This window comes from Wolbachia endosymbiont (group A) of Gymnosoma rotundatum (assembly GCF_947250765.1).
Lineage (GTDB): Bacteria > Pseudomonadota > Alphaproteobacteria > Rickettsiales > Anaplasmataceae > Wolbachia > Wolbachia pipientis.
Window position 1 is genome coordinate 1,210,307 of record NZ_OX366347.1, and the last position, 115,343, is coordinate 1,325,649.

Below are 115,343 nucleotides of genomic sequence, written 5' to 3' on the forward strand. Positions count from 1 at the left end.
TCTAGGTAATTTTTCATATCTTGTGATAAGTTTTCTTTTAATTCTTCATACACTCCTGACAGCAACGTCTCTAATTCCTTAAAAAATTCAATCTCTATCTCATCAGACGTAAGAATCATTAGCAGATGTTTTACTAACTCTCTATCATTTGATTTGATTGCCTGATAAATTGCTTTTTCTCTATTCTCTTTCAAATCATATAGTTCTGATGAATCACCAAGGCTAAATAAATAGTTTGTAGCTTCTCCAGAAACATAGGCAATATTAACTTCTCTCAGCGGATGACCATCATTAAACTGTTCTAGTAACTCACTATCAGTAGTTTCTTCTATTGCAACAGCTACTTTACTCAACTTCTTTAGCTGATCTATATTGCCTTGAGAATTTCTAGGTGTATTTTTAACTTCTTCTAGCACTTCGTTATAAAGACTTTGTTTTTCCTCATTGCTTAACAATGCACAATGCTTCTTCAGCTGCTTGGAAGTTTTAGATAGAAATTGTACTAACATATTTGCCTGCGTTTTGCTGAGGACTAGTATATCCAATGCTCACGCTATGACAAGCTAAAATGGTGGTTTTTAATCTTTGGAGTTTTTCTCTTAGTGCTTTGTAAATCGTGAGCACCTCCAATCTAGCGAAGCGGCAGAAAATACTTGAACAAGCAAAGAATAAAACGGGCCAGTGTAATATGGTTAAAGCGAAGTTCTTTCCTCTACCGTTTTCTGCTGCTCAGCTACGCTTTATTGCAAAAACCGTTTACAATCAGCGTTCAACATGATAAATTCAAACCAGTTTATTCCTCGGTAGCTCAGTGGTAGAGCAGTTGGCTGTTAACCAATTGGTCGCTGGTTCGAATCCGGCCCGGGGAGCTTTTATACTAATTTTAGTGTAATACAGATAATAGTCCATTTTAATGTCAGGGGGGCGGTTTAAGAAACGGTAGATAAGAGGTTATAAAAATCCTGGGTTTTGAGGCCATTTTTAGAGATAGTTATAAAAGTCGTAAATTCTCCATCTAAATGCCATTCTGAGGTCATTTATGAAAGACATTTTTTTCACCAATACTCTTGAAGATCAAAATAAGACCTAAAAACAAAAATGTTGAATATTTCTTCACAATTGTGTATAATCATTAATGCTTTTTATCTTACTTTCTCATGGCTCTTTCCAAGTTTCTCGATCCCAAGAATGATATATCGTTCAAGCGCATCTTTGGTACTGAAAAAAATAAGGACATTCTTATTCACTTCCTTAATGATATCCTTGGCTTCACTGGCAAAAGTACAATAAAGGATATAGAGTTCTTAAGTACTATTCAAGACCCTGATATTGCTTCTAAAAAACAAAGCATTGTTGATGTTCTTTGTAGGGATGAAAATGGGCTGCAAGTGATAGTTGAAATGCAGGTCGCTAAAACTAAGGGCTTTGAAAAACGTGCTCAATACTATGCTGCTAAAGCCTATTCAAGACAGGCTGACAAAGGCGATCAATATCATGACCTTAAGGAAATTATCTTTATTGCTATAGCAGATTGTATTTTATTTCCTGATAAGTCTGAGTACAAATCAAAGCACACTATTCGTGATGAAGATACTAATGAGCATGATCTAAAAGATTTTTACTTTATATTTATTGAGTTGCCTAAATTTCTAAAAACCAAAGAAGATCAGCTTTCAAGTATAGTTGAAAAATGGGTATACTTTTTCAGATATGCAGATGAAACTAGTGAAGAAGAGCTAGAGAGAATAATAGGAAGTGACCTAATAATTAAAAGAGCATATGAAGAACTAAATAGGTTCAACTGGTCAGAAAAAGAATTTATTGCCTATGAACAAGAGATAAAGCGTATTCGTGATGAACAGGCTGTCCTTGCTCAAAAACTCGATGATGCTAAACATGAAGGTAGACAAGAAGGCATCCAAATCGGTCATGAAAAAGGCAGAGCGGAAGGCAAGGAGGAAGGCATTAAAATTGGCGCGGAGGAGGGTGAAAAACAAGCTAAGATAACAGTTGCAAAAAATCTACTTAAAGCAGGGGTTTCTATTGATATCATAGCTCAAACTACTGGTCTTACAGTTAATGAAGTCAAAGGCTTAATCTGATTTTATCTTTTAACACCTAGATGAACATCTTTGTACTAGATGAAAACCCAGCAATTGCAGCACAAATGTTGTGCGATAAACACATAGTAAAAATGCCATTAGAAACTGCTCAATTACTTAGTAGTGTTTTTTCAATAGCACTAAAAGCGCCAAATCCTTTAGTCAGCATCACAGACCAGAATATAGAAGTTCCATATAAACTTACTCATAAAAACCATCCTTGTTCTTTATGGGCTAGACAATCAAAAAGAAACTTTAATTGGTTGATAAAGTACGGAAAAGAATTGTGTATAGAGTATAGCTTGCGATACAAAAGAACTCATAAATCCGAAGAAGTTATAGATTGGTGTGATAATAATAAGGATTTGCTAATTTTTCAATCAGCTAATATACAAGCTTTTACACAAGCATTACCTGATCGATATAAATGTAGTAATCCAATAGAAGCCTATAGAGAATATTACCTAAAAGAAAAGATGAGGTTTGCTAAATGGGAAAAAGGTAGAGAAGCACCAGATTGGTTGCTAGACAGAATAATATAGTCTGATCAGTCATAAATAGAGAAGCTATCCAAATCGGCCATGAAAAAGGCAGGGAGGAAGGCATCCTCATCGGCGAAGAAAAGGGCAGAAAAGAAAGAGAAATCGAGGTGGCCAAAACTTACTTAAGGCCGGCATTTCTACTGACATCATATCACAAACTACAGGTCTTTCTCTTGATGAGATCAAACGCCTACAGACCACATAGTTTTCTTTGATTCAGAGACCCAAAATATTGTCTATGCCTTTAACTACTGATGTTCCGTTTAAGAAAGTATCAGGCTTTTTAGGTAGCCCTTTTGCAACCACTTTTCTTGAAATTTCCTGATCTGAGGTCTGCTCTACTTTCTGTTGTAGCAGTACAGCTTCTTTCTCCCCTTCTAAATTGCTCTTTAAGCAAGTGAGAAATTTACCTGTTTGTTCAAGTTCTGGACATGCTTCTTTTGCAAATGAATATAGAGTTTTTGATATTTCAGAAAATTTTCCATTCCTTATTTGTCCAACTATAGCTAATTGTGATTTTACAGGATTAAAATCTAAATTTATTGCTGATATACCTGATTTAATAGCTGCTTCATTCAATACCTTTTCAAATTTCTCTATGATATTTAATGCATAGCCCTGTGCTTTGATTAATGATACATCCTGATCTGCTGAAGAAGTATACTTTTGACCTGTAACTTTTCTAATGAGCACATCAAGTAACATTATTGTACCATCAGCATCTATTTGCATATCAACTTGTGACATTGAACTTGCAGTACTTGATGTTTCCTCAGGCTTAGAACTCAATTTACCTATAGAGTTTTTTACCCAGCCAACTAAATCATTTATCCATGAAGATGGCTTAATCCCTCCGCTTGTAGCTTTTCCCTTGTTATAGCCTATTTTGTCATTTTGTAACGAAGCCTCAACAACTTTTGCGACACTACGACGATTACGAGCACCTATTGATTCAAAGTGAATAGAATTATTACGATGTCCTCTATGATGATGTTCATGTCTTATATGGTGACGCCTACTTCTTCGTGCAACTTCACAATCCTCAACCTTCCACTTAAAAGCATCGTTGCCCTCTTCATTTGAAGGCCAGGTAAATACATACCAACGTTCACTGTCAAATTGGAAACCATTATTAGGTGAATACAAGTACCTTTTATGTTCAACATTCTTTAGATACACATTATCGCCATTAGGCTCAACCTTCCACTTAGCATCGTTATCTCCATCATTTGAAGGCCAGGTAAACACATACCGCCGTTCTTTGTCAAATTGAAAATTATCAGACTTATTAGGTGAATACAAGTACCTTTTATGTTCAACATTCTTTAGATACACATTATCGCCATTAGGCTCAACCTTCCACTTAGCATCGTTATCTCCATCATTTGAAGGCCAGGTAAATACATACCGCCGTTCTTTGTCAAATTGAAAATTATCAGACTTATTAGGTGAATACAAGTACCTTTTATGTTCAACATTTTTAATACATACTTCTGACGAAAACACCAGATTCTTTACTGATTCTGGCAATTTACTTTTTAATCCTTCAAAGTCAGACGTTTGTCCTTCACTATTCATCTTCTCCATAACTCCTTTTATACAATATGCTAGCTTAAGCACTGTATTATCACGAAAGTCACTTGCTTCAATGTTAGTACCTTTACCTAACAGAAAGTTGATTATATCCAGCCTATTATGTTGAACAGCTATGCAGAGAGGTATTTGACCATTTTCGTCTCGAGCTCTAATATTGGCACCTTGAGTGACAAGGTCTTCTACTTTACTTAAAGCATCACCTTTTGCTGCAATCAAAAGTTTCTTATCTAAATCCAACTGTACTTGTTTCAAGAATTCTACTACACCTGTTTGAGTAGCTAAGTCTAGAGGTATTTTTCCATCGTTATTCCTAGCATTTATGTGAGCCTTTTTATCTATAAGGTATTTTACTATCTCTAGCTTGCCATTACTAGCAGCTAAATGCAAAGGTGTATACCCATAATTATCTCCTATATTAACATTAGCACTTTTTTCTTCTATAAGGTATTTTACTACCTCTAAACTACCACCCTCAGCAGCAAAGTGCAAAGGTGCCTGCCCAGATTTATCCACCAATTTAAAATTAGCTTCTTTTTCTTCTATAAGATATCTTACTACCTCCAAATTACCACTCTTAGCAGCAAAGTGCAAAGGTGTCTGCTCATCATTGTCCGTTGCATTAATATTAGCGTTTTTCTTTCCTAGAAGGTATTTTACTACCTCTATATCATTACTAACAGCAGCATAATGCAAAGGCACCTTTCCAGAACCATCCTTCACATTAATATCAGCCTTTTTCTTTTCTATAAGGTATTTTACTACTTCCAACCTACTATGCTCAACAGCATAATGCAAAGGTGTAATCTTATAGCTATCCCCTACATTAAAATCAACTTGTTTCCTTTCTATAAAGTATTTTACTACCTCTAGGTTACCACCAAAAGCAGCTAAGTGCAAAAGTGTCCACCCAAAATCACCTTCTTTTACATTAAAATCAACGCCTTTCTTTTCTATGAGGTATTTTACTACTTTTAGCTTACCATTACTAACGGCACAGTGCAAAAGTGTTTGCTCTTCACTATCTTTAACATTAACACTAACTCCTTGATTTATGAGACTCTGAACTTCACCAAAATCATCATATTCTACTGCATCAAACAATCTTTCTGTTAATTCTTTAATAATGGAATCTGCCAAACCTCCATGACCCCTTCTTTTCAGCATTTTTAAAGGTGTTTCACTATTAACTTCCAAGTCAATCTTAGCACCTTTTCCTATAAAGTATTTTACAACCTTTAGCGCATCATTCATAGCAGCATAGTGTAGAGGTGTCTGCCCAACATTATCCTTTACATTTAAATTAGCCCCTTTTTCTATGAGGTATTTCACTATCCTTAGCCTACCAGCTTCAGCAGCAGAGTGCAGAAGTACCTGCCCACCATTACTCTTTACATTAACATCAACGTGTTTCTCTTCTATAAGGTATTTTACTACTTCTAGATTGCAACCCTCAGCAGCACAGTGTAAAGGCGTCCTTCCAAAATTATCCTTTGCATTAATATCAGCACTTTTTTCTTCTACAAGATATCTTACTACCTCTAAATTACTATTCTCAGCACTACCCTTAGCAGCATAGTGCAAAGGTGTTTGCTCTTCATTGTTTCTAGCATCAATACTAACACCATGATTAATAAGCTCCTTGACCTCACCAATATTGTTTCTCTCTATTGCTTCAAACAGTTTTTGTTCCTTTATCGTACGCATTACAGCTTTATAACTATCAATCCTAACTTTCTTCTTTAATTCACTAAAGTTTCCAGCACTATCTATCCTTTCTATTTCCTTCCTTAACAATATCTTCTTATCATTAAACTCTATCTTTAGAGTCTCCATCTTATCTTGATTATTCTCGTAATAGAAATCATTCAATATGATAGTAGAAAGGTTGTTTTTATCGACATTAGAACTCAAAGAATTAGTTATAACTAAAGCATCATTATCACGAGCAAAAGTATAATCTCCTATCTCTTTCTTTACTCTTATCTTGTCTCCTTTCACCACATCTTTTGGATTTATGACATAAATGGTTTGACTATTATTATCAAAAACTAAAGGCTGTGGAGTTAATTCAAAATCGTCTAGAATCTCTTCAATTACGAATACATTATCAATTACTATATTTACTCTCTTGTACCAATTATTCTCTAATGCACCTTTTAATCTTATCTTAACTACTTCTTTTTTAGATGCATCATCAAGAGATAAATTAATCAGTAAATCACTATCAATTTTATTAACCTCTGTGTTGATTTCTCGACCAATATCCTTTTTTAACTGTTCCTTTATTTCACGTAGACTTAAAGTATCTATTTTATTCTCTTGATCAAAATCATAAATTATCACATCAGAAATTGGAAGCTTTTCAAGAGTTAGTTTTTCATGACCTGAGGTAATAACAAATACATTCTCACCACCGCTACCAACTAAGTGACTTGCTCTTGCCTTAGGATCATTCATCAATATATCATGATGACTGTGTCCAACTGTAAGAGCTTCATCATTCAAACGTACAATAACATACATTCGTGATTTGCCTGCTATAGAAGAGTAATCTTTTACAAGACTATCAATTGGCTTTTCAGTGTTCTGCATTGCATATACATTATTTTGACCCATTACAACTTTGGTGTTATCAACTAGATGATACGTAGTTATGTTCTCATTAGCACCACTAACAGTTAAATTAAAACTACTATTCACATCTAATTTCTTTTCTCTTTTATAGAATTCTTCTACAAAGCTAAAAGTTATATTTTTCTCAGATTTGTCGATAGCAGCAATATCTTTTAGTGTATAGTTAAAAGCAAACATATTGTTACTTTGTGAATTTGGACCTAAATCAATATATGCTTCCTTTCCCTTATCTCCCCTTATAAAATAAGTAAAGTTACCATTAATAGCACTATTAGTAACCTTAGTGTAAGGATTAACTATAATTTGAGTATCATAAAAACAAGCATCATCTTTTGGAATTGTAATGCTGTCTAAATAATTTTTATTTTCTCCTCCTTTACTATCCATATACTTAGTACCACAAGCAGATACTACTCGATCTACTCTACCTTTTCTACCTAAGAATTGATTTACATTACTTATATTAAGAGCAACTTTAGATGTATCTTTTAAAATTCCTTGACGAAAATCAGCAGATACTTGGTACCTACCTACTACCTTACTTTCCTCATCATGTGGAATGAGTCCACCAACATCAATTGTATCAATTCCTCCACGCCCATCTATAGAACCTTTAATTTCTCTATCTACAGCTGCACTAACACTCTTTCCTCCAAAAATAAAGTTATCATCTTTATCTCCCCCGGTTATTTCTTTATGCCCATCACCTAAAACAAAAATATTACTACTATCTTGAAAGCCCTTTATTCTATCTTTACCATCACCAAGGCTTATCAAAGTATAATTTCCAGCCCTATTATTTTCATATTCTACACCAATCGCACCATCGCAGTAATAAGTTCCACTCTTTGGAACAGATTCCCAGTCTCCTTTAGGCAGGCAAAATAAATCAATTCCTTCTAGATTATCTGGCCTTGTTCTACTCCATTTTATATCATTTCTCTTTTGATCTAGTAACACTACATTATCCAATATCCTACTGATATTTCTGTCTCCTCGATTAGGCATGCAATAGTCAGGTGAATATGGCCCTGGCTCAAAAGGAAAACACAACTCTCCAATATTTACCTTTATATTAGGAAAAACATATCTTTGAATGTACGGATTACCTTTCAAAAAGCTTATTGCGTTCTTGACTGCTTGATTATTTGCTTTTTTCTCTTCGAGCGAATCTTCGATATCGCCTGAAGATAGCAGACCCAAAAGAGCACGCGTTCCTTCAGTAACCTTCTCCCATCCTGTTAGATGAATTTGCTCATCAATTTTCTCAACTGTTCTTACTGCCATGTAAACATCAGTGCCTACAAATACTACAGCTCCTATTGCCATCCCTATAGGACCAGTGACAGCAGAAACTCCCTCCAATAATTCTAACCCTAATCCTTCTCCAATCTCTATTCCAAGTTCAATAGAGTCTACCCCAAGCTGTAAACTATCCCCTATAATAGGAACCAAAGCATCTTTATTACCTTTTTCATATTCTTTTACTTGATTATACAAATCATATGCAATAAAAGCACTAATTCCCCTTGAAAGAAATGGGGAGGCAAACCTTAGTGACTTACCAAGCAGTGCTCTGCCTTCTAACATATAACCTGCACCTTTCATAGATGCTACTTCTGCAACTTTTGCTAATCCTTGACTACCAAAAAGAAAACCTAAATTTATTGCAACATCTTCATAATCACCACGCAATAGATCGCCCACTACATTTTTTGCAATCATTCCATGCATAACCATACCAGAGACTTTTCCTACTCTCTCTAAATGACCAAGATACCTGTGATTATCAGTGAGCATATTGACCTTATTTTTATGGTCACCTATAACTTCACTTTCACTTGCTAAAGCAATGAAATTAGAAAACTTTTCCTCATTTGTTTCAAGTTCATTTGAGATACTAGAAAGAAACTTTTCACTATCTATTATAATGTTATCAAGATCTCTATTTTCAGTCCCTCCTTCATTAAATTTGTCTATTTCTTCCCATGTTAAACAACTCTCATCTGCAGATCTAGCACGTCTTCTACTTCTAAGAAACTTCCCATTAGTTATTCCTGTTGAACTAAGATATAACCGAATTCCTGTGCCTTTTTGATTAAATTTTTTACAACCCTCTCTTTGTAACGTGTTTCATAATAGTCCATACCTCTTTCTACATATTCTTGTCCATACTTCAACATACTATAAAAGATACATGCTAATTTCCTTGCCGTAGCAGTAATCGCTTTTGGTGCACCTAGTCTTTTTTTTAACCTTCTACAATATGCACCTATTCCGCTATTGCTTCTTGATACACAGTGAGCAGCCATTCGAAATGCATTCGCGGCACGATTAATGACTTTACGTGTTCTTGTGCTAAACACTTTTTCCCCTGTAATTTTATTAGCAGGGCTTAGCCCCAACCACGAAGTAAAATGCTTCTCTGATCGCCATTTATTATAGTTAACACCAACTTCCGAAATGATAGTTTGTACAGTTAGTATATCCAATCCAGGAATTTTGGTAAAATCTATACCAGTTACTCGATATAATTCTTCATGCAAAGCAAAGTTTGGTTTACTTTTTCTATGCTTATTTTTCTCTTCACCTAACTTTTTACTCTCATCAGACTTTGTCTCAAATGTTTTATAATATTCTTCAATGCTCCTGTCACATTCTGCTACTTTTTCCTGATAAATATTATATAGCTCAAATTCTTGCTTTAATGTAAATAGGTGTTCTTTTCTATAGTTTCCTGCTAATGCTTTTGCAATAACAGATTTATCACTTTTTATTCGTCCATCTCTTAGTTCAGCCAATTTTTCAGGATTACTCTCACCATCTATTATTGCTTTAATAATTTGCATTCCAGTTACACCAGTTGTATCGCTTATAACTCTATGTAGTTGAATATTCATTTGTGTTAGCGCTTTTTGCATACGCAAAGTATGTGTAGAAGCATTTTCAATTAAATTTTTACGTTGCCGAACATAACTACGCAATACACACATTTGATCATCTGGCCTAAATGACCCTTGGAGTAACCCGTAACTGTGTAGTTGTTGAATCCATTGACAATCTTGCACATCTGATTTTCTCCCAGGTACATTTTTAACATGTTTTGCGTTTACCAGTTTTACTTCAAATCCGTGTGATTCAAGTACTTGAAACAAAGGAATCCAGTACACTCCTGTTGACTCCATGGCTACTGTATTAACTTTACATTTTTTCAACCATTTTGCTATGTTGTAGAGATCTTCCGTAAAGCAGCTAAATTTTTGTATACGTTGTTCATCGCTTCCTTCGGGTACACATACATAATGTACAGCCGAGCCAACATCGATTCCTGCTGCATTAGGATTCGTTATCTCTAATTTACTTTTGACCTTTGCCATTTTTAATCTCCATTATATAATAATCCATAGTTGAGAAGTGCTTAAGCTTGGGACGGTTGAGTTATACATTCTTCTAATCGAGGTAGCCCAAAAGGCTCCATCAGTGGTTTGACCGTTCCTCCAAAGCCACGCTATTCTACGGGCACTTAAGGCACCATTGCACAGTTCGGCTATAACTGCAAAAAGCTCTTCTCTACAAAATTATATATAAAATTTGCCACACACTCAGCTAGGAAGTTTCTTTTTGGTTTGACAGGTTTTATCTGTCCGGCGCTATTATCAAGAATCGACAGCTTTTTTAACTTACCTTTCAATATCCTATCGAAAATCTCTTTCAGACAAAAGATACTTGCTATTGCTCCATCGTTCATTCCTGTAACATTTTTTAGCTCATGAAAATCAGCATTAATTACCCTTCCTAAACTACTAAAAAGCTCCATTAGCCTTTTGGCGACTTCTCTTCCTTCTGTACACGCGGATAGATTACGTTCCAGTAGCTCATGGTCAAGTAAAGACCTACCTCTACTTGATAGAATACGAGTTTCTAATTTCTCTTTTCTCTCACTATTATTCATAAAAACCTCCAAGATCAACATTATATACAAATTCAGCGCCAGCTTTCTGACGCAGTAGTTCTCGAGGAATTACCCTTTTGAACTCTAAATTTGCAATGTTGTCCTTGTTGCTTTCTTGTTATAAATACCAGAATAATAAGCTACTGATATTCCCTATCTTTTTTATCTTTAATCCATCATAGCTAGCGATGCAACAAAGCCCACTGGAATCCAGGTTGTAACCGTTCACGGATTGTGAGAATGAATAAAGAACTAAGCAGTCGTAACTTTTGGAAGGGATTTTGGCCATTGAGACGTGATGTCAAAAATATCGACAACATTCTTTCCACAAATCTTTCTCCATGTTCCGACCAGGTGAAAAAGCTGTTTTTACGATAGCCATCTAATTTGCCGTTCTGCAAGGTTGTTGATTGACTTCAGGCTTTCGTAAAAACTTCCACACCATATCCTCGGCCTTAACATCTTAATGGCCATTCTCAAACCATTTACAAGCCTTGTCATTTCATGCCCCCCCTTTTTGCATTAGTTGTGTAGCATCTTTTAATATTAGCAAGGCCTATAATAGTGCAACACTGCCTTACGTATTGCCAATCCAAATTCTACTTGCTGTAAAATAACACAATCTGCTACATCGCTGCTAATCTCAATCCCTCTGTTTATTGGCCCTGGGTGCATAACAATCGCATCTGGTTTTGCGTATGATAGCTTTTGTGAATCAAGTCCATACAAATAAAAATATTCTTTCTCTGAAGAACTATTATTCATGCGCTCTTTCTGCAATCTCAAAAGCATAATTACGTCAGCATCCTTTATACCTTCAATTAATGAATAATGGACTGAATCTACTTCAGGAAAATGCTTACAAATCAAAGTTGGTGGTGCGACCAAGTTTATCTCTGCTCCAAACATTTTTAGCAATCTTATATTTGATCTTGCAACTCTACTGTGCAGAATATCTCCACATATCACAACTTTGAGGTCCTTTATTTGCTTTTTGTGATTGCTGATTACAAGATAGTCTGCAAGAGCTTGAGTTGGATGTTCACTACTTCCATCGCCTGCATTGATTAGCGAGCAGTTAACATACTTTGCCAGTGTATTAATGATACCACTACTTTTATGCCTGATTATTATGTAATCAGGATTCATTGCATTTAATGTTTTGATCATGTCTTTTAGATCTTCTCCCTTGTTAATAGAAGAAGATCTTATTGGCAAAGTTACAACATTTGCTCCAAGGCTTTTTGCTGCTATTTCAAAAGACGCAAGTGTACGCGTTGAATCTTCAAAGAATAAATTTATTACTGTCTTATTTTCCAAGATATGACTATTTGCAACTTCTTTTTTAAGGTACTGGTTGGCCAACTTAGTTATGTTTTCTACATCATCGACTGTAAGGTCTGAGATGTTTAACAAATTCCTTCTCTTGTTCATAGTTTCCTTTTCAACTACTTGAACCTATTCTACTTTCTTATTACCTTTTTTCAATAGACTTCTTGTGCAGCAATTGTTTTGGTGAAAGAACGGAAAAAGATAGTAAAGTCAAAATTAAGTTAGAAGGAAGAAAAAGTTCAGCGAGTCAAGAGTAAGGTATATTAGCATAAATCTTTCATCCCAATGTTTAGTGGCGCTGGGGATTACTTCCACTTACACTCATCCGCTATCATAACAGCCTCAAAAAGATGCTTCTCAAGTTCACTTAGAGGCAAATCACTTTGTGAATAATTTCCCCAAGATTTTAGTATATCGGAAGTTTCAACGCCTTCAATAATAGGATATTCTTGGTTTTTTTTAGCGTATAACTCTTGAGCCTGCTTGCTTACTAAAAATTCCAATAAGACTATAGCATTTTCCCTGTTTTTTGCGTTTTTTGTTACTGCTGCACCACTGATGTTTACCATTACACCGTGATCGTTGCGATTAGGAAAAAAAGCCCCTAGCTTGTCTGCAACATTCTTTTTATTTTCTGATGAAAGAATTCTCGCAAAGTAGTAGCTGTTTACTATTGCAACATCTCCCTCACCCGCTGCTACGGCGTAAATTTGATCAGTATCACCACCACTTGGTTTTCTTGCCATATTGCTCACAATTCCGCTTACCCATTCTTTCGTCTTTTCAAAACCATTATTTGCAATCATAAAAGCAATTAACGATCTGTTATATGGACTTGTAGAAGAACGCACTAATATTTTTCCTTTCCATTTTTCATTTGCTAAATCTTCATAAGTACTTAAGTCCTTAGGGTCTACTGACTCTTTATTGTAAACCAATATCCTAGCTCTTTTTGTAAGACCAAACCAATAATCTTCACTGTCTCTAAATCTTGCAGGTATAACACTTTTTAAAACCTCTGAATCTACTTGAGATAAAAGTCCTCTTTTTTTTGCTAGAATTAAGTTGATTGCATCAGCAGTCAAAAATAAGTCAGCTTCACCACCGTTTTCCATTCGTGAAAGTAGCTGAGAATAATCATCAATGATGTAACGTACTTTAATACCTGTATTTTTCGTGAATTCATCAAACAAAGTACGTACTAATTCTTCTTTGCGCGATGAATAAACATTTACCACTTGTGAGTCATTAGTTCCGTCGTTTCTGTATAAATAAGTAATAACTATCAATATAATTGCTATTAAGGATGTGAATATAAAGGCTTTTTTCATATTGGATAAAAAATAACTTCTTTCAGTTAAAGTTACCAAGATGGTACAACTTTAGCAAGTGTAAAGTTCGTTAGATAAATCATAAAAACTTCCTTGACAAGCTTCGCCAGCCCCCTTATTATAACACTGAAGCTATTTATTTATCTTCGCAATCTCTGCAGTGGATTAATGACAAAAAACTTAATGTATTTGGCGTAAATCATGCTTAATTTTTTGCACTATGTGCACCTTATGTCTTTATAAAATTTCTAGGTTTTTACCTAATATAAGCTGAAATGCGCTATTTAAAACATTAAAAAACGCCAACTTAAAAAATGGATAGTGAATAACTAGCTACCCTAGGGTTTCTTTTGCCTTTTTTTCTGTTTAGTAAATTGTATCCGTTCAGCGGAGTGGTAGAATAAGGTAGACAAAGCAAGATAATAAAGATAATCATAGAGCAAAAGTGAGGTAATGTGGTAAACCTTTGAGAACTTTGCAAAAATTTACAGCAAAAAATAGAAAAACTGAAAGCAGAGATAGAAAACTTAAAAGCAGAAAATAAAGCTTTAAAGATAGAGAACGCTGAATTAAAGGAAAGGCTCGGTTTAAATTCAAAAAACTCATCCCTGCCCAGCTCAAAAGAGCTATACAAAATAAAAAAGGACAAGCCAAAAAGCGAAAGGAATGTTGGCGATCAGGTTGGGCATAAAGGAAATTTTCATGCCACAATGGAAGCGGATAAAGTAGTAAAAATAGAGTTGTCTAATATTTGCGAATGCGGAGGAGAGCTTGTAATATGCGAAAAACCTTATGTTCACCAAAAAGTTGATCTTCCGGAAATTAGGCCTTATGTAGTAATTGGAACATGGTCGTTGTTGGAGATGCAGAAAAAGAAAAAGTAGCAAGTTACCAGAAGGTGTTACGCCAGATACATTTGGTCCAAGGGTTAAGTCTATAATTGCAGCACTCAGCGGATTTTACAAAAACTCAAAGCGTGAAGTGGCTAGTATCATAAATGACATTTTTAATTTGAACATAAGTGTTGGCAGCATATCAGAGGTTGTCCACAAACCAGTAAATCAAGCATATTCCCTACTTAACATAACTTTACTCATAGCCAGATATATGAAACTTTCAGTAGATGTTGTAAGTAAATCGTACTCCTTTGATAGCCTTCTATTTCTATTGATCCAAGCAAAAGTCCTCTCTACCACCCACCTTCTCGGCTGTACTGAAAATCCAGGTCCCGTTGTGGCAATAGTTCTAGTGGTGTATCTTTATGCACCCAAAACCTACATGGAGGCCTTTTGACAATTTCAATATCTATCCCATATTCTCTCTTTACGTAATCCTTTAAATCTTTTCCTTGGTATCCCATATCAGCCCACATTTTCTTAATATTGCTGTATTTTTCCTTCATATTGTCCAATGCCATCTTCACCCCATCTCTGTCATTTTCGCTTGCAGCTCCTACATAGCAACCAAGCACAAATCCTTGAGTATCTGTGATTATATGTCTTTTTCTCCCCTTTACCTTTTTCGCACCATCATAACCTTTGACCCCCCTTTTTCCGTGGTTTTTACCGATTGACTGTCCACTATGCATGCGCTCGGCTTCCCATTTTTGACCTACTATATTTAGTGATATCATAGTTCATTTTCTCAAAAATTCCCTGCTTTTTCCATCTTCTAAACTGTTCATGCACAGCCTTCCACGGCGGAAAATCGTGTGGTAAATAGCGCCATTGACATCCTGTGCGCAGTATATAAAGAATTGCATTTACTATCTCACACTTACTGTATTTTGGTGGCCTTCCTCCTTTCTTGTACGATACTCTGAAGTGTTTTTCTATTCTTGCCCATTCCCTTTTACTTAAATCTGTTGGATATTTTTTCCTCATCTCTTACCTCAATATTCTTTCTTTATATACTACGTATTCCTTGGTTTGTGGACAACCTCTAAGAAGTCTAATAGCAAATTTTTAAGTTCCTCTTTAACTCTTTAACCAGCGGGCTCGCATGAGGAGAGGAGAGTAAAGGTCCTCTTCCATAGATATCTTCACACTTTTTTCTTCTTCTGTAGTTGGCGGATGAGTAAGAAAGTGAACCTTTGGTGCACCACTAATTATTGCCATCGGTGTTTGCTCTGCCCCTTCTCCCATAACTAAAACAGCAGATGTTGCCAGTGCATCAAGAAGATTGACTTGTGTTACTTGCAGTGGTTGATTATAAAGATCTGGCTTGCCTATATAGGAATAAAGTGGTTCAAATCCACACCAACCAAGAGCAACGCCCGTAACCCCAAGGCGCATAGGTGTTATGTTACTATCTGTAATCAAAATACCAAGATGTTTTATGCAGTGTTTTGTCTTGAGATAGTTCCATATTGATAGAGCTGTTTTCTGAACATCCTTTGGGTATAAAATATACATTTCATTACCATTTGATTCATCAATACCAGCAGATGGAATTAAGATATTGTCTTTGATTGTTAAATAGATGCCGTAAGAATTATGGTCTACATCAACAATTGCATCAGCTTCTCTTTTGATTAGCTCTTCTTTAGAACAAGCAGTTTTGCAAACCACTTGTTTTTGACAAATAGAAATGATTTTTGATGTGATAGCAAGAACAACTTCCTCTCTTAGCAACTCTGAAACATAGCGATCAAGAACCTGCTCTAATACTTCTCCACATTCAATGCGGTGGGTATAAATTGCTTCAACATGCATATTAACGTGTCAGCTTGCATATAGTATAATCTTTTGTTTGAGCAAGAGCGGTTTTATACCATCCATCAAGAAGTGTTAAGTTGAAATATACATCACCTTTATAAAGTCTGTGAATTTCTGTTATGATAAACTCTGAAATTAGATCATACTCCAAAAAAAGGTGCGCTATTTGTGCTCCACCAATCATGAAGACTTTAGAACTACTTTGGATTGACAAAAACTCTTGCATAGAAGAAATAATAGTGCATTTTACTCCTCTGTTAAAACAAGAATTTAATTTGTTACGAGAAAAAACAACAGGGATACGATCCTTCAATATGTTTTGAGGCATAGTTTCAAATGTTTTTCTTCCCATAACAATAACTTGTTTGTCAGTCACCTGACGAAAATGATCTAACTCACTTGGATAATGCCAGGGCAATCCATTATTTATTCCAATTACCCCCTTGGGATCAACAGCCATAATTCCGATAACTAGCATCCCTGTAAAGCAGCTTGAGCTACAAAGAATCGCATGTGATCACGCACATTATGCACTCGAAGGAAATTAACCTTGTTGTGCAATGCAGATGATAAAGCAATTGTTTCTAAATCTCGGTTAAAGACAGGTTCTGTAGAAAAAGAAGAAATAAATGACTTTCTAGAATGACCAACCAGAACTTTGCAGCCAAAACTTTGCAATGCTTCTATATTGCGTAAAATCCAGATATTCTGATATAGAGATTTGCCAAAACCAGTACCAGGATCAATAATGATCGAGCTTTGATCAAAACCTAGAGCTAGTAATCTATTAATGTTCCTTTCTGCCCAATTATTTATGGTATCAATTGGATCAATGTCACTTGGGATAATGTTGTCACTATGTGGTGGTATGGAGAGTGAATGCATAATAACGATACTACATCCACTGCTAGCAATCGCTTTTAAGGTATTATCATCTAGATCTCCCTTCTGATCGTTTACCCAGGCAATGTTGTAGTGCTCCAAAACATTCAAAATAACATCTGGCCAGAAACTATCAATGCTGACTTTAATGTCACCAACTTTCATATATTGATTAAGGTCATCAAGTACTGGTTTTAAGCGTGCATATTCTGCTTTTGGAGTTTGTATTGAGGAGCCAGGTCTTGTTGATTGAGCACCAAGTTCAACTATGCTTGCACCATCTGATAACAGCCGCAGTGCCTGCTTGGTTGCTTGATCTGCATCATAATAAAGACCACCATCTGAAAATGAATCAGGAGTAATATTGACAATACCCACAAGCTCTGGCGAAAGCGTAAAACTCTTTAAAAAACAATCTTGAATATTAGGGATATCATAAGCAACAGTACCGAACGTTTTGTTGATTATTGGAGTATTATCCATAGGGCTCAGCATTGCTACCAAGTGAAGCAAAAATGGTCTGTTTATCAATTCTGGGTGAGGAATCTTAAGGTAGGGTGTATCAAGTGTCAGGTCATCCCATAACAAAATATCCAAATCAATAATGCGAGGTGCCCATTTTTCATAGACCTGCAGGCGGCCAATGTCACATTCAATTTGTTTAAGGCCCTTTAACAGCTCTTCGGGAGAAGAAGAACAACTTCCATACACAACCATATTTAGAAATGGCTTGTCCCATTCAGGTGGAGCATCATTTGGTAAAATAGCCTTAGTCTCCAGAATAATTGAAGATTTTAAATTTTTAAAATAGCGCTCCTGCAGTAACTGAGCAGCCTTTTGTAAATGGGAAAAGCGATTTCCTATATTTGAGCCAACAGAAATGTAAATCATTCTTGCAACGCATTATGATAAGTAAAGAAAACACCTCCATGCACACTGGGAACAGGTGATGCAACTTTGTGAATAGTTACGCCTATAGAAGAAATAATATGCTTTTTTTGCATCACAAGGTTATTAATGGTCCTGTATATATCATGAGTTAAATGCTCGATTAAGTTGAATTGCTTGCTTTGAACGAGAGATTGAATACTCTGAACTACCTCCAAGTAGCATATAGTATCCTCAAGCCGGTCAGTTGTAAGTCCTAAAGGGGGGGATTTAAAGGTAAAATCAATATTAACACTAACTAATTGAGAATGAAACTTCTCTTCTACACTACATCCTAAATGAACCCAAAGCCGCAGGTCAGATATAAGAAGATTACATGCAGACATTGCATTCCAACATCACTGAGTTTAAGCTACTTACAACTACTAACACACGCTAGCATTCATCATCCCATCAAGAAAACCCCACAAGAGCTTTGCTCCCTTTTGAGCACCCTGCATAACTTTATCTTGCTCTTTTTCATCTAGATCTTCAATAAGATTTGCACACTCCTCAGAATGCCATTCATCAGCATGCATATGAACCGTAAAAAATTGAAGAGAACGCTCATCACTTATTGAATAGTGTTTTTTTAAACCTTCAATTTTAGACTTAGAAACCTCTGGAGTTTGACGTTCATAAGCATAAAGTGCACCCAAACCGGAAGCAAAATCTGATCGTACAATATCAAAGTAACCGTCAACTAATTCTTGTGTCTCCTTAACTTGTGCATCTTCAAGAAGATCAGACCGTGTTACTCCAAGTCCTTCAGCAAAACGCTTCCATAACTCTGGATGATTTTCATCACCTTGTTCTTCTTCTATCAAATTACCAAGCAAAACCTGTCGCATTTTTAGATCTGGGCACAAAAAATGTATACCACTGATATAACGAGGAAACGCAGCAACATGGTGATAATATTCTTTAGCATAGGTTTGTAAAGCTTGCAAGCTTAAGCTTCCTGTATTCCATGATTGGTAGAATGGATGATTTAGTAAGTGCAACCCATCTAACTTATTATTCAAAGATTTAGTAAATTCCATTATTTCCTCTATTATATCAACATATAATTCATATACTATAGTTTTCTCATTGTTACGATCATGCTAACAATGGTGGGATTGGTAGGACTCGAACCTACGACCAATTCGTTATGAGCGAACTGCTCTAACCGACTGAGCTACAATCCCTTTTATCAATATTTATAATACACACAAAAGCAAATTTGTCTATTAGCTTATTTCACTATCAACCCAACTTAGCAAATCATTTGTTGCACCAATTTTGCGTGCAATTTCCTTACCATCTTGAAATATAATCAAAGTAGGTATAGATTGAACCCCATACTTACTTGGCACTTCAGTTTCTCCATCTATATCGAATTTGCAGATCTTGATCTTGCCTTTTCTATCCTTAGCCAATTGTTCTATACGTGGCATTAGACTTTTGCATGGCCCACACCATTCTGCCCAAAAATCTACCAGCACGAACCCTTTATAGTCAGTGACTTCAGATTTGAAATTTTGATCATTTACCGATGTTATATCATCACTCATAAAATACCTAAATTTTTGTAAAATATAGCGCATCAATTAGCAACTAATCAACTAAATTCTTACCGCAGAGCTTGAAAAATTGCCCTAAAGTGTTTTGCACAAACAAAAAACTTCTATTACATCTGGTGGTTAAAGATATCCACGTTTTCCCAACCCATTAAGTCTAACTCAATACGAGTAGGAAGAAATTCAAAACACTTTTGGGCCAATTCTTTTCTATTTTCACGTTCCAGCATTAAGTCTAGCTTTTCCTTTATCCTATGGAGATACAAAACATCAGATGCAGCATAACTTTTTTGTTTGTCTGTTAAATTTTCATTTCCCCAATCAGAAGATTGCTGCTGCTTATTTAGTTTGGTATCAAGCAGCTCTAAGCATAACTCTTTTAAGCTATGATTATCTGTGTAAGTGCGAACTAAACGTGAAGCTATCTTTGTGCAATAGCACGGAAGTGCCCAAGTTTCCAAGTAATAACGTATTATGCTCACATCAAATCGCGCGAAGTGAAATATTTTAGTTATATTTTTATCCTCTAATATTTTTCTCAAATTTGGCGCTGTATAATCGTTCTTGAGTTGAACTAAGTGAGCGTTGCCATCATTAAAAGAGAGCTGCACAAGGCATAATCTATCTCTGCTATGAAGTAGCCCCATTGCCTCGGTATCAACAGCTATAGACCTTACATCATCTGGTATTGAACTAGCTGGCAAGTCGTCTTTATATAAAAATATTCCCATAAAGCTTTGTGGAATAATTAAAAACTTATGATAATCAAAAATGAGTCTTAAGTATACGAAAAGATCATAGAAGGAACCACGCAAACTTATGGGCTCTCACATTTTTCGTGTACACGGGGTTTACAAATCGCTGTATATGCCTATAATTAAGTAAATTTAGGTTAATTTAATTGCGGGAGTAGCTCAGTTGGTAGAGCGCAACCTTGCCAAGGTTGAGGTCGAGGGTTCGAACCCCTTCTCCCGCTCTTTGCTTTCAAAATCATTTCGTCAAAAATCCCTTGACAAACTCCGCCAGCCCCCTTATCATGAAACTGAAGCTATTTATTTATCTTCTCTGTACAGATTAAATGACAAAAAAACTCACGTATCTGGCGTCCCATGTTTAATTTTTTGCACTATGTGCACCTTATGTCTTTATAAAATTTCTAGGTTTTTACCTAATATAAGCTGAAATGCGCTTATAAAGCATTTAAAACATCAAAAAACGCCGATTTAAAAAATGGATAGTGAATAACTAGCTACCCTAGGGTTTCTTTTGCCTTTTTTTCTGTTTAGTAAATTTCTTAATGTTTATAATTTAGATTAGTTGCGGCTTAAAAGCAACTAAATCGCGGTTATTAAGCGTTTAGAATAAAAAAACGCCATACTTGAAAGTATAATGTAAGTAATTAGCCAACCACGGGGCTTCTTTTGCCTTTTTTTTCGTTTGGTAAATTCCTTAATATTTATAGCTAAGAGAGCCCAAGAGAGGTGTCATTCCAGCGCGTGACGCTGGAATCCCAAAAAAAGGATGATGTCATCCCAGTGCGTGACACTGGGATGGCTTTGTTGCATCGCTCAAGTGAAAAGAACTGGCAGTTACTGACAAAATTCATTATAAATAGCCATTTAACTGTTGAAGAAAAAATATGCCACAAAAAATGAGAGTCAGTAACTGCCATGAATATAACAAATTTCTCCAAGAAAGAGGAAGCATTTTTTGTTATATCAATGACGCCATAGAAAATTGGTACGAGAATTTTCCAAAAATGCAGGACGGCAACTATATTTATAGTGATAAAGTTGTGATTTTGGTGCATATAATCGTCAGTTTCTTTAGAATTGGTTTAAGACAAACAGTCGGGTTTATAAAAGGGTATTTGCAACAAATAGGAAGAGATTTGGCAGTTATCAGCTATTCACAAGCATCAAGAAGGTTTAAGAAACTTAATATTAAGATAAATGATTGCAGAATTGATAAAAATAATATGGAAGATATCGAAATTGCTATAGACAGTACAGGAATTAGTATATACAACAACACTCCTGGTCATAGCAAAGAAAATAGCGAAGATAGAAAGTATCGCAGCTATGAACAGACAAGAAAATTGCATGTAATGTTGAATACAAACAGCAAAAAAGCCATAGCTGTAAAATACAGTAACGGTGTCTACTCTGATCACTATGGAGCTTGTGATTTGCTAAAAGAAGTTGATTTTCAGCATGCCATAAAAGCACTATATGCAGATAGAGCATGTGATAGGCACAAGTTTTATAAGTTGTGTAACAAATATGATATAAAGACAAAAATTCCACCAATAAACAATGCGGCAGAACATCCAGAAATAGATTATATGTCTGACAGGAATGCTGCTATTAGGTTAATAAAATTATACGGTGAAGATGGCATGAAAGAATGGAAAAAAGAAGTAAATTATGGGAAAAGATCTTATATTGAAGGGTTTTTCTCAAGATTAAAGCAAATATTCGGATTTAGTTTTAGGAATAAATCTGAGATAAATCGAGAAAAAGAACTGCTAATCAAATGCTATTTGCTTAATAAATTCACTGATATTGGTATGGCTAAATTTGAGATAGTTACATGAATTTACCATAAATCACCATCTCATAAAGTGTGATGCAACAAAGCCCACTGGGATCCAGGAATTTTATTAAGTTGGTAAGCATAAAAGTAGCCGTTTTATGTTAAAGCACAACGTTCTTGATGAGATTACGGCAAGGCTGGATTCCAGTGTCAAGCACTGGAATGACATCGTTTACTATGTGATATCGTGCCATATTGCAATGTTTGTACAGTTGTGGAATGAATCACGGTATGACGTAGGGCTATGCTAGTATAGGTACATTATATGAAGAAGTACTAGCGTTGGGAATATTAGAAAAAAAATACTTACACTAAAAGAAACTTCAGTAGTAAATTCAAAAAGGAAGTTTAAACCCAGATGGTAAACCCATCATACCTGCAAGATCAGAAGTTGCATTCGCCATATCTTCTTCTGCTTTTTTAACGGCATCATTAAACGCTGCTGTTACTAAATCCTCTACTATATCTTTTTCCTCATTTCTCATAAGTTCTAAGTCTATGTTCACCTTTTTAGCTTTATAGCTACCTATTTTTATGACTTCCACTAATACAGAAACTTTGCCACCACCAGAAATACCTTGAAACTCTTTTCCAACATATTTTTCTTGAGCTTCTGCAAGCTTTTTTTGCATCTCTTGCGCTTGTTTCATTATTTGACTAAAATCCACAACTTACTCCTTATTTTCTATATTAACTACTTTTGCACCTTTAAACGTGTCAAGGATATCCTTAACTGCAGGTGCATAATTTAAATTACTCACTTCCCTGTTTATATAACCTGTATCAACTGCAATAACCCACTCTTGCTGAGTCACCTGGTTTAAGTAATTTTTTAAATCATTGCAAAAATTACTATCCAACTTAGATACAGCTTTTAATTTTAAATATCCAGGTTTACAATCTATTAATTGTAGATTATTATACAGTTGTTTGTAAAGATAAATTTGGTTACTCCGCCTTAATAGTTGCAAAACTTTGTCAAAATCATAATTTTGTTGCTGTTCATTTCTTACATTACGCGTATTTTCCGGCTGTGCATTCTGCGAAAGAATTTTTTTGACCACCTGTTCCGGAGAAGGCAGATCAGAAAGATAACAGAGGCTAATTAACATCATTTCAGCAGCAACATCGTTGCATGTTGAAGTTTTTATATCTTGAATACCTTTAAGCAACATCTTCCACAATCTCGAAAAAAATATTAAAGATCTCTTTATACTTAAATCTTTTATCCTATTCTTTTCATGCTCTGTAACTGCATTATCAATCTCTTTTGTAATCAAAAAACGGCATACTAACTGAATTGTTTGCAATAGACCTTCAAAAATACTAAGTGGGTTTGCTGTTTTTACCGCCTTGTCAAACACTGATAGAGCTTTCTGTAAATCACCTTCTAATATTGCCCCTAATAGATCGAATATAATATCTTTATCCACTAGGCCAAGTATGTCTGTCACATTTTTAGTGGATATTGCACCATCTTTGCTATATAGCACTGCTTGATTCATCAAAAACAAGGCGTTACGCATTGAATTTCCAGAGTGTCGTGCAATTAATTCTAATGCTCCCTTTTCAATGGAATAACTCTCTTTTTGTGCAACATCATTTAAACGTTCCACTATTTTAGCTACAGGAATGTTGTGTAAATCAAATCTTTGACAACGTGCAATAATAGTTATTGGTATCTTTTTTATTTCCGTAGTTGCTAAAATGAACTTTACACTAGATGGTGGCTCTTCTAGGGTTTTAAGTAATGCGTTAAATGCACTGCTAGATAGCATGTGTACTTCATCTATAATGTAGACTTTGAATTTAGAGCTTATAGGTGAATAGCAAATATCTCCCAGGATTACTTTAATATCGTCAATGCTAGTGTGACTTGCTGCATCGATTTCAATTACATCTGGATGGCTTGAATTTTTTATTGCTAGACAATTTTCACATGATCCGCAAGGTTCAAAAATTGGCCCCAGGGAACAATTCAAACATAAAGCTATTATCCTTGCAGTGGTGGTTTTACCAACTCCACTACTACCAGAGAGCAGTATAGATTGTGGGATTTTGTTTAAAATAAAAGCATTTTCTAATACACGCACTAATATATCTTGACCTACTAGATCTTTGAAGCTACTAGGACGATGTTTTAATGCTATATTCATAGCCTCGGATAAAACAAATAATGAAATAGGTATGCAACCCAAAAAGGTTCTGATATGGCTGCTTCATTTCTGATCTGACCAAATTACAGAGTTTTTGCCTGCATACCTTATAAAATATTATACTTTTTTTTTTATTTAGCAAGGTATATCCTATGTTAGTTTTATAATTTGATATGTCAGATTTTTTGCAGTGCTATTTTGAAGTAAACAAAAAGTTAGTTGTCATGCAAGTCACTACAAGATTGTCACTCCAATGTTTATTTATGTCATTTCAGCGCTTATTTATGTCATCCCAGTGCCTAGGCATACAGCTGTATGAATGTTGTGATATAAGAGCAATTTTTACCGAAAAGGATGTCATCCCAGTGCTTGACTACTTGGATCCAGAAAACTTAACTGTAAATGAGCGCACTAGGCAATTGTATAACAAGAACTGGATTCCAGTGTCAGCTACTTGCATGACACTACCTGCTACGCAAACTTCTGTGGACTACAAAGAAAGTTCGTACAGTTGTAGGTCAAGCCATAGAGTAACAAAAAAAGGATATTGGTATAACAAAAGAGGAACATTATGATTTTATATCATTTTCCTCTTTGTCCATTTTCACGAAAAGTTAGAGCTTTTCTAAAAGAAAAAAAATTAGGCTGTGATCTAGTGTATGAAAATCCGTGGGAAAAGCGGAATGAATTTATGGAGATCAATCCAACCGGGCAAGTACCAGTGTTAATAGATAATAACTTTGTAATAGCGGATAGTAATGCCATTTGTGAATATATAGAAGAGACTTACAATAGCGACGTCAAATTACTTGGTTCATCCACTATTATTAAGTCTAAAATACGCGCTCTAATCAATTGGTTCGATAACAAATTTTACAATGAAGTTACTAAGTATATTATGAATGAAAAAGTAATTACTAACCGCAGCCCTGACTCTAGATTTCTTCATGCAGCTCAGCATAACCTGCCTTGCCATATGGAATACATCGAACACTTAATTAACAAGAACGTTTGGCTTGCAACTGATAAGTTCACTTTAGCTGATATTACTTTAGCATCGCATATTTCCGTAATGGATTATGTAAGTAGTTTTCCATGGGAAAAAAGTAAAATTTTAAAAGAATGGTACTCCATTGTTAAATCAAAGCCTTGTTTTCGTGAGATATTATTAGAGAGGATTTCTGGTTTAATCCCTCCTAAACATTATGCTGACCTTGATTTTTAACTTATGTTAGCTTTAAAGCTACAGTCATTCCTTCATCAGTTGGAATCAATATAGAGAAATATTTTTTTTCATCTGATAATCTATTATTAAACTCCCTCATGGCATGCCATGATTTTTCTGATACTTCTTTTGGAGGCGATTCTAAAAATACTGTGTTAAACAGTAGAGTGTTATCTGCAACGATTAGCCCATCTTGTTTAATGTATGACTCTGCCCAATCTAAATACTTAGGATAACTACTTTTGTCAGCATCAATAAATATCATGTCAAATGGTGCTTTTGCTGATAATTCATTAATTTTTTCCAGTGCATCGCCTTCTATTAGAGTAATTTTATCACTTAGATTAAAAGCACTAAAATTTTTTTTTGCTATTCTTGAGTGTTGAGGATTATTTTCTATTGTATATATATGACCGTCTTTTAGTAGAGCTTTTGCCATGCAAATCGACGAGTAACCGTATAACGTGCCAATCTCAACAATACTTTTGATTTTTTGGATTTTTATAAATAAACTTAATAGCTTTCCTTCTTCAGGGCCAATTTGAATATGTTGCTTTTTTTCAAGAATACAATATTCTTCTGTTTTTTTATATTCTTTTGCAAATAGATTTCTTATGTATGACAATTTTATACTAAAATTATTACGCATATATTATAAATTAGGGAGACTTAATTCATACACAATTTATAAATATAATAATATAGTTTAAAATAATAAAAACATTTATTTTAAGTTATTATTTCATAGTATAAAATTTTAAGTGACAAAAATTATTATATATCGTACTATAGTTAACTAGTATAATAAACAGTCGATTATTATGCTAGAATTAAAGGGATTGTTTATGCGCATTTCTCTTTTTAAAATATAATTTTTATAATCAATTAGAGGGGGTTATATGTCTTATACTATTGCTGGTAAAGTTGAAACATTAAACAAAAAATCTAACAAGAATGAAGGGGTTATGTTACTACATAATCCAGCTTATCGTGAAAAGTATAAAGAACGTTTTGATGAAGCTCAGAGAAAAGTTATGGATATGGTTCAGTTTTATGATGGGACAATAGTATTAATAGAGAATAAAATCGCTATGTATTACTACACTTGGCACAGTAAAAAAAGAGAGTTTGAGCGTAAAAAACAACAAACAGTAGTGAAAAACAATGACTCAGCATAGAGTCTTTTATATGGTAAGCTACAGTGGTATTACTTCACTATAGCTTTTCCATATAATTTATCTATCACATTAGTGAAATATTTCAGCTCTTTATACCCTCCATGTTTAACTTTATTATGCTCTATATATGATTTATCATCGTTAAGCTTGATGAAAAATATTGGAGTGGCTGTGATACCAAGTTTATTAATTGCCAGTGATTTATCATTTACGATTTTATCCATTATTTTCTTATCATTAATGCATTGGTTAAATGCATCTTGCTTTAAGTTGCTTAGTGCAGCAATTCTTTGTAGTAAAGTCAAATCACTTAAATTGTAGTAATTCCACGAATCTATTGAGTTAAAAACAGCTTTGTTAAAATTAAAGTAGTCTTCTTGTTTTTCGTAGCAATGACTTAGCATTGCAGCCTTTAGCCCTCTGTAATCCAAAGGAAAATGACGAAATATATATAACATCTTACCTGTGTCTATATATTTCTCTTTAATTTTAGGAAAAACATTCTTATGAAAAAGAGAGCAGTGATAGCAAGTTAATGAAGCATATTCTATCATTAGAATTGGTGCTTTTGGATCTCCTAATAATTTATCATCGGGTAATAGTGACAGTAACTCCTTTGATGTTATTTCATTAGTTTCTTTTTGAATATGTTGGTTAACAACTGCATAAGAATTAACACTTATAAAAATTAATAAAAGCAATAGTCTAAAAATCATTACAATATAAATACTTAACTTACTAAAAAAATTATATATTTATATAAATAATGTCAAGGTAACTTTTGTTTAGTAAGGCTTTCAGCCCTGTCTTTAAATGCAGCAATTATTTTACTTTGTGTATATTTATATACTGAGTTTAATAGGGTTGAAAATGAGTTGGACTTAAACTTAAACTCTATATAGAACTTTACCATAGTTTTATTTTCATCTATGGGAATGAATTGCCATTCATTGCATAGATGTTTAAATATTCCATTTGATGATACAGCTTTTATCCAACCTTCATTTGTTCTACTTGGAGAAAGAAAGGTTACCTCTGATGTATATCTTCCTTTAATTCCATGAAAAGCTGCTAGAAGGTCCACAACCATTTGATTGTCAATTTTTTCTTTTATATAAACGGCTTTGCACCAAGGAACAAAATCAGGATACCTTTCAACATCAATTACAATTTGGAATACTTCATTAGGCGAACATAGGAAGGTACCTTGTTCTCTGTATTGATGAAGCATAAATTTAGTACCAATCAAAAAAGGATCCGTATCTACCGTCAGCCTTAGTAGATTCCTGAGACCTGAAGTTAAGGTGGGCATCGCATATTAGTTTCAACGAAACCAGCAGAGGCAATTCCCTTCTCTAGAAATTATCGCTCGGGAAATTTAACTTAACTCATAACGCATAGCACAGACCCCTACTTGAATTATAGATGATTTACACAGAGCATGTCTATAGGTATATTAAAGTCAGCGATTGTTATTTAATCTTTATTAAACTTTGCATTTTAAGTATATCTTATGAATATTACTAAAGTTTTAATCATTATTGTTTTTATTGTAATTTCTTCAAGTGCTTACACTAATTGTACAGATCACAAAATTTTTGTGCATACTATGAAACAACAAGTAGACAGCATATCTACAAAAGGAAATAGAAAAAACCTAGAGCATGTACACGAAAAGCTTCAGGAGGTCATTCAAAATAATGTTAACCTCAAAGAAATATCTCGATTTGTCATGGGAAAATATGGGGTTTTGACTACCCAGAAGGAAAGGGAAGATTTCTTAAGAGAGTATGAAGTGTATCTTACGCGTTTGTGCGTTAAAATTTTATATAAATACATGCATGATAGTGAAATGATCATAATGAGTACAAAAGCAGTTGACGATGAAACTTGCTTAATTGGTACAAGATTTTCTTACGGTGATGAAGAATTTACAAATATTGATTTTAAAGTTACTAAAAATAACAGTTCTTTCTTGATAAGTGATGTTGTAATGAGTGGAATAAGTATTGCTATTAATCAACGTTATCAATTTAGTGAAAAAATCGACACACATGGCATAGCAAGTGTGATAGATGAATTAAAATGTAACAACAATCTATGATATATATGCCTCATTGGCCTAAGCCACTTGGTAGCAGGCCGAATGATTTTTCTCTTGATCGCATAAAAGGCTTTCTTAGCAAACTAGATAACCCCGAGAAAAAAATGCCTCCCGCAATTCATATAGCTGGAACTAATGGGAAAGGCTCAACACTAGCATTTATAAGATATATAATGCAAGCAGCAGGGTATAAGGTACACGCATACACTTCTCCACATTTGGTGAATTTTAATGAAAGAATAGTTATTGCAGGCAGTTATATCGACGATAATGAATTATATAGCTTGTTAGAAGAATGCCGTGCCGTAATTGCAGAACAACCTATCACTCTGTTTGAAGCTGCAACTATTGCAGCTTTTTTAGCTTTTTCTCGTCATAAAGCCGATATAACTTTAGTTGAAGTGGGTATGGGTGGAAGGCTTGATGCAACAAATGTTATAGATAATCCGATTTTAACAATCATTACTTCCATTGCACTTGATCATACAGAATATCTTGGCCCTACTGTAGAAACCATAGCAGGTGAAAAAGCTGGAATAATGAAACCTAATATTCCTTGTGTAATAGCACCACAAAAAAAGTCTATAATGAATACACTAGAATTCCATGCAATAAATAAGAAATCTCCTCTGTATAGAGGAGGCCTTGAATGGAATTGCAAAAAAAAGAACAACAAAATGGTTTTTCAATCAGCTATTCAATCAATAGAATTTCCTTTGCCATCTTTAAAGGGTGATCATCAGGCGATTAATGCAGGCAATGCTATTGCGGCATGTAGTATTTTAAGTGGAAAGTATGAATTTGATATTGGAGAAGAGGATATCACTTCAGGTTTACAGTGCACTTATTGGCCTGCACGGCTAGAGTCTATAAAAGAAGGTAATTTAATTTCCCTACTACCGAAAGATTGGCAATTATTTTTAGATGGTGCACACAATAATGATGGTGCTAGAGTACTATCTCAGTGGGTAAGAGATAACTTTGCTGAAGGTGTCTATATAATTTTTGGTGTTACTCGTAACAGAAATGTAGAAGAGTTCTTAGAACACTTAAAACCATATATCAAACTACTATGTGCGGTTTGTGTTAAGTCTGAACCTAAAGCAACAAATACAAATTTGATTAGGGAAAAAGCCAATAACATAGAAATAAAGGCAGTTGAATGTGAATCAATTGGCGATGCAATATCAAATCACATATTAAAAGCCTCTACCCAAAACGTCAAAACCATACTAATCTGTGGCTCATTGTTCCTAGCTAGAGACTTCGCTATGGAGAATAGCTAACTTTGATGATATTAACTGACCGATGGGGAAATAACTTTGATTGCTCATAGTACTGCTTGGCTTTTCGTTATCGACTTCTATAAACTGATCATCACCTTTAAATTGCTCCTCAATTGAATTTATAGCTGTCTTTTTGAGAATATAATTACTTGCAGCATTTAAAATAGGTGAAGTAACAATTAAAAGCGTGAATGGTAATGAAAGTAATAAGCCGGATAACATCATAGAGTTAGTTATACCAAAGCCGTTGGCAACTAAATCTAATCCCACACCGAAAAACATTAAAGATGTACAGATTGTGTTGCTCAAAATAACTGAATTTTTTAGCCACTTTAATTTAGTCCTATCACTCTTTGAAAAATTTTCGCATTCTTGGTCAAAGTTAAACAATAATAAAATATTAGTCTGATGATTAAACTCTTTCCCATTTCTAGTATAAATGCTCTTAACAGCTAGACTCAAAATAGATCCTGCTAACAAGGGAGCAAGAAAACCTACTGCTATTGGTACATTAGAAGAAATTGTAAATTAAAAATATGATATAAAGGAGATAAGAGGGAAGATAACCCTACTCACTATAGGAATAGAGTTATCACGGGCGTGTGCGACCGACCAACTGTTGGTATTATAACCGTTCGGATCAAGGTACACTAGCCCATCTCTCGATACGTTTGAATAGTTGCATGGGACATATGTATGCACCCGTTTACAATCTTAAATTAATTAAAACTAATCGAGGTTATTATGATTACATCTTATCAAAATTTTATTGGCATTGATATCGGAAAATTTAAAAATGTTGTTGCAGTTCACAAACAGAAGAACGCTGTCGAATTCGACAATGATACTGCTGGCTGGCAACAATTGTTTCAAGATTTTTCAAATATCTTACCTAATTCTTTAGTAACTCTGGAAAACACTGGAAAATATGAGCTTGGCTTAGCACATTTTCTTGTTGATAAAGATATTGCTGTACATCGAGCTAATACTCGCAAAGTAAAAAGCTTTGTTCTATCTCATGGAACTTTAGCAAAGTCTGATCAATCAGATGCAAGAGCCCTTGCTCAGTATGGGTTTGAACGCTATAGTACTCTATCTCTATTTGCACCTATGTCAAAAGAACAAACAACCTTAGTTGCACTTTGTCAACGTCGTGATGACATTACAAAAATGAGAGCTCAAGAGAAATCTAGGCTTGCAGCACCTGAAAACGACCATATAAAAGAAAGCTGTCAGAAAACTATTGAATTCTTTAATAGCCAGATAGATGAGCTCAACAATACCATACAAAAAATTATTGATGAGAATCCAGAGTTACAAAAGCGCCAAAAAATCCTTAAAACAGTTCCAGGAATAGGTGCAAAATTATCTCAAGATTTTCTGTGTCTAATGCCAGAACTTGGTTATGTAAGTAGGGGAGAAATTGCAAGTCTTGCTGGAGTTGCACCTCATCCGAAAGAAAGTGGTAAAACTATTGGTTATCGCAGAATAAGTGGTGGCAGAAGCAACGTTCGTGAAAAGCTTTTTACAGCTGCGATGTCTGCTTCAAGGTCTAAGTCTGCGCTTGGTGCCTTCTATTCAAGGCTTGTTGGTAAAGGTAAAAAGAAGATGGTGGCTATGACAGCTCTAATGCGTAAAATCATAGTAATTGCCAATGCGAGGCTTAAAGAAGCAGTCAATGTGAATTAAAAAAATCTGCATAGAAAATAGGTTAACGAATATGTGCGTCTACACACATTTAAAGCACATATTCGTTAACCATAAGATCTAAGCAGTAACTGTTGTTTGATACAAAATTTTTCTATGATTAAGTTAGGGTTTTTATTGTCAAAAATGCACTTTTTACTCGAATAAAAAACAAAATTACAAACAAAAGTTGTAATGAAACTAAATTCAAAAAATTTTAAAAAACATAGTTGATTGTAAGCTAGTGTTGAGTTTACGCTCGCAATTTTCCCACAACCGTCTGCATTTTTTTCCAACCAAGCAAAAACAACCCATCTTTTTGGCAATATAGCAAAGGTATGTAATTCGCTCCGTTTTATTACCTAAACAGTTGCACCAATAGTTGTTTTTATTTGTGTTGCAAAATTTTCTCCTGTATAGCGAGCATCAGCGAGTATATTTTTGACTTCAGAGAGTTTTGCTTTAGCATTTTTAACCATTTTTACAGCACTAGCTGCTTCTGCCGTTGTTATATGAATTGCGTGTGGAAGACCTTGTGTATCAACTGCAATATGACTTTATACCTGAAATTTTTTTACCTGCATCATAGCCCTTTCTTTCAGCAGTATCTGCGTTTTTAACACTTTGAGCATCAATTATACAGAAACTGGTTTTCTCTTTCCTACCATTGTTGATACGGACCTTTCTAACTAATTTTTTTTAAAATACTCTCCAAAATACTTTCTTTATCTTCGCTTGGTTTTTCGCTTCATTTTTTAAAGTAGTCGTAACAACTTCTCCATTTTGGAAACTCTTGTGCTCCACTGGCAACAGCTTTTTAGACACTCCACAAAATACATCATAAGTTTTCTTGGTTTTGTCTTCTTTCTGCAAGACTCTAGGTTTGATAAAATTACCGCAAACTTTTCTCGACTTATGCTGCTTGGTTCTCATATTCTACTTTATATACCTTATCCTCTTAGTCTATTCCTTTTTTGAGATCATGTACAGGCTCTCAGAAGATTGTGAACAGATTCTAAAGCTACTTAAAAATGAAAATTTATTAATTAAATATTATAGTTAACAATAATACTAATTTGACATATCACTTGGAATAGTGCTAAACTGTATATATTAAGCGATTAGGGGGTTTATATGTTAGGTGATATTATAAAACAAGTTAGAGACTCAGATGTGAAAGCATTATCTGAGATATTTAGTAGAAAAAAAATTTATAGATCAGTTGATGGTAGCAAAAAAAATTATAAAGCTTACCTAGCAGATATAGTTTCAGAGAATTATGGTTATCCCATCAAAGAAGTAATTTTGCCAAAAGAAATAATACCTAATTTGATTACCTTGGAAGCCTTCGCTGTTGCTCATAGGAAAGACCCTTCAATTTCACCAATTTTATTAAAGTACTTTACTCATAAAAATTTACTAAAAGAAGCAAAAAAGGATTTGAATAAGATAAATCAAAAATTGCAAGATTCAATGAATGAGGAGATAAAAAAGCTGCAGGAAGAGCAGAAGATGGCGTGCAAAGAGATAGCTGAGTTATCTGGTAAAGAAGTGAATGTAAAACAGAGTGAAGAGCTTGCTAAAAAGAGTACAAAAATTACCGAAACTGCATCTAGAATTGAGAAAATTGAGTTATGTAAAGAGGATATAAAAAATCTTCTTAGTGGTAAAAAAGCGACACCCAGAACTTATCCACAGAAATATTATTCCATATTAAATGGTGAACTTACAAAAGTGATAGAGGAAAAACTCAAAGCTTATGTAAAGGATGATGAAGCTGATGTTAAAAAAATATATCAAAGCCTTAATAATAAAGCAGAAAAGATCAAGATGTTAAGAGGTGCAAAACTATTAGCAGCAGGAGCTTCTATGGCGTTTTTTACGTCTGCTCTTTTTGTCGGATTTTTGATTGGTACAATTGCAGGTGGTTGGTATGATAAAAAATATTTGGCTGTGACATACTACTTATATACAATAGCGATTATGTTCTCAGTATCACTTACAATAGCAGGTGTGGTTCACTTAGCAAATAGGCATTATGAACAAAGTTTTGTGAAGGAGATGGAAAATTTCGTAGGAGAAATACAACATGTAGATAAGTTAAGTAATACTGAAGATAAAAAGAAACTAGAACAAAAAGAGGAGGACCTTTCTGAAAAAGAGAAACAATTTACACCTTTAGATAATCTATATCCAGATCTTTCGCAAGAGTTTCCAGAGAACTATAAAATACTCTTCAGAGAGCCAAGCAGCGATATTAGTTCTGCTCTACCTATATCTAATATAATGCAGAAAAAGATGTAGTTATAATTAAGAGAATAGACAGAAAGTTTCACTACTTAGATATCACTAACGAAGGAGGCTTATAGTTACATAGATATGTTAAAACAATAGAAGCAATATACTAACCCAAAAACTGTTGTAAAATCGAGAAAACTTCCATTTATTAAAGATGCTATGGTGGAACTATATCAGCAGTTTAAAGAATAGACCTGCTGCAAAAGGAAAGTTGCTGTTTCTACGGTAGTCTATTTTCAAAAAAATCTGATTTTAAAGTATATTACAGGAGCGAAACCTGGTCATTTTTTAACCCTTGAAAAATGCTCCATTTTTGTTTTGCAGCAGGTCTAATCTCTTTACAGCTTCATGCAAAACATTTAAAAACTCTCAGCAATTCAACTCTTTATGAAATTCATATGTAACTAATACTTTTGGGTTAAACCCACTCTACTACACTTTGGAACTTAAAACCTTGAATTGTATTATTTTAAATTGCATCAGTATTATTCTCAAAAAAAAATAACAGAATATCAATAGATTAAAAATCGCATCAGTATTATTTATTTTTGCTCCTGTCCTACATAACAGCATTAATAACTCTCATCCTTAAAAGCATCAATTTGTTTTTAAGGAAAGTTATGAAATTACAAAACTACCATATAGTTATTAAAAATGTAAAATATCAAGCTTATAGACTGAAACTTGCTAAGTGCTTTATTAATGAAGCTCACGAAGATCTTGAGCAAGAACTCTTCTGTGAAATTTGGCCATATCTTGATCAGTATGATGAAGACAAAAGTAGCTTTAATACCTTTGTAGCAAGATTAACTGAAAATAAAGCTATTAACTTGCTAAAGAAACAGCGATGTGCAAAACGTGATATCAACAATTACATTAGTATTGATGTAACAGAGCTATTTGAGGGTGAAATAACAAAACGCATTGATGTAGACTATATGATCTCGGTTTTACCAAAGGAATGGCAAAATATATGTGAGCAACTTAAGTTTTTCAACTTACATGAAGTTGCCAAAATGAACAACGTTTCAAGAACCACTTTAAACAATATTATCAAGAAGATACGTGCCAAACTTTCTCCTATTTACTACGAAGGCAAAAAGAAAAATTGAACAAAATTTTTGCCTTTCTTGTATATATACATTGCAGCATGGATAAATAATGGTTCTTAAAATTTTGAATAATAATGAAAGATTGCAAACAATATCAACTGTAAAAATGGTCATCTTTGGTCCTTATGGTATTGGTAAAACAAGTCTCCTAAAGACCGTAGATGAACCAACACTTTGCCTTGATTTTGAAGCAGGGCTTCTTGCTGTTCAAGATTGGCAAGGAGATTCAATTAGTCTTCGCACTTGGAATGAAGCTAGAGATATTGCTTGTCTTATAGGGGCTGCGCTGAAGTCTGATCAAGCATATAGCCAAAGACACCATGAACATGTATCTGGTAAGTACAAAGATCTTTTCTCTGAGTTTTCTAAATACCGATGCATCTTTGTAGATAGTATAACCGTTGCTTCACGTTTATGTCTTTTATGGGCAAAAATGCAACCTGAAGCTTTTTCTGAGAGATCGGGAAAACAGGATATGAGAGCTGCCTATGGATTACTTGCTCAAGAAATGATGGCTTGGCTCAATCAATTTCAACATATCAGAGACAAAGACATCATCATAGTTGGTACTTTAGGTCAGTATTTAGACGATTTTAATCGTCCAAACTGGCTACCTCAATGTGAAGGAACTAAAACTGCCAGTGAAATTCCTGGGATAGTTGACGAAGTAATCAGTATGGTTGGAATCAAGAAAGATGATGGAACGGAGAAACGCTCTTTTGTTTGCCACACTTTAAACCCTTGGGGATACCCAGCTAAAGACCGCAGTGGACGCCTGAGTATGGTTGAAGAACCGCATTTAGGCAAGCTGCTTACAAAGATTAAAAGCAAGTTTTAAAATTTAAACATGGAGAGTGATATATGTTACAAAACCTATTAACTGATTTTAACACTGTAAAACCGCAAAGTAGATTGATACCAAAAGGTACAATAGTAAAGGTAAAAATGACAATCAAGCCTGGAGGTTATGAGCATTGGTTTACTAAAAGCCCCACTACCGGTAGCATTTATTTAAATACAGAATTTACCGTTATTGAAGGTCTATATGAAAAGCACAAGATTTACCAAATAATTGGTATTAAAAGTAATAAAGCAGAAGATACTTGGGGAGAAATGGGTCGCTCTATGCTTCGCAGTATCTTGGAATCGGCACGTGACATTCATCCACATGATAACTCAGAAAATGCAATCCTTGCTCGTAAGCTAAATTCAATTGCAGAATTAAATGGGTTGGAGTTTACAGTAAAGGTAGGTGTTATAACTGATGAATATGGAGAGAAAAACAAAATTGCTTCGGTAGAATACCGCAAAAATTATGAAATTGACAGAGTACCATTTTGAAGTACGACGAGGAAAAGCTTTGGTCTGCTGTCGTTACTAGAGGTATTCAGGACGCAGTAGGAAAAAACCCAAAGCTAAGAGAAGAAGCAATTAATTGGCTGAATTCAAAGTCTTTTGAAACTGTTTGTGAGCTAGCTAATCTCAACTTTACACGTATGAAAAATATGTATGGGAATTTTATGTCTAAAAAGCAAAAAGAGTTAAAGATGTTATTGATTGATAATATCAAGGAGTGTGTTTCTTACCTACTTCCAAATGGTGAGTTTTACCGAGAAAAAACTTATATTGGAGACTTAAATGGAAATACAATTACAGTAAAAATAGTAGGTAAGGAAGCTGGTGATTGGCGTAATTTTACCGAAGGAACTGGTGGTGATATTATTGATCTTTGGATTTTAATTAAGGGTGATATATATTCTGCTAGAAAGTGGCTCAATAAAAAATCAAAGAGTGGAGAAAAAAAGGGAGAAAAAAGAGAAGAAAAAATATTTTCTGTAAAGCAGTACTTAAGTGATCAATCACCAATACCAGAAGACATAATAGCTCCACGAATTCTCACTCCAGGTGGTCTTTTAGTCATTGGTGGTACTCCAAAGGTTGGCAAAAGTTATTTTCTTCTCTCTTTGCTTGCACATCTTGCAGCAGGAGTGTCGTTTCTTAAGATGAAGTCAGCAAGGCCACTAAAAATAGTCTATCTGCAAAATGAGATGGAGTACAATTATATCAGGGAACGCATACAACAAATCATAACTAATCAAAGACTGCCAAATCTAGCAGAGGAAAACTTGATTGTTACTACAAAAATGAAATTAACTTTAAATGATGAAGGTATAGAGAGAATAAAAGAGATCATAGGAGAAAAATTTAAAACAATAGACCTTATCGTCTTGGATTCTCTTGACTATGAAAATATGTTTTCTGGCCTGCAAAGCAGAGTAGAAAAACTACGTTCTATAATTAATCCTATGGCTGGAATCATTATTACACGTCACACCAGAAAAGTATCGACAGCTACACTCGCAAAAAGCCCTTTTCAAGCTTTAATTGGTGCTAATGCTTTAAGAAGCTTTTATACATCTGGTATTGTAATGTTTCAACCAAGTAAACGTGCAAATGTCTTGCAAGTAGTATATGAACTAAGAAGCGGTAAATCAATACCAGCAAAATTCATTAGCAGGGTAAATGGGCGTTGGCAGAATTCTAAAATTATAGCTACGGCTTAACTTGTCCGCAAAAAACGGATACTATGGTAGAGCTAAAGACTCAGCTTTTGCAAAATATCAGATCTTGTCTTTTTCATCTATTACCAAGAGGGACATTTCGTGGTGATAAGTTTTATGTAGGTGATGTACAGGGTAACAAAGGCAAAAGTACTGTAATAGAATTAACAGGCGAAAGAGCCGGATTATGGAAAGATTTTGCAACAGGAGAAGGTGGTGACATTATTGACCTTTGGGCAACAGTACACGGGAAGAATGCGAAAACAGAATTTCCTGAAGTAATGCTTTCAATAAGTGAATGGCTCGGCATCAAAGAAAAAAATAATACTAGAGATTTAGAACAATACCTGACTTGTAGCTGGAACTACTACGACGAGAACAATCAAGTAATCGTAATAGTCTACCGTTATGATCCTCCTCTAGAGAAAAAACAGTTTAAACCATTTGATGTTAAAAAACAAAGATTCAAAGAGCCGGAGATAAGACCACTCTACAACATTCCAGGTATTTTAAAGTCCGATAAAGTTATTCTGGTTGAAGGAGAAAAATGCGCAGAAGCACTTATAGAGAAAGGAATAACTGCAACAACAGCAATGTTTGGAGCAAATGCGCCTATTGATAAAACAGATTGGACTCCGCTTAAAGGCAAGCATATTATTATTTGGCCAGACAACGATGAAGCAGGTAATAAATATACCAAAAACGTTGAAAAGAGACTTTTAGAACTTGGTGTTGCATCACTTGCTACGCTTAAGATTCCATCGGATAAACCAAGGAGTTGGGATGCTGCTGATTGTGTGTTAGAGGGAATAAATATTGAAGAATTTATCCTTAGCACAAATAGTCCTTATCATAGAAAGCCACTCAGAATAGATACTGGAGTTTGGACTAATATTGCTCCAGAAAGGGAATGGATTGTAAAGGATTGGCTCCCTGTTGGTAGTGTTACAGCTCTTTACGGTGATGGAGGTGTGGGAAAATCACTTCTTGCTCAGCAATTAATGACAGCTGCTGGTACTGGTAAATCTTGGCTAGGGATAACAATTGAACAAATCAAGACATATGGTGTGTTTTGTGAAGACGACACAGAAGAGCTTTGGCGTCGGCAATGTGCAATAAATAAATTATATCAGCTTGATATGAAGTCTCCTGATTTTCTTAACAACATTTGCTTATCATCTCGTATAGGAGAAGATAATTTACTGATGGTATTCAATAGTAAAAGTACAGGACAATTAACTACTTACTTTCAAGAATTATTTGAAGATATTAAATCATTTCAGCCAAAACTTGTAGTTCTGGATACAGCAGCAGATTTGTTTGGGGGTAATGAAAATGATCGCTCTCATGTGAGACAATTTATACAAAACTGTTGTGGCAGAATAGCGCAGATAATTAAAGGAGCTGTTTTGTTATGTGCACATCCTTCGGATTCTGGAATAATACGCAAAACTGGCACAGGAGGTTCAACAGCATGGAATAATTCTGTTCGATCTAGGTGGTATTTGTCAAGACCAGAAAAGACTGGCAATGATCGTGTTCTTTGCCGAATGAAATCTAATTATTCTGCATCAGAAGAAAATAAGATTTCATTTTGTTGGCAAAATGGATCATTTTTGCAATATGATACAAATTTTAATTCAGAAAGGGTAGTAAGGGATGATTATAATAATAAACTGGATTTAGAGCGCTTGAGAAGACATGATATAATTTTAGAATTAATTGCCAATGAAGCATATAAAGGAGAAGTGTATACTACAGCTAGCTTTGCAAAATGCTTTGAAGGAAAGTTGGGACTTGGTAGTGAACGCAGCATTCGTGAAAGAATTAGCCATCTTGCAACCATAGGTTATATAAAATTCTTTAAAAAGGCTGTAAAATCAAGCACAAGGTCAAAGTATGGTTATTTGTGTGTAAGAGATATGGAGCTGAAGATTGCTGAAAATCAATATAGATTAGTAAAACCAAGATTATTATCTCTCGTCAAATAATGGAGTAACTCTGCCTGTTGAAAATCCAGATATTTGGGTTATGCGTGATCTTACAAAATTAGATTGGCAGAATGGCAGAATGGCAAACTGAAGAATCTGCCATTCTGCCAATCTAATTTTAGTAAAAATATAAGAAAATCAATATCTTATATAGTTTTATGCAAACGTCAGATTGGCAAGATGGCAAAAAATCGCCAACTAGAAGGAGTAGCCAAAAGCGCTCTTCTCAGGCTGGTTTCAGCAAGTTGGCAGATTGGCAAATTATCTTATATATATAAATATACTATGATTATATCATAGTATATTATAAGTATAAATTGTGCTACGTAAGAGAATTTTTAGTATTTTTTTATAATCAAAGTAAAAGGGTTAATACGATAACCATGTAATGATCTTTGCCAACCAAGTGTTTGTATTACATCATCACGTTCAATACTTAATCCTAATTTCTCAGCAAGTGTAGCTTTGATTGTTTTTTGCATCTTATTTAATGGTTTTCTAATTTGATGTTCTAAATCTGCTTCTAAACTAAGTCCCAAGAGCTTTTCTAACTGATTAATATTGAGAAGTGTATGTTTTTCAGGTGGTAACTCTTTCTCGCAGTCATGTAAAAATTGCCTAAATAATATTCGAAAAATATTAAGACATGATGCAGCTTTTTTATTTATAACTTCAATACTATTAACATATACCATACCTTTAACTACTTGTAACTCCAAAAGCTTTGTTGGCACAATTGGTTCAACACGTTTAAGCGAAATATATGAAGCTGGTAAAACTTGCAAAGAAGTATTTTCTACTACTTCTGGTACTCCCCTTTTAGCTGCTTCTTGAAATATCTCAATTAAAGTCTTATACTGGCAAAATAGTTCTGCCATTCGCACTACATATAGGCTCAATAATAGATTTGGTATATCTTTTTTTAGAGTGATGAGAACTGTCGGATGGACTCTAAGTTTATCTATAGTTAAAAATATCGCATCAGTACAAAAATCAAGGATTATTAGATTTACAATACGACCTTGATTACAAATATAATAAACTCCTTTTTCCACTTTTTCCCACATAAGTCTTGAATCATTCAACTTAGTTTCAAACCAGTTTATGATTTTCTCTGTATTTAAGTATATGGATAAGAGATGAAATCTCTGTTTTTGATAAGTATTAGGCAAAATATGACGAGAACAGTTTTCACAAATAGCGTCATCACATGCTTCATCAAAGTCTGGATCGATGAAAATCTCATTACTACAACTTGGATCAACTACATTTGGCCAATCAAGATGATCTTCTTCACGGGAACAAACAATATAGTACCTTTCTTGCATTTTTATCAATCCAAGGTCGAATAAGTACCTTGCTGCTTTAATGTGATTTTGACTTGGATTGACCCAAGAACTATTTGAACTTAAAAGATCAGCAATTTGCTCGTGAAAGAATTTTAAGACCATAAGATTGTTCCATATGTTTCTTCAGGTCCTCTCTTTCTTTTTTATTGAGTGGATGCTCTGAATAATAAACTTCCCCACTTATTTTGAAAGAAAATGTTACCTTTTTGTTTTGGAACATTACTTTAGCTGATTGAATAGATTGTAGTATGTTGCCAATAGATGGCTTTAAAATATGTAACTCTGGTGCAATAGAATCATACGGCTTTACACTTAAAGTAAGATATGTATTACTATTTTTAAAATAATCTGACTTAAAATTTAACTCAAATATACAAATGTCAGAGTCAGAACCATCTATACATGCTTGAAGAAATTTGTGCACTTGTAGTGGAAAGTTCTTATCTTGTATATTTACAAAAGTACATTCGCAATCAAAATAGCAACTTACAATTCTATTTGCGATTTCCACAGCTTTATTAGTATTTTTAGCACAGAGATTAACCTTTGTACCATCAAGCGAAAAATCTAAAATCATCCACTCAGGTTTATGACCATGAACAACTTTGTTTGAATTAAGCAGTAAATCCATGTCACTTCCTCGACGTACAAACATATATATTCGATCTTGATGATGGAAAAAACCCTGCAACTGATCATCATCCTTAAGTATCTCCTCTACAGCTTCTTGTGACATAAACTCTTTAAATGAAGTGTTTATTTGTCTTGGTGATTTCTGTAGAGCAAATGATATGAAACCTTTCTTTTGTACTTTATCAAAATGATAGACAGATTTTAGAAATTCACAATTTATGTGAAATAGTAAAAACAACAAGGATCTTTTATCATACTTGGTATTATTTTTTATCAGATACGATCTCATTAACTTCTCAGTCAGAGCAAATCTTGCTACTTCACTGACTGTAGCCTCAAGTTTTGTACGATCAAAGTAGCTAATGAGATAATAGTTAAAAAGAGAGTCAGAGTAATTGGTAAGTATCTTACGTTTTTGCTGAGTGGATCTATCATCATAATCTCCGTCTTGAAAAAGTTGTCCATTTAAATGATTTTTAAAGCAATGCTGAAAAATAATGCTCAGTTGTTTACCAGAAAGGGAATCTAACCAAGACTGACGTATATTAGAATCCTGAAAACGATCTAATAAAAGGTTAACCGGAACTTCTAAGTCGCTCTCCCAGAATTTATGACTTGGATAAATCTCCATAACATATTAAATAAGCCATGTTATACATAATATGATGATTTAGGCAAAGATTTTTTGGACATAATTTCTTCAAATCTTGTATATTTATTAGGGAGAATTTGTGTGAACTAGATAGCTTTCTTAAATAAGGTGTGCATTGGTTTAGTTTAATAGAAGTCTCCTAACCTATAAAAAAATTCACAGGAAGAAAAACATGCAAAAAGGGGAATTAACTATTAATTGCCGTTATGAACCTCACAGGTTGGCGGGTACATATTTGGCAAATGCTTATGAACAATTATTGAAATGTAAAACAAAGGAGGTAGAAGAAAATGACAACGGTAAGCTTGTATGCAAGAGTTTCATCAAGACAACAGGCACAGGAGAATACAATAGAGAGTCAGATTGTAGAATTGGAGCGTCGCATTAGTAGTGATGGACATGAATTGTTAGATGAGCATAGGTTCATCGATAATGGTTACAGTGGATCAAATTTAGAACGTCCTGGCTTAGAGAGTTTACGTGATAGAGTAGCAGAAGGTAAGATTGATAAGATATACATTCATTCACCTGATCGGCTATCACGTAAATTTTCATATCAAATGATCTTACTCGAAGAGTTTAAAAAGGCTGGATCTGAAATAGTATTTTTGAATCATAAGTTTGATGATAATCCTGATTCCCATTTATTTCTACAGATTCAGGGAGCAATAGCAGAGTATGAACGTGCAAAGATTATGGAACGAAATCGCAGAGGAAAACTTCATGCAGCTAAAGCTGGGTGTATAAGTGTGATGGGTAGGGCACCTTATGGTTATCGCTACATAGCAAAACATGTAGGTGAAGGAAGTGCTCAATTTGAGGTTGATGAAGAAGAGGCAAACATAGTGCGTAAAATATTTAGTTGGATTGGCCAAGAAAGAGCAAGTATAGGAGAAGTTGTACATAAACTGAATAAGATACCAGTAATAACACGAACAGGGAAAAGCTATTGGAAAAGGAGCACTATTTGGAACATGTTAAGAAATCCTGCTTATATAGGACAAGCAGCTTATGGTAAAACTAGGACATGCTCAAAACCACAAGTAAAAAAGTCAAAAAAAGGAACTTTTGGTAAACTTAAAAGTGGTCGCTTTAATAGTGATAAAGAAAACTGGACTTATATTTCAGTGCCAAAAATAATCAATGAGAATTTATTTGATTCAGTACAAGCACAACTAGCTGAAAATAGACAAAGAGCAAGAGTACGACAAAGAAGAGAAACATATTTATTGCAAGGTTTAATGGTATGTCAACGTTGTCAATATACTTATTGTGGTACAAACCACGTTCATAAAAAGTCGACATATTATTACTATCGTTGCTCTGGTACAAACTCTAGCAAATTCAATGGCAATAAAATCTGCGATAATAAATCAATACGCACTGATATATTAGATGGAGTTATATGGGAAGAAATCAAGAGTATATTAAAAGAGCCAGATAGAATTGCAAATGAATATCAACGTAGATTATCAGAGAACAAAAAACCTTTACATAATCAAACACGTGAAAAGCAAGAAAGTAAGCTAAGATTAAGTATCAAAAAATTTATTGATAGCTATGCTAAAGGGTTTATAAGCCAAGAAGAATTTGAACCAAGAATCACAACAATGAAACAGCATTTGAAAGAAATTGAAGAAGAGAAAGAAAGAACGCTTGATCAAAAAAAACTACAACAAGAATTGAGCCTTGTTACAGATAGCTTGAAAAACTTTTCCTCAAGTGTTGAATCAAAGCTTGATCAAGTAGATTGGCAGACTAAACAAAATATTATTAGAATGTTGATTCATCAAATTGAAATCAATCACAATCACTTGTATATAGTATTCCGCATAAAAAGTCTTGCAAATTTTGATCAAAATAGCCATAATAGAATTATGCAATGTTGTACTAGCAGTCAACGGTCAATGAATACCTAAATTTGAGTAAAAGAAATTTCACTACCATTTACCAATCCGGTTAAAATTCAAGAATTTCAATGCTTTAGCTATTTTCAATAGAATTAAATTTATTAATATAAATAACAAATTACTATTCTTAAATTTGATCAGATTGATTGCAAAAAAACAAGATTTTCAATAGGTTGCTTATAATCCTAACTATAGTTAGCCTTTCATAAGTAGCGATGCAACAAAGCCATTCCAGTGTCAGCTACTTTCATAACACCATATTACCTTAACAAAAGCAAATGTTCGTACAGATGTGCATCAGCTACTTTCATCTGCCACCTGCAAATTGCAATATTCATACAGTACGCTACTTGGATGACACCGTTGAAAGAAATGAACCACTTTTTCAAAATTGTTTTGAATAGAGGAATAACATTCACAAGTAAAATTTCATATTACCGTTTTTTAATTTATGTATTATAATAAGCTTAATTTATAAGAAAAACAAAGTTGGAAAAGTTGGAAGAACTAAGCAAAAACTGGGTGATAAGAACGGGAAGATTTTTATCTTCATTGTTTTTTTTACTACTAATTGCGCTATCAATACGTAGTTTTTTATTCGAGCCATTTCATATACCTTCTGGTTCAATGAAAAGCACCCTACTTGAAGGGGATTACATTTTTACTAGTAAATATTCATACGGTTACAGTAAACACTCATTTCCATTTTCTCCAAACATTTTTAGCGGCAGGATTTTTTATACCCCTCCAAAGCGTGGCGACATAGTAGTTTTCAAACCCACAAGAAATGACAGCATCAGGTTTGTTAAGCGAGTAATAGGAACACCAGGTGACAAAGTGCAAATGATAGAGGGAGAATTATACCTAAATGATCAGAAAGTAGAGCGAAGGCAAATTGAAAGTTTTTTTGATTATGAGTCAAATCGTAACATACCAAGATATATAGAAACGCTTTTAAGTGGCAAGGAACATGAGATTTTGATAGATAACATTTCTAATAAGCTATCATATAACACTCCGGTTTATTATGTACCTAACGATCAATTTTTCGTTATGGGAGACAATAGAAATAATTCTTTAGATAGTAGGTTTCCTGAAGTTGGTTTTGTACCAATGGAAAATATCATTGGGCGTGTAAGCATAGTTGGTTTATCATTTAAATTAGGAAAGGTCGATTGGTTACCATTTAATTTCAGGTTACCTGTTGCTTTGAGATTAAATAGGGTATTGCACAAGGTTGTGTAAGCTTTTTCTACCTATTTGTTAATTCACACAACTCTAAAGAAGAATTTTCTAACTCGGCAATAGTGTTGTTAATTTCATTCAAGTCATTGCCTTGTAAAGCGTTTTTTGCATTTTGTAATAGATTTTTCAACTTTTGATCAGTGGAAAGGTTATTATTGTTTTCAACCAAGTGTATGAGTTTATTTCCATTAATTTTAGCACCTGCAAGGGAACGAGCCTTCATATCTTCGTCAAAACTGTTTATTGACTGGTTAACCATATTTTGAACATCAGCTTCACTCAAGCCAAAACTTGAATTTACTTTAACTGTCTGCTCAATTCCAGTAGTTTTTTCTCTTGCAGTAACAGTCAAGATTCCGTCAACGTTAACTGTAAATTCTATTTCAACTCTTGCAGAACCTGCAGGCAGTGGCGGTATACCTTTTAGTTCAAACTGCGCTAGAGATTTGTTATCCTCTATCATTTCACGTTCTCCCTGACAAACATGAATTTTCATTGCTGTTTGCCCATCAATATAAGTTGTAAACTCTTTTGTTTCTGAAACTGGCAGTGGCGTATTTCTTGGTATGATTTTTTCAACTATGCCTCCCATAGTTTCTATGCCAAGTGATAGAGGTAAAACATCCAGGAGAATATTCCTATCTTTTGAGCTCGAAGTTAAATCATGAGCCTGCAGAGCTGCCCCAATGGCAACTGCTTTATCTGGATCCACGTCATTTAGTACTTTATTTCCAAAGAGTTTGACTAGTGAATTTTGAACCAATGGTGTTCTAGTTGCACCACCAACTAAAATTACTCCTTTTATATTATCAATTTTAAGATCTATGTTGCTTATAGTACGAGTGACTATATTGATAGTCTTATTGACCAAAGAACTGATTGCCTGCTCGAATTCTTCTTTAGTAATTTCGCATTCAAATAATTCGCCGTTAATGTTGAATTTAAAAGTGCCTGATGCATTTTCACTTAAGTATTCTTTCGCGGTACGGATATTGCAGGTTCCAGCGTTATGTGTTGGAATGACATTAAGGTGTGTTGTCGACTCCTTGTTTAAACCTACCTTTTCTCTATACTTATCAAGCACAATTGAACTCAGCAAATGATCACAATCATCTCCACCGAGTTTAGTGTCACCACCAACTGCAAGAACTTGAAACACTCCTTGATGCAATTTCAATATCGAAATATCGAACGTTCCGCCACCAAGGTCATAAACTGCATATATTCCACTGCTATTGTTCTTTTCAATGGAGTAAGAAAGCGCTGCAGCGGTTGGCTCGTTAACGAGGCGAAGAACTTCTATTCCAGCTAATTTTGCCGCATATTTGGTTGCGTTACGTGCTGAATCGTCAAAGTAAGCTGGCACAGTAATCACTGCTTTTTTTACTTTCATCTCTATAGACTCTTCTACCCTCTTGCATAAAGCTTTTAATATCTCAGCAGAAATCTCAACAGGAGTAAGATACTTCTCCTCTGCGCATTTTATTCTAATAACTTTTTCGCTTTCATGATCTATTTCAAAATTGACGCCTTCTTTATTTAATTCTTCAACACTTTTACCCATTAAACGCTTTATTGAGTAGATTGCATTTTGACCGACATCGTAGCCAGTTTTCAATGTATTATTTTCATATGAAAGAGCAGAAGGCAGTAGCTCTCTTCCTTGTTCATCTTTAAATATCTCCACATTGCCAGCTTTATTTACCATGGCAATTAAAGAATTGGTAGTACCAAGATCTATACCAAAAACTACTTCACTTGAATTTGGTTCAGAAATTTGAATTGGTTGCATTCTTTTTCACCTCCTCAAATGACTTATATAAATATTTCAATCTTAAGACCTGTGTAGCAGCTCCATCAAAATTCTTTACAGCAAAAGTGTTAATTAGGTTTTTAACGCAATCTTTTATTTTTTCATCAATCATCCTGCTTGCAAATTGTAGATCGTCGCAGTCTAGTAAGTACTCTCTTATTTCTATTGATTCATTTAATATTTCAGAATTCGGATGATCCTTTGCCACACCAAAAAGATTCAACAAATGCTCAGCACGTTTTAGCGGTGACTTTAGTATCTGATAAGCTCTGTTAATATTTTCCATGTTTTGGGACTGTCTTTCATTTATATCAGTCCTGCTTAGCTCGATATATTTTTTCTCTAACTCATCAAAACTGATATTGAAAGCTGGTTCGATTTCAAACAATGTAAAATAGTTGCTAGACATGAAAACTCTCTCCACAACCACATTTTCCTTTCTCATTAGGATTTTTGAAAACAAAACCCGATGAAAATTTTTCTTCTACATAATCCATTTCAGAGCCAAGAATAAACATGACGGACTTTGGATCGATCAACACTTTAACTTTTTGGCCATCACTACAGTTTTCCTCAATTATCGACTCTAAAGGACGAATATCATACGCATATTCAATGTCATATTTTAAACCAGAACATCCTTTTTGCTTAATTAGCACTCTTATTCCTATTGCTTCTTCAAGGTTAGTATGCTTTTTTTTGTCCAATAAATACCTTACCCTTTCCACTGCATTTGCAGTTATGGTGATAAGTTTTTTATTCTTTGTTACAGTTTCACCTCCGCCTACTTCTTGATATTCACTCATGCTTCTTAATTCTTTTGCTTACTTTGATAATCATGAATAGCAGCTTTTATAGCATCTTCAGCAAGTACCGAACAGTGTATCTTCACTGGAGGTAAAGACAACTCTTCCACTATTTGAGTATTCTTTATCTGTGTAACGTCACTGATGGTTCTTCCCTTTATCATCTCTGTTAACAAAGAACTTGAAGCAATGGCAGAACCGCAGCCAAAAGTTTTAAATTTTGCATCTTCAATAACACCTTTGTCATTGACCTTTATCTGCAGTTTCATTACATCACCGCACGATGGTGCACCAACTAGACCAGTGCCAACATTTGGATCATTTTTATCCAGAGAGCCAACATTCCTTGGATTTTCGTAATGATCTAATATTTTCTCATTATAACTCATAAAACTACCTGTGAACCACTACATTTATTATAACACATTTAAGTTAAAAACTAAAGTAAAATACACTAGTATCACGGGAATTTTACTTTCAGAATGCACGTAAAACGTCGTATTTAACTTTACAAATACACGTAGTGCGTGTCATTCTTTATATTGTAATTAAGTTTGAATTTTAAAAGGAGTATCCCTTGAGTTTGTTTAGTAACCTTTATAAAGGCTTGTTGAAAACTTCTTCTCGCTTTAGCGACGGGGTGAAAAGTATTTTTTCTGGCAAAAAAAAATTAGATCAGTCGCTTTTAGATGAGCTAGAAGAATTGCTAATTAGCATGGATATTGGTCATAAAACTTCTAAGTTGATTATCGATAGGCTCACAAGCATCAAGTTTGACAAGGAAGTTGAGTATAATATTATCACGCAGCAATTAGTGAATGAAATAGAAGCTATATTAAATCCAGTCGTGCAGCCGTTAGTTTTGGATAAAAAACCCCACATAATAATGGTATGCGGAGTAAACGGTAATGGTAAAACCACAACTATAGGTAAGCTCGCATATAAATATAAGGAGATGGGAAAGTCCGTTATGCTTGTTGCATGCGATACATTTAGAGCTGCTGCTAGTGAACAATTAAACATTTGGGCAGAACGCTCTGGTTGTTCTATCGTTACTGGAGAGTACGGTAGCGATTCTGCGAGTGTGGCATATAGAGCTGTAAGTCAAGCTATGAAAGATAGCGTTGATGTTGTTCTAATTGACACAGCAGGAAGGCTGCAAAATAATGTGAACCTTATGGAGGAATTATCAAAAATATATAGAACGATAAAGAAATTGGATGACACTGCCCCTCATGACGTTATTTTAGTTCTTGATGCAACTACCGGCCAAAATGCTTATAGCCAATTAGAAGCATTTAGCAAAATGGTTAATGTTACCGGGCTAATCGTAACAAAGTTAGATGGCACTGCTAAGGGCGGAGTGGTAATTGGACTTGCAGAAGCTTATAAGATAAAGTTACATGCTATAGGAATTGGCGAAAATATAGAGGACTTAAGGGAGTTTACTAGCAAAGAATTTGCTGAAGCGTTATTTAATTGTAATTAAAAATTTCTCTTAATTCCCTTACGTGACCAAGCTTAATTATCTCAATATCGTGAGAAGAGTAATTACCATTTTTAGGCATAATTGCTTTTTTGAATCCTAACTTTTGTGCTTCTTTTAGTCTGAGATCAGCATGCGAGACATTCCTAATTTCTCCTGAAAGTGCAACTTCACCGCAGATTATTGAAGAAGTTGGCAGCGGTAAATTTACTACACTTGAAATAAGGGAAGCAGCAACAGCAAGATCAGCCGATGGTTCCTGTATTTTGAGTCCCCCTGCAATGTTTAGGTATACCTCTTTATCATGCAAAAACATTTTGCAACGAGCATTTAGCACTGCGATGATCATAGCCAATCTATTAATATCCCACCCAACTACTGCCCTTCTTGGGGTTGCCATATTAGTCCCTGCTATTAATGCTTGCACTTCCATTAAAATTGGTCTTGAACCTTCAATTCCTGCAAATACGGCGCTGCCAACTACTTCTCTGTCATGGGCCATCAGAAACAATGATGATGGGTTATCAACAGGCACAAGTCCTGCTTCAGACATCTCAAAAACACCAATTTCATTTGCAGGGCCAAATCTATTTTTAATAGTACGTAAAATGCGGTATTGATTGCTATTTTCACCTTCAAAATATAATACCGTATCCACCATATGCTCCAAAGTTTTAGGTCCAGCTATTTGTCCATCCTTAGTTATATGACCAACTATTAAAAGAGAAATACCATATTGTTTCGCAAGAATGGTTAATTCATGTGCGCAAGTGCGGACCTGAGTTACAGTTCCTGGTGCTGATGTAATTCTGCTATCATACATTGTTTGTATAGAGTCAATTACTAAAAATTTAATACTTTTATTTTCCTTTATTGTTGCTACTACATCAGTTAAAGACACTGTAGATAAAAGCTTAATTTTAGGTTCATTTATCTTAAGACGCTTTGCTCTGAGACTCACTTGCTCTAAAGATTCCTCGCCAGATACATAAAGACATTCAAAAGAGGAAAGTTGCACAACATTAGCTGCAATTCTAAGCAAAAGGGTGGATTTCCCAATTCCAGGTTCGCCACCAATTAAAATGCTAGCACCTTGAACGATACCCCCACCAAAAACTCTATCTAATTCTTCTATTCCTGTTAAAAAACGACTTGGAGTGATAATTTCGCTACCCGATAACGTCTTTATTAAAATTGGTGCAGATATACTTCTTTTGCCCGTTTTTACTGCTATTTCCTCAACAATTGTATCCCAATTGTCACATGCGATGCACTTCCCTACCCACCTACCAGTGCTGTGACCACAGGATTGACATACATATACAGTTTTCATCAAAGCCAAAATTATTTTGTTGTAATTGTAATAAAAATTAGCTGAATATGCGAAGTAAATCTATAGCTAACCCAAGAAAGGGTTCCCTATGTCATACCGCGATTCATTCGCGGTATCTCTAGATCCCGCTAACACGTAGCGGGATGACGAGGTCATGCCACCGCGCGAACCGTCATACCGTCACGGTATCTCTAGATCCCGCTAACACGTAGGGGAATGACGAGGTCATGCCGCCGCAAACCGTCATACCGCCGCGGTATCTCTTAGCCGCTAACACGTAGCGGGATGACGGTTGTCGTTTAGCTACAAACGTTAAGAAATTTACCAAATGAAAAAAAAGGCAAAAGAAGCCCTGGGGTTATTATCCGCTTTAAAATATTGGCGTTTTTTATGTTTTAAACGCTTGACAAGCAAGATTAAGCTGCTTTTAATTGCAACTAACTTACGCTGCAAATGTTTAAGAAATTTACTAAGCAGAAAAAAAGACAAAGAATCCCCGAGTTAGCTAGTCTTTTACTATCTCTGTCGAGTATTGGCATTTTTTGATGTCTTGTAACGCTTTATAAGCGCGTTCAGCTTATTTAGATAAAAATCTAGATGTAGATGAAGTTTTGTAAAGACATACAGTATCTATATACTGCAAAAAATTGAACATAAGACGCCGATACATTAAGTAATCCTTACCTTTTAATCTGCAGATTGGCGAAAGCAAATACAATAGCTTCACTATCATGATAAGGGGGCTGGCGAAGGGTGTCAAGCAAGTTTTTTGTTTCTATTCCCAATGTTATATGGTTATGTAAGAGGTTGTCCACAAACCAGTAAATCAAGCATATTCCCTACTTAACATAACTTTACTCATAGCCAGATATATGAAACTTTCAGTAGATGTTGTAAGTAAATCGTACTCCTTTGATAGCCTTCTATTTCTATTGATCCAAGCAAAAGTCCTCTCTACCACCCACCTTCTCGGCTGTACTGAAAATCCAGGTCCCGTTGTGGCAATAGTTCTAGTGGTGTATCTTTATGCACCCAAAACCTACATGGAGGCCTTTTGACAATTTCAATATCTATCCCATATTCTCTCTTTACGTAATCCTTTAAATCTTTTCCTTGGTATCCCATATCAGCCCACATTTTCTTAATATTGCTGTATTTTTCCTTCATATTGTCCAATGCCATCTTCACCCCATCTCTGTCATTTTCGCTTGCAGCTCCTACATAGCAACCAAGCACAAATCCTTGAGTATCTGTGATTATATGTCTTTTTCTCCCCTTTACCTTTTTCGCACCATCATAACCTTTGACCCCCCTTTTTCCGTGGTTTTTACCGATTGACTGTCCACTATGCATGCGCTCGGCTTCCCATTTTTGACCTACTATATTTAGTGATATCATAGTTCATTTTCTCAAAAATTCCCTGCTTTTTCCATCTTCTAAACTGTTCATGCACAGCCTTCCACGGCGGAAAATCGTGTGGTAAATAGCGCCATTGACATCCTGTGCGCAGTATATAAAGAATTGCATTTACTATCTCACACTTACTGTATTTTGGTGGCCTTCCTCCTTTCTTGTACGATACTCTGAAGTGTTTTTCTATTCTTGCCCATTCCCTTTTACTTAAATCTGTTGGATATTTTTTCCTCATCTCTTACCTCAATATTCTTTCTTTATATACTACGTATTCCTTGGTTTGTGGACAACCTCTTACCAACTTAATAAAATTCCTGGATCCCAGTGTCAAGCACTGGGATGACAAGAAGAGGGTACTTGGATAAGAGGCATTGCCCTCCTGGTAGGCCCAAATTGCAATGTCCGTACAGTTATGGATTCATTCGCGGTATAGATTCCGCTAATGAGTAGCGGAATGACGAATTTGTTGTTTTTCAAATTGTAGGTAAACCTAAGCCACTTTAGCTATATATAATAGAATTTCGCTTTCTACTATCTTTCCAGTTGTTTTATACATAATTCTCGAATTTTGAAAATTTGCTCCATATCTAATTTCTCACTTGTATAAAATTTGTTTTCTTACTTCGAGACCTAATCTACCACAACTTTTATATGGCGTTTCTTTCCTGCAGATAATTTTATAAATGGCTGATCTTTAAAGCTTTCGAAATTTATTACATGATCAATATTGTTTACAACATTATCATTAATCTTGCATCCGTTGCCCTGTATTAAACGCTTTGCAGCGCCTTTTGAAGGTTCAAAACCGGTGTCATGTAGTAGGTCTACTAAGGATATGCCGCTTGCAACTTGTTCTTTTTTTATGATGTAATCAGGAAGTAGTGAGCTATCTTCATTCTCAAAAGCAGAAATTGCAGCAAATTGTGCAAGTTCCGCTTCTTTGTCACCATGACATATTTTTGTCACTTCTGTTGCCAAGACCTTTTTTGCTTCATTTATTTCTTGATCCTTTAAAGACTCTAATTTTCTAATCTCATCAATTGGCACATCAGTGAGCAATCTTAAAAAACGTCCAACATCTTGATCATCAACATTGCGAAAATATTGCCAATAATCGTAAGGTTTTAGCATATCGCCATCGAGCCATATCGCTCCACTTTCAGTTTTGCCCATTTTTTTCCCTTGTGCATTTAATAAAAGAGGCGTAGTAAGGCCAAACAGCTCAGGCAAGTTTAATTTTTTTCCAAGCTCAATTCCATTTACTATATTTCCCCATTGGTCTGACCCTCCAATCTGCAGACGACAGCCATGCTTTTTATTCAACTCAACAAAATCATAAGCCTGCAATAGCATGTAATTAAATTCTAAGAAGCTTAAGGTTTGCTCTCTCTCTAGCCTGGTCTTTACGCTATCGAAACTTAGCATACGATTTACCGAAAAATGCGCTCCTATGTCACGCAAAAAATCTATGTATTTTATGTTATCTAGCCAATCTGCGTTATTTACTATAACTGCACCAGTCTTTCCATCATCGAAAGATATCATTTTCTCCAATGTTTTCTTTATACTAGATATATTTTCGCTAATATCCTTGATAGATAAGAAGCTTCTTGCTTTATCCTTACCGGATGGGTCGCCGATTTTCGTTGTGCCACCTCCAAGTAAAACTATCGACTTGTAACCAAATTTTTGCAGGTGGCGGAACATCATAATATGCATTAGATGACCAATATGAAGACTTGGTGCTGTGCAATCAAACCCAATGTATGCGACTATATGATTATTTTCGGATAATAGCTGATCTAACCCTTCAATATTTGTACATTGGTATAGGTACCCTCTTTCTTGGATAAAATTTAAAAACTCGGACTTGTGTTTCATTTTGTAAACCCCAGCCTATCCTGTCATTAATGCGAAGTAACCCTAATAGGGAAAGATGTCATCCCAGTGCCCAGACACTGGAACTTAATTATAAACAAGCACACTATACAACGTTTTTGATGAAATTGCATGAAAAACTGGATTCCAGTGGGCTTTGTTGCATCGCTCAAGTGAAAAGAACTGGCAGTTACTGACAAAATTCATTATAAATAGCCATTTAACTGTTGAAGAAAAAATATGCCACAAAAAATGAGAGTCAGTAACTGCCATGAATATAACAAATTTCTCCAAGAAAGAGGAAGCATTTTTTGTTATATCAATGACGCCATAGAAAATTGGTACGAGAATTGTCCAAAAATGCAGGGCGGCAACTATATTTATAGTGATAAAGTTGTGATTTTGGTGCATATAATCGTCAGTTTCTTTAGAATTGGTTTAAGACAAACAGTCGGGTTTATAAAAGGGTATTTGCAACAAATAGGAAGAGATTTGGCAGTTATCAGCTATTCACAAGCATCAAGAAGGTTTAAGAAACTTAATATTAAGATAAATGATTGCAGAATTGATAAAAATAATATGGAAGATATCGAAATTGCTATAGACAGTACAGGAATTAGTATATACAACAACACTCCTGGTCATAGCAAAGAAAATAGCGAAGATAGAAAGTATCGCAGCTATGAACAGACAAGAAAATTGCATGTAATGTTGAATACAAACAGCAAAAAAGCCATAGCTGTAAAATACAGTAACGGTGTCTACTCTGATCACTATGGAGCTTGTGATTTGCTAAAAGAAGTTGATTTTCAGCATGCCATAAAAGCACTATATGCAGATAGAGCATGTGATAGGCACAAGTTTTATAAGTTGTGTAACAAATATGATATAAAGACAAAAATTCCACCAATAAACAATGCGGCAGAACATCCAGAAATAGATTATATGTCTGACAGGAATGCTGCTATTAGGTTAATAAAATTATACGGTGAAGATGGCATGAAAGAATGGAAAAAAGAAGTAAATTATGGGAAAAGATCTTATATTGAAGGGTTTTTCTCAAGATTAAAGCAAATATTCGGATTTAGTTTTAGGAATAAATCTGAGATAAATCGAGAAAAAGAACTGCTAATCAAATGCTATTTGCTTAATAAATTCACTGATATTGGTATGGCTAAATTTGAGATAGTTACATGAATTTACCATAAATCACCATCTCATAAAGTGTGATGCAACAAAGCCATTCCAGTGTCAGCTACTTTCATGACACCACTACCTGTGCAGGAGTTACCTTCAAAACCACAATGCTTGTGCAGTTGCGCACCAGCTATCCAGGCAATCAGTTCCATAGCTCTTCTATTTTATAATACTCCCTTACTTCTGGCCTGAATATGTGAACCATTATGCCTTGAAAATTCAAAACCACCCAATTGCCTTCATCCATACCTTCTACATCGATTTTATCATGTGGCTTGAGGTTTTTTATTACGTGTTCAGCTAAAGCTTTAACGTGACGGCTTGAATCACCAGATGCAATAATCATATATTTTGCAATAACGGTTTTATTCTGCACATCGAAAGTAACTATATCGTGACCTTTATTTTGATCTATTATACTGACAATCGTGCTTTTTATTGATTCTGTATCACTGGATACATTAGTCATCATCTTAAATTATTTAATTTGCTTATAACTATACACTCAAAATCTTTAAATATGAACTATTTTCAACCGTTAAAAAGGTATTACCTGCATCTATTTTATCATCATGCTTTTAGCATGTACAATGTATATACTTTTTATATAATTGAGAATAGCTTTTTACTAGTATTCATTATGGGCAAGACTCTCATCTACTTAATCGGCTTTCCAGGCAGTGGTAAGTTTACTACTGCAAAGGAACTGTGTAAAATCATTGGTGCAGTAATAGTAAGCAATAATCTATTCAATAATATTATATTTGATATTGTTAAATTACAAAACGCTGAAGTTCCAGATGACCTATGGGAAAAAATTTTTGCAGTTAGGGAAAATGTATTAGCAATACTGGAAAAACACTACGTAAAATCAAAACATTATATATTTACAAATGAATTGATAGAGGGTGATCCCTATGACCAAAGATTATATAACTCAGTGGTAAATTTAAGTAAAAAAATGGACATGGAAATTTTTTCTGTAGTATTACATTGTAATAATGAAAAACTAGTAAGACGTGTCCAATCAGAAGAGAGATATCAGGAAAATAAAATTACTGATCCGGATTTTGCTATAAAGAAAATTGAAGGGAAAAGGCTATTTATACCTGAGGGTTCGCTTGAAATTGATAACTCGAACTTGAGTGCAAAGGAAGTTGCAAAGAAAATTGTTGAAGAGATGAAGAAAGAAAAAAATGGAAAATTAATTAAAACTTCTGTAACAAATCATTTAAAAACAGAGCGTACTCGTGGTTGAACAGAAAGATAAGTATCGTCCTTGTGTTGGCATAATGCTATTTAACAAACAAGGACATGTCTTCATTGGAAAACGTTTTGATAGCGACCCTTACTGGCAGATGCCACAAGGAGGAGTTGACGATGGTGAGGAACTGGAACAAGCAGCGTTACGTGAGTTGCTAGAGGAAGTTGGTACTAGTAAAGTAAAGGTTATAACTAAAAGCAAGAATTGGGTATACTACAACTTGCCTGAGGAAGTTATACCAACATGCTGGAATGGAAGATATTCTGGTCAAAAGCAAAGGTGGTTCTTAATGAAGTTTTGCGGAGAGGATAAGGATATTGATATTAATTATACTGATCATCCAGAGTTCAAAGAGTGGCGTTGGCAAAGTACAGATAGTTTAGTAGCCAGTGCTATATCATTTAAAAAAGAAGTTTACAAGACAGTGATAGAAGAGTTTTCTTCTATCATAAAAGCCTCAACAATAAGCTCATGATAGTAGATTCCCATTGCCACTTGATTTATTTTTCCGATGATGAAATACCAAAAGTAATTTCAAGGGCAGAGAAAAATGGTGTAAAGGTTTTGCATAACATATGCATAAGTGTTAATGATATTCCTAAGTTATTAAAAATTTCTTCATTCTATGATCAAGTCTACTCCTCTGTTGGTGTACATCCGCTTGATGCTGCCATAGAAAACGGTGAGTGTATACATGTTGATGAATTAGTTAAATTTACCAAGAACCAAAAGGTAATTAGTATCGGTGAAACCGGGTTAGATTTTTATAAATCTGACAACAAAGACAATCAGAAAAAAAGTTTTGCATTACATATAGAAGCGTCAAGAATAACTGGACTACCTTTAGTTATTCACACAAGAAGCGCTGATAATGAGATGATCGATATGTTAAGGTCAGAAATGAAAGCCGGTGCTTTTAGTGGAGTAATGCACTGCTTTGCTTCCTCTAAAGAACTTGCTTATCAATCTATAGATTTAGGGTTATATATTTCATTTTCTGGAATTATTACTTTTAAAAATGCGAACTTACTCAGAGAAATTGCACAAAATGTACCACGCGAGCGTGTTTTAGTCGAAACTGATGCACCATATCTATCACCTGAGCCTTATAGGGGAAAAAAGAATGAACCAGCAATGGTGAAATACGTTGTTGATTGTTTGGCAGAGTTGTGGAATGAGTCACCAGAACAAGTAGCGAAGGTAACCACAAGCAACTTTTTTAGGCTGTTTGAGCTATAAAGAAGCTCTATAAAACCATTAATTTGCTTATGAACCTAAAGATTTCACCAGCTCTCTCACCGAGTTTACAGACTTATTAAACATTTCTTGTTCACTATCATTCATTTTAACTTCTAGGATCTTTTCAATTCCGTTTTTTCCAATAATTACAGGAACACCAATAAACAACTCTTCTACACCATATTCACCATTAAGGTAAGCAGCACATGGTAATATGCGCCTCTTATCTTTTAAATATGATTCTAACATGCATATAGCTGAAGATGCAGGAGCGTAGTATGCAGATCCAGACTTAAGCAGATCAACTATTTCTTTACCGCCATTGCGAGTGCGTTCAACTATTTCATCGACTTTTTTCTGTGTGATAAGACCCATATCGATAATTTGAGTAAGTGGAACTCCAGCAACTGAAGCACAATTGATTAGTGGTACCATAGTGTCGCCATGTCCTCCAAGCACAAAAGCAGATATATCTTCAACTGAGATATTTAACTCACTTGCAAGAAAGTAACGAAAACGGGAAGAATCAAGCACTCCTGCCATGCCAACAATCATATTAGTTGGAAGGTTTGAAAATTTATGCACCACTGAAACCATGGCATCCAAAGGGTTGGTAACCACTATTACAAACGCGTTTGGAGAATATTTTTTAATATTTTCGCCAACCTCCTTCATTACTTTAGCATTGGTTTGCAGGAGGTCATCCCTGCTCATTCCAGGTTTTCTAGCGATGCCAGCGGTTATTATAATTGCATCGGAGTTTTTTATATCTTCATACCTATTTGTGCCAGTAATATTGACATTAAATCCATCAATAGGGGATGATTCTGCTATGTCGAGTGCTTTACCTTGTGGTATTCCATCACTAATATCAAGTAAAACAACATCACCGAGTTCCCTTAGTGCAATCATATGGGTGAGAGTTCCACCGATATTTCCTGCACCGATTAAAGATATTTTTTTTCTTTGTACTGTCATTTTCTACTCCTTTGTATTTACTTTTATGGTTTTACCTTCCCAAGGCGATAAGCTATCAAACATACGAAAATCTTGCGGTAAATCTATAGGATTATACACAACCTTTTTTGTCTCTATATCATATCTTACTTCCTCATAACCAGTGAGAGGGAAATCTTTTAACATTGGATGACCTTTGAATCCATAGTCTGTTAGAATCCTACGCAAATCAGGGTGATCAGAAAACTCTATTCCATACATATCAAACACTTCACGCTCAAACCACAAAGCCGTACTAAATATCTTCGCTACACTTGGAGGCATGTCGCTTTCACATAACTGAAGCTTTATGTGTACTCTAATATTATGCACAATGCTGAGCAGATTGTATATTAGCTCGAAGCGCTTCTCTCTATTTGGATAGTCAACCCCAAAAATATCAACTAATAGTTCAAACCTACACTTTTCATCATCACGTAGAAAGAATAGGTGCTTTTCAATTTCATCTAAAGTTGAATATATTACAATAATGCCATCATCTTTTTGAATGCACTCGCATTTGGTCTTTTTTTGTATATACTTTGCAGTTTTATCCATTCCGAGTCCGTTTTATTTTGTTTTGTAGGCATAGCATTCCATATAGCAACGCCTCAGCGGTTGGTGGGCATCCAGGGACATACACGTCAACTGGCACAATTCTATCACAGCCTCGGACTACTGAATAAGAGTAATGGTAATAACCACCACCATTTGCACAACTTCCCATGGAAATAACATACTTCGGGTCTGCCATTTGATCATAAACCTTGCGCAATGCTGCTGCCATTTTATTAGTTAGTGTGCCAGCAACAATCATCACATCTGATTGACGTGGGCTTGCACGAAACATTATACCATATCTATCAAGATCATAACGGCTGGATGCAGTATGCATCATCTCAACTGCGCAACATGCAAGACCAAATGTCATTGGCCACAATGAACCAGACCTTGCCCAATTCATTACATAATCTGTTAAATCACCAAATTTAGTGACAAGAAACCCTTCTTTTTTATAACGACCCCAGTCATCATTAGATAGAATTTGATTTGTCATAAACTACTCCCACTCTAATGCACCTTTACACCATTCATAGATAAAACCTATAGTGAGTATTGCAAGAAATACCATCATAGACCAAAATCCACCATAGCTTATCTTAGATAAAGAAACAGCCCAAGGAAAAAGAAAAGCAATTTCTAAGTCAAATATTATAAATAATATTGAAACTAGATAAAATTTAATGTCAAAATTTTTTCTTGCACTGGATAGTGGATTGAAGCCACACTCATATGTGGAAAGCTTTTCACCATCTGGCTTACTCACTGCAAGAAACATAGGCAATATACCTAAAGCAAAAGATACTACAATTGATACGCAGATAAAGATTACTATGGTTAAATATTCGCTCATTTAACAAAACATATAACACTATGAGTTTACATGCTTTCCTAACTTTTTACCACCTAAAATATGCACGTGAAAGTGTGGTACAACCTGCTCTCCATTTTCACCGTAGTTAGTGACTAATCTATATCCTGTTTTTTCTAGATTATATTTGTGTGCTATCTCTCTTACAGTTTTGAAGAAATCCGCTATTTCCTCTTCAGGAGCTTTTAGAATGAAATCATCATATGAAATATATTGATTTTTTGGTATAACTAAAATATGAACTGGTGCGTCAGGGTACTTATCATGAAAAGCTAGTACATTTTCATTTTCATGTACCTTCTCACAAGGTAACTCACCTTTTAATATTTGAGCAAAGATGTTATCGCTATCATAAACTTCATTGCTCATATTTTAAGAGCGACCTTTCCCTCTTTCTTCGTTTTTCTCTACATTAGGTGTAGATAGTGGTTTTATCGCTTCACCAGAAGCATCTTCAAGATTTAAAGAGCTTACAAGTTCCCTTACTTTTACCATGTCCTGCTGTTCTTTCAAAAAGGGTTCTATTCCACTTACCCTTTTTCCAGTAATAACTCCTGGTTGTAAGTGATACATATCCCCAGGAACAGTGAGACTATGATGTCTTTCCTCTATTTTTTTAGCTTCACTCATAATACTCCCCTATAACTTATTTTTACATTCCACAACTTTGCGACTTACCTGGCTTTATAGCTTCTTGCGCCCATTTTTTCTCACCTGAAGCTATAGTTACTGAAGGCTGACCAGCCTTTAGTAACCCTTCGCTATTTGTAAGTCCTGCAGGTTTCGTAGCTTCTGATGACTGCTTTTGATTATCATATTCCTTATACAATTTTTCTGCAATACCATACAGCAATTTTAAGTCTGTGTGAACTTTAAATTCTCCACCAGTAATTTTTGCTAGATCTTTAAGGTTACCGTCAACTTTTTGTTTAATTTCTTCAATAGCAAGCTTTTTTATCTCCTCTGGACTCTTTCCTTTATTTTTAGAGTCAGTTTTAATGTCTTCAATTATTTTTTTAACATCAACTTCAATTACAATTTTATTTTCTTCTCTATGTATAGTGATGTTTGAATACTCACTTTTTAGTGCTTTTATTTTATTCAATTGTTCATCATTCAAATAAGGTATATCTCCCGTCAGAGTTCTTGACACTAAAAAACTTACCTTTCCTATCCCTTTCTTTTGCTCTGTTATTTGTACACCAAGATCCTTACTAGCCTGTGTGGTTTCTATAGGTGGATCATATTCCCTTTCTTCTTCAGGTACATCTATACCAACAGCTTTCTTTAACGAAACTGTAGCATCATGTTTCATTTCACCCGTTGAAGCAAACGGCTTCTTTATAGGGTAAATAAGTGCTTTAGGCACAAGAGCAAACACCCGACCTGTAGCTTCTACACCTGTTTTAACTGCTCCGCCTATCTTAGCCCAAATAGATTCTGCCATACATACCTCCAAGGTAGTTTCTATAACTAAATACATTTTAATTATAGACGAAAAAATTTAAACTTCTATATCCATTATAAGATAGAATTATAGGGATTGCAACCATTATTTGCACATTGTCTAAAACATGTAGTATTTTCGCTACTTTTATTGTTCAATTTATTATAAAGAATACTCTAAATTATGTTTAAATGGAACACAAATAATATCATTGATGCAACTGGCGGAAGAGACGTAAATGGTTGTAATTGGATACATAGCTCAAATATTTCAACGGACACAAGAAGCATAAAAAAAGGTGATTTATTTATTGCCCTCAAGGGAAAGAATTTTGATGGCCATAATTTTTTGCATGAAGCGTTTTTAAAAGGGGCTGTCGCTGCAATAGTGAGTGAGGGTAAATATAAAAGTTTCCCTCTCATGATTGTACAAGATACCCTGAAAGCTTTGCACGATATGGCATCATACTACATTAGAAATGTTCTTATTGATGCTAAAGTTATTGCAGTTACAGGCAGTGTCGGGAAAACCACTACAAAGGATATGCTGCATACTGTTTTATCGCAATATGGAGTGTCCCATGCAAACGAAGGTAACTTAAATAATAATATAGGATTGCCTTTGACAATTCTGAAAGCTCCAAAAAACTGCCAGTACTTAATTCTTGAAATGGGAATGAATAAAGCTGGTGAAATAAAAGAATTATCAAAAATTAGTAATCCGAATATTGCAGTTATTACCAACATCGAACCTGCACATACTGAAAATTTTTCATCACTATTTGACGTTGCACAAGCGAAGTTAGAAATTCTGTATGGTATGAAAAATAACGGTACTTTGGTTTTAAGCAGAGATAATAAATATTATGATTATCTCTCATCACACGCCAATAGAAATGTAATAAGCTTCGGTAAAGATAAAAATGCTGAAGTTTGTTTACTAAACTTAATAAGAAACGATGAATCTTCTGTCATTTCAGCACTATCTTCTGTCATCCCAGTGCTTGACTACTTGGATCCAGGAAGTTCAATTGCAAATGAGCATATCAGACGGTTGTATAATAAAGACTGGATTCCAGCGTCACGCGCTGGAATGACATCAAACCGAGTTGCTAATAGATTAAGTTTAAAAATCAGGCTGAGTGATAATCAAATTATAAACTGTAATTTACGTGTACAAGGTGAGCATTTTGCTTATTCGCTACTTGCTGTTGCAGCAGTTGTGCAAAGCCTCGGACTTGATTTATCAAAATTACCACTTGCACTTAAGAATTTTAGTGTAGCGAAAGGTAGAGGCAATATTCATAAGGTCAAATACAATAGAAAATATATACATTTAATTGATGACTCCTATAACGCCAGCCCTGCTTCGATGAAAACTGCGATAAAAACTTTGAGTACATATTCTAATCAGAGAAAAGTAGCTTTGCTTGGTGATATGTTGGAACTTGGTGATGAAAGCATAGAGTTTCATACAGATTTGGTTAAGATTATCACAGAAAATAATATAGATAAAGTTTATACAGTTGGTAAATTTATGTTAGAATTGCATGAGCTTTTGCCAGATAATATAAGAGGCACGCATTTTAATGATTCTAATCAATTGAAAAGTGATTTAGCTAACATTATTCAGAATAATGACGCAATTCTAGTTAAAGGCTCACGAGGAATGAAAATGGATCTTATTGTACGGGAATTCGTAATAAAATATTAAGCGAAATCATTGTATTAATTTACAGTAACAAATTATTAGGAACTTTAATTGTGACAAAACGTGTAATTATTTTTGGTGGAACGGGGTTTATAGGGAAACACATCGTAAGACGCTTGGCAGCAGAAGGATATTTAATAAAGATATTCACTCGCAATCAGGAAAAAGCTGCTTGTTTAAAATTGTGTGGCAATTTAGGACAAATATCAATATTTAAAGGCGATTTTTTTGATGAAAAATCAGTTCTGGATGGTATGGAAGAATGTGATGTAGCTCCTAAGAAACTCCCTCAATTAGCTCTTCCTGTTGCACCAAGATATAACCAAAAACCCGTGCCTTTTTGATCAAATTTTTCACGACTCTCTCTTTGTAACGTGTTTCGTAATAGTTCATTCCTTTTTCCACATACTCTTGTCCGTATCTCAACATTTGATAGAAGATACACGCTAATTTCCTTGCTGTAGCAGTAATTGCTTTTGGGGATCCCAGTTGCTTTTTTAATCTTCTATAATATGCACCCAATGCACTCTTACTTTTTCCCACGGCATAAGCAGCCATTCGAAATGCATTCGCAGCACGATTGATAACCTCACGAGTTCTTGTCCTAAATACTTTTTCCCCTGTAATCTTATTAGCAGGACTTAGCCCCAACCATGAAGTAAAATGCTTTTCTGATTGCCATTTACTGTAGTTAATACCAACTTCCGAAATAATAGCTTGTACAGTTAGTACATCAAATCCAGGAATTTTAGTAAAATCTATACCGGTTACTCGATACAATTCTTCACGCAAGGCAAAGTTTAGCTTATCTTTTCGATACTTACTTCTTTCCTTGCTTAACTCTCTACTCTCGTCAGATTTTGCTTCAAATGTCTTATAGTGGTTTTCAATATTTTTGTCACACTCTGCTATTTTTTCCTGATAAACATTGTATAGTTCAAATTCCTGCTGTAATGCAAATAAATGTTCCTCTCTGTAGTCACCTGTTAGTGCTTTGGCAATAGCCGATTTATCACTCTTTATTCGCACATCCCTTAATTCAGCTAATTTATTAGGATTTCTTTCACCTTCGATTATAGCCTTAATAATTTGCATTCCAGTGACACCTGTTATATGGCTTATTACTTTATGTAACTGAATATTCATTTGTACTAACGCCTTTTGCATCCTATTAATGTGTGTAGTCGCACTTTCTGTAAGATTTTTACGTTGCCGAACATAACTACGCAATATGCACATTTGATCATCTGGCCTAAACGATCCTTGGATTAACCCATAACTGTGTAGTTGTTGTAGCCATTGGCAATCCTGGACGTCTGATTTTCTCCCAGGTACATTTTTTACATGCCTTGCATTTGCCAGTTTTACTTCGAATCCATACGATTCAAGTACTTGGAACAAAGGAATCCAATATACTCCTGTTGACTCCATAGCTACTGTAGTAACTTTACACTTCTTTAACCACTTTGCTATATTGTGAAGATCTTCTGTGAAGCAGCTAAACTTTTGTACACGTTGTTCATCTCTTTCTTCAGGTATACATACATAATGCACAGATGAACCGATATCTATTCCTGCTGCGTTAGGATTCATTATCTCTAATTTACTTTTTGCTTTTTTCATGGTAGCTCCTATAATTTATAATAACGAAGCGCTTCAGCTTGGGAATGGTTAAGATTATACAATCTCCTAAACGAGGTAGTCATAAAATATGGCTCCATCAATGGTTCGAACGTTCCTCCCAAAACCATGCTATAAAACGGGCACTTATGGCACCAGTGAAACATTCGGTTATAACTGCAAAAGCACCTCCTGTACAATTGTACTTAAAAACTACTAAAACTTAAATTGGAGAGTTTCTTCCTGGTTTGACAGATTTTTCTGTTCGGTGCTATGAAATCAAAGAATTTCCTACCATTGTCAGTTGAAAGAAATCTTCCTTCTTTTCCCTTTAGTCCTTTCTCTTTCATCCAGTCTAGCATCTGTTTTTGAAAATCATGTGAAATGAGATCAGAGTCAATTAACTTAAACTTTTTTCCTATTTCTCTACCAATAATGCTATTCAGTACAATCTCATTAGGTTGATTTACTGCAAATACTAGATGTGCAAGAAACTCTTCTACTTTTTGATCTATACCTTGTCCATTAATTTCTTCTTGTGCTGTGCTACTTTGTGTGAAATATGAAATCAGACCATTATTACTTTCTAATCTATACCTTATGCCACCATCTTGAAAAAAATAATCATAGGTGCTAATTGTTTTTACTAAGATTTCTATTCCATTGCTTTTGAGTTTTCTTATTTGGCCTTGTACTGCATTGCAAAAATCAAAATCAATGTTAGTACAGATAATAAAATCCTCTAAGATACCCTCTTTAAAACTTTTGTTCTTTTTAATTTTTAAATAGGAAATAAAATACTTTTCCAAGTTAAATTCACCATTTTTATTTTGCGTCAGTAAATCTCCCACAGTAATTTTTTTATTCTCATCTAATTTATGTTTAGCCTGTAGAAAACGATACCTGATATGGCCTTGATTATCGATATACCGGAATACTAAGTCATCAAATTTTTCTGCATCATCCCATTCTGTTGCTAGACGGAAGTCATAACCTTTGTTTAAACCACGGTTTAAAAAGAGCATTAATAGTTTTAATTGGTAGACATTACCATGTAGGCTATATTTCAGTCCAGAAGCTGAATAAGTTTCATATATTCCCTCATGCTTATCAACTAGAGTGTCTAGTTTACTATCCTTTACAACATCAATGCTATTGTATTGGTATTTTAATTTTTTATTCTTCTTGAAATCAATCATGATAGATTAAGTATCAAAATGACCATCTTTATAATAAGTAGTTAATTATAGTTAATATTTGTTATTTATAAAATCAAGTAACTACTTAACTTATATGAAGAATAGATATAAAACATGAAACTTTCGTTAAAAATACCAGAACAAACCATCCCAAAACGAACACTTCTCACAACAGTTGGTTTTGAGTGCTGAAGGTGTTTATATTGTTTAAGTTCCTAATAGAAAGCAATACTAAATTAGTAGTAATTCATTTGAAAGTGACAGGAAATTTATAATAATTCTATACTCTAAATATGATGAAGTCTTTGTTATTGCTTTCTATAAAAAATGTTCTTAACTTTCTTTAGATTTTTTTGGTCAAGGTCACCTGTTCCTTTTTCTATTAAGTAGTTCTGCTGCTGCAACATAAGTTCCTTAAATAGCCACCTCTTTCCACAGCAAGTCTCCCAGCAACCATTAGCAGCAGTTTCAAATATCAATTTTCACTCATGTTAGTAAAGATTTATGAAAAGATAATATGAGAAGAAAGCAAGAGAGTCAAAGCGTAGGATAATAACATATACTAAAAATGTTTTACAAAGCTTAACCATTATGTCAAATTGAGGGTGGACTTATGGAAGAAAATGTTTTGTTTTAAACTTTGTATTAGATAGAACTTGATCTGACACTTTAAAAAAGTAAGTTATAAAATAATAAAAGAAAGGAGTGTTAGAAATGAGTACGATACAAACAAAAATACTAAAACCAAAGTTAGGGTTATTAGAACTAGCAAAGCAATTAGGTAACGTATCACAAGCGTGTAAGGTGATGGGTTATTCGCGTGATACATTTTATCGATTTAAGGAGTTATATGAAAGTGGGGGAGAAGGAGCATTACATGAAATAAGTAAGAAAAAACCCCTATTGGCAAACAGAGTTTCCGAAGATATAGAAAGAGCAGTAGTAAATATTGCAACAGAATTTCCAGCATATGGACAGCAAAGAGCTGCAAATGAGCTGAGAAAAAGAGGTATAATAATTTCCGAAGGTGGTGTGAGATCTGTATGGCTAAGAAACGACATTGAAATGTTCAAAAAAAGACTTAAAGCCCTTGAAGCGAAGGTTGCACAAGACGGCATAATTTTAACTGAAGAGCAACTTGCAGCATTGGAAAAAGTTAAAGAGCAAAGAGAAGCTCACGGTGAAATTGAAACAGAACACTCAGGTTATTTAGGGTCTCAAGATACTTATTACGTAGGCAATATCAAGGGCGTTGGGCGCATTTACCAGCAGACTTTTATTGATACATATTCGAGAGTGGCTTTTGCTAAGCTTTATACAGATAAAACTGCTATTACCGCTGCCGACTTGCTGAATGATAGAGTAATACCATTTTTCGATGTACAAAACGTGCCATTATTACGCATTTTGACTGATAGAGGTACAGAATATTGTGGTAAACCAAAAAATCACGCTTATCAGCTTTATTTGGGAATTGAAAATATTGATCATTCAAGAACTAAAGCCAATTCACCACAAACTAATGGCATATGCGAGAGGTTTCATAAAACTATGCAAGATGAGTGTTACAATATTATCTTTAGAAAGAAAATCTACAGTTCTTTAGAAGATTTGCAGATAGATGTTGATCATTGGTTGCGCTCTTACAATGAGACCAGGCCTCACTCAGGTAAATATTGCTATGGTAAAACACCTATGCAGACTTTTCTGATAGCAAACACATTGCTTTTCAGAAAAATATTAGTAACGTTAAACAAGAGACTGATATTAGTTTTAACTACCTCAATTCTCTGTCGGGAGTGTTAAATAAACTGTGTCAAACCACATTTTAATTCAACTCAATTTTCAATCTATCAGGAAAGAAAATGTCGAGCTGGGACATAGTTAATACGTACAGGCATCGTCCACTTTTCTTCCATCTTTCTTATAGCACAATATATCAGCTTGTACAAGCTGGTAAATGAGCCCTTGGTCTTGGTGAATTTCCTAATTTGTCTATGCAACCCCTCAATTGGATTAGTGGTGTAAATTACTCTCCTCATTGGATCAGAATACTTGAAATAACTAGGCTCTGTGAACAAAATTTTAGAGCAGCCATATAAGTGCTCCAACAAAATTTAAAAATCCCATAAATACTACAGCAGTCTTGTCAAAGCGAGAGAAGATGCGCCTAAAATGCTTTATTTTACCAAAGAAACACTCAATCAGATGGCGCTCTTTATAAACATGTTTGTCATACTCTCTCTGCATTTTTCGGTTGTACTAGACACAACTTGATCTGACAGGCATGAATTAACTGACAGAAGAATTGAGGTAGTTAAAACTAATATCAGTCTCTTGTTTAATACAATTAATGGCTGGAAGAAGGTAGTAGACTAAAAAGTTTCTTCCTTAAGTTGTGTAATATTAGCCTGAGGAAGGCCAGTTGTCTGGGAAATGACATCAATAGAAATGCCAGCCTTAAGTAGGTTTTTTGCAACTTCGATTTTTTCTTCTTGTCTACCTTCTTGTCTACCTTTTTGAGTAGCATCATCGAGTTTTTGAGCAAGGACAGCCTGTTCGTCACGAATGCGCTTTATCTCTTGTTCATAGGCAATAAATTCTTTTTCTGACCAGTTGAACCTATTTAGTTCTTCATATGCTCTTTTAATTATTAGATCACTTCCTATTATTCTCTCTAGCTCTTCCTCACTAGTTTCGTCTGCATATCTAAAGAAGTAGACCCATTTTTCAACTATACTTGAAAGCTGATCTTCTTTGGTTTTTGGAAATTTAGGCAACTCAATAAATATAAAGTAAAAATCTTTTAGATCATGTTCATTAGTATCTTCATCGCGAATGGTATGCTTTGACTTATACTCAGACTTATCAGGAAATAAAATACAATCTGCTATAGCAATAAAGATAATTTCCTTAAGGTCATGATATTGATCACCTTTATCAGCCTGTCTTGAATAAGCTTTAGCAGCATAGTATTGGGCACGTTTTTCAAAGCCTTTGGTTTTAGCAACCTGCATTTCGACTATGACTTGCAGCCCATTTTCATCTCTACAAAGAACATCAACAATGCTTTGTTTTTTAGAGGCAATATCAGGGTCTTGAATAGTACTTAAAAACTCTATATCCTTTATTGCACTTTTGCCAGTGAAGCCAAGAATATCATTAAGAAAGTGAATAAGGATATCTTTATTTTTTTCAGTACCGAAGATCCGCTTAAACGATATATCATTCTTAGGATCGAGAAACTTCGAAAGAGCCATGAGAAAGTAAGATAAAAAGCATTAATAATTATACACAATTGTGAAGGAATATTCAACGTTTTTGTGCTAAAGTCTATTAAAGTTAGCTAAATTTCAAGAGTTGGCAAAAAATTACCTCCATAGATGACCATAGAATGCTACTGCGCACCTTAGATGTTTATTTTATTATCTTTTACAACTCCCTCCATAAACCCCAGCAAATGAATTGATGAGCTATTAAGAGCTTAAAAATATTTATTTTCAGTGTGAGAGACTAACCTCCTAATAAAAATACGAGCCTAAAAGCTCAATTACGATTTACCTAACATCGTGAGGACAGGTTTGTCAATCTCTCACACCTTACATTTTAAAATATTCAAAAAATAATATCAACATATTTCGGTAGCAAATTTACGTTGAATCTATATCCTGTAAGTATGGGCGAAAAAAAGAAGGTTACAATATATACAGATGGAGCATGTTCCGGAAATCCAGGGCCTGGTGGATGGGCGGCCGTGGTGATGTATGAAAATAAAAGTGTCTTTATCAAAAAACGCATCTCTGGAGGTGAAAACGAATAACAAAATGGAGTTAAAGGCTGTGATTAACGGGCTAAAGATGTTGAAAGTTTCTTGCGAAGTTGTTTTACACACTGATAGTCAGTATATTAAACAAGGTATAACAGAGTGGATCAATAAATGGAAGGTAAATGGTTGGAAGACAGCCGATAAAAAGCCAGTGAAGAACAGAGAATTATGGCAGGAACTAGATGAAGTTGCTTTGCAGCATGATATTAATTGGAAGTGGGTTAGAGCTCACAACGGTAATATGTACAATGAGGAGGCAGATAGACTTGCTAGAAAGGAATCTAAAAAGCTAAAATATAGAGATTGTGAGGTCAAAAAATCACCAAAAATAGAGGGAACTCTAAGTTTCATAGATTGGGTGGGGTATTATGGCAATAATTCTTTTAGACACAAAAACTATAAATCGTATAGCAGCGGGAGAGGTAATAGAAAGGCCAGCGAGTGTAGTAAAGGAATTAGTAGAAAATGCAATAGATGCTGGAAGTTCAGAGATAGAGATCAAAATAGAAAGTGGTGGACGTAACCTTATAACTGTGACAGATGATGGAAATGGAATAGAAAAGAACGATCTGGAACTAGCACTTATGAGGCATGCCACTTCAAAATTAAGTGATAGTGAGTTAATAGAGATCAGACATCTTGGCTTTAGAGGAGAGGCTCTGCCTTCAATTGCAGCAGTAAGCAGAATGAAATTATCATCTAAGGCAAGTGGAGCAAAGGAAGCATGGTCTATAAGGTATGAGGGAGGAGAAAAAATAAGAGAGATTACCCCTTGTTCTTTGTTGCAAGGTACATATATTGAAGTTCGTGACTTATTTTTTGCTACACCAAATAGACTAAAGTTTCTAAAAACCGAAAGGGCAGAAACACAAAGTATTGTTGATATTGTGAATAACTTAGCGATGATTAATTATAGTATTGGGTTTACTCTCACTTCTGGTAATAAAAAGCTCTTAAAATATGTTAAGCAAACTTCGCTGTTCAACAGATTATGTGAAATAGAAGAAGAATTTCAAAGCAATTCACTGGAAGTTAAAGAGGAAGAAGAAGGCATCAAACTTAAGGGACACATCTGTAAACCTAATGTCAATCGTGGCAACTCAACTCAGATTTATACGTTTGTTAATGGAAGGCCAATAAAAGACAATCTACTTGTTGGTGCAATTAGATATGCGTATCACGATTTTATTCCAAACAATAGGTATCCTTTTGCAGTGTTGCATTTAGAAGTACCATATGACCAAGTAGATGTAAATGTGCATCCAAATAAATCGGAAGTAAGATTTCAGAATAAAAGGCTAATATATGAAATAGTGAGAAGAGGGATAATAAAAACACTATCAACGAGATTTGCAGCGGGTGATCAAGGTATTGAAGAGGAGCTAATTTTTAATGATAGTAAAAGCCAAGAGCAGGTTGATAGTCAAGGGAAAAAAGATCAAAAAGAGTTTTATGAAAGGAGACCAAGTCTTTTAGAAAATCGTCTAATGAAAGAATTCAATGCACCAGATGAAAGAAGGCAAAGCTTACCAGAAACTTTTAAGTATGGAGAATCCCCACCCCAAAAGGGAACGATGGTTTTAGAAAGGAAGCAAATTGATTTGGTAGAGGATCATCCCCTAGGATATGCACGTTGTCAGGTCCACAATACTTACATTATTGCTGAGGCTGGAGATGGGCTGATTATAGTAGATCAACATGCAGCCTATGAGAGGTTGATCTACGAGTGCTTAAAGCAAAAATCAAGCATAAAAAGACAAAAACTTCTTCCTGAAACAGTTGAAATTAAAAACCAAGCAGGAATGGGGATGGTTAAAACTTATAAAGATGAGCTTTTTGAAATGGGTTTTGATATTGAAATACAATCAGAAGATAAAGTAACGATAAAAGAAATACCTGCAATCTTGGGAACAATAGATATAAAAGAGATGCTAGTTGATATAGTAGATAAGTTAATGGAAATGGAAGATACGTTGCCAATAGAGGATAAGGTGAATAAAATATCAGCCACAATCGCTTGCCATGGAGCAGGAAGAAAAATGAAATTGGAAGAGATGAATGAGATACTAAGACAAATTGAGAAAACTCCATATTCTGGTCATGAAAGACCAACGTATATAGAAATGAAACTAAGTGATATAGAAAAATTGTTTGAAAGGAGATGAGTTCAGTTTGTCAAAAAGGTTCTCAATTAGGTATACGTAACGGCTCTTCTGATTATGGGGTGTAAAATGTGAAAAAAAGAGAATAATTGTTCTAACTTTTTAGATTACAAAGTATAGCTCTTTTTACAATAATCCGAACAGACCGTAATATGCTACTGGCCTGCTATAGCCATAAACACATATCTTATCGCATTCGGACTATTATAAGAAAGGCTATAATAGGACAGGAAGTAAGAAATCGTAGGTTAGCAAAGGGATATACTCAAAAAGATTTAGCAAAAAAATAGGAACAACATATCAGGTAATACTGCAATATGAAAAAGGAACACGCAGAATTTCAATTAAGAAGTTATATGAATTAGCAGAAGCATTATCAACAACTGCTAGAGATCTAGCTTGCGGACAAGAAGTATCAAATGAGGAAAAGTACGAGGGAGAAGAGGTTAGTAAGAAGACATAGGGAGATTAAGGATCAAGAATTACACGAAACGTTTTATTTATTAACTAAATTCATCCGTATTAGTGAGGAAGAAAGTGGAAAGGCAGTAAAAATAGAGGTGGCAAAGGGTTTAGTTAAGGAAGGAGTTTCTGCTCATGTTATCTCTGGAACAACAAAAGCTTATGATTTAGCATGATTGTGGCATTTTTACTCTGTAATTTCCATAGCCAAACCCCAGCAGAGTGTTGCTGAGGTGTGACTATGAATTATTAACTAACAGCCTGATTTACTGTTCTGTCTGAAGTAGCAGATGGTTTATCAATTTCTGTATTTGGACTCTTTTCACAAATTTTGTCAATACCAATAGCCATTAATATAACTGCTGCTGAAGCTACTAAAACTAACGCGACTATAGGTAAATCGAACATAAATGCTGTAACAGCACCAGCTGCAAATAGTGTAACAATGCTTAGAGCCATTTTTCCTTTGTGCTTACTCCAGAAGGTTGCATCGCTCTTTTCTGAAGTGTCTATACTGACAGAAGATTTAACCTCTTCTGTTGTTTTTGAAAGAGTGGTTAGATGATTTATTATCTTGTCCATGTCTTTTTTATTATCAACACCTTCCTTATGCTCTTCAGCCCACTTTAATAGAGACATTCCATTCGCTTGTATAAAGTTAGCTCCTGCATCTTTCAGAGCGTTGAATACCTTTAAATTGCCACGCTCAACAGCTTTTATTATTGTAAAATTTACAATTTCTTTTTTTTCGTTAACAAGAGGTTTTAATTTTGGTAATAGTAAATCCAATATCTGGTTTGCCTTTTCATCATCCTGTGACCTTTCAATAAGAATAGCGAAAGGATTATCTTCTCCAGCTATTACATTAACACTAGCCCCTGTATTTAGTAAAAGCTTTACCACTTCTACATCGAGGTCTTGACAAGCACGTATTAAGAATGCATCTTGTTTTAGTCCAATATTAAACACGTGATCTAAACTAAAACCACTTTCTTTCCATGCTTTAAATTCAGGTGTGTTTTTTATCTCTTCTCCAAGTTCTTGTTCGATTTTTTCTATCTGCTCCGCATCTTTGATGACTTGAGTCAATATTGCCTTTAATTTCTTGTATATTTCTGAAAACTGTGGATAGTCCATATCTTACTCCTATAAAAATTAAATTATTACATATATTTATAAATAAGTCAATTTTTATAAAAGACAAATAAAATGTTAAATAGCTTTTTCTATTCCGATGCCAATACCATCATTATACAGAGAGCAACTATAATGCACCCCATAAACTAGACCAAAAAAAAATGGTTGATCCGAGTAGGAAGGTAAAGGGGTAAAAGTATGGCAACAAAAAAATATGAACCAGAGTTAAAAGCAAAGATAGCTATAGAAGCAATAAAAAATCAAAAAAGCACAGCTGAGATATGTAGTGAATATAAAATACCATCAACAAATCTATATGATTGGCGTGATAGAGTATTGGCAAGGTTAAAAGACCTATTTGCTGAAGAAAGTGAAAGTGCGAGAAAACAAAGAATCTTAGCGCAAGAAATAGAAAGCTTACATAAAATAATAGGAGAACTGACAGTGGAAAATAGTTATTTGAAAAAAAAATTACTGAAATAAGCAAAAAAGATAGAGTAAGGTTTATAGAAAAAGATTCTGATCTATCAATTAGGAAACAGGCTGATTTACTTGGGATTTGCAGGTCTAGCCTATATTATAGGCCTATAATTAATAACGAAAGTGAAGTAGCAAATTTGATTCAAGAAGTATATTTGGCTTCTGATTGCCGTTATGGATATCGCAAAATTACTGCTGAAATCATAGTGAGTGGAGTAGTAGTCAATCACAAGAAAATCTTAAGAATTATGAAAAAAATGAAGATCAGTGGGCTATATTGTAGAAAAAAATGTAATACAAGTATTAAAGAAAAAAAGCATAAAATATATCCTTATTTACTCAAAGATTTGATTATTTGTAGAGTTAATCAGGTATGGGCTACTGATATAACATATATTATGGTAGAAGGTAAGTTTGTCTATTTTGTGGCAATAATGGACTTGTATAGTCGCTATATTATTGCTCATTCATTATCACCATATCTTGATGCTGGATTTTGCCTTTATACTCTCAAAGAAGCTCTAAAACAAGGTAAACCTGAGATTTTTAATAGTGATCAAGGAGTGCAGTTTACTAGCTACAACTTTATTATGGAATTAGAGCGTGCTAATATTAAAATTAGTATGGATCATAAAGGACGTTGCTTCGACAATATATTTGTTGAGCGTTTATGGAGAACTTTAAAGCAAGAAGCTATATACTATTATAGACCAAATAGTATCAAAGATTTGAATCTTATAATAAACGATTTTGTTGGTTGGTATAACTATAAAAGGCGACATCAGACTCTACATTATAAAGTTCCTGCTGATCTTTATTATCATAAACAGTAAATGAATATATTGATAAATACTTTAAATGTTTGTCGACGAACATATTCATTTTAAAAATCGAATTACTTTGGAAAAAATGGGGAATGTTCAAAAAAGTGTGTCAAGCCGAAAAAAAAGTAATAAATTGATATAAAAAATGGAGGTTTGATATGAGTCAAGCAAATAGAACTACTGGATTGGTAGATTACAAAGAATTAGAAACAAACATCCTGTCGTCTATACGAGAAGGTAGGCCACTGATGGGAAGAGATGGTGCATTAACGCCATTTATAAAAAGGCTGCTTGAAGCTAGTCTAGAGGGTGAAATAGAACATCATTTATCTGCTGGAAGTGAAGAAAACAATCGTAGAAATGGGAGAAATGGCAAGACTTTGAAGACAAGCGCAGGTTCATTTGAACTATTGACGCCAAGAGACAGAGAAGGAAGTTTTGAACCGCAAATAGTGAAAAAAAGGCAAACAAGCCTACATCCGGAACTTGAAGCAAAGGTTTTAAGCACATACGCTAGTGGCATGGGGTATAGGGACATAGCATCGCATGTAGAGGAGATGTATGACCACAAAATATCTGCAGCAGAAATATCCAATATCACTGACAAATTACTGCCAGTAATCAACGAATGGCGCAGTCGTCCATTGCAGTCTGTATATCCAATAGTGTTCATGGATGGGATGTTTTTTAAGGTCAAAGAAGACGGGCATTGCGTAAGTAAATGTATGTACAATATATTAGGTATAGACCAGGATGGCAGAAAAGAAGTTTTGGGCTTTTATTTAGCAGAAAGTGAGGGAGCTAACTTCTGGCTAGGTGTATTAAATGACTTAAAAGAGAGAGGAGTAGAAGACATTTTGATAGCTTGTGTTAAAAAGCTTCCCTACAGCTATAAATAGCGTATTTCCCAATGCTGAGGTACAGTTATGCATTGTGCACCAAATAAGAAATTCACTAAAATACGTATCCAGCAAAGATGTGAAAGTTTTCATGAATGATTTAAAGAAAATATATCGTGCTTCAAGTAAAGAAATCGCTGAGAATTATTTGCTTGAGCTAGAAGAAAAATGGGGTGAAAAATACCCTTTGGTTATAAAATCGTGGCAAAACAATTGGGAAAATTTATCTGGTTATTTTAAGTATTCTGGGCCAGTTAGAAAGCTGATTTATACCACTAATCCTATCGAGGGACTGCACAGACAAATCAGGAAATTCACTAAAACCAAGGGTTCATTTACCAGTACAAATGCCTTGTACAAACAGGTATATTGTGCTATAAAAAAAGTGGAGCAAAAATGGATTATGGCTCTCCCTAATTGGGCTTTAACTATGTCTCAACTTGACATCTTCTTTCCCAACAGATTGAAAATTGAGTTGAACTAAAAATGCGGTTTGACACACTTTTTTGAACATTCCCAAAAAATGGTCTAGACAAATGGGTGCACTATAATTGTCACAGATTTTTGCATTCTTTCTTGGCTTTATAATTGGTTTCAAATTATATTTATTGCATAATTTATATAAACTTGTTGTATCATAAGCTCCATCTGCAAGAAGAGACTTAATCTTATAGATGTCACATATTTCCTCCAGTATCTTAAATGCTGATACGCTATCATGTGAGAGGAAATTAGTATATCTAGTTGCTACAATCTTTTTACTGTTTATATCTAAAGCTACATGTAGCTTTCTCACCTGATCTGTGCCATTATATTTCCTTATCTTAGCGTTATCTTTGTTATGTTGAGTGCTGTTACTATAAATATGGATTGCAGTACTATCTATAGCAATTTCAATACTTTCTATATCATTTTTATCTGTCCTATGGTCGTAAAGTTTTAAATTAAGTTTATTTAATCGGCGACAAGCTTGTGAATACTTGGAGATTTTTTCCTATACTTTTCAGATATCCTTTTACAAATCCAACCCCTTGCCTTAAACCTATTCTAAACAGGTTAACGATTATATGTATTACAATGACAACTTTATCGCTGTAAATCTCCGGCAACTTTTTCTGAAATTTCGTACCAGCTTTCTATAGCTTCATCGATGAAATGAAAAACATTCCCTCTTTTTTCTAGAAATTGGTTATATTCGCTATTGTTACTAACTCTCATCTTTTGTGGCATACACTTCTCAAAATATTCATTTTTTAATAGATTAACCACTTCTCTTCAGTTTTTCTCTCTTTTGTTTTCTCCTACCACTATTTGCTATTCAACAAAGCCCTCCCGGCTCTAAATTAAAACGCATCTTAACCCTCCTGGTTTCTATATCTTAATATATATTAACTATCATAATCCCCTACCATAAGCTCTTGCATTTACTTTTAGTAGTTGATTTTTATTAACCACCTCTAGAAAGCTAGATGGATTCTCTATTGTACAATCTGACTGTTTAATAGTTTTATCTAACTCTTCAAATACGCTGCTATTTCTTTCAAAATATCCATCTTCTATAGCTGTTAAAACACTTTTTCCCCCTAAAAGACAATTCTGTCCTAAACTTGATTTATTATCTAACTCAGAGAATCCTAATTTATTGGTAAGCTTTACCTCTATTTTATTACTATCTTTCTCACTAGGACATAGATGAATACTGATTTCTCCTACTTCAGTAGTAAAAAAAAACATTTCAATGGTATCTCCTGAGATGTCTGTATAATTTCTCCTTCCTTCTATATTTTCAACTCTAATTATACTGTTTCCAACTTGAAGTATACCAATGTTTAGATTCAAACCTTTAGCTTCTTCGTTCTCGAATACCCTTGCAACTTCAATAGTACTATTTTGTGGATAACCTATACAAAAATACCCATTATCTATTTCTAGTTCAAAATCATGCTCATCAACTTGCTTACTTTTATTCATAATACTTTCAAGTACTAATTCTTTAAGCTTTGAAAGGTTTTCGGATCGTTTACTCAAAGTGTCTACATCTGAACAAATTATGTTCACAAAATCTTCATGCTCTTCGTCACTCAATCTATTTAAAGATGCACCTTCTGATATTATCTGAAATATTTTTCTCTTGTGTAAGAACTCATAAATTCGAGTAGTGTCAGCAGATAAATATAGCTTTGGGAATATGTCAGCTATACGATCTATCAAGGACATATCAGATTTATATGGAAAAGTGAACATTATTCCTTGTTCCAGTGCTGCGCTTATAACTTTATCAAGTTCTTTTTCGCACTCCTCATAATCTTCTTCACTACCAGAGTAACCTAAAATGTCGAGATAATTATGGATCTTATTTATTTTTTGCCAGATACTTTCATACTTTTCTTCTTCTCTTGTATTCAATTTTACTTTTGCTAGAGAAAAAGAATCTTTTTGACGAATTAAAACAAAAGTCTCTTTTTCTTTATGAATTATGGTTTCATCATAGAATAGTTGACTGTAGCGCCTACCAAAACTTTCATCATAATCAGGGCAAGGACTAACATTGTCACTTTCACTATCCGTTTCGTTCCATACTTCAATTGGGAAATCAGCATTTTCAAGGTTTTTATCTTCACTTATTCGATAATCTTCTGTTTTTCCATATAGCCAGGTTGATTCCTGATCATCGTTACTTTCACTATCCGTTTCATTCCATACTCCAATCTCAAAATCAGTATTTTCAAGATTTTTATCTTCACTTGTTTGATAACTTTCTACTTCTTCGTATAGCAAGGTTGATTCTTGATCATCATTAATATCCCTAATTTCCGCTTCAGGTTGAAGTCTTGCTATTTCTTTTCTTACGTTTTCTTCATTTACTTCATCTGCGAGAGATACTTCATTACTAACATAGAAGTTTTTCTGTTTTAAACTCTCGTTTTCCTTCTGCAGTCTATTGAGTTCTACAAATAGTTCTTCATGCTCTGATAAATGAACAGAAAATTGATCTCTTACATCATTAAATTCCTTTTCTTTTTCTAGTATCTGATTTTCATAATCACTTTTCAAATTCTCTATACTGTTTATCAGCGCTGTACTTTCTTTTCTTACTTTACTTAACTCAGCTTCAGCCAGATTCAATTTTTGCTGTAACTCTTCATTTATTTTATCTGTTAACTGAACTTCATTCTTCGCATTTTTTAATTGATCATTTAAATTCTTAATTACATCACTTTTGTTCTGCGTTTCTAATAATAATATTTCTACTTCCTGTTTTAGTTGTTCGGTATCTTGATTATTTTCAATTAATTTTTTTGTCTTTCTTTGTAACTCAGCTTCAAGTCCTTTTACCTTCCCTGCTAGAGTTTGCTCCTTTATTGTGAGTTTACTTACTTCTTCGTAATACTCTTCCACTGTTTTCTTATAGTGTTTATGTAACTCTAGATTTTTTTTAAGATCAAAATTTTCCTGTTGTAGATTTTCTATTTTGCTTTCTAAACTATCTATTGCTTGATTTTCTTCATTGCTGATCTCAAATACCTCTTCAGGAAAATCTTCAAATTCACAAGATGAATTGCCTTCAAGGTCGTTACTACCAAATAAATTATATTGTACTACCTGCTTAAAACTAAACATACCTATACCCCCTACTAAAATAAACAAGTAATATATTGTATGCGCTATATATCATAAATACAATCGATTTGAATATAATCTATTTACTAATTCCTATTGTGAATTTTTATAGAATAGATTTAGGTGTAAAATATTATGATACCATTAAAGCAGGTGAATAAAGCACAGTCTTTTTTGAGAGGATAAATTTAATGAAAAGACCATACTAATTAGTGTTATAAAGAATTGAATTATTGACTCTTTTAAAAATTGCAAAAAAGGTCGTATATTTGTGAGAACAATTTAAGCAAAAGCTGCGTTATGAAAATAGAATTTTGAAATCCTTGGAAAAAAGTTACACAAAACAGTTCGTATGTAGATTTAGCAAAAGTAAGCCAATATAGCTGGTTTTAGCCCATAGTAAAATTGTTACAAACAAAAGTTCGTATGTATATAAGATAAATTAAACCAATTTTAATATGATATTTTTTTTGCAATGTTTTAGTTTCTGTAGTAAGTTTAAGTGTTTACGTAAACCTTTAACGTGGTAGATATTCTTATATTAGTACCAATATAAAATGGCCAAATTTATCCAAAAAACAAACTTAAATCAAAAAGGCAAAGAGATAAGCTTGCTTAAACATTAAATTATAAACAAAAAATACTCTTTTTCTATTAATTGGAACTTGATATGACTACCTCAATTCTTCTGCCAGCTAATTCTAGTCTACCAGATTAAGTGATTTTCTGCATTCTTCTAACTTATTAATAATAACGGGGGTCATTAAAGATTGTCCTTTCAAAGTACTTGGAGTATTTGTACCACTCGAATAACCACTATCATTCTCCTGATTTTGTACGTCTGTTGTAACTTTCAATTTATGTTCTATATTAGTTGGATTTTTAAATGGAATACCATAATTATCACAAAAATTTTTGATCATAGTACGAACATTAGGCTTTTTGCTACTTTGTGCACATTCAGCTGCATAGTTTATAAAATTATCCAAGTTTGCTGCTGAAAAAGTAATATTAGCAGTACCCTCTAAAATGTTTTTAATATATGAATCAAATTCTGTACCTTTCAATTCTTTCTTTAGGCCCGCTTTCAGTACTTTCCTAAGTGTGTCTCCTTTTAGTTCATGGAATTCAATTTTTTTGCTCAATCTACCTCCCCTAGTAAGTGCTGTGTCTAGATCTCCCATACAGACATTAGTTGTAGCAAGCACTATCACATCTCTCCTAGCTTCATCTAACCTAGTGAAAAAATAATTTAAAGGTACTTGATTATCATCAGTGCGCTTTGTACCGATGCTGTCAATTTCATCTATAAGAACTATACAAGGGGCGTTTTCTTCTGCTTTATTAAAAACCTCATTTATACTTGATTTTCTAAGCAAATCAGATCCAGGAACTTTTATAAACGTAGTGAGAGATTTAAATTTATCTGCAATAGCTTCAACAATTGTACTCTTACCAGTTCCTGGTGGACCGTACAAAATGCATCCTACTCTTTCTACTTTTCTTTTTTCTTTTGAATTGCCTGGTTTTTCTAAGGACATTTTACTAATATTCTCCTGTATTAACTTGCAAATATTAATTAACTCTTCTCTTTTATGTTCTTCAAGAATAAAATCCTCAAAAGGTTTATTTCCCCTTAATTCACCTTTTTCATAAAATTTCATGTACAGCTCTTCTTTCATTTGACTTGTTGTTGCAGTACTAGCAAGCACTTCTAACTTTTCATTGAATAGAATATTAGATTCTTCTAGGTTTTTGATTCGCTTTTCTACCTCGTCTTTTATTACAGGACTATTAGTTTGCTTTGAAGCTTCATCTAATTTTTCATTTTTACTAATTATTTTGTACGTAAATGCAATTACTGCTATAGAAAGCACAGATATAATCAAAGTAATGGGGAGAGATATACCTAAAACTACAATTGGAGATAAAAATTCAACATAGGGAGCTATAGCAAAAACCCCAGACGCAAGTAACGTAAGAGTAGCAAGAGTACCAGCTATAAAAGGAAGTGTATTACCTCTATTATGTGTATTTTTCATCGTATTACCCCACAAACTAACCAAAACAGCACTATAAAAATTTCCTAATCAGGTCACATCTAATATGAATATAACCATTTTAGCTTATCTTAAACATATGAGATAGCATCAACTACTATTGAAGGCTATATAGTCCTCGGTATTTGCATACCCACTCTAATATGGTAAGAGAATAAATACTAACTGTAGTATATAGTTTTCGTAAGGTCAACTACTAAAAAGCATTCTCGCAGATATTATATCAATCAGCGTCACAAAAAATTTGATTATTTACTTCCTCCAAAAAACATAGTTGATCGTATATTTGTGAGAACAAGTTGCGTAAAAATAGGATTGTAAAAATAGAAGATTTAAATTGTTTCCATAAGCTTAAGCAAAATAGTTCATATGTACATTTAGCAAAAGTAAGCCAATATAGATGATTTTAGCGTATAGCAAAGTCAGAATATTAAAAAGTTCGTATGTATCGCTTGGTAGACCAACCCATCCCAAAACAAAAAGCTCTCACCTCCCTTGGTTTTGAGTGCTGGAAATGACTATACTATTTAATTTATTAATAGTATATAATATTAAGTTAGTGTAATTTATTTAGAGATGGCAGGAAACTTTATTATAACTTTATATTCTAAATAGAATAAGATTCTTTTCCAATATAATCCTTTTTGTAAAAATATCGCTTTTTTCTGGGTAAGATCATCCAAGTAAATGGCCGTCACTATCACTTTGCCCAATTGATTGATCGGGTACAATCAAAGAATGATCACTAGGTTGTGCATCGGTCTTTTTTTCACTTGATGAATCCAGTGGAAGTAAAGAAATACTAGCGTTTGGTTGTGATATAGATTCATCGATTTTTTCTTCATTAGATCCAAACAACCATGAGAAAAACCCACTAAAAAATGATACAATTAGTGAAAAAGGCTTAGTAATAATACTAAAAAAATTATCAAAAAAAGTGCTTGTTTGTTCTTCTGCTTGTACAGTGCTACTATGGTCTACAGTTTTGATCTCAACATCATTATCTTTCTCTGCATTGGTGATATTGTCTTTGTTATTATTAGTATTTTTTCTACTTTCTATCAGGGCTTTTATTTCCTTATGAGTGGTTAAATCTAGAGGATTATTTCCTCTTTTATCGACCAGATCAACATTTGCTCCTTTCTCTAATAGAGTCTCTACTACCTCTTTTTTGCCACTTATGACAGCTAAATGCAAAGGAGTCTGTTTTTCTCCATTTTCTTCATTAACGTTTGCTTTTGCTTTTAATAGAGCATCTACTATATCTTTATTTCCAATTTTTGCAGCGAAATGTAAAGCAGTGTAACCATTGTTGTCTTTTTCATTAATATTAATCCCTTGTACCTTTATGAGTTGTTCAACTATCTTTATGTAGCCTTTTTCAGCAGCTAAACGTAAAATAATATTACTATCGCTATTTTCAACGCTAACATTTTTGTTCAATAAAGCTGTTACTAAAGCTTCAGCTATATCTAAATGCTCATTTTCAACAGCCAAACGTAAGGAAGTATATTTATTATTATCTTGTATATTAATATTAATTCCTTCTATCTTCAATAGAGTCTCTACTACCTCTTTTTTGCCACTTATGACAGCTAAATGTAAAGGAGTCTGTTTTTCTCCATTTTCTTCATTAACGTTTGCTTTTGCTTTTAATAGAGCATCTACTATATCTTTATTTCCAATTTTTGCAGCGAAATGTAAAGCAGTGTAACCATTGTTGTCTTTTTCATTAATATTAATCCCTTGTACCTTTATGAGTTGTTCAACTATCTTTATGTAGCCTTTTTTAGCAGCTAAATGTAAAGCAGTAAGTTGATTACTACAATCTACAGCTTTATAATAAGCTAGTTTTTTATTCTTGAAAAATCTTATAATTCCTATGTTTGTAGGATCGACGCATGTTAGATTGCCTTTCGTATTAACATTTACACCTCCCTCTAATAAAGCTTCAACTATCTTTTCATGTCCATTGTGAACAGCGTAATGCAGAATAGTAGAGGAATCTTTTTTTTCTTGATCAACATTTGCTTTTAATAGAGCATCCACTATCTCTTTATGGCCATTGTAAGCAGCCAAATGTAAAGGAGTCTGTTTATATTCATTTTCTGCATTAACATTTGCTCCTTTTCCTATTAGAGTATCTACTATCTCTTTATGACCATTTTGAGAAGCAAAATGTAAAGGAGTCTGTTTATATTCATTTTCTGCATTAACATTTGCTCCTTTTCCTATTAGAGTATCTACTATCTCTTTATGACCGCTTTGAGAAGCAAGATGTAGAGAAGTATTCTGGTCATAGTTTATTAGGTTAACATTTGCTTTCGCTTCCAATAGAGCATTTACTATCTCTTTATGACCGCTTTGAGAAGCAAAATGTAGAGGAGCATTACCCGTAATTCTAATATCATTTGCGTTAACATCTGCTCCTTTTTCGATTAGACGTCTTACTTCATTAATATTACCATCCTTAGCTGCGATAAGTAATAAAGTGTCGATGTTTGTAACCTTTGTACTGAAATCACTCATCTTATTTTCTCAAAAAACCTTACTATATAACAACTTTATGAATAGTTTATGACTACCAGAATCAAATATGTTTTTATAAATTTTTTACTTGTAATTTTGTCCAACTAAATCGGCAATTGTGTGATTCATAGAGGTTATTGCAACTAATTTATCAGATCAAGTCTTGTCTTTTACATCTGGAAGAGATAAATATAGATCAACCGAGAAGATCCCAGGCCACAATAACTAGTTCCCAGAGATAAAAATAAGGAGAAAATACTATAACTCTGATATATTGTAGTAGTTGATAGCTTGATAATAGGCTGTTGCTTTTTTTTACATGCCTTACAATTATTTAATGTTGAACCTCATTAGAATGAGGAGCTTTTGAGTATTTTAAAAAGGGAATATTGAAAAGATGTTTGATGAGCAGCAGATAGTTAATAGTGGATATTAACTAATGACTTGCTGATAATAAACCTAGAAGCTATTTAAATAATACAACAGTGAACAAACAGGTACAAATCATGCTATTTCTTGCTGAAGTTGTTTAATTTCGTCTACCGAAAGACCAGTGATTTCAGCGATAACATCAATAGAGACACCGGCCTTGAGTGAGTTTTTTGCAACTTCAATTTTACCTTCAATTTTACCTTTTTGATGGCCGATTTGGATGCCTTCTTGTCTACCTTTTTCTTGACCTACTTTAAGACCCTCATCAAATTTTTGAGCGAAAGCAGCAATCTCATCCATTATGCGTTTTTTCATTTGTTCATATGCTAGTAACTCTTCTTCTGACCAGTTAAACTTATTCATCTCTTCATAAGCTCGTTTTATTATTATGTCACTACCAACTATTTTATCTAGGTCCTCTTCGCTTGTTTCTGCTGCATATCGAAAAAAATAACACCATTTTTCTACTATATTTTCTAATTGATCTTCCTTCGTTTTTGTAAATTTTGGTAATTCTATGAATACGAAGTAAAAATCCTTTAAGTCATGTTCAAAGCTATTTTGGTCTAAAATGACATGATTAGATTTGTACTCGGCTTTATCTGGAAAAATAATACAATCAGCAACGGCTATGAAGATAATTTCCTTGAGATTATGATAATTATCACCTTGATCAGCTTGACTTGAATAGGCTTTAGCAGCATAATATTGAGCACGCTTTTCGAAGCCTTTGGTCTTAGTGAATTGCATCTCTATGATGTATCTGGAACCTTGAGAGTCCTTGCAAAGAACATCAACAATACTCTGCTTTTTAGCAGCAATTTCAGGGTCTAAGATGGTAGCTAAGAATTCAACATCGTGAATAGCAGCTAAGCCAGTAAAGCCTAAAATATCGTTCAAGAAATGAATGAGGATATCTTTATTCTTCTCGGTGCCAAATATTCTTTTAAAGGCATAATCATTGCGTGCATCAAGGAATTTAGAAAAAGCCATGATAAATTAACCTAAAAAGCATTAATAATTATACACAATTTTGAAGAAATATTCAACTAAAATTAAACTACAGGAGAGCTTGCCATAAAATTTTGGCCTGGGTTTTTTACAATTATTTCTGTTTTGAAATTAGTGAAGATGCCTAATAGAGATTGATTTTTATTAACATTAAAGCTATATCTTCATCAGACTGAGAGTTGGAAATATGGCAATAATTCTTTTAGATACAAAAACAATAAATCGTATAGCAGCAGGTGAAGTAATCGAAAGGCCAGCAAGTGTAGTAAAGGAATTAGTAGAAAATGCAATAGATGCTGGAAGTTCAGAGATAGAGATCAAAATAGAAAGTGGTGGGCGTAATCTTATAACTGTAACAGACGATGGAAATGGAATAGAAAAGGAAGATTTGGAACTTGCGTTTATGCGCCACGCTACTTCAAAATTAAGCGATAGTGAATTAATAGAGATCAGACATCTTGGCTTTAGAGGAGAGGCTCTGCCTTCAATTGCAGCAGTAAGCAGAATTAAATTATCATCTAAGGCAAGTGGAGCAAAGGAAGCATGGTCTATAAGATATGAGGGAGGAGAAAAAATAAGAGAGATTACCCCTTGTTCTTTGTTGCAAGGTACATATATTGAAGTTCGTGACTTATTTTTTGCTACACCAAATAGACTAAAGTTTCTAAAAACCGAAAGGGCAGAAACACAAAGTATTGTTGATATTGTGAATAACTTAGCGATGATTAATTATAGTATTGGGTTTACTCTCACTTCCGGTAATAAAAAGCTCTTAAAATATGTTAAACAAACTTCATTATTTAACAGATTATGTAAAACAGAAGAAGAATTTCAGAGCAATTCGCTGGAAGTTAAAGAGGAAGAAGACGGCATCAAACTTACGGGACACATCTGTAAATACACCTACGACAATGTTGCAAATTTTTATTTTCCTTTCCATTATGTCCAGAAGAGTTCGGTAGCTCTTTTACGCGAAATACCATATTTACGTCCTCAAGGTTAATTTCAATTCTCTTGACCAATGTTCTGATAATATCACGTTTAGTTAGCCAGTCTGCGTTATCAAGGTTTAATGTAATATTGGAAGAAAAGTCTTCTAAATTGGCCACAACCAGAGTTACCTCCTGTTCTAATTCCTTTTGATAAAATATCTTTTTCTTCTCTTCTTTAATTGTTTTTAAGCTTTGTTTCATTGCTTTAATTCGTGGTTCAAATTCCTCTTGATTGATATATTCTTGAGCATAACTATCGATAAGTCTAGCAATACCACGTTTTAATTTATTTTCTTGTTTCTCTAGCAGGTCGCTTTTTTGATCCAATGATGATTTTTTTAGTTCTGAAAGCCTACGCTTGTATTCTTCTAAAATCCTGTTTGGATTTTTCAATAACTGCTTAACCTCTTCCCACACAGCTGTTTCTAATGCATCTGAGCGAATGGGTTTATTGTCACAAATCTTATTACCACCAAAACGGTAAGAATCTTTACCACTACAACGGTAATATGCATAATGACCACCTTCTTCTTCTCGTCTACTTCTCATGCAAGTTCCGTAACATCCGTAATTACAACGCTTACATATGACTAAACCTTGTAGTAAGTACTTTGCTCCTCTTTTTCTTGTCCTTGCTACTTTTCTATTTTCAGCTAATTGTTCTTGAACAATATCAAATATATCTTCATCTACTATATTTGGCACTTTAATATAAATCCAATTTGCTTTTTCAACAGGATAGACAGAGTGGTTACTTTTTGGCTGCTCACAAGAGCCTTTCTGTGGTCTTACTTGTTTTAATCTTACTCCTAACCTTCTTCTACCAAAAGCTGCTTGTCCTTTGTAAGCAGGGTTTTTCAACATACTCCAAATTGTACCTTTATTCCAGCGTTCTTTTCCTTTTTGTGTCTTAATGGACATAGTATTTAGCCGACGACATACTTCCCCAATACTTGTTCTTTCTCTGCCTATCCACAAAAATACTTTACGAACGACATCAGCTTCTTTTTCGTTAATCTCAAATAAAGCTTGTCCTCCTCCCATATGCTTATCTATATAACGATAACCATAAGGAGCTCCTCCCATTACATTTACATAGCCTTTGTTAGCTGCATAGATTTTACCACGACGACTTCGTTCCATAATTTTCGCACGTTCATATTCTGCTATCATACCTTGCATTTGTAACAGTAATTGAGATTCTGGGTTACCGTTAATCTCATAATTTAAAAAAAACACTTTTGCTCCTGCTTTTTCAAATTCTTCAATCAGCACCATTTGATATGCATATTTTCTAGATAAACGATCAGGAGAATGAATGTAAATCTTATCAATTTTACCTTCTGTTACTTTATCACGTAAATTTTCTAAATCAGGGCGGACTAAATGAGATCCACTGTAGCCGTTATCAATAAATTTATACTCACTTAACAATTTGTATCCGTCCAGATTAATTTGCTTCTCTAAAGCTGCAATTTGACTTTCTATCGTATTTCCTTCTACTTGTTTCCCCGAAGAAACTCTCGCATATAAACATACTGTTACCATTTGACCCTCCTTGAATCCCATTTTTATGTTTTAAGTTTTTTTGACTTATTTCCTTTGACACTACCTTTTCATAAGCATCTGATAAGCATTGTTCTGCTAACCGATTAGGTTCATAGCTACAGCTAATTTGGATAGCTAATCTCTTGTTTCTCATGACTTTTCCTTGAAATAATATGTTCATATCATTCCTTAAAGCCGATGGTTAATTGATTATTAGCGCTATAAGTAAATCGGACTCTTGGTTCTGGACACAGAAGTTTTCGAGAAATGGTTTTCTCTAGTTTTATTTTTATGTTTTTTGCAACATTGTCGGTAGTGTAAATCTACTATTAACTATTGCATTCCTGAAAAATTTGATTCATCATTTTCATGAAAAAAACGTCTTAACTACCTGTCTACTTTTTCTGGGTAAGGTCAAGGTAGTAAACTTTACTCAGAACACAAATGAAACTATTGAGTTTGCTAAGAAGCTAAAAGAATTATCTCGTGAAATACCGCTATCAGCTGCAGAGTTAGCACAAATAGCTGCAAGTGGTGGCCAACTTGGGATTCAAAAAAATAAGTTAATTGGATTTACAACAACAGTAGCTAAAATGGCTACAGCATTTGACATTTCTGCTGAACAAGCTGGTGATTCTATTGCCAAACTCGCTAACATTTATGGAATTGCAGAAGAAAAAATGGAAGGAGTTGGCAACGTTATAAATCACCTCTCAGATAACACTGCTGCCAAAGCAAAAGATATGGTTGAAGCTCTAGCAATAGTTGGTGGTACTGCAAAACAATTTGGTTTAGATATTAATCAGACAAGTAGTTTAGTAAATGCCTTCGTTAGTTTAGGTAAACAACCAGCAAAAGCAGGAACTGCCATAAACGCTTTACTTTCTAAGCTCCAAACTGCTGAGGGACAAGGAAAAGAATTTAAAGCAACATTGGAATCCATGGGCATAACCGCAGAAGAGATGTCACAAAAAATTGCTCAAAACGGTCAAGAAGCATTACTCCATTTTTTTAAAACTTTAGAGAAAATAGATAAACAAGAACGTTCACAAATCCTTCTCAATCTCTTTGGTCAAGAATATCAAGATGATATTGCATTGATAGTTGGAAGCCTAAAAAAATATGAAGGTGCCATAGCTCTTGTAGCTGACAAAGAAAAGTATAAACATTCCATGCAAGAAGAATTTGACAATCGCGCAAGTACTACAGCAAATAATTTGCAGCTACTCAAAAATACAATAGCAGAGCTAGGAATGAACTTAGGGTCAGTTATGCTGCCTCCTTTAAATTGGATAAGTAAGATTTTGAGGTCTATATCTACAGGTATAGCTTGGTTCGCAGAGAAGTGTCCAATTTTGACTACAGGAGTTATGAGCATAATTTCAGCTCTTATTATTGGCAAGATTGCAGTGGTAGGTTTTGGTTATGCATTTGCATTGGCTGGAGGTGGACTATTAACTTTTAATGCTATTTTGCATGGAACACTTTTGCCAGTATTAACTTCGTTATCAGCACGAGTAATTCCAGCAGTAATCATGGGACTGAAAGCTTTAACGCTAACCAATCCTATAGGAGCTGCTATTGCTGGACTATCAGTTGGTGCAGCACTTGTAATCGCTAATTGGCAAAAAGTAAAGGACTTTTTCTCAAGTATCTGGAAATCAATTACAAAACCTATAGAAAATTGGATTGGTATAGGAAAATTGTTTAATGATAATCCAATAAAAGCATTAGAGAAAACAGTAGAAGCAAAAATAGGCAGTGCAACTAGTGAAAATAGAAATGTTTTTAGTAAAGGAAATCCTTTATTAAATAATAATGCTTTTAGTGGAATTTCGAATAGTAGAACGAATATTGAAAGTGTGATTACAGAAAAAGGTTCTGTAGCAGATAATTCAGAGAAAGTTTTAAAAGACTGTGAAAAGTGTGAACAAAAAATTTTCAATCAAACTTTTACATTTAATATAAGTATTAAAGCAGAACCTAACCAAGATGTACGTAGTCTTGCCGATGCAGTGATAAAAAGAATAAGAGAAAAATCGCGTGACGTTCTGTTTGATTCAGTAGAGCCGATTTACTAATGCTATCACTTGGCCGGCATAAGCTTTCTCCAACAAGTGTAAAGTATAGTAAAGAAAATCGTTGGAGTACAATTGAGTGTATTGGTAAAATACCTTCATCACAAAATATTGGTCAAGGTACAGAAAATATAGACTTAGAAGGAGTAATTTATTTCCATAATCTAAATGATTTAAATCAATTAAAAAGTATGAAAGAAGCTGAGAAAAATCAGGAACCAAGTATCTTAGTAGATAAATTAGGAAATGTTTTGGGAAGATTTGTTATTATACGGTTAGAAGAAAAGCAAACGTCGTATTTTCCCTGTGGATTACCTAAAAAGGTTGAATTTAGTTTAAGTTTAAGGCGTTATGTATGACAGTACATTATATAACCAGAGAAAACGAAATGTTAGATTACATATGTTTTAAACACTATGGATATAGCTCTGGAGCAGTAGAAATAGTATTGGAGGAAAACCCTGGACTTGTAGATTATGGAAGTTTTTTGCCTGCAGGATTAAAGATCAGGTTACCTAGAATACAAGAGCAATTAAAAAAATCGAAGTTAAAAGTGTGGGAATAAATGAAACCTGAATTTAGCATTGAAGGAATAAAAGATCATGTAATATCGGTGCATCTTACTGATGAATCTGGTACTATAGATGATATCGCAGAGGTATATGTTGATTATGGCAATGAAAATGTAGAAGTTCCAAATGAATTGAACATAGCACTAGGTTATAAGGAAACGGGAATCTTTCCAATGGGTGTATATACAGTCAATGAAGTTACGATACAAGGCCCACCTAAGACCCTACTAATAAAAGCTCATGCAACAAATTTAAGAATATCTTTGAAGGCAAAAGTATCAAAAGAATGGCGCCAAATTACCATAGAAAACTTAGTAAAAGAAATAGCCCAAAAACATGGATATGGATATAAAGTTGCTGAGGAATTTAAGGATGTACTGATACCCCACATCAACCAAATAGACGAAAGTGATATCAGCTTGTTAACTAAAATAGCAACAGAGCGTGAAGCAATGGCAAAATTAGCTGGTGGATATATATTATTTATTTCAAAAAACATGGCAAAATCAGCTACAGGAAAAGCTTTAGGAACAACGACTATTAGACCTCAAGACACAATTAATTGGAAAGTGCATTTTACCGTACGTGATAAATACAATTCAGTAGTAGCAAAATGGCACAGCTATGAAAAGGGTGAAACTATTAAAGAAACAGTTGGTAGCGGCGAGCCAAGTTATATTATGCTAGAAATCTATCCAAATGCAAAGTCAGCACTAAGTGCAGCAAATGCCAAGTTAAAACAATTGAAGCGTAACAATGAAACTTTAGATATAACCATGCCTGGTAATCCAGAGTTATTTGCAGAAGCAAAGCTTAATCTTATAGGTTTTAATCAAGCGGTAGATGGTGAATGGATAGTTAATAGAGTGGAGCATACTTTAAATACCTCAGGTTACCTTACTGTGTTGTCAGCATCTTTGAGTAAGTAATGTTAATAAAAAATGAGTAATAATCTTTTTAATATGAAGAAACTGTATGTTAAGTATGAATAAACTGAAGTATAATGAAAAAGATAAATTACATTTTGTGTGGTTTATACTGTTAATAGTATGCGTTGTTATTACTTATTGCTACCAAAAATCCAAAGCTACAGATAATTACAAAAGAGTGTTACAGATCGCGTCTGAAAATTGCAATCTAGAAATTGTGAAGTTTTCAGTGAAAAATCTATTGAGCATTAATACACAAGTTCCTAGATTAACAGCGCTACATTGTGCAGCAGAGGGAAAATGTTTAGAGTTAGTGAAATTTCTAGTGAATGAAGGAGTTGATATAAATGATACAGGTAGACATAAAGGATGGACAGTATTACATTCTGCTGCATTAGGAGGAAATTTAGAAATAGTCAAATTCTTACTAGAAAATGGAGCTAGCCCTAATGTTAAAGATAACGAAGGAAAAACACCACGAAGAGTTGCAGTAATAGAATCACGGTATGATGAAAACAGGGATAAACCATATAGAGAAATTATTAAGCTACTTGCAAATGCAGAGGAACAGCATAAATCAAAATAGTAGTTACTAAAGTAGCTATCCATAATAAACTCACATTTTTAAATCATTATGCAAAATCAAAAAATCCCAATTACAGTAATTATCACGTTATTAATACAAACAGTAGCATTCATATGGTGGTTATCCAAGCTAGACTCAAGGGTACAATTTCACGATAAACTTATTGAATATGGTTTAATGGAAAAAGTGTTAGTACTTGAGGAGAGGGTAAAAAATCTTTCTGAAGAATTAGATGAGCTTAAAGCTGATTTTAAGTAATTATTCTTCTACTTTTGGTATATAAGGATCAGATTGAGATTGACGATCCTTCCAGTTTTTGATGTATTGCTCGACTAATGGAGGATCTCCTGTTATAATTAGTAGATTCTCAGCGTTTTTTTTCTGTGCGGCGTCAGAGAAATTGAAAGACCCAGTTATGATTTTTTGGTTATCAATAATCATGACTTTATTGTGAGCGATTGCTGGTTTGAAATCAATATAAATCTTAATACCTTGCTCGAATAACTCATTGATGACACTATATTTTGAATGAACTTGCGACTTATCAAGAATTATCTTAACTTCTACACCTCGTTTTTTGGCTTGAATCAAGGACTCAGCAATAGGCTTTGAGGTAAATTGGTATGCTTGAACTAACACAGACCCTTTAGCATGCTCTACGGAATCAATTATTAGATTGGTGCAATTTTCCCCAGGAGTGAAACATACAGTAGTACTTGGACAAGAAACACAACCTGATAAAAGTGAGCAAGTTAACAGAATTAATAAATATCTAATCATGAAAAAATACATCCTTTCAGTTGACGGCGGAGGCATAAGGGGCATAATACCAGCCATCATTCTAGCAGAAATAGAAAAAAGAACAAGAAAGAGAGTAGCTGAAATCTTTCACTTAATGGCAGGAACCTCAACCGGTGGAATTGTTATAGCAGGATTATGTAAAAAAGATAAACAAGGAAACCCTCAATATTCAGCCAATGATTTAGTTGAATTTTACCAAAAATACGGGTCATATATTTTTAAATCTTCATTTTTGAGAAGATCAATATTTTCTTGGCTTAATTGCGCACAATACCCACATAAAAATATTGAATTTGTACTGGATAAATATTTTGGAGAGGATATTCTAAAAAACACATTAAGTAAGGTACTGCTTACCAGTTATGATATCCATAACAACCGTCCTTTCTTTTTTAAGAGCTGGAGAGAAGATAGAAATTTTATCAAATTGAAAGATGCATTACGAGCTACAACTGCAGCACCTACTTACTTTGTACCTAAATATCTTAAAATCAACCAAAAGGAAATGGTATTAGTGGATGGCGGGGTGTTTGCCAATAATCCAGCGGCTTGTGCATATGTAAGTGGTAAGAAATTGTTTCCAAATGATGAGATTATACTGTTATCACTAGGTACTGGTAGAACAGATAGAAGCATAGCTAATTCAAGGAGATTTGGAAAAATAAGCTGGATAAAACCACTACTACATGTGATGTTTGCCTCAAGTTTAGATGCAGTAAACTATCAACTTAATCAAGTTATAGCTGATAAATATATACGTATACAATCGCAATTAAAAATAGCGTCACCCGACATGGATAATATTACATCAAAAAATATCAAATCTCTTCAGCAAGAGGCAAAGGCAATGATAGAGGATAACCAGAAATTAATAGATAAACTTTGCGATTTCATATCTTGATTTATACCAAGCAAAATTCAACTGAGCCAAAAAAGTTGGTTAGCAAATTCTGCAGAGCTAAACAAGGGTTTGGAATAGATAATATATTAACTATTCTTACTTATATCTTAAATACAATTCAATTTTCACAATCACTCAACTCATCAGCAGTTAGGCCACTTGCTCGCAAAACAACATCAGTAGAAACACCCGCCCTAACTAGATTTTTTGCAATCTTGATTTTCTCTGTTTTTTTAACTTTTTCTTTGCTACTTTTCATACCTTCAGTTAGAGATTTGACTAGTGATTCTTGATTTTCATCTTCTCTGATTAAATTCATTAGCTTATTATCTTCATTTGTTTTAGGCAGCAGAACTTTAATATTCACTGATAATCCTCCTGCTATTTCATATAATTTGTCAAATGATATGGCGGTGTATCCTATTTCATACTCGTGTATTTCCTTGAGTGTTACACCAACTTTATCCGCCAAATCTTTTTGAGTATATCTTCTTATTAGCCTCCATTCTCTTATTCTTTGTCCTATTCTGTAATATATAGAGTCAGTGCAGATTTCTCTCTCTTTATTATAATACTCGTAAATAGATAAGCCGGTTGCTTGGGAAATTATGTCAATTGAAACTCCTTCTTTTACTAGATTTTTTGCTATTTCCAACCTTGCTTCTTCTTGATTAATTTTTTCGCTAATATGAACAAACCTCACTAATGAAGGCACTATTTTGCCTAACTTTTGATTCTCATATATTTTTGTTAGATAGAGTATTTCTTCGTCTTCATCTTCATACTCTCTTACTGTTATTGGTTTAGGTAATAGATCTACAACATTAACTGACAGTACTCTTGCTATTAAATATAGTACTTCAATTGGAATAGAACTATACCCATTTTCATAGCTGTTCACTTCTTGGCATGTTAAACCTATTTGACCTGCTAATCCTATTTGAGTATGACCTCGCATTAACCTACAATCTTCTATTTTTTGCCCTATTTTATAACTTATAGAACTAATATCTCTTACAGAAACAAACATATATACCTTACTTAGAAATAAATTTTCATGCAATTTGATCAGCGGATAAACCAACTATTTGCAAAATAATATCAATAGAAATTCCCCCTTTTACTAAATCCCTTCCAACTTTAATCCTTTCTACCTCTCTCACTTTCTCATCACAAATTTGTATGCTTTCAAACAGAGATTTTATTAATGCATTACGTAGTTCTTGGCTCTCAATTTCTTTGTATTCTTTAATCAAATCAGGTAGCTCATTTTCTATCTCATCTCCTGTTAGTTCAAGTAGGTCCATGATGTTAATTGATAACACCTTTGCTATTCCATATAATTTATCAAGTGGAATAGCAGTCCTTCCTTGCTCATAGTTGCTTATTTCGTGACGTGTTGTACTCATTTTTTCTGCTAAATCCTTTTGAGTGTACTCTCTTACCACTCTCCATTCTTTTATCTTTTTCCCTATTTTGTAGTAGATAGAACCCGTTTTTTCTTCAACACATTCATCAGCAGAGAGACCAATTGTTTTTGCAACAACATCAACAGAAATTCCTGCTTTAACCAGACCCTTTGCAATTTTTATTTTTTCCGATTTTCTACTACTTTTCTCACTAACTTGGACAAATTTGGTTAGTAAAAAAAACATTCTACGCAACTCTTGATCATTAATTGTTTTATATTTTCTTATTAGGTTCAGTATTTCTTCTCCCTCATCTTCAAGACAGCTTTTTGATACAGGAATAAGATCCACAATACTTACTGACAATGCTTCCGCTATAGCGTACAACCTTTCAATTGAAATTCTACGATTCCCTTTTTCATATTGCAGTATCACCCAATACTTTACACCAATTTTCCTCGCTAAATCCTTCTGAGTATACCCTCGCTCTAACCTCCAATTTTTTACTTTTTGCCCTACCTCACAGTCTAGACTTTTTTCCACGCAAAAAACCATATATATAATATTTTCTACTATAGCTCAAAGGCTCCAGATATAACGGTAGAAAAAAACTCTGGAACCTTAAAGTTTGCTGTAGACGCATTAAAGTTCCCTAAAGGTTTCTTTACTACCTCCACATACCCTATTTACCCATGAAGACAATACTTCATCATTGCTAATCGCTTTTATAGCATACTTTTCATTCCATATGCCACATCTAGTGAAATTACCTCTTTCTACCACTTCCTTAAGCTTCACTCCCCCAAAGAGGCAATTTTTTCCAATTTCTTCGCCTCTTTTTTGTAACTCAGCCCACATTTCCTTGTTTTCTACTCTGACTTGTACTTGATCATATTTTTTTACATCGTGGTACAATATAACATTTAGCTTACCAATGCTCGTAGGAAACTCTAATATAATAGAGCTTTCATCTGACATATCGATATAGTTTCTTATACCTCCCTTCTCACTTTTAACCTCAACTGCATCATTGCCAATTTTTAAAATATTACTTCCTAACTCTCTCAGTATTTTGGCTACCTCTACCTTGCTTCTAAGAAACTTCCCATTAGTTATTCCTGTTGAACTAAGATATAACCGAATTCCTGTGCCTTTTTGATTAAATTTTTTACAACCCTCTCTTTGTAACGTGTTTCATAATAGTCCATACCTCTTTCTACATATTCTTGTCCATACTTCAACATACTATAAAAGATACATGCTAATTTCCTTGCCGTAGCAGTAATCGCTTTTGGTGCACCTAGTCTTTTTTTTAACCTTCTACAATATGCACCTATTCCGCTATTGCTTCTTGATACACAGTGAGCAGCCATTCGAAATGCATTCGCGGCACGATTAATGACTTTACGTGTTCTTGTGCTAAACACTTTTTCCCCTGTAATTTTATTAGCAGGGCTTAGCCCCAACCACGAAGTAAAATGCTTCTCTGATCGCCATTTATTATAGTTAACACCAACTTTGTAAATTAAAAATATGATATAAAGGAGATAAGAGGGAAGATAACCCTACTCACTATAGGAATAGAGTTATCACGGGCGTGTGCGACCGACCAACTGTTGGTATTATAACCGTTCGGATCAAGGTACACTAGCCCATCTCTCGATACGTTTGAATAGTTGCATGGGACATATGTATGCACCCGTTTACAATCTTAAATTAATTAAAACTAATCGAGGTTATTATGATTACATCTTATCAAAATTTTATTGGCATTGATATCGGAAAATTTAAAAATGTTGTTGCAGTTCACAAACAGAAGAACGCTGTCGAATTCGACAATGATACTGCTGGCTGGCAACAATTGTTTCAAGATTTTTCAAATATCTTACCTAATTCTTTAGTAACTCTGGAAAACACTGGAAAATATGAGCTTGGCTTAGCACATTTTCTTGTTGATAAAGATATTGCTGTACATCGAGCTAATACTCGCAAAGTAAAAAGCTTTGTTCTATCTCATGGAACTTTAGCAAAGTCTGATCAATCAGATGCAAGAGCCCTTGCTCAGTATGGGTTTGAACGCTATAGTACTCTATCTCTATTTGCACCTATGTCAAAAGAACAAACAACCTTAGTTGCACTTTGTCAACGTCGTGATGACATTACAAAAATGAGAGCTCAAGAGAAATCTAGGCTTGCAGCACCTGAAAACGACCATATAAAAGAAAGCTGTCAGAAAACTATTGAATTCTTTAATAGCCAGATAGATGAGCTCAACAATACCATACAAAAAATTATTGATGAGAATCCAGAGTTACAAAAGCGCCAAAAAATCCTTAAAACAGTTCCAGGAATAGGTGCAAAATTATCTCAAGATTTTCTGTGTCTAATGCCAGAACTTGGTTATGTAAGTAGGGGAGAAATTGCAAGTCTTGCTGGAGTTGCACCTCATCCGAAAGAAAGTGGTAAAACTATTGGTTATCGCAGAATAAGTGGTGGCAGAAGCAACGTTCGTGAAAAGCTTTTTACAGCTGCGATGTCTGCTTCAAGGTCTAAGTCTGCGCTTGGTGCCTTCTATTCAAGGCTTGTTGGTAAAGGTAAAAAGAAGATGGTGGCTATGACAGCTCTAATGCGTAAAATCATAGTAATTGCCAATGCGAGGCTTAAAGAAGCAGTCAATGTGAATTAAAAAAATCTGCATAGAAAATAGGTTAACGAATATGTGCGTCTACACACATTTAAAGCACATATTCGTTAACCATAAGATCTAAGCAGTAACTGTTGTTTGATACAAAATTTTTCTATGATTAAGTTAGGGTTTTTATTGTCAAAAATGCACTTTTTACTCGAATAAAAAACAAAATTACAAACAAAAGTTGTAATGAAACTAAATTCAAAAAATTTTAAAAAACATAGTTGATTGATAATACTATCTGCGCTTTTGCAAACTTTATTTCTGGCAATAAGCTCTGTGGTAATGGATATAGTGCTTTTAAATTGTACCACTGATGACTCCTTTCATAGATGCCTTTGTAATCCCTTGTGTGAGTCTCTGTTTCTCCAAGGATTGCTACATCTAGGCGATATATATCATTGCTTAAAGCTCGTTCATAATGATCGCGTAGATAGTTTTCTATAATCCTAATAACTGGACCACTAGACCTGAAAAAATTTACTCTTCCAAACGATAACACTGGTCCATCTTTTTCTATTTTTACCCCTGAATAATCAGAAAGAAGATCTCCAAATAAACTCTCATCCAATATAAATCTCTGCACATTATAATAATCGTTAAAAATCCTCATTAATCTGGATCTTACAGGCAGTGATAGTTTTGCCAGCTCTACTACTGCATCTACGAAGAAGTCATTTGGTACCTCTTTTATCCCTACTTGCAACTCAAAAAAGTGTTTACCGGGTGGCTCTTCAATAATTGTAATATCTTCTATATTTGCCCACTTTAGTGCTATTTTGAGTGATGCTGGGGTTCCACGTAGTCTTTGAAATTTTACTCCTTCTACTACGGCTTTTCTTCTATCTTTTACCCAACGTAGTATCTCTTCTAAACCATATTCTTCTATTATCCAAGGCAATGTTTCTTCTTCTAATCTAAATTTAAACCCTCTTATGCAACTTGGATTAACTTTATAGTCGATTGTTTCTACTAGCGCTTTTTCTTGCTTTGTTGCGTTTGGCGGTAATAAACTTTTCATTTGTCTTTTCTTTCAAGTTGCTTTAATTTCCTTTATTTAGGTAGCTTATGAGTAAGCAAGAGATCATTGCAAAAAAACAAAGATATTCTCGGTATTAAAAATACTTTCTTTGATATTTGACTATATTGTTAATACCTTAAAAAATAAGTTGCAACAGCTAGGAGAAGGAGAATCTTTTCGTCTGCATAACATTGGTCATTTTTATCCAGTAAACCACTTATTGCACGCAATCCCCTCACTGGCACAAAACAAAAAAATACGTTTTAAATCCTATCTAACTTGACATAGCCAAGCACTGCACACTCATTCCCCAGAACCACAACATCCTCTCTTGGCTCGATTAATTCTACGTTTTCTACACCCTCTACAAACAAATTTGCTATTATCCAAGATCTTGTAACATTCCATCCCAGCCTTCTACTTGCTTCAAACTTCTTAATGAACTGTTCCTTAATTTCCTCCTTTGATATTACAGAACTTATGCTCATTCTGCTGTGAATATCTATTTCCGTAATATTGCAACCAATTACTGTTACTGTATCTGTTAAAACCCTTATATCATCTCTAGTAACCTGCTTTTTTACAATTTCTAGTAGCTCTTCTGACACTATGCCAGTTGTGGATAATTGTGTTGATAAGATTGAAATTTGTACTTTCCCTGGTATAGTTGATTCCACTAGTGCATCTTTTACTCTACTATCTGCTGACAGTGCATGATATTTATAATATTCCTTACTTCCTCCTGTTGACCAACCTGCTATCTTTGCTTTAATTCTTTTTCTAAATCGTTCATCATCTTCTTCTTTCTGCCTCTCTACTCCATAAAACTCAGCTAAATTACCAAGATCTTCTCCTGTTGCAAATTTTAGTAAATTACTTTTTACAGCTTCATTTATTCTTTCTCTGAGTAACAACTCTCTCCATGCTGCTACTTCTAATACCTTTATCGCTGGGTCACTTTCAATTAGTGCTGTAAAACTTTTATCTCGACTTATTAATTCTTCTTTCATCCGAGCAAAAATCTCTTCAAAGTTCAGTGGTTCGATAATATTTGGCTGCTGCATTTTTAAACAACTACTCCATTAATATTTATGAACTTACCTTCTGAAAGATAGACACCTTCTAAATTCAATGTTACTCTCCCTTCTTTTACTCCTTCAACTTTTACTTTTTCTAACTTAAATCTCTTTTCCCATTTTTCCAAAGCTTCTGCTGTTGCTGCATAGATTTCCATAGTTAAATCTCTACTGATTGGTTTATCCACTAATTCAAATAGCCTAGACCCATAATCTCTCCTCATGATTCTACTGTTTACTGGAGTGGTCAGTATATCAATTATCGACTGCTTTAAGTGCTCTATTCCTTCTAACGTCTTTCCTGTTTTAGCATCCATACCCTTCATTTCTATTTTGCAAAGACGCTTTCACTGCCTTTTATTACTTTAAACCCACATGAAACTATATCTCCTACTCTTCCTACACTAAGACCATTTGCAAACACTATTTTTGATCCTTGAATCATTACTTTTCCTTCACTAAAACTGTCTCCTTGCCTACATATTGACTTGCCGTTTACAAAAACATTATTACTTCCGCTAATGCAGAAATGTGGTATAGCTTTTCCACAATAGTCTCCTAACCTTACTATTCCTTTGTTCAATTTAAGTCGATCCTTTCTGCTTTCAGTTTTATTCCACTTTTTGTCATTTCTATGCTCGATTCCCCAGCTTTCAGTGTTATTTTGTCTACTACTTCAATCTCTAAATGATGTTTATCTTTATCGTATGACAACTTTGTTCCATCTTGAAATGTTAAGCTACTCACCTCTTTTTTATTTTCTGGTGCAGAGTACTTTTGTTGATATATTCCAGGAAGTACTACTCCTAAAGATAATTCTCCCAGCGGGGAAAGTATAACTACTTGCTCATCAATATCTGGCGGAGACCAATTTCTATCTTTTCCTGCTTTGCTTGTTATCCATGGCAACCAATCTGTTAAAAATTCGCCTATTTTAATTCTTACTTTTGCTTTTTCATAATCTACTTCTTTTACAAGCCCTATTCGTACAATGTTTGCTAATTTTCTTTGCAGCTCTGAAATAGCAAAATTACTCTCTAACATTTTCTCCTATTGTAATCGTATGTGGCTTAATCTTATTTTCTGTCCATATCGATTTACCTAAATGAAGCTGATGATTCCAATCAACCATCCACACCAAATATGCATCTAATTCGGGTCTAAATCCATCAGGCTCTGCAGAAAGAAATTCAGCCGGAGATACATTCTTTTCCCAGGTATTCTTGTTCACTACTCTTGCTACTTCTGCTGCTAATGACCTTACAACTAACGAGGAATCCTCGACTGTTCCATCAACTACAACCCTTGCTTCAAATCTTGCTTTTAGCGCTAATTCCTCTGTTCCAGGATCTTTTCCCGATTCTAAACTCACAAGCTCTACAAATAACGCTGGCGCTATCAATTCTTTTCTTATTGCTGGATAAATTTCACATGTCTGTATAGACGGTATTTCTTTCTTCAGTGTGCTGCAAATTGTTTGATGTAAATCTGTCCAGAACTTTGTCATATCTTTAAAATATAGTTTAGCTCATGCTTAAAGTATTTCTCAAACACTCTCTCACTCTCATAATTAACAAGGTCTTTTATTATTCTTGAGCCTTCTGGTTCCAGCGGTAGTTTTACTTCCTTTATTGGCAATGCTGCTCTTCCTTCACGTTTAAACATACCGCTATTTCCTTTTGGCATAACTGCTGCAAATCCTCCTATAAACTCATACTTTCCTACTTTCGATCCTCTTCTTGTTTTTTGTATTTTGCCAATTGCCGATGCTCTAATGTCATAGAGATTTGCTCTAATTAACACTTCTAATCTGCTAGTTTTCGCCTTAAAAATTCTTAATCTCTTTCTTATCAAACTTAATTTTATCTTCTTTTCCTCACTGATTTCCTTAGCTGCTTTTGCTTTTAACCATAGTGCTGTTCTATTTAGTGCTTTTATAGCTGCCAGTTTTACTTTCTGCTCTTTTCCGTCAATATTGGAGATTATTTCATTAATATTGTTACTAGTTTTAATATTAAACACTTTCTATTGCCTCAATTTTCCATATTTTACCTGAAGAATCTTTCAATGGTGGTTCAAAAATCTTGTAGAACCTTTTTTCAATCTTGATATAATTACCTATGCTAAAGGAAGTAACGTCCTGATCACGTATTTCTATAGAAGCAATTTGCTGAGTTAATGCTCCATCTGCACCTAAAGAATACGTAGTATCGGGACGTTTAATTAGCACTTTCATTTTACGAATACTCTCCTTATTTTTATTACAATATATGGCTTCCACTCCTAGATGCTCAAAACAATCTTCCAATAATTTTCCTATATTCATCAACTAGAACTAATTTTTACCAAAACTGCCGGACGATGGCACATTGGCAGAGGATTTGACTGCGTATGTAAATCAGTTCCTCTATCAAATCTTCTTGGCTCTTGTTTTGCATAGAGTGGCTGTCCAAGAGTATTTACTGTTTCATTAAAGTCTGCTGGTGCAAAATATGTTGTAAATGTACTTGCTGTTCCTAGTGGAAAACAGTGCCCTGTATCTTTTTCTATAAATCTTCTTACTGTTCCTTCAGGATCAGTTGCTTGCCCTCTATATTCCTCAAATGTTATACCACAAAACGTAAATCCTGACCTCATATCATTTCGAAGCGCTGCTCCTTCTTGCCATCTCTCGTATGCTTCTTTCACTTTACTATGCGAAGTTAGTGCATCAAAAAACTCAGGGCTTACCAAGGCATGAATTCCGGTCATATATTCGCCACTTAAGTTGTCTTCGATATGTCGCAATACCTCCAGACACTTACGCTTGACATCTGTTGTTGCTGTTCCAAGGGCAAAATTTACTACTTTTGGTGTGATTTCAAATTCGTTGTACAAATTTAATAATTCTGACCCGTCAGCATCAAGAATAATTCCCTTCAGCGCTCCCATTCGCAAATGCTCTAATGTTATTGCATGTTTGTTTCTCATTAGCTGCAAATGATCAGTTATTACATCTGCAAGCGCTTTAAGTTCACTCTCTGATCCAAATGCCCTTATTCCTTGTACTTCTTCTGGCAGCACTACATCATCATGCGGAATGTGCGGAATCGTAAATGTTCTTATCTTTCTTTTTCCTCTTTTTCCTACTGTTGCTGGTGCTCCGGGTACTTGCGTTGGTAGTAAACTTAACACTCCGTTGTGTTCTTCTATCGTAATATGTCTAAATCTTACTGACCTACTTGGAAACAAATTTAAATTTTCAACTCGTCCATAATTTATCGGCAATATATTCATCGCATTTGTTAGTGCCGTCATACTAAATGCTGTATTTGTAAATGGATTTTGCATCTTTTATTTTCCCCTTTGTGTTTTTTATTGTTTAATATAGCTTTACACCGCTTTACGGATAATGATCCCTCGTCCTTCAAGTTGCTTTATTGCTGCATTTTTCTGCTCTTCAGTGATATTTGCTGGCCACACAACCGCACAATCAGCTAGCATTGCAACACGAGTAATAATTACTGCTTTAGCATTTTCTGTCGCATTTACATCACTTACTATTGCACCTATTGCTGTTTGTGTACCATCTGTGGCAGTTGGATTTATTATCTTAACCATGCTATCTTTATCAAGAGCCACTACTGTACCAAGCTTTAGGTTCTGCCCTTTTGCTACTGTTATTTGATCTCTTGAATATAGACTTGATGCCTCATACTTTAATAAGTCACCTAGATTATTTTGTTCGGTTATACATGTCATATTTTCTTTTCTCCTTTTTTTCCTTTAGTTTTACCGCCATGTTTGTAGTTATTGTACGCGGCGGTTATAAAAATACTTTAACTCCTACGACTTCTTGCTACCTGTATCATTAAATCTTCTCCTGAATTCTGTGGTATTGCACTCAGTATCTCTGTCTTCTTCGTTCGCTCTGCTAGCAGTTCCATTAAAACTTCCCTTGCTTGCTCAACACTTACGCCCTGCTCAATAAATTCTCCTATCTTTTCTGGCATCTTTGATATATTACATAATCTTATTATCTCTAAAATTTCTCTACTACAGTTCTCGTAGCCTTCCTCAGTTAACTCATTAGTTGTCATGCTAACACTCCTATGATTATTGATAAATTCAAAAAATGTTGTAACTCCATCTGCAAGACCTATTTCTACTGCTTTCTCGCCAAAATATAGACCTGCTTCTGTTGATCGAATCTTTTCAATTGAAAGACCTCTGTTCCTTGCTATTAGCTGCAAAAACATTTCATATAGTCGGTCTACTTCTTTTTGTAAGCTTCCCAGACTTTCAGACGTCATTGGCTCATGTGGGTTTAAATCATTCTTTCGACTACCAGCAAAGATTGTGGTGTACTTAATACCTTGCTTTTCATCAAACCTACTTTGATCTATATGACTTGCTATTACTCCTATACTCCCAACTCCTGAAGTGCGGGTGAGAAAAATCTTTTCAGCGCTAGAAGCTATAGCATATGCAGCAGAATATGCATCATCATTTGCTATTGCTATTATCCTCTTTTTTCCTCTTGCACTATAGATAAAATCAGCTAGGTCAAAGACACCGTTTACTTCCCCTCCTGGACTGTCTATGTCAAGTAGAATCGTCTCTATGCTTTTATCTTCTAAAGCACTCTCTATCTCTTCATGAATATTTTCATACGAAGTCATATCTAAAATATGATCAAAAGCTTCTGTTTTTTTTGTCAAAACTCCATAAATACGTATTATTGCTATTCCTTTTGGGTTTATATGAAAATGCTTTAAGTTCTTAAAGATAGGTTGTTTGCTGTTATATAATGATAGTAGTTCAAAACTTCTTCTCTCTACCATTATTGGTTTATTTATCCACATCACCTTCCTCCCCTTATTGTATTTTATGGCACATTAACGTCACAATCGAAACAAAGTCCAAAAGAATTAGCTCGCTTTTGATCTTCTGCTATTTCTTGGTCAATTTCTTCTACATCATAACCCATTTCTGATACTACTTCCGATCGACTCTTAAATCCATTCCTTACTGCCATTTGCTGTGCTTGCTGGTCTTTCAGTGGATCCACCCAATCAAATCCCTGTGGTATCCATTTTACTTCTTCTTTCGCTGCTTTTACTACTTTTTCATCTATACAGAGTTCTCCACAAAGTACTGCTAACTCTAGCCATCTATTCCATACTGGTCTGCAAAATTGGAATACCACAATGTTATGTTGCAGCATAGCGCATCGACGACGAAACTCTATTAATCCTGCTCTGATTGATGAATAATTAACGCCGGTTAAATCTCCTGTTAGCTGCTCATATGTTATCCCTGTACCAATCGCTATTGCCCTGAGTTGCTGTCTCATGAATGCTTCATAACTTCCTCCAACATCAGACGGCTCTGAAAATTTTATATCTTCTCCTGGGTCTAAAAGCTGCATTGTTCCAGGTTCTAGGCCAGATAATGCTACTCCTTGCTCACTTGCTTCACCTTCTCCCATGATATTTGCTTCTGGATCGAGTCTCGTAATAAACCCTGCAAACATCGCTGCTGTCTTTTTTCTCACTAATTCTGCATCATCGTATTGATCAAGTTCATAAAGCTTTAGCAGTATATTAGAAAGCCATGGCTCTCCTCTAATTTGCCCAGGTCTTAATGGTCTATAGATATGTAAAACATCATTTGCTGGCACTCTCACTGATTCTCCAAACATACTTTCACCAGGGTGTTCTTTAAATAGGTAATATGCTTCTCTTTGCCCAAGCCTGTTAAACTCAATCCCGTTTCTTATTACATTACCATTGGCTAGTGTTTGATTGCTCTTATTGTCCAAATGCTCTGATTCCAATACTTGAAGTTGCAATGGTACAGAAAATCCATCTTCGAGTTTACGATGTCGGAGGCGTACAAAACACTCTCCACCTTCTATCATGCTCCTACATACCAGAGCTTGTAATCCATAAAAATCACTTATTCCACAGCTATCTGCTTCATCTGTCCATTTTAGCCATAATTCTTGCACTTTCTTTCGAAATTCTGCATTCTTTGCTTTTGATTGTGGTTTTATTCCTGTTCCAATAGAGTTACTTACTATTGTATCAATAATATTTGCTGCATATGGATTTTTTCTCACCATATCACGTGATCTACTACGTAAAGTTTCAAGGCTTTGAGACAGCAAATTGTTTATACTTCCTAACTCTGGTTGAAAGTGAAAAAATCTTCTTCCTGAGCCTGCTGCATCCCACGCTGAGCTTTTGATTTTTGGCTTACTAAATAGTTGTTTGAACGATTTTAATAGCATTTTGCCTCTTTGATTATGCAGCAGTTTGTTGCGCAATTTGACATTAAAAAATTACAGCAAGCTGCTGGAGAGTCTGGCTGTTAACACTTTATAAATTATGCATGAGGCTCTTGCACAAATACCAACGCTTATTCTGGGCTGCGTTCATAAATGTCCTTCCGATGTCCCATTGCAGTAATAGTTACTGTGTGTTTTGAGTAATTTATCCTATAAATTACACGATAATCACTTACTCGTATCCTAAAATACCCTTTGAATTCATGCGATAATGCTTTACCTATTGCTTTAGGGTTGGTTGCAAGACGACTATCTACAGCTCTTCTCACTCTAGATCTTATCGTTGGTGGTAATGCAAGAAAGTCTTCCTCAAGAACTTTTTTTGAATAGATAATATCGTATCTCAGCTTGTATCTCCACCTTTAGACTGTTTTTGCAGATAATATTCTATTCCAATCTACATCCTCACTTCTAATTTCTTCATCACCTCTAGCATCACGCTCAAGAGAAAGCTTAGCCAACTTTATATCTACTTCATCTATTTCATCATCTTCTTCAGATAATTTACTTGCTTCAATTTCTTCTTCCACTAGGTCCTTTACAACCTCTTCTATAGTTCTATTTTGAACTTTTGCCATTTCTATAAGGTAGTGAGCAAATTCCCCCTCAAAATTTACATTAACATTAAGCCTTTCTTGACTTTGATCCATATTTTAACTAGAAAATACCAATTTTAAACTATAACATTTTTACACAATTTTGTCAATTCCCTTACTTGTCGCAATCACAATTCTTCTCTTCGGTCTCACACCTGCAACTTTCAGTTCAGCCTTAATACGTTGCCGTAGATTCAGCAGGTCATTTATCTGAACTTCAGCATATCTCACCACATGGTCACCATATGCAATTGATACTACTCGCTCTCCGCTTTGCAGTTTTTTTATCGCTTCTTCGACTTGACTTAAATATTCCTGATTGTACATTTTACTTCTCATTCAACCATTTACTTTGTCTCACTTTTTTAGGCTTTTTACTTTCCATTTTTCCACTCAAACTATTCCACTTACTCTCTGGCCATCTGTCTATTCCCAGTGCTATCGATGCTGCTCTTGCATAAATCCTACAGTCTAATACTTCATTTCTTTCTCTTACCTTTTGCCACTCCTGTTTGGTGTATCCTTTTACTACCTTGCTGACTAATTGCTCTGCCGTTAGCTGCTTAAAATATTCAGGTGCATACTCCGGAAAATGACAATATCCAGGCAGAGCTTTTCCCTCTTCTTCTTTCAAAATATTAAGTAATTGAAAAAGCTCTGACTTTAATATCGATACTCCCACTGGCCAGAGCTTTATTCCTCTCTTTAGCTTTTGACCACCAACTGTTATATCTACTCTACTTGGGCTGCTAAGTGGTACTAGTGCTTTATTTACACCTTTGACTGCCATTACTCTTCCAGAGCCTTGATGACTTCTCACCCAGTTATACACTTCCTGCGTTGCATACCCAGCATCAACCGCCATCATACTTATCATATATTCAAGCCCATTTTCACCGATAAAATGATGACTCAGAAGCTCCGAAAGCTTTCCCCATACTTCTCCTCTTCCAGTATCACCTTCAAATACTCGGTAGTCTATTGACCAATTTTCACGGCTTTTTCCCCATGCTACAACTTCCACCTCTAGACGATCTTTTTGTACATCTACTCCTGCTGTAAGAACTACTTCGCCTTTTGGTACTGTGCCTACGGGAAAAAATTCTCTTCTGTTGAATAATTGCTTCCAGTCTGGTACTTCTCCTTTATCTACCCAAGTTTCTCCTAAAGTGGTATTTATCCAAACTTTTAGTAATTGTTCACTTTCTTTTGCATGAAGAAAATCCTCTACTGCTTGAGTCCAGCTATACCAGCCAACTGGACTGTAAAGACTTGAAAGATGAAATCCTTTTTTTGTCCCTTTTTTTGCTACTTCCACTGTTGCTCTCCATTCTCCACGGTCTAGCATCTCTGTCTTTTGATGATTTTCTATCTTTTCACCACATTCTATACATATATAGTGTGCTGTATTTGGATTTTTATCTTCCCATTTTATTTGTGACCATTTTAATATTTGGTAATAATTACAATGCGGACATGGTACAAAAAAATATCTCTTATCTGTTGCTTCAAATTCTTTCTCAATTCTGCTTATTCCATGAATCGTTGGCGTTGATACTAAAAAAATCTTTCGCCTTGCAAATGTATTAGTTCGAGCAATACTGAGCAGCACTGGATCTCCTTCACCACCTGAATCTCCTGGATAGGCATCTATTTCATCAAGAAAGAGATATTTTACTGGCATGGACCTGAGACCTACACTGCTATTTGCTCCGGTTATTACTACTATTCCACCTGGAAATTCCTTACTTTGTACAGTATTCCCTGAATCTCTTGACCTTGGGTCTTTTACTTTACTTTTTAAACATGGTGTACTCTCTATTAACGGTGCAAATCTTCCCTTCGACCAACGTTTTCCCATTTCAACTGTTGGCTGTACTACTAGCATTGGTCCTGGTGTTTGATCGATGATATAGCCAATCCAATTGTTGCCAGCTTCTGTTCCTCCAATCTGTGCTCCTTTCATGAATACTACTTTTTCTGCTGGTGAGGACGGAGATAGTGAATCCATGATTTCTTTTAAATAAGGAGTTCTCTCTGTTCTCCATTTTCCTGGCTCTGATGCTGCAGTTGGCGCTAAAACTCGATACTCATTCGCCCACTCTGATACTTTAAGCTCTGGATCTGGTTTTAAACCTTCAGAAAAAGCTCTAGCGTATATCATTGTCTGCATCTACTCATAATTGGTTCTATCTCAATATTGTTAACAGTAGAGTTTATTCCTCCACACTCCTCCAATTCCATAAACATCTTTTTCTGAAATTCATTTTCTATATATCTTTTGCTCATCTCACTTATCATTATTGCTATAATAAGCGCAAGTATTCCTGTTATTGTTGCAAAAATGATTGCATTGCTTATTGTTGTTGCTGTTAAACCTATATATGCTGCCATTGCTACTGCACTTACTGAGGTAAAAACACAGATCACACTATTGTATTTTCTTACTTTTGCATCTCTATGCTCTATACACCTATAATAAATTGGTACAGATCTGCCTATCTCATCTGGTAATTTGATGCTCTTTTCTTTAAATAAAGTTTTTAGCAATTCTAAATTATTTGACTTGATTGCTAAGTGCAGAACAGGTGTATAATTTGCTCCTTTTTTCAGCAATAACTTTACTACATGTAAATGCCCTTTTTCCGCAGCAAGGTAAATCGGTGATAAACCTTTATTATTTACAATATCAATATCGATTTCTTCTTTTAAGATAGACTCTACAAGCTCAATTTCTCCTCTTTGTGCAGCTAAATGGAGTAGACTATTCTTTTCAGAACCATATTTATTACTCATCAAAGCCTTCTTTATCTCAGGTTTAGCGTAATCAAACGGTGTCTTGCCGCTATCGTCTTTTACCAGAGGGTCTATATCTTCTCGCGTTAGTAAAACTTCTATTGTTTTTAGTCTTTCAGCATAATGTAGTGGTGTTTTATTTTCGTAGTCTTGCAAATTTACTTGAGCATTAGGCTCCTTTATTAAGGATTTGAGGATATCAAGACATAAGTCTCTTTCATCGTAATTAGCATTACTTACAGCTATATGCACAGGTGACAATTTCATTGAGTTTTGTCCCATGCGTGCACTATTCACATCTGTTCCAAGCTTCAGCAGTAACTTTACTATCTCCAACTTTTTATTATTAACTGCATAGTGCATTGGTGTCTGATTTCGTGCATCAAAGACATCTATTTCAGCTTTTCCTTCTCTTATCAAAATCTTTACAACTTCTGCATGTCCTATGCCTGCTGCTAGATGTAATGGAGTATGGTGCAAAGCATTTCGTACATTAACGTCAATACCTTTTCTGATCAAATATCTCACTGCATTAATTTCACCTATCATCGCAGCTAAATGAAGTAAGCTATCTTGTTCTGACCCGTACTTGTTATTAATTAGTGCTTGTAATATTTCTGCTTTTTTCCCTTCTTTGGCGTAATCAAGAGATGTTTTACCTTCATTATCTTCCACAAAAGGATTAATGTTCTTCTTCGTGAGTAACAAATCTACCATGCTTAAACTCTATAGCGCAATGCAGTGGAGTTTTTCCGTTTAACCCTCTAACATTAACATCTAATCCAGGTTGATTGATGAGACACTTTATTAACTCTAAACTTAAGTTATCAGCCATTTTATATTCAAAATCTTTTTATATTTAAAATTTAGCGTTAGATAATTCTTGGAGTGAGTTTGTAATCTCTTCAGTTAGCGTCTCGTGAATTTTTTCAGTGTCACTCAGTGATGCAAGCAGTGCTGAAACTCTATTTGGAATATTAAGCAAATTATTACGGACAACTCTTGCTACGTTAAATGCTTCATTTCTTACTTCCTCTACTGCTATAAGTTCTCCTATCTCAGCCTTAGCTTTCGCCTCAAGCAGTTTACCACGTTCCATTTCATTTTTTATTCTAGTTTTTAGCAACATCGTGGAAAGTTTTTCTCCGCTTTCTGAATAGTTTTTTCTTCTCAGTGGTTGACTTGGATCTCTTATTGTTTCTATAGCCCTGTTTGCTTGTTCTCGGTCAATGAGTCCATCCTCCAGCTCAACTATTCCTTTTTTTACTAAATAACAGACATATTGCTTTGATACTCCTATCTCTCTTGCCCATTCTGTTTGTGTGATTTTTTCCACTCTTTTCCTCCTCTCTTTTCGCTCCTTTTTACGAATTTTCTTCTTGAATTTCCGCAAAAGTTTTACCAGTACTGGCTAAAATTGCCTCCCTACCTGTGTATACTTGCCAACGTTTTATCGTTACATCTACAAATTTTGAATCTAGCTCTATTGTTCTGCAAATTCTTCCTGTTCTCTCACATGCAATCAGTGTGCTGCCAGAACCACTAAATGGATCAAGTACAGTATCCCCAGGTCTGCTGCTATTAACTATTGCTTTCTCCATTAGCTCTACTGGCTTCATCGTTGGATGTAGTGTATTATGTGTTGGCTTATCATAAAACCACAGATCACTTTGATTTCTACCTCCATGCCACTCACGTTTATTGCCGCTTTTCCATCCATAAAGCATTGCTTCGTATTGTCTTTGATAATCTGATCTTCCTAGCGTAAAGTGATTCTTCGCCCAAATGATAAATGTTGACCATTTTCCTCCCGCTTCCTCAAATGCTTTTTGCAACGTTGAAAACTCTGATGATGATACGCAGATGTAAATTGCACCTTTCGTATATGCTAAAATATGAGTGCAAATATCATAGAGAAAAAGTTCGTACTTTTCACCTTGATTATCGTTTAATATTTTTTTATCTTCTCTCTCTTGGCTACTACCATAATCAACGTTATATGGAGGATCACAAACAGTAATGTCTGCCATTTTATCATCTAACAGCGCTTTATATGATTCAACTATAGAGCTATCACCACAATAGATTCGATGATCACCTAAAATCCATAGATCAGCTGGTTTTGTTATTTCTACTTTTTTGTCATCAACAACTAAGTCAGAAAGATCTTCTTTTTCACTATCTAAATCATCAAGGAAATGTTGAACTTTTTCTAATTCAAATCCTGTCATTTTAAGGTCAAACTGCAAATCTTCTAGCTCTTGAATTTCTACCTTTAAAAGATCATCATCCCACTTTGCCCAATTAGCTGATTGATTTGCCAGTAATCGAAAAGCTTTGGTTTGTGGTTCATTTAGATTATCACTTAAAACCACTGGAATACTCTCCATACCAAGTTTTCTTGCTGCTTTAAGTCTTAAATGACCATCAACCACAGTGCCATCGCTTTTTGCAACTATTGGTATACGAAAACCAAACTCCCGAATAGAAGCACACATTCTATTTACTACATCATCATTTTTACGAGGATTACGCTTATATTCGAGGAGGTTTTCAACAGGATAGTAGTGGATTGCTAAATTCATATCTTAATAATTAAAAAGTTAATATTCAAAATATCTCTGACGCTAAAGAAGGCCTGGGGTCTGACCCACCAAACCCGCCAATATGGCCGAAAGGACCCATTTTTATGGCATTCTTGATATGTTAAAATCTTTACTAAGATTCATAACGTAAAACATTAATGCCAAAGCATCGGCCTCATTATCATCTCTAGGTGAAAAACTTTTTTCACGTATCGCTTCAATAACTTCACTCTTACTTGCATTGCCTTTGCCTGCTATAAAGCGTTTTATAGTTTTAACATTAACACCTTGGTAGGGAATATTGTTCTCTTCACACCAAGAAGACAGAACTGCGAGAAAACCGCCATAGCAATGCGCTGCATCAGTTCCTAGATGTCTTCTTACTTCCTCAAAATACACTGCAGAAATGTCCTTCAAAGAATTAAGCCAATTACGAAAATTCAAGAAGCACATGCCACCTCCACTGAAACGACTACCATGAAAGCTTTTGCTTCCACTTTGAATTATTCCATCTGTTAGAATTGCCCAGCCCGTTTGCTTGCCAAGGTCCAGTGTTAGGGTTGACATTTATATTCAGAATTTGTTTCGCTAGAGTGCTATATAATATATATTCAGGATTTGAAAAATTTTTGTCCAAAAAATCTTCTTCTTAAGCAAACTTTTTAGAAAAAACTTGGTTAAAAATCAGTAAACAGCCATTGCATAATTATTGGTCAAGACTTTCAGATTTCTATCTTAACTATTTAAATAGTCTATTATGTTATTATGGTGTGGTTAGTTTCTTATGAACATTTATCCAAATCGTAAATTTTGGGAAGATGATTTAGAAGTACCTGTTAACCATTTGCTTGATCGTTTTCACAATACAAAAATACGTCAGTCTTGGATAGATTCACTTTCTGGTAAGCAATTAAATATCATTTTTCAAAACTTCTTTAAAGATAAATTAAATGCTCAACTCTTTGATGATGAAAGTTGCGATAATACATCTGTACAATACAAACGTAAAGTGATTGCTAATTATTCCGATTCTCTCCTTACTTACTACTTGATTACCTGTTTTGACCGTGCAAAACTAGAAGTTACTGTCAGTGAAATTGCAAGATCTGCATTAACTACGGAACTCATGAAATCCTACCTTGTAAAAAATAATAATAAATATGATAAGAAGTCTTTGCTATTTCTACTGTTTCATGCAGATTACAATCTTTTAAAGTCTGTCTATCACTTTGAAAAAATACAAAGAAAGAGTTTCATGTCTTTTGCCTTACAAAAAATACCAAGACGACCAAGTACTCCATTTAAGGACTTTATCTCAGAGGAAATCATACAACAAATACTGAAAGAAGATAACATTAAGAGAAATGACAGTTTCGAGAATCAACTACAAGGTTTCTTCTATCATCAGAATCGTTTATATGTGTTAATACGCAAAGCTAGCGATATAGATTTGTTGTTAAATTCAAACAAAGTTATTCATGGCCATAAGGCAGAGTGGATGATTTTGGATTTTCTACTAAATGGCACTCAGGTAGATCTTGGTGCTAGAAATATCGATCAAGCTATAGAAATAGCAAATAGCATTGCAAGTTGTTACTTTGGCTGCGAATGTATTTTTGTAGATGTGCAGGATAAAAACTTCGCGGAACAGGTGCATAAATTTATAGAAACTTGTATTAATGAATCTGATTCAAATATTCGTGTTTTTGAGTTAAAGTTTCAGTCAAATCGTTTCAATTACAGCTATACTAATATCACTTTGACTGTTGCTCCATATGATCCTATTGCACCGGAATTGCATGTTTTAAAGCCATTTGTAGGAGACATAGTGCCATTTATAGAATCGATTAAAGTAATATTTCAAGGCAAAAAGATAGGCTTATTTTTCAAGCGAAGTGATGAGTATATAGCAATTTACTACTCTGAACATCCTCTGAATAAAAGGGAAAGAGAGGATTTTAAAGCATACATAAAACAATTTTATGGTCTTACAATCTTGCCAAGAGCAAATCTCTGATCTTCTTAATTCTGGCAGCTCTTGGGTTAATCCAAATCAAAATTACATCGAAGCAGCAAGGTATTTGTCAGATCTTGAATTAATTAAGATGCAAGAGAGGTCTTATATTATCTGCTCTCGTAGACAAGATAAATTAGATTGGCCAAATATAGTTGATCCATACTGTAACAATGAGATTTTCATTGATGAGGACTTTAACGAAGCATGCGATAATATAATTTGTGAAAACTGCAACCGTGATATTTTACCTAATACCTACAAGAAGCAAAGATTTCATCGCTTATCTGTATATTTAAACCCAGAGAAAATCATGCATTGGTTTGAAGGTCAGCTAAGTAATACGCATTTCATGTGGCAAAAGGTGGAAAGAGGAGTTTATCATGTTGGTGACCAAGGTCAATTTGTAAATCTCATTGTTCTTGATTTTTGCACCAATCCAACATTCTTAACCATAGATAGGCTAAGAGTCAATCCAACCGTATTAGTAATACTGAGAAAAAATCCATCAAACATACCTCTTGATTTGCCCATAGTAAAAATGGTTGACCTTTTCTTTCAGCATAAGACTTTAATTGAAGTATT

At 34.4% G+C, this 115,343-nt stretch carries 106 protein-coding genes, 3 tRNA genes, 2 other RNA genes and 18 pseudogenes (2 of these 129 running past the window's edge); 49 read left to right on the forward strand and 80 right to left on the reverse strand.

Features of this window, described 5'->3' with window-relative positions; all coding sequences use genetic code 11:
• On the reverse strand, positions 1 to 509 hold the 5' portion of the coding sequence (locus OOK97_RS06030; RefSeq protein ID WP_264705194.1) for a hypothetical protein. It extends 424 nt beyond the left edge of the window; the window shows 509 of its 933 coding nt (coding positions 1-509); it begins with the start codon at positions 507 to 509; the stop codon falls past the left edge of the window.
• Between the two features lie 288 nt (positions 510 to 797).
• On the opposite strand from OOK97_RS06030, the gene OOK97_RS06035 reads away from it, so the two are divergent.
• From OOK97_RS06035 to OOK97_RS06050, 4 genes and pseudogenes are all read left to right on the forward strand, one after another.
• Positions 798 to 869 (forward strand) — tRNA-Asn (locus OOK97_RS06035).
• Positions 870 to 1,157: 288 nt separating this feature from the next.
• Positions 1,158 to 2,102 (forward strand): Rpn family recombination-promoting nuclease/putative transposase, encoded by a 945-nt coding sequence (locus tag OOK97_RS06040; protein WP_264705195.1) that lies wholly within the window; start codon positions 1,158 to 1,160, stop codon positions 2,100 to 2,102.
• Positions 2,103 to 2,122: 20 nt separating this feature from the next.
• Entirely contained in the window at positions 2,123 to 2,644 is a 522-nt protein-coding gene (locus OOK97_RS06045; protein ID WP_264705196.1) for a pyrimidine dimer DNA glycosylase/endonuclease V, read from the forward strand.
• A gap of 44 nt (positions 2,645 to 2,688) precedes the next feature.
• Positions 2,689 to 2,849 (forward strand): annotated as a pseudogene (locus OOK97_RS06050) (Rpn family recombination-promoting nuclease/putative transposase); the annotation flags it as partial.
• Positions 2,850 to 2,860: 11 nt separating this feature from the next.
• Here the strand turns inward: OOK97_RS06050 and OOK97_RS06055 are convergent.
• The 5 genes from OOK97_RS06055 to OOK97_RS06075 all read right to left on the reverse strand — a co-directional run bounded on the left by OOK97_RS06055 (position 2,861) and on the right by OOK97_RS06075 (position 13,489).
• Complete coding sequence (locus OOK97_RS06055) at positions 2,861 to 8,674, reverse strand: ankyrin repeat domain-containing protein (protein WP_264705197.1); 5,814 nt, start codon at positions 8,672 to 8,674, stop codon at positions 2,861 to 2,863.
• A 251-nt stretch (positions 8,675 to 8,925) separates the two neighbouring features.
• Entirely contained in the window at positions 8,926 to 10,251 is a 1,326-nt protein-coding gene (locus tag OOK97_RS06060) for an IS110 family RNA-guided transposase (RefSeq protein WP_172758466.1), read from the reverse strand.
• A gap of 170 nt (positions 10,252 to 10,421) precedes the next feature.
• Positions 10,422 to 10,826, reverse strand: a complete 405-nt coding sequence (locus tag OOK97_RS06065) for a JAB domain-containing protein (RefSeq protein WP_264705198.1) — start codon at positions 10,824 to 10,826, stop codon at positions 10,422 to 10,424.
• Positions 10,827 to 11,372: 546 nt separating this feature from the next.
• Positions 11,373 to 12,260 (reverse strand): aspartate carbamoyltransferase catalytic subunit, encoded by an 888-nt coding sequence (locus OOK97_RS06070; RefSeq protein WP_006280416.1) that lies wholly within the window; start codon positions 12,258 to 12,260, stop codon positions 11,373 to 11,375.
• Between the two features lie 203 nt (positions 12,261 to 12,463).
• On the reverse strand, positions 12,464 to 13,489 hold the full coding sequence (locus OOK97_RS06075; protein WP_010082338.1) for a Fe(3+) ABC transporter substrate-binding protein: 1,026 nt from the start codon (positions 13,487 to 13,489) through the stop codon (positions 12,464 to 12,466).
• Between the two features lie 497 nt (positions 13,490 to 13,986).
• Here OOK97_RS06075 and OOK97_RS06080 point away from each other — a divergent pair.
• Positions 13,987 to 14,534, forward strand: a pseudogene (locus tag OOK97_RS06080) (DUF6444 domain-containing protein); the annotation flags it as partial.
• Positions 14,535 to 14,550: 16 nt separating this feature from the next.
• Here the strand turns inward: OOK97_RS06080 and OOK97_RS06085 are convergent.
• The 9 genes and pseudogenes from OOK97_RS06085 to OOK97_RS06125 form a co-directional block, all read right to left on the reverse strand.
• Positions 14,551 to 15,372 (reverse strand): annotated as a pseudogene (locus OOK97_RS06085) (IS5 family transposase).
• Between the two features lie 93 nt (positions 15,373 to 15,465).
• Complete coding sequence (locus OOK97_RS06090) at positions 15,466 to 16,203, reverse strand: putative folate metabolism gamma-glutamate ligase (RefSeq protein ID WP_077188310.1); 738 nt, start codon at positions 16,201 to 16,203, stop codon at positions 15,466 to 15,468.
• Between the two features lies 1 nt (position 16,204).
• Positions 16,205 to 16,684: a dihydrofolate reductase gene (locus tag OOK97_RS06095; protein WP_006279286.1), complete on the reverse strand. Its 480-nt coding sequence runs from the start codon at positions 16,682 to 16,684 to the stop codon at positions 16,205 to 16,207.
• Positions 16,678 to 17,979 carry a dihydropteroate synthase gene (folP, locus tag OOK97_RS06100; protein ID WP_264705199.1) on the reverse strand — a complete coding sequence of 434 codons (1,302 nt, stop codon included), beginning with the start codon at positions 17,977 to 17,979 and terminating at the stop codon, positions 16,678 to 16,680. The genes OOK97_RS06095 and folP overlap by 7 nt, the downstream gene beginning before the upstream one ends.
• A complete protein-coding gene (locus tag OOK97_RS06105; protein WP_264705201.1) occupies positions 17,976 to 18,362 on the reverse strand; it encodes a dihydroneopterin aldolase in 387 nt (128 codons plus the stop codon). The genes folP and OOK97_RS06105 overlap by 4 nt, the downstream gene beginning before the upstream one ends.
• A gap of 39 nt (positions 18,363 to 18,401) precedes the next feature.
• Complete coding sequence (locus OOK97_RS06110) at positions 18,402 to 19,058, reverse strand: CADD family putative folate metabolism protein (RefSeq protein WP_264705203.1); 657 nt, start codon at positions 19,056 to 19,058, stop codon at positions 18,402 to 18,404.
• A 70-nt stretch (positions 19,059 to 19,128) separates the two neighbouring features.
• Positions 19,129 to 19,205: transfer RNA gene (locus OOK97_RS06115), tRNA-Ile, on the reverse strand.
• 42 nt (positions 19,206 to 19,247) lie between these two features.
• Entirely contained in the window at positions 19,248 to 19,571 is a 324-nt protein-coding gene (gene trxA / locus OOK97_RS06120) for a thioredoxin (protein ID WP_182320954.1), read from the reverse strand.
• 116 nt (positions 19,572 to 19,687) lie between these two features.
• Positions 19,688 to 20,308, reverse strand: coding sequence for a ribonuclease D (locus tag OOK97_RS06125; RefSeq protein ID WP_015589270.1), 621 nt, complete (start codon positions 20,306 to 20,308; stop codon positions 19,688 to 19,690).
• 172 nt (positions 20,309 to 20,480) lie between these two features.
• Here OOK97_RS06125 and OOK97_RS06130 point away from each other — a divergent pair.
• From OOK97_RS06130 to OOK97_RS06145, 4 genes are all read left to right on the forward strand, one after another.
• Positions 20,481 to 20,553, forward strand: a tRNA-Gly gene (locus tag OOK97_RS06130).
• Positions 20,554 to 21,073: 520 nt separating this feature from the next.
• Positions 21,074 to 21,232, forward strand: coding sequence for a hypothetical protein (locus OOK97_RS06135; protein ID WP_209472578.1), 159 nt, complete (start codon positions 21,074 to 21,076; stop codon positions 21,230 to 21,232).
• A complete protein-coding gene (locus OOK97_RS06140; protein WP_264705204.1) occupies positions 21,217 to 22,173 on the forward strand; it encodes an IS5 family transposase in 957 nt (318 codons plus the stop codon). Before OOK97_RS06135 ends, OOK97_RS06140 begins: the two co-directional genes overlap by 16 nt.
• Before the next feature lie 97 nt (positions 22,174 to 22,270).
• Positions 22,271 to 22,423 (forward strand): hypothetical protein, encoded by a 153-nt coding sequence (locus OOK97_RS06145; protein WP_182319668.1) that lies wholly within the window; start codon positions 22,271 to 22,273, stop codon positions 22,421 to 22,423.
• 84 nt (positions 22,424 to 22,507) lie between these two features.
• Here OOK97_RS06145 and OOK97_RS06150 read toward each other — a convergent pair whose 3' ends face one another.
• The 3 genes from OOK97_RS06150 to ffs form a co-directional block, all read right to left on the reverse strand.
• Complete coding sequence (locus OOK97_RS06150; RefSeq protein ID WP_010963017.1) at positions 22,508 to 22,840, reverse strand: YbaB/EbfC family nucleoid-associated protein; 333 nt, start codon at positions 22,838 to 22,840, stop codon at positions 22,508 to 22,510.
• A 3-nt stretch (positions 22,841 to 22,843) separates the two neighbouring features.
• The gene (gene dnaX / locus OOK97_RS06155; protein ID WP_253303579.1) at positions 22,844 to 24,328 is read right to left on the reverse strand and encodes a DNA polymerase III subunit gamma/tau; all 1,485 of its coding nucleotides are present in this window, start codon (positions 24,326 to 24,328) and stop codon (positions 22,844 to 22,846) included.
• A 15-nt stretch (positions 24,329 to 24,343) separates the two neighbouring features.
• An RNA gene (ffs, locus tag OOK97_RS06160) (signal recognition particle sRNA small type) lies at positions 24,344 to 24,443 on the reverse strand.
• 232 nt (positions 24,444 to 24,675) lie between these two features.
• Here ffs and OOK97_RS07460 point away from each other — a divergent pair.
• Positions 24,676 to 24,792: pseudogene (locus tag OOK97_RS07460) on the forward strand (WPE palindromic element domain-containing protein); the annotation flags it as partial.
• A gap of 107 nt (positions 24,793 to 24,899) precedes the next feature.
• Complete coding sequence (locus OOK97_RS06170) at positions 24,900 to 25,553, forward strand: glutathione S-transferase family protein (protein WP_065094500.1); 654 nt, start codon at positions 24,900 to 24,902, stop codon at positions 25,551 to 25,553.
• 1 nt (position 25,554) lies between these two features.
• Here OOK97_RS06170 and OOK97_RS06175 read toward each other — a convergent pair whose 3' ends face one another.
• A complete protein-coding gene (locus OOK97_RS06175; RefSeq protein ID WP_264705205.1) occupies positions 25,555 to 26,202 on the reverse strand; it encodes an O-methyltransferase in 648 nt (215 codons plus the stop codon).
• A gap of 250 nt (positions 26,203 to 26,452) precedes the next feature.
• Here OOK97_RS06175 and OOK97_RS06180 point away from each other — a divergent pair, with 250 nt between their 5' ends.
• Complete coding sequence (locus OOK97_RS06180; RefSeq protein ID WP_264705206.1) at positions 26,453 to 26,731, forward strand: DUF2671 domain-containing protein; 279 nt, start codon at positions 26,453 to 26,455, stop codon at positions 26,729 to 26,731.
• Positions 26,732 to 26,760: 29 nt separating this feature from the next.
• On the opposite strand, the gene OOK97_RS06185 is transcribed toward OOK97_RS06180, so the two are convergent.
• From OOK97_RS06185 to ssrS, 3 genes are all read right to left on the reverse strand, one after another.
• Entirely contained in the window at positions 26,761 to 27,447 is a 687-nt protein-coding gene (locus tag OOK97_RS06185; protein ID WP_264705207.1) for a DsbA family protein, read from the reverse strand.
• A 53-nt stretch (positions 27,448 to 27,500) separates the two neighbouring features.
• Complete coding sequence (locus tag OOK97_RS06190; protein WP_264705208.1) at positions 27,501 to 27,962, reverse strand: type II toxin-antitoxin system RatA family toxin; 462 nt, start codon at positions 27,960 to 27,962, stop codon at positions 27,501 to 27,503.
• Between the two features lie 19 nt (positions 27,963 to 27,981).
• A non-coding RNA gene (ssrS, locus tag OOK97_RS06195) (6S RNA) lies at positions 27,982 to 28,143 on the reverse strand.
• Between the two features lie 101 nt (positions 28,144 to 28,244).
• Between ssrS and OOK97_RS06200 the strand changes: the two genes are divergently transcribed.
• A complete protein-coding gene (locus tag OOK97_RS06200) occupies positions 28,245 to 28,835 on the forward strand; it encodes an MlaC/ttg2D family ABC transporter substrate-binding protein (RefSeq protein WP_264705209.1) in 591 nt (196 codons plus the stop codon).
• Positions 28,832 to 30,121, forward strand: a complete 1,290-nt coding sequence (locus tag OOK97_RS06205) for a bifunctional folylpolyglutamate synthase/dihydrofolate synthase (protein WP_264705210.1) — start codon at positions 28,832 to 28,834, stop codon at positions 30,119 to 30,121. The genes OOK97_RS06200 and OOK97_RS06205 overlap by 4 nt, the downstream gene beginning before the upstream one ends.
• Here the strand turns inward: OOK97_RS06205 and OOK97_RS06210 are convergent.
• The gene (locus OOK97_RS06210; protein WP_231115854.1) at positions 30,089 to 30,583 is read right to left on the reverse strand and encodes a hypothetical protein; all 495 of its coding nucleotides are present in this window, start codon (positions 30,581 to 30,583) and stop codon (positions 30,089 to 30,091) included. The genes OOK97_RS06205 and OOK97_RS06210 overlap by 33 nt on opposite strands.
• A gap of 282 nt (positions 30,584 to 30,865) precedes the next feature.
• On the opposite strand from OOK97_RS06210, the gene OOK97_RS06215 reads away from it, so the two are divergent.
• On the forward strand, positions 30,866 to 31,810 hold the full coding sequence (locus OOK97_RS06215) for an IS110 family RNA-guided transposase (protein ID WP_264336326.1): 945 nt from the start codon (positions 30,866 to 30,868) through the stop codon (positions 31,808 to 31,810).
• Between the two features lie 204 nt (positions 31,811 to 32,014).
• Here OOK97_RS06215 and OOK97_RS06220 read toward each other — a convergent pair.
• A pseudogene (locus OOK97_RS06220) lies at positions 32,015 to 32,724 on the reverse strand (IS5 family transposase).
• A 217-nt stretch (positions 32,725 to 32,941) separates the two neighbouring features.
• On the opposite strand from OOK97_RS06220, the gene OOK97_RS06225 reads away from it, so the two are divergent.
• The 6 genes from OOK97_RS06225 to OOK97_RS06250 all read left to right on the forward strand — a co-directional run bounded on the left by OOK97_RS06225 (position 32,942) and on the right by OOK97_RS06250 (position 39,769).
• The gene (locus tag OOK97_RS06225) at positions 32,942 to 34,111 is read left to right on the forward strand and encodes a hypothetical protein (RefSeq protein ID WP_264705211.1); all 1,170 of its coding nucleotides are present in this window, start codon (positions 32,942 to 32,944) and stop codon (positions 34,109 to 34,111) included.
• A gap of 614 nt (positions 34,112 to 34,725) precedes the next feature.
• The gene (locus OOK97_RS06230) at positions 34,726 to 35,217 is read left to right on the forward strand and encodes an RNA polymerase sigma factor (protein WP_236514589.1); all 492 of its coding nucleotides are present in this window, start codon (positions 34,726 to 34,728) and stop codon (positions 35,215 to 35,217) included.
• 49 nt (positions 35,218 to 35,266) lie between these two features.
• Positions 35,267 to 36,055, forward strand: coding sequence for an ATP-binding protein (locus OOK97_RS06235; protein ID WP_264705212.1), 789 nt, complete (start codon positions 35,267 to 35,269; stop codon positions 36,053 to 36,055).
• A gap of 23 nt (positions 36,056 to 36,078) precedes the next feature.
• Positions 36,079 to 36,558, forward strand: coding sequence for a hypothetical protein (locus tag OOK97_RS06240; RefSeq protein ID WP_264705213.1), 480 nt, complete (start codon positions 36,079 to 36,081; stop codon positions 36,556 to 36,558).
• Positions 36,555 to 37,781: an AAA family ATPase gene (locus OOK97_RS06245; RefSeq protein ID WP_264705214.1), complete on the forward strand. Its 1,227-nt coding sequence runs from the start codon at positions 36,555 to 36,557 to the stop codon at positions 37,779 to 37,781. The genes OOK97_RS06240 and OOK97_RS06245 overlap by 4 nt, the downstream gene beginning before the upstream one ends.
• A 23-nt stretch (positions 37,782 to 37,804) precedes the next feature.
• On the forward strand, positions 37,805 to 39,769 hold the full coding sequence (locus tag OOK97_RS06250; protein ID WP_406719906.1) for an AAA family ATPase: 1,965 nt from the start codon (positions 37,805 to 37,807) through the stop codon (positions 39,767 to 39,769).
• Between the two features lie 338 nt (positions 39,770 to 40,107).
• Here the strand turns inward: OOK97_RS06250 and OOK97_RS06255 are convergent, their stop codons facing one another.
• Positions 40,108 to 41,220: a hypothetical protein gene (locus OOK97_RS06255; RefSeq protein WP_264705216.1), complete on the reverse strand. Its 1,113-nt coding sequence runs from the start codon at positions 41,218 to 41,220 to the stop codon at positions 40,108 to 40,110.
• Complete coding sequence (locus OOK97_RS06260; protein ID WP_264705217.1) at positions 41,186 to 42,382, reverse strand: hypothetical protein; 1,197 nt, start codon at positions 42,380 to 42,382, stop codon at positions 41,186 to 41,188. Before OOK97_RS06260 ends, OOK97_RS06255 begins: the two co-directional genes overlap by 35 nt.
• A 311-nt stretch (positions 42,383 to 42,693) precedes the next feature.
• On the opposite strand from OOK97_RS06260, the gene OOK97_RS06265 reads away from it, so the two are divergent.
• Together OOK97_RS06265 and lepB are read left to right on the forward strand one after the other, a co-directional pair.
• Positions 42,694 to 44,322: a recombinase family protein gene (locus tag OOK97_RS06265; RefSeq protein ID WP_264705218.1), complete on the forward strand. Its 1,629-nt coding sequence runs from the start codon at positions 42,694 to 42,696 to the stop codon at positions 44,320 to 44,322.
• A 489-nt stretch (positions 44,323 to 44,811) separates the two neighbouring features.
• Positions 44,812 to 45,558, forward strand: a complete 747-nt coding sequence (gene lepB, locus OOK97_RS06270) for a signal peptidase I (protein WP_319803577.1) — start codon at positions 44,812 to 44,814, stop codon at positions 45,556 to 45,558.
• A 7-nt stretch (positions 45,559 to 45,565) separates the two neighbouring features.
• Here lepB and hscA read toward each other — a convergent pair whose 3' ends face one another.
• From hscA to iscU, 4 genes are read right to left on the reverse strand one after another with little or no spacing between them, the layout of a single operon-like run.
• Positions 45,566 to 47,350, reverse strand: coding sequence for a Fe-S protein assembly chaperone HscA (gene hscA, locus OOK97_RS06275; protein ID WP_264705219.1), 1,785 nt, complete (start codon positions 47,348 to 47,350; stop codon positions 45,566 to 45,568).
• A complete protein-coding gene (locus OOK97_RS06280) occupies positions 47,328 to 47,780 on the reverse strand; it encodes an iron-sulfur cluster co-chaperone HscB C-terminal domain-containing protein (protein ID WP_264705220.1) in 453 nt (150 codons plus the stop codon). Before OOK97_RS06280 ends, hscA begins: the two co-directional genes overlap by 23 nt.
• Positions 47,773 to 48,177, reverse strand: coding sequence for a HesB/IscA family protein (locus tag OOK97_RS06285; protein ID WP_264705221.1), 405 nt, complete (start codon positions 48,175 to 48,177; stop codon positions 47,773 to 47,775). Before OOK97_RS06285 ends, OOK97_RS06280 begins: the two co-directional genes overlap by 8 nt.
• A 5-nt stretch (positions 48,178 to 48,182) precedes the next feature.
• Positions 48,183 to 48,566 (reverse strand): Fe-S cluster assembly scaffold IscU, encoded by a 384-nt coding sequence (gene iscU / locus OOK97_RS06290; RefSeq protein ID WP_007548853.1) that lies wholly within the window; start codon positions 48,564 to 48,566, stop codon positions 48,183 to 48,185.
• 188 nt (positions 48,567 to 48,754) lie between these two features.
• Here iscU and ftsY point away from each other — a divergent pair, with 188 nt between their 5' ends.
• Positions 48,755 to 49,666: a signal recognition particle-docking protein FtsY gene (ftsY, locus tag OOK97_RS06295; RefSeq protein WP_264705222.1), complete on the forward strand. Its 912-nt coding sequence runs from the start codon at positions 48,755 to 48,757 to the stop codon at positions 49,664 to 49,666.
• On the opposite strand, the gene radA is transcribed toward ftsY, so the two are convergent.
• The 3 genes and pseudogenes from radA to tyrS form a co-directional block, all read right to left on the reverse strand.
• Entirely contained in the window at positions 49,653 to 50,996 is a 1,344-nt protein-coding gene (radA, locus tag OOK97_RS06300; RefSeq protein WP_151808023.1) for a DNA repair protein RadA, read from the reverse strand. The two genes, ftsY and radA, sit on opposite strands and share 14 nt — an antisense overlap.
• 826 nt (positions 50,997 to 51,822) lie before the next feature.
• Positions 51,823 to 52,644 (reverse strand): annotated as a pseudogene (locus tag OOK97_RS06305) (IS5 family transposase).
• Between the two features lie 395 nt (positions 52,645 to 53,039).
• Complete coding sequence (gene tyrS, locus OOK97_RS06310; protein ID WP_264705223.1) at positions 53,040 to 54,290, reverse strand: tyrosine--tRNA ligase; 1,251 nt, start codon at positions 54,288 to 54,290, stop codon at positions 53,040 to 53,042.
• Between the two features lie 237 nt (positions 54,291 to 54,527).
• Between tyrS and OOK97_RS06315 the strand changes: the two genes are divergently transcribed.
• Positions 54,528 to 55,484: an IS5 family transposase gene (locus OOK97_RS06315; RefSeq protein WP_264705118.1), complete on the forward strand. Its 957-nt coding sequence runs from the start codon at positions 54,528 to 54,530 to the stop codon at positions 55,482 to 55,484.
• A gap of 20 nt (positions 55,485 to 55,504) precedes the next feature.
• Here OOK97_RS06315 and OOK97_RS06320 read toward each other — a convergent pair whose 3' ends face one another.
• The gene (locus OOK97_RS06320) at positions 55,505 to 55,636 is read right to left on the reverse strand and encodes a hypothetical protein (protein ID WP_264705224.1); all 132 of its coding nucleotides are present in this window, start codon (positions 55,634 to 55,636) and stop codon (positions 55,505 to 55,507) included.
• Positions 55,627 to 55,953: a ribosome silencing factor gene (rsfS, locus tag OOK97_RS06325; RefSeq protein WP_264705673.1), complete on the reverse strand. Its 327-nt coding sequence runs from the start codon at positions 55,951 to 55,953 to the stop codon at positions 55,627 to 55,629. The genes OOK97_RS06320 and rsfS overlap by 10 nt, the downstream gene beginning before the upstream one ends.
• A gap of 171 nt (positions 55,954 to 56,124) precedes the next feature.
• On the opposite strand from rsfS, the gene OOK97_RS06330 reads away from it, so the two are divergent.
• Genes OOK97_RS06330 through OOK97_RS06340 form a run of 3 tightly spaced genes read left to right on the forward strand, consistent with a single transcriptional unit; the run spans position 56,125 to position 57,987 of the window.
• Entirely contained in the window at positions 56,125 to 56,742 is a 618-nt protein-coding gene (locus OOK97_RS06330) for an AAA family ATPase (protein WP_022626414.1), read from the forward strand.
• A 34-nt stretch (positions 56,743 to 56,776) separates the two neighbouring features.
• A complete protein-coding gene (locus tag OOK97_RS06335) occupies positions 56,777 to 57,223 on the forward strand; it encodes an RNA pyrophosphohydrolase (protein ID WP_406719942.1) in 447 nt (148 codons plus the stop codon).
• Complete coding sequence (locus OOK97_RS06340) at positions 57,220 to 57,987, forward strand: TatD family hydrolase (protein WP_264705226.1); 768 nt, start codon at positions 57,220 to 57,222, stop codon at positions 57,985 to 57,987. Before OOK97_RS06335 ends, OOK97_RS06340 begins: the two co-directional genes overlap by 4 nt.
• 27 nt (positions 57,988 to 58,014) lie before the next feature.
• Here OOK97_RS06340 and mdh read toward each other — a convergent pair whose 3' ends face one another.
• The 7 genes from mdh to OOK97_RS06375 are packed head-to-tail and all read right to left on the reverse strand — an operon-like array spanning position 58,015 to position 61,862.
• Positions 58,015 to 58,965: a malate dehydrogenase gene (gene mdh, locus OOK97_RS06345; protein ID WP_007548577.1), complete on the reverse strand. Its 951-nt coding sequence runs from the start codon at positions 58,963 to 58,965 to the stop codon at positions 58,015 to 58,017.
• Positions 58,966 to 58,968: 3 nt separating this feature from the next.
• Positions 58,969 to 59,541, reverse strand: a complete 573-nt coding sequence (locus OOK97_RS06350; protein ID WP_007548576.1) for an NADH-quinone oxidoreductase subunit C — start codon at positions 59,539 to 59,541, stop codon at positions 58,969 to 58,971.
• Positions 59,534 to 60,040, reverse strand: coding sequence for a NuoB/complex I 20 kDa subunit family protein (locus tag OOK97_RS06355; protein ID WP_006279574.1), 507 nt, complete (start codon positions 60,038 to 60,040; stop codon positions 59,534 to 59,536). The genes OOK97_RS06350 and OOK97_RS06355 overlap by 8 nt, the downstream gene beginning before the upstream one ends.
• A gap of 3 nt (positions 60,041 to 60,043) precedes the next feature.
• Positions 60,044 to 60,397: an NADH-quinone oxidoreductase subunit A gene (locus OOK97_RS06360; protein WP_006279576.1), complete on the reverse strand. Its 354-nt coding sequence runs from the start codon at positions 60,395 to 60,397 to the stop codon at positions 60,044 to 60,046.
• A gap of 18 nt (positions 60,398 to 60,415) precedes the next feature.
• Complete coding sequence (locus tag OOK97_RS06365) at positions 60,416 to 60,784, reverse strand: HIT domain-containing protein (RefSeq protein ID WP_264705227.1); 369 nt, start codon at positions 60,782 to 60,784, stop codon at positions 60,416 to 60,418.
• A gap of 3 nt (positions 60,785 to 60,787) precedes the next feature.
• Positions 60,788 to 61,045, reverse strand: a complete 258-nt coding sequence (locus OOK97_RS06370) for a hypothetical protein (protein WP_006279579.1) — start codon at positions 61,043 to 61,045, stop codon at positions 60,788 to 60,790.
• A 22-nt stretch (positions 61,046 to 61,067) separates the two neighbouring features.
• Entirely contained in the window at positions 61,068 to 61,862 is a 795-nt protein-coding gene (locus tag OOK97_RS06375; RefSeq protein ID WP_264705228.1) for a hypothetical protein, read from the reverse strand.
• A 183-nt stretch (positions 61,863 to 62,045) separates the two neighbouring features.
• Here OOK97_RS06375 and OOK97_RS06380 point away from each other — a divergent pair, with 183 nt between their 5' ends.
• Both OOK97_RS06380 and OOK97_RS06385 read left to right on the forward strand, forming a co-directional pair.
• On the forward strand, positions 62,046 to 63,575 hold the full coding sequence (locus OOK97_RS06380) for a UDP-N-acetylmuramoyl-tripeptide--D-alanyl-D-alanine ligase (RefSeq protein ID WP_264705229.1): 1,530 nt from the start codon (positions 62,046 to 62,048) through the stop codon (positions 63,573 to 63,575).
• 50 nt (positions 63,576 to 63,625) lie between these two features.
• Positions 63,626 to 63,844: pseudogene (locus OOK97_RS06385) on the forward strand (SDR family NAD(P)-dependent oxidoreductase); the annotation flags it as partial.
• 4 nt (positions 63,845 to 63,848) lie between these two features.
• Here OOK97_RS06385 and OOK97_RS06390 read toward each other — a convergent pair.
• The gene (locus OOK97_RS06390) at positions 63,849 to 65,195 is read right to left on the reverse strand and encodes an IS110 family RNA-guided transposase (RefSeq protein ID WP_264705004.1); all 1,347 of its coding nucleotides are present in this window, start codon (positions 65,193 to 65,195) and stop codon (positions 63,849 to 63,851) included.
• Between the two features lie 203 nt (positions 65,196 to 65,398).
• Positions 65,399 to 66,391 carry a hypothetical protein gene (locus OOK97_RS06395; protein ID WP_264705231.1) on the reverse strand — a complete coding sequence of 331 codons (993 nt, stop codon included), beginning with the start codon at positions 66,389 to 66,391 and terminating at the stop codon, positions 65,399 to 65,401.
• A 714-nt stretch (positions 66,392 to 67,105) separates the two neighbouring features.
• Here OOK97_RS06395 and OOK97_RS06400 point away from each other — a divergent pair.
• Positions 67,106 to 68,223 (forward strand): annotated as a pseudogene (locus tag OOK97_RS06400) (IS481 family transposase).
• Here OOK97_RS06400 and OOK97_RS06405 read toward each other — a convergent pair.
• The 3 genes and pseudogenes from OOK97_RS06405 to OOK97_RS06415 all read right to left on the reverse strand — a co-directional run.
• A pseudogene (locus OOK97_RS06405) lies at positions 68,220 to 68,454 on the reverse strand (transposase); the annotation flags it as partial. The pseudogenes OOK97_RS06400 and OOK97_RS06405 overlap by 4 nt on opposite strands.
• Before the next feature lie 22 nt (positions 68,455 to 68,476).
• Positions 68,477 to 68,650, reverse strand: a pseudogene (locus OOK97_RS06410) (IS5-like element ISSoc13 family transposase); the annotation flags it as partial.
• A 116-nt stretch (positions 68,651 to 68,766) separates the two neighbouring features.
• The gene (locus OOK97_RS06415) at positions 68,767 to 69,651 is read right to left on the reverse strand and encodes an Rpn family recombination-promoting nuclease/putative transposase (protein WP_264705232.1); all 885 of its coding nucleotides are present in this window, start codon (positions 69,649 to 69,651) and stop codon (positions 68,767 to 68,769) included.
• 416 nt (positions 69,652 to 70,067) lie between these two features.
• Between OOK97_RS06415 and rnhA the strand changes: the two are divergent.
• The 5 genes and pseudogenes from rnhA to OOK97_RS07480 all read left to right on the forward strand — a co-directional run.
• A pseudogene (rnhA, locus tag OOK97_RS07465) lies at positions 70,068 to 70,497 on the forward strand (ribonuclease HI); the annotation flags it as partial.
• An 88-nt stretch (positions 70,498 to 70,585) separates the two neighbouring features.
• On the forward strand, positions 70,586 to 72,382 hold the full coding sequence (mutL, locus tag OOK97_RS06425) for a DNA mismatch repair endonuclease MutL (protein ID WP_406719909.1): 1,797 nt from the start codon (positions 70,586 to 70,588) through the stop codon (positions 72,380 to 72,382).
• A 149-nt stretch (positions 72,383 to 72,531) separates the two neighbouring features.
• Positions 72,532 to 72,669 (forward strand): hypothetical protein, encoded by a 138-nt coding sequence (locus OOK97_RS07470; RefSeq protein ID WP_264705233.1) that lies wholly within the window; start codon positions 72,532 to 72,534, stop codon positions 72,667 to 72,669.
• A gap of 20 nt (positions 72,670 to 72,689) precedes the next feature.
• A complete protein-coding gene (locus tag OOK97_RS07475) occupies positions 72,690 to 72,842 on the forward strand; it encodes a hypothetical protein (RefSeq protein WP_264705675.1) in 153 nt (50 codons plus the stop codon).
• Positions 72,799 to 73,017: a hypothetical protein gene (locus OOK97_RS07480; protein WP_264705234.1), complete on the forward strand. Its 219-nt coding sequence runs from the start codon at positions 72,799 to 72,801 to the stop codon at positions 73,015 to 73,017. Before OOK97_RS07475 ends, OOK97_RS07480 begins: the two co-directional genes overlap by 44 nt.
• Positions 73,018 to 73,090: 73 nt before the next feature.
• Here the strand turns inward: OOK97_RS07480 and OOK97_RS06445 are convergent, their stop codons facing one another.
• The gene (locus tag OOK97_RS06445; RefSeq protein WP_264705235.1) at positions 73,091 to 73,978 is read right to left on the reverse strand and encodes a hypothetical protein; all 888 of its coding nucleotides are present in this window, start codon (positions 73,976 to 73,978) and stop codon (positions 73,091 to 73,093) included.
• A 198-nt stretch (positions 73,979 to 74,176) separates the two neighbouring features.
• On the opposite strand from OOK97_RS06445, the gene OOK97_RS06450 reads away from it, so the two are divergent.
• A protein-coding gene (locus OOK97_RS06450; RefSeq protein WP_264705236.1) for an IS3 family transposase occupies positions 74,177 to 75,291 on the forward strand; the annotation gives its coding sequence in 2 pieces (ribosomal slippage) (positions 74,177 to 74,450 and positions 74,450 to 75,291; 1,116 coding nt in all).
• A gap of 149 nt (positions 75,292 to 75,440) precedes the next feature.
• Positions 75,441 to 76,665, forward strand: a pseudogene (locus OOK97_RS06455) (IS256 family transposase).
• Here OOK97_RS06455 and OOK97_RS06460 read toward each other — a convergent pair.
• The 6 genes from OOK97_RS06460 to OOK97_RS06485 all read right to left on the reverse strand — a co-directional run bounded on the left by OOK97_RS06460 (position 76,606) and on the right by OOK97_RS06485 (position 85,816).
• Positions 76,606 to 77,169, reverse strand: a complete 564-nt coding sequence (locus OOK97_RS06460) for a transposase (protein ID WP_319803578.1) — start codon at positions 77,167 to 77,169, stop codon at positions 76,606 to 76,608. The pseudogene OOK97_RS06455 and the gene OOK97_RS06460 overlap by 60 nt on opposite strands.
• Before the next feature lie 98 nt (positions 77,170 to 77,267).
• Positions 77,268 to 77,411 (reverse strand): hypothetical protein, encoded by a 144-nt coding sequence (locus OOK97_RS06465; protein WP_264705237.1) that lies wholly within the window; start codon positions 77,409 to 77,411, stop codon positions 77,268 to 77,270.
• Between the two features lie 165 nt (positions 77,412 to 77,576).
• Positions 77,577 to 79,802, reverse strand: a complete 2,226-nt coding sequence (locus tag OOK97_RS06470) for a hypothetical protein (RefSeq protein ID WP_264705238.1) — start codon at positions 79,800 to 79,802, stop codon at positions 77,577 to 77,579.
• 701 nt (positions 79,803 to 80,503) lie between these two features.
• On the reverse strand, positions 80,504 to 81,844 hold the full coding sequence (locus tag OOK97_RS06475; RefSeq protein ID WP_264705239.1) for an ATP-binding protein: 1,341 nt from the start codon (positions 81,842 to 81,844) through the stop codon (positions 80,504 to 80,506).
• 693 nt (positions 81,845 to 82,537) lie between these two features.
• Positions 82,538 to 84,391, reverse strand: a complete 1,854-nt coding sequence (locus OOK97_RS06480) for an ankyrin repeat domain-containing protein (protein ID WP_264705240.1) — start codon at positions 84,389 to 84,391, stop codon at positions 82,538 to 82,540.
• 504 nt (positions 84,392 to 84,895) lie between these two features.
• On the reverse strand, positions 84,896 to 85,816 hold the full coding sequence (locus tag OOK97_RS06485; RefSeq protein ID WP_264705241.1) for an Rpn family recombination-promoting nuclease/putative transposase: 921 nt from the start codon (positions 85,814 to 85,816) through the stop codon (positions 84,896 to 84,898).
• Between the two features lie 205 nt (positions 85,817 to 86,021).
• Between OOK97_RS06485 and mutL (OOK97_RS06490) the strand changes: the two are divergent.
• Positions 86,022 to 86,738, forward strand: a pseudogene (gene mutL / locus OOK97_RS06490) (DNA mismatch repair endonuclease MutL); the annotation flags it as partial.
• Here mutL (OOK97_RS06490) and OOK97_RS06495 read toward each other — a convergent pair.
• Positions 86,713 to 88,395, reverse strand: coding sequence for a recombinase family protein (locus OOK97_RS06495; protein WP_319803567.1), 1,683 nt, complete (start codon positions 88,393 to 88,395; stop codon positions 86,713 to 86,715). The pseudogene mutL (OOK97_RS06490) and the gene OOK97_RS06495 overlap by 26 nt on opposite strands.
• A gap of 395 nt (positions 88,396 to 88,790) precedes the next feature.
• On the opposite strand from OOK97_RS06495, the pseudogene OOK97_RS06500 reads away from it, so the two are divergent.
• From OOK97_RS06500 to OOK97_RS06525, 6 genes and pseudogenes are all read left to right on the forward strand, one after another.
• Positions 88,791 to 90,455, forward strand: a pseudogene (locus OOK97_RS06500) (phage tail tape measure protein); the annotation flags it as partial.
• A complete protein-coding gene (locus tag OOK97_RS06505; protein WP_264705243.1) occupies positions 90,455 to 90,811 on the forward strand; it encodes a phage tail protein in 357 nt (118 codons plus the stop codon). The pseudogene OOK97_RS06500 and the gene OOK97_RS06505, both read left to right, overlap by 1 nt.
• The gene (locus OOK97_RS06510; RefSeq protein WP_174516834.1) at positions 90,808 to 91,017 is read left to right on the forward strand and encodes a tail protein X; all 210 of its coding nucleotides are present in this window, start codon (positions 90,808 to 90,810) and stop codon (positions 91,015 to 91,017) included. The genes OOK97_RS06505 and OOK97_RS06510 overlap by 4 nt, the downstream gene beginning before the upstream one ends.
• Positions 91,018 to 91,953, forward strand: a complete 936-nt coding sequence (locus OOK97_RS06515; protein WP_174516833.1) for a contractile injection system protein, VgrG/Pvc8 family — start codon at positions 91,018 to 91,020, stop codon at positions 91,951 to 91,953.
• Between the two features lie 55 nt (positions 91,954 to 92,008).
• Positions 92,009 to 92,539, forward strand: a complete 531-nt coding sequence (locus tag OOK97_RS06520) for an ankyrin repeat domain-containing protein (protein ID WP_174516843.1) — start codon at positions 92,009 to 92,011, stop codon at positions 92,537 to 92,539.
• A gap of 48 nt (positions 92,540 to 92,587) precedes the next feature.
• Positions 92,588 to 92,797 carry a hypothetical protein gene (locus OOK97_RS06525; protein ID WP_019236585.1) on the forward strand — a complete coding sequence of 70 codons (210 nt, stop codon included), beginning with the start codon at positions 92,588 to 92,590 and terminating at the stop codon, positions 92,795 to 92,797.
• Here the strand turns inward: OOK97_RS06525 and OOK97_RS06530 are convergent, their stop codons facing one another.
• On the reverse strand, positions 92,798 to 93,319 hold the full coding sequence (locus OOK97_RS06530; protein WP_406719913.1) for a phospholipase D family nuclease: 522 nt from the start codon (positions 93,317 to 93,319) through the stop codon (positions 92,798 to 92,800). It lies immediately after the preceding gene.
• Between OOK97_RS06530 and OOK97_RS06535 the strand changes: the two genes are divergently transcribed.
• Positions 93,318 to 94,241, forward strand: coding sequence for a patatin-like phospholipase family protein (locus OOK97_RS06535; RefSeq protein ID WP_264705245.1), 924 nt, complete (start codon positions 93,318 to 93,320; stop codon positions 94,239 to 94,241). The genes OOK97_RS06530 and OOK97_RS06535 overlap by 2 nt on opposite strands.
• Positions 94,242 to 94,359: 118 nt before the next feature.
• Here OOK97_RS06535 and wmk (OOK97_RS06540) read toward each other — a convergent pair whose 3' ends face one another.
• The 4 genes and pseudogenes from wmk (OOK97_RS06540) to OOK97_RS06555 all read right to left on the reverse strand — a co-directional run.
• Positions 94,360 to 95,271: a WO male-killing family protein Wmk gene (gene wmk, locus OOK97_RS06540; protein WP_264705246.1), complete on the reverse strand. Its 912-nt coding sequence runs from the start codon at positions 95,269 to 95,271 to the stop codon at positions 94,360 to 94,362.
• Between the two features lie 25 nt (positions 95,272 to 95,296).
• On the reverse strand, positions 95,297 to 96,205 hold the full coding sequence (wmk, locus tag OOK97_RS06545; protein ID WP_264705247.1) for a WO male-killing family protein Wmk: 909 nt from the start codon (positions 96,203 to 96,205) through the stop codon (positions 95,297 to 95,299).
• Between the two features lie 87 nt (positions 96,206 to 96,292).
• Positions 96,293 to 96,742, reverse strand: a pseudogene (locus OOK97_RS06550) (hypothetical protein); the annotation flags it as partial.
• A 20-nt stretch (positions 96,743 to 96,762) separates the two neighbouring features.
• Positions 96,763 to 97,164 (reverse strand): annotated as a pseudogene (locus OOK97_RS06555) (transposase); the annotation flags it as partial.
• 227 nt (positions 97,165 to 97,391) lie between these two features.
• Here OOK97_RS06555 and OOK97_RS06560 point away from each other — a divergent pair.
• Positions 97,392 to 98,336, forward strand: coding sequence for an IS110 family RNA-guided transposase (locus tag OOK97_RS06560; RefSeq protein WP_264336326.1), 945 nt, complete (start codon positions 97,392 to 97,394; stop codon positions 98,334 to 98,336).
• A 232-nt stretch (positions 98,337 to 98,568) separates the two neighbouring features.
• Here OOK97_RS06560 and OOK97_RS06565 read toward each other — a convergent pair.
• The 20 genes and pseudogenes from OOK97_RS06565 to OOK97_RS06660 all read right to left on the reverse strand — a co-directional run.
• Positions 98,569 to 99,360: pseudogene (locus OOK97_RS06565) on the reverse strand (phage tail protein); the annotation flags it as partial.
• Between the two features lie 263 nt (positions 99,361 to 99,623).
• Positions 99,624 to 100,424, reverse strand: a complete 801-nt coding sequence (locus OOK97_RS06570) for a baseplate assembly protein (protein WP_264704943.1) — start codon at positions 100,422 to 100,424, stop codon at positions 99,624 to 99,626.
• A 2-nt stretch (positions 100,425 to 100,426) separates the two neighbouring features.
• Entirely contained in the window at positions 100,427 to 100,762 is a 336-nt protein-coding gene (locus OOK97_RS06575) for a GPW/gp25 family protein (RefSeq protein WP_264375260.1), read from the reverse strand.
• Positions 100,763 to 100,764: 2 nt separating this feature from the next.
• Complete coding sequence (locus OOK97_RS06580) at positions 100,765 to 101,019, reverse strand: PAAR domain-containing protein (RefSeq protein ID WP_264375431.1); 255 nt, start codon at positions 101,017 to 101,019, stop codon at positions 100,765 to 100,767.
• Positions 101,016 to 101,480, reverse strand: a complete 465-nt coding sequence (locus OOK97_RS06585; RefSeq protein ID WP_264375430.1) for a phage baseplate assembly protein V — start codon at positions 101,478 to 101,480, stop codon at positions 101,016 to 101,018. The genes OOK97_RS06580 and OOK97_RS06585 overlap by 4 nt, the downstream gene beginning before the upstream one ends.
• On the reverse strand, positions 101,467 to 101,943 hold the full coding sequence (locus OOK97_RS06590) for a hypothetical protein (protein WP_264704942.1): 477 nt from the start codon (positions 101,941 to 101,943) through the stop codon (positions 101,467 to 101,469). The genes OOK97_RS06585 and OOK97_RS06590 overlap by 14 nt, the downstream gene beginning before the upstream one ends.
• Positions 101,940 to 102,431, reverse strand: a complete 492-nt coding sequence (locus OOK97_RS06595; protein ID WP_406719938.1) for a phage tail protein — start codon at positions 102,429 to 102,431, stop codon at positions 101,940 to 101,942. Before OOK97_RS06595 ends, OOK97_RS06590 begins: the two co-directional genes overlap by 4 nt.
• 19 nt (positions 102,432 to 102,450) lie before the next feature.
• Positions 102,451 to 102,762: a head-tail joining protein gene (locus OOK97_RS06600; protein ID WP_226080688.1), complete on the reverse strand. Its 312-nt coding sequence runs from the start codon at positions 102,760 to 102,762 to the stop codon at positions 102,451 to 102,453.
• The gene (locus OOK97_RS06605; RefSeq protein WP_264704940.1) at positions 102,762 to 103,766 is read right to left on the reverse strand and encodes a major capsid protein; all 1,005 of its coding nucleotides are present in this window, start codon (positions 103,764 to 103,766) and stop codon (positions 102,762 to 102,764) included. Before OOK97_RS06605 ends, OOK97_RS06600 begins: the two co-directional genes overlap by 1 nt.
• Positions 103,767 to 103,808: 42 nt before the next feature.
• Positions 103,809 to 104,177: a head decoration protein gene (locus tag OOK97_RS06610; RefSeq protein ID WP_264376981.1), complete on the reverse strand. Its 369-nt coding sequence runs from the start codon at positions 104,175 to 104,177 to the stop codon at positions 103,809 to 103,811.
• 77 nt (positions 104,178 to 104,254) lie between these two features.
• Positions 104,255 to 105,280: a S49 family peptidase gene (locus tag OOK97_RS06615; RefSeq protein ID WP_264376980.1), complete on the reverse strand. Its 1,026-nt coding sequence runs from the start codon at positions 105,278 to 105,280 to the stop codon at positions 104,255 to 104,257.
• Positions 105,281 to 105,303: 23 nt separating this feature from the next.
• Positions 105,304 to 106,710, reverse strand: a complete 1,407-nt coding sequence (locus OOK97_RS06620) for a phage portal protein (RefSeq protein ID WP_264704939.1) — start codon at positions 106,708 to 106,710, stop codon at positions 105,304 to 105,306.
• A 128-nt stretch (positions 106,711 to 106,838) separates the two neighbouring features.
• Positions 106,839 to 107,036, reverse strand: a complete 198-nt coding sequence (locus OOK97_RS06625) for a type II toxin-antitoxin system RelE family toxin (protein ID WP_237350101.1) — start codon at positions 107,034 to 107,036, stop codon at positions 106,839 to 106,841.
• Between the two features lie 93 nt (positions 107,037 to 107,129).
• Positions 107,130 to 107,417, reverse strand: coding sequence for a hypothetical protein (locus OOK97_RS06630; protein ID WP_143688829.1), 288 nt, complete (start codon positions 107,415 to 107,417; stop codon positions 107,130 to 107,132).
• Positions 107,418 to 107,456: 39 nt separating this feature from the next.
• On the reverse strand, positions 107,457 to 107,690 hold the full coding sequence (locus OOK97_RS06635; protein WP_143688830.1) for a gpW family head-tail joining protein: 234 nt from the start codon (positions 107,688 to 107,690) through the stop codon (positions 107,457 to 107,459).
• A gap of 1 nt (position 107,691) precedes the next feature.
• Positions 107,692 to 109,527 (reverse strand): phage terminase large subunit family protein, encoded by a 1,836-nt coding sequence (locus OOK97_RS06640; RefSeq protein ID WP_264705660.1) that lies wholly within the window; start codon positions 109,525 to 109,527, stop codon positions 107,692 to 107,694.
• Positions 109,524 to 110,994: pseudogene (locus OOK97_RS06645) on the reverse strand (ankyrin repeat domain-containing protein). Before OOK97_RS06645 ends, OOK97_RS06640 begins: the two are co-directional and overlap by 4 nt.
• A gap of 24 nt (positions 110,995 to 111,018) precedes the next feature.
• Entirely contained in the window at positions 111,019 to 111,495 is a 477-nt protein-coding gene (locus tag OOK97_RS06650) for a hypothetical protein (protein ID WP_264705248.1), read from the reverse strand.
• A gap of 28 nt (positions 111,496 to 111,523) precedes the next feature.
• Entirely contained in the window at positions 111,524 to 112,744 is a 1,221-nt protein-coding gene (locus OOK97_RS06655; RefSeq protein WP_264705250.1) for a DNA modification methylase, read from the reverse strand.
• A 102-nt stretch (positions 112,745 to 112,846) separates the two neighbouring features.
• Positions 112,847 to 113,311: a RuvC family protein gene (locus tag OOK97_RS06660; RefSeq protein ID WP_264705251.1), complete on the reverse strand. Its 465-nt coding sequence runs from the start codon at positions 113,309 to 113,311 to the stop codon at positions 112,847 to 112,849.
• A gap of 217 nt (positions 113,312 to 113,528) precedes the next feature.
• On the opposite strand from OOK97_RS06660, the gene OOK97_RS06665 reads away from it, so the two are divergent.
• Together OOK97_RS06665 and OOK97_RS06670 are read left to right on the forward strand one after the other, a co-directional pair.
• Positions 113,529 to 114,761, forward strand: coding sequence for a hypothetical protein (locus OOK97_RS06665; protein ID WP_264705252.1), 1,233 nt, complete (start codon positions 113,529 to 113,531; stop codon positions 114,759 to 114,761).
• Positions 114,727 to 115,343: the 5' portion of a hypothetical protein gene (locus OOK97_RS06670; protein WP_264705253.1), read on the forward strand. It continues 499 nt past the right edge of the window; the window shows 617 of its 1,116 coding nt (coding positions 1-617); its start codon is at positions 114,727 to 114,729; its stop codon lies off the right edge, out of view. The genes OOK97_RS06665 and OOK97_RS06670 overlap by 35 nt, the downstream gene beginning before the upstream one ends.

Excerpts from the sequence above, each read along its gene's own strand:
- OOK97_RS06040 (WP_264705195.1), top strand. The coding sequence starts at position 1,158 with ATGGCTCTTTCCAAGTTTCTCGATCCCAAGAATGATATATCGTTCAAG.
- OOK97_RS06045 (WP_264705196.1), top strand. The coding sequence starts at position 2,123 with ATGAACATCTTTGTACTAGATGAAAACCCAGCAATTGCAGCACAAATG.
- OOK97_RS06055 (WP_264705197.1), bottom strand. The coding sequence starts at position 8,674 with ATGCTCACTGATAATCACAGGTATCTTGGTCATTTAGAGAGAGTAGGA.
- OOK97_RS06060 (WP_172758466.1), bottom strand. The coding sequence starts at position 10,251 with ATGGCAAAGGTCAAAAGTAAATTAGAGATAACGAATCCTAATGCAGCA.
- OOK97_RS06065 (WP_264705198.1), bottom strand. The coding sequence starts at position 10,826 with ATGAATAATAGTGAGAGAAAAGAGAAATTAGAAACTCGTATTCTATCA.
- OOK97_RS06070 (WP_006280416.1), bottom strand. The coding sequence starts at position 12,260 with ATGAACAAGAGAAGGAATTTGTTAAACATCTCAGACCTTACAGTCGAT.
- OOK97_RS06075 (WP_010082338.1), bottom strand. The coding sequence starts at position 13,489 with ATGAAAAAAGCCTTTATATTCACATCCTTAATAGCAATTATATTGATA.
- OOK97_RS06090 (WP_077188310.1), bottom strand. The coding sequence starts at position 16,203 with ATGCATGTTGAAGCAATTTATACCCACCGCATTGAATGTGGAGAAGTA.
- OOK97_RS06095 (WP_006279286.1), bottom strand. The coding sequence starts at position 16,684 with ATGCTAGTTATCGGAATTATGGCTGTTGATCCCAAGGGGGTAATTGGA.
- folP (WP_264705199.1), bottom strand. The coding sequence starts at position 17,979 with ATGATTTACATTTCTGTTGGCTCAAATATAGGAAATCGCTTTTCCCAT.
- OOK97_RS06105 (WP_264705201.1), bottom strand. The coding sequence starts at position 18,362 with ATGTCTGCATGTAATCTTCTTATATCTGACCTGCGGCTTTGGGTTCAT.
- OOK97_RS06110 (WP_264705203.1), bottom strand. The coding sequence starts at position 19,058 with ATGGAATTTACTAAATCTTTGAATAATAAGTTAGATGGGTTGCACTTA.
- trxA (WP_182320954.1), bottom strand. The coding sequence starts at position 19,571 with ATGAGTGATGATATAACATCGGTAAATGATCAAAATTTCAAATCTGAA.
- OOK97_RS06125 (WP_015589270.1), bottom strand. The coding sequence starts at position 20,308 with ATGGGAATATTTTTATATAAAGACGACTTGCCAGCTAGTTCAATACCA.
- OOK97_RS06140 (WP_264705204.1), top strand. The coding sequence starts at position 21,217 with ATGCCACAAAAAATGAGAGTCAGTAACTGCCATGAATATAACAAATTT.
- OOK97_RS06145 (WP_182319668.1), top strand. The coding sequence starts at position 22,271 with ATGTTAAAGCACAACGTTCTTGATGAGATTACGGCAAGGCTGGATTCC.
- dnaX (WP_253303579.1), bottom strand. The coding sequence starts at position 24,328 with ATGAATATAGCATTAAAACATCGTCCTAGTAGCTTCAAAGATCTAGTA.
- OOK97_RS06170 (WP_065094500.1), top strand. The coding sequence starts at position 24,900 with ATGATTTTATATCATTTTCCTCTTTGTCCATTTTCACGAAAAGTTAGA.
- OOK97_RS06175 (WP_264705205.1), bottom strand. The coding sequence starts at position 26,202 with ATGCGTAATAATTTTAGTATAAAATTGTCATACATAAGAAATCTATTT.
- OOK97_RS06180 (WP_264705206.1), top strand. The coding sequence starts at position 26,453 with ATGTCTTATACTATTGCTGGTAAAGTTGAAACATTAAACAAAAAATCT.
- OOK97_RS06185 (WP_264705207.1), bottom strand. The coding sequence starts at position 27,447 with ATGATTTTTAGACTATTGCTTTTATTAATTTTTATAAGTGTTAATTCT.
- OOK97_RS06190 (WP_264705208.1), bottom strand. The coding sequence starts at position 27,962 with ATGCTTCATCAATACAGAGAACAAGGTACCTTCCTATGTTCGCCTAAT.
- OOK97_RS06200 (WP_264705209.1), top strand. The coding sequence starts at position 28,245 with ATGAATATTACTAAAGTTTTAATCATTATTGTTTTTATTGTAATTTCT.
- OOK97_RS06205 (WP_264705210.1), top strand. The coding sequence starts at position 28,832 with ATGATATATATGCCTCATTGGCCTAAGCCACTTGGTAGCAGGCCGAAT.
- OOK97_RS06215 (WP_264336326.1), top strand. The coding sequence starts at position 30,866 with ATGATTACATCTTATCAAAATTTTATTGGCATTGATATCGGAAAATTT.
- OOK97_RS06225 (WP_264705211.1), top strand. The coding sequence starts at position 32,942 with ATGTTAGGTGATATTATAAAACAAGTTAGAGACTCAGATGTGAAAGCA.
- OOK97_RS06230 (WP_236514589.1), top strand. The coding sequence starts at position 34,726 with ATGAAATTACAAAACTACCATATAGTTATTAAAAATGTAAAATATCAA.
- OOK97_RS06235 (WP_264705212.1), top strand. The coding sequence starts at position 35,267 with ATGGTTCTTAAAATTTTGAATAATAATGAAAGATTGCAAACAATATCA.
- OOK97_RS06240 (WP_264705213.1), top strand. The coding sequence starts at position 36,079 with ATGTTACAAAACCTATTAACTGATTTTAACACTGTAAAACCGCAAAGT.
- OOK97_RS06250 (WP_406719906.1), top strand. The coding sequence starts at position 37,805 with ATGGTAGAGCTAAAGACTCAGCTTTTGCAAAATATCAGATCTTGTCTT.
- OOK97_RS06255 (WP_264705216.1), bottom strand. The coding sequence starts at position 41,220 with ATGGTCTTAAAATTCTTTCACGAGCAAATTGCTGATCTTTTAAGTTCA.
- OOK97_RS06260 (WP_264705217.1), bottom strand. The coding sequence starts at position 42,382 with ATGGAGATTTATCCAAGTCATAAATTCTGGGAGAGCGACTTAGAAGTT.
- OOK97_RS06265 (WP_264705218.1), top strand. The coding sequence starts at position 42,694 with ATGACAACGGTAAGCTTGTATGCAAGAGTTTCATCAAGACAACAGGCA.
- hscA (WP_264705219.1), bottom strand. The coding sequence starts at position 47,350 with ATGCAACCAATTCAAATTTCTGAACCAAATTCAAGTGAAGTAGTTTTT.
- OOK97_RS06280 (WP_264705220.1), bottom strand. The coding sequence starts at position 47,780 with ATGTCTAGCAACTATTTTACATTGTTTGAAATCGAACCAGCTTTCAAT.
- OOK97_RS06285 (WP_264705221.1), bottom strand. The coding sequence starts at position 48,177 with ATGAGTGAATATCAAGAAGTAGGCGGAGGTGAAACTGTAACAAAGAAT.
- iscU (WP_007548853.1), bottom strand. The coding sequence starts at position 48,566 with ATGAGTTATAATGAGAAAATATTAGATCATTACGAAAATCCAAGGAAT.
- radA (WP_151808023.1), bottom strand. The coding sequence starts at position 50,996 with ATGAAAACTGTATATGTATGTCAATCCTGTGGTCACAGCACTGGTAGG.
- tyrS (WP_264705223.1), bottom strand. The coding sequence starts at position 54,290 with ATGAAACACAAGTCCGAGTTTTTAAATTTTATCCAAGAAAGAGGGTAC.
- OOK97_RS06315 (WP_264705118.1), top strand. The coding sequence starts at position 54,528 with ATGCCACAAAAAATGAGAGTCAGTAACTGCCATGAATATAACAAATTT.
- OOK97_RS06320 (WP_264705224.1), bottom strand. The coding sequence starts at position 55,636 with ATGGAACTGATTGCCTGGATAGCTGGTGCGCAACTGCACAAGCATTGT.
- rsfS (WP_264705673.1), bottom strand. The coding sequence starts at position 55,953 with ATGACTAATGTATCCAGTGATACAGAATCAATAAAAAGCACGATTGTC.
- OOK97_RS06330 (WP_022626414.1), top strand. The coding sequence starts at position 56,125 with ATGGGCAAGACTCTCATCTACTTAATCGGCTTTCCAGGCAGTGGTAAG.
- OOK97_RS06335 (WP_406719942.1), top strand. The coding sequence starts at position 56,777 with ATGCTATTTAACAAACAAGGACATGTCTTCATTGGAAAACGTTTTGAT.
- OOK97_RS06340 (WP_264705226.1), top strand. The coding sequence starts at position 57,220 with ATGATAGTAGATTCCCATTGCCACTTGATTTATTTTTCCGATGATGAA.
- mdh (WP_007548577.1), bottom strand. The coding sequence starts at position 58,965 with ATGACAGTACAAAGAAAAAAAATATCTTTAATCGGTGCAGGAAATATC.
- OOK97_RS06350 (WP_007548576.1), bottom strand. The coding sequence starts at position 59,541 with ATGGATAAAACTGCAAAGTATATACAAAAAAAGACCAAATGCGAGTGC.
- OOK97_RS06355 (WP_006279574.1), bottom strand. The coding sequence starts at position 60,040 with ATGACAAATCAAATTCTATCTAATGATGACTGGGGTCGTTATAAAAAA.
- OOK97_RS06360 (WP_006279576.1), bottom strand. The coding sequence starts at position 60,397 with ATGAGCGAATATTTAACCATAGTAATCTTTATCTGCGTATCAATTGTA.
- OOK97_RS06365 (WP_264705227.1), bottom strand. The coding sequence starts at position 60,784 with ATGAGCAATGAAGTTTATGATAGCGATAACATCTTTGCTCAAATATTA.
- OOK97_RS06370 (WP_006279579.1), bottom strand. The coding sequence starts at position 61,045 with ATGAGTGAAGCTAAAAAAATAGAGGAAAGACATCATAGTCTCACTGTT.
- OOK97_RS06375 (WP_264705228.1), bottom strand. The coding sequence starts at position 61,862 with ATGGCAGAATCTATTTGGGCTAAGATAGGCGGAGCAGTTAAAACAGGT.
- OOK97_RS06380 (WP_264705229.1), top strand. The coding sequence starts at position 62,046 with ATGTTTAAATGGAACACAAATAATATCATTGATGCAACTGGCGGAAGA.
- OOK97_RS06390 (WP_264705004.1), bottom strand. The coding sequence starts at position 65,195 with ATGAAAAAAGCAAAAAGTAAATTAGAGATAATGAATCCTAACGCAGCA.
- OOK97_RS06395 (WP_264705231.1), bottom strand. The coding sequence starts at position 66,391 with ATGATTGATTTCAAGAAGAATAAAAAATTAAAATACCAATACAATAGC.
- OOK97_RS06415 (WP_264705232.1), bottom strand. The coding sequence starts at position 69,651 with ATGGCTCTTTCGAAGTTTCTCGATCCTAAGAATGATATATCGTTTAAG.
- mutL (WP_406719909.1), top strand. The coding sequence starts at position 70,586 with ATGGCAATAATTCTTTTAGACACAAAAACTATAAATCGTATAGCAGCG.
- OOK97_RS07470 (WP_264705233.1), top strand. The coding sequence starts at position 72,532 with ATGCTACTGGCCTGCTATAGCCATAAACACATATCTTATCGCATTCGG.
- OOK97_RS07480 (WP_264705234.1), top strand. The coding sequence starts at position 72,799 with ATGAGGAAAAGTACGAGGGAGAAGAGGTTAGTAAGAAGACATAGGGAG.
- OOK97_RS06445 (WP_264705235.1), bottom strand. The coding sequence starts at position 73,978 with ATGGACTATCCACAGTTTTCAGAAATATACAAGAAATTAAAGGCAATA.
- OOK97_RS06465 (WP_264705237.1), bottom strand. The coding sequence starts at position 77,411 with ATGCCACAAAAGATGAGAGTTAGTAACAATAGCGAATATAACCAATTT.
- OOK97_RS06470 (WP_264705238.1), bottom strand. The coding sequence starts at position 79,802 with ATGTTTAGTTTTAAGCAGGTAGTACAATATAATTTATTTGGTAGTAAC.
- OOK97_RS06475 (WP_264705239.1), bottom strand. The coding sequence starts at position 81,844 with ATGAAAAATACACATAATAGAGGTAATACACTTCCTTTTATAGCTGGT.
- OOK97_RS06480 (WP_264705240.1), bottom strand. The coding sequence starts at position 84,391 with ATGAGTGATTTCAGTACAAAGGTTACAAACATCGACACTTTATTACTT.
- OOK97_RS06485 (WP_264705241.1), bottom strand. The coding sequence starts at position 85,816 with ATGGCTTTTTCTAAATTCCTTGATGCACGCAATGATTATGCCTTTAAA.
- OOK97_RS06495 (WP_319803567.1), bottom strand. The coding sequence starts at position 88,395 with ATGGGATTCAAGGAGGGTCAAATGGTAACAGTATGTTTATATGCGAGA.
- OOK97_RS06505 (WP_264705243.1), top strand. The coding sequence starts at position 90,455 with ATGCTATCACTTGGCCGGCATAAGCTTTCTCCAACAAGTGTAAAGTAT.
- OOK97_RS06510 (WP_174516834.1), top strand. The coding sequence starts at position 90,808 with ATGACAGTACATTATATAACCAGAGAAAACGAAATGTTAGATTACATA.
- OOK97_RS06515 (WP_174516833.1), top strand. The coding sequence starts at position 91,018 with ATGAAACCTGAATTTAGCATTGAAGGAATAAAAGATCATGTAATATCG.
- OOK97_RS06520 (WP_174516843.1), top strand. The coding sequence starts at position 92,009 with ATGAATAAACTGAAGTATAATGAAAAAGATAAATTACATTTTGTGTGG.
- OOK97_RS06525 (WP_019236585.1), top strand. The coding sequence starts at position 92,588 with ATGCAAAATCAAAAAATCCCAATTACAGTAATTATCACGTTATTAATA.
- OOK97_RS06535 (WP_264705245.1), top strand. The coding sequence starts at position 93,318 with ATGAAAAAATACATCCTTTCAGTTGACGGCGGAGGCATAAGGGGCATA.
- OOK97_RS06530 (WP_406719913.1), bottom strand. The coding sequence starts at position 93,319 with ATGATTAGATATTTATTAATTCTGTTAACTTGCTCACTTTTATCAGGT.
- wmk (WP_264705246.1), bottom strand. The coding sequence starts at position 95,271 with ATGTTTGTTTCTGTAAGAGATATTAGTTCTATAAGTTATAAAATAGGG.
- wmk (WP_264705247.1), bottom strand. The coding sequence starts at position 96,205 with ATGGTTTTTTGCGTGGAAAAAAGTCTAGACTGTGAGGTAGGGCAAAAA.
- OOK97_RS06560 (WP_264336326.1), top strand. The coding sequence starts at position 97,392 with ATGATTACATCTTATCAAAATTTTATTGGCATTGATATCGGAAAATTT.
- OOK97_RS06570 (WP_264704943.1), bottom strand. The coding sequence starts at position 100,424 with ATGCAGCAGCCAAATATTATCGAACCACTGAACTTTGAAGAGATTTTT.
- OOK97_RS06575 (WP_264375260.1), bottom strand. The coding sequence starts at position 100,762 with ATGAAGGGTATGGATGCTAAAACAGGAAAGACGTTAGAAGGAATAGAG.
- OOK97_RS06585 (WP_264375430.1), bottom strand. The coding sequence starts at position 101,480 with ATGTTAGAGAGTAATTTTGCTATTTCAGAGCTGCAAAGAAAATTAGCA.
- OOK97_RS06590 (WP_264704942.1), bottom strand. The coding sequence starts at position 101,943 with ATGACAAAGTTCTGGACAGATTTACATCAAACAATTTGCAGCACACTG.
- OOK97_RS06600 (WP_226080688.1), bottom strand. The coding sequence starts at position 102,762 with ATGAATATAGGAAAATTATTGGAAGATTGTTTTGAGCATCTAGGAGTG.
- OOK97_RS06605 (WP_264704940.1), bottom strand. The coding sequence starts at position 103,766 with ATGCAAAATCCATTTACAAATACAGCATTTAGTATGACGGCACTAACA.
- OOK97_RS06610 (WP_264376981.1), bottom strand. The coding sequence starts at position 104,177 with ATGACATGTATAACCGAACAAAATAATCTAGGTGACTTATTAAAGTAT.
- OOK97_RS06615 (WP_264376980.1), bottom strand. The coding sequence starts at position 105,280 with ATGTGGATAAATAAACCAATAATGGTAGAGAGAAGAAGTTTTGAACTA.
- OOK97_RS06620 (WP_264704939.1), bottom strand. The coding sequence starts at position 106,710 with ATGCTATTAAAATCGTTCAAACAACTATTTAGTAAGCCAAAAATCAAA.
- OOK97_RS06630 (WP_143688829.1), bottom strand. The coding sequence starts at position 107,417 with ATGGATCAAAGTCAAGAAAGGCTTAATGTTAATGTAAATTTTGAGGGG.
- OOK97_RS06635 (WP_143688830.1), bottom strand. The coding sequence starts at position 107,690 with ATGTACAATCAGGAATATTTAAGTCAAGTCGAAGAAGCGATAAAAAAA.
- OOK97_RS06640 (WP_264705660.1), bottom strand. The coding sequence starts at position 109,527 with ATGATATACGCTAGAGCTTTTTCTGAAGGTTTAAAACCAGATCCAGAG.
- OOK97_RS06655 (WP_264705250.1), bottom strand. The coding sequence starts at position 112,744 with ATGAATTTAGCAATCCACTACTATCCTGTTGAAAACCTCCTCGAATAT.
- OOK97_RS06660 (WP_264705251.1), bottom strand. The coding sequence starts at position 113,311 with ATGTCAACCCTAACACTGGACCTTGGCAAGCAAACGGGCTGGGCAATT.
- OOK97_RS06665 (WP_264705252.1), top strand. The coding sequence starts at position 113,529 with ATGAACATTTATCCAAATCGTAAATTTTGGGAAGATGATTTAGAAGTA.